General features: G+C 44.7%; 100 protein-coding genes (2 of these 100 running past the window's edge). 54 read left to right on the top strand and 46 right to left on the bottom strand.

Going from position 1 to position 115,343, the window contains the following annotated elements; translation table 11 throughout:
* Nucleotides 1–358 carry the final stretch of an AsmA family protein gene (locus R8O70_RS10635; RefSeq protein WP_213911074.1) on the top strand. It extends 1,730 nt beyond the left edge of the window, so only the last 358 of its 2,088 coding nucleotides appear in the window; its start codon lies off the left edge, out of view; the stop codon is at nt 356–358.
* Between the two features lie 62 nt (nt 359–420).
* On the opposite strand, the gene cobO is transcribed toward R8O70_RS10635, so the two are convergent.
* The gene (gene cobO, locus R8O70_RS10630; RefSeq protein ID WP_005380837.1) at nt 421–1,026 is read right to left on the bottom strand and encodes a cob(I)yrinic acid a,c-diamide adenosyltransferase; all 606 of its coding nucleotides are present in this window, start codon (nt 1,024–1,026) and stop codon (nt 421–423) included.
* A gap of 117 nt (nt 1,027–1,143) precedes the next feature.
* Between cobO and R8O70_RS10625 the strand changes: the two genes are divergently transcribed.
* Nucleotides 1,144–1,593 (top strand): low molecular weight protein-tyrosine-phosphatase, encoded by a 450-nt coding sequence (locus R8O70_RS10625; protein WP_053304232.1) that lies wholly within the window; start codon nt 1,144–1,146, stop codon nt 1,591–1,593.
* A gap of 60 nt (nt 1,594–1,653) precedes the next feature.
* Here the strand turns inward: R8O70_RS10625 and R8O70_RS10620 are convergent, their stop codons facing one another.
* Both R8O70_RS10620 and rne read right to left on the bottom strand, forming a co-directional pair.
* A complete protein-coding gene (locus R8O70_RS10620) occupies nt 1,654–3,213 on the bottom strand; it encodes a SulP family inorganic anion transporter (RefSeq protein WP_005380840.1) in 1,560 nt (519 codons plus the stop codon).
* A 332-nt stretch (nt 3,214–3,545) separates the two neighbouring features.
* On the bottom strand, nt 3,546–6,635 hold the full coding sequence (rne, locus tag R8O70_RS10615; protein WP_318184180.1) for a ribonuclease E: 3,090 nt from the start codon (nt 6,633–6,635) through the stop codon (nt 3,546–3,548).
* A gap of 639 nt (nt 6,636–7,274) precedes the next feature.
* On the opposite strand from rne, the gene rluC reads away from it, so the two are divergent.
* Nucleotides 7,275–8,219 (top strand): 23S rRNA pseudouridine(955/2504/2580) synthase RluC, encoded by a 945-nt coding sequence (gene rluC, locus R8O70_RS10610; protein ID WP_021033985.1) that lies wholly within the window; start codon nt 7,275–7,277, stop codon nt 8,217–8,219.
* 58 nt (nt 8,220–8,277) lie between these two features.
* Here the strand turns inward: rluC and R8O70_RS10605 are convergent, their stop codons facing one another.
* On the bottom strand, nt 8,278–8,859 hold the full coding sequence (locus R8O70_RS10605) for a Maf family protein (protein WP_054577644.1): 582 nt from the start codon (nt 8,857–8,859) through the stop codon (nt 8,278–8,280).
* A gap of 149 nt (nt 8,860–9,008) precedes the next feature.
* On the opposite strand from R8O70_RS10605, the gene yceD reads away from it, so the two are divergent.
* The 15 genes from yceD to R8O70_RS10530 all read left to right on the top strand — a co-directional run bounded on the left by yceD (nt 9,009) and on the right by R8O70_RS10530 (nt 22,158).
* Nucleotides 9,009–9,533: a 23S rRNA accumulation protein YceD gene (yceD, locus tag R8O70_RS10600; protein ID WP_005387307.1), complete on the top strand. Its 525-nt coding sequence runs from the start codon at nt 9,009–9,011 to the stop codon at nt 9,531–9,533.
* Between the two features lie 59 nt (nt 9,534–9,592).
* Nucleotides 9,593–9,763, top strand: coding sequence for a 50S ribosomal protein L32 (gene rpmF, locus R8O70_RS10595; protein WP_005396978.1), 171 nt, complete (start codon nt 9,593–9,595; stop codon nt 9,761–9,763).
* A 10-nt stretch (nt 9,764–9,773) separates the two neighbouring features.
* Nucleotides 9,774–10,799, top strand: coding sequence for a phosphate acyltransferase PlsX (gene plsX, locus R8O70_RS10590; RefSeq protein WP_017633846.1), 1,026 nt, complete (start codon nt 9,774–9,776; stop codon nt 10,797–10,799).
* Nucleotides 10,800–10,804: 5 nt separating this feature from the next.
* On the top strand, nt 10,805–11,755 hold the full coding sequence (locus R8O70_RS10585) for a beta-ketoacyl-ACP synthase III (RefSeq protein ID WP_017821385.1): 951 nt from the start codon (nt 10,805–10,807) through the stop codon (nt 11,753–11,755).
* Between the two features lie 75 nt (nt 11,756–11,830).
* The gene (fabD, locus tag R8O70_RS10580) at nt 11,831–12,754 is read left to right on the top strand and encodes an ACP S-malonyltransferase (RefSeq protein ID WP_005387313.1); all 924 of its coding nucleotides are present in this window, start codon (nt 11,831–11,833) and stop codon (nt 12,752–12,754) included.
* Nucleotides 12,755–12,799: 45 nt separating this feature from the next.
* Complete coding sequence (gene fabG, locus R8O70_RS10575; RefSeq protein WP_031781117.1) at nt 12,800–13,534, top strand: 3-oxoacyl-ACP reductase FabG; 735 nt, start codon at nt 12,800–12,802, stop codon at nt 13,532–13,534.
* Between the two features lie 246 nt (nt 13,535–13,780).
* Nucleotides 13,781–14,014: an acyl carrier protein gene (acpP, locus tag R8O70_RS10570; protein WP_004406112.1), complete on the top strand. Its 234-nt coding sequence runs from the start codon at nt 13,781–13,783 to the stop codon at nt 14,012–14,014.
* A gap of 93 nt (nt 14,015–14,107) precedes the next feature.
* On the top strand, nt 14,108–15,358 hold the full coding sequence (gene fabF, locus R8O70_RS10565; RefSeq protein WP_005372948.1) for a beta-ketoacyl-ACP synthase II: 1,251 nt from the start codon (nt 14,108–14,110) through the stop codon (nt 15,356–15,358).
* Between the two features lie 107 nt (nt 15,359–15,465).
* Nucleotides 15,466–16,281 (top strand): aminodeoxychorismate lyase, encoded by an 816-nt coding sequence (pabC, locus tag R8O70_RS10560; RefSeq protein WP_206959650.1) that lies wholly within the window; start codon nt 15,466–15,468, stop codon nt 16,279–16,281.
* Nucleotides 16,278–17,294: an endolytic transglycosylase MltG gene (gene mltG / locus R8O70_RS10555; protein WP_086046933.1), complete on the top strand. Its 1,017-nt coding sequence runs from the start codon at nt 16,278–16,280 to the stop codon at nt 17,292–17,294. The genes pabC and mltG overlap by 4 nt, the downstream gene beginning before the upstream one ends.
* Nucleotides 17,291–17,923 (top strand): dTMP kinase, encoded by a 633-nt coding sequence (gene tmk, locus R8O70_RS10550; protein ID WP_005387350.1) that lies wholly within the window; start codon nt 17,291–17,293, stop codon nt 17,921–17,923. Before mltG ends, tmk begins: the two co-directional genes overlap by 4 nt.
* Before the next feature lie 24 nt (nt 17,924–17,947).
* Complete coding sequence (locus tag R8O70_RS10545) at nt 17,948–18,910, top strand: DNA polymerase III subunit delta' (protein ID WP_258624422.1); 963 nt, start codon at nt 17,948–17,950, stop codon at nt 18,908–18,910.
* Nucleotides 18,901–19,668 carry a TatD family hydrolase gene (locus R8O70_RS10540; RefSeq protein WP_005372957.1) on the top strand — a complete coding sequence of 256 codons (768 nt, stop codon included), beginning with the start codon at nt 18,901–18,903 and terminating at the stop codon, nt 19,666–19,668. Before R8O70_RS10545 ends, R8O70_RS10540 begins: the two co-directional genes overlap by 10 nt.
* Before the next feature lie 444 nt (nt 19,669–20,112).
* Nucleotides 20,113–21,543, top strand: a complete 1,431-nt coding sequence (gene ptsG / locus R8O70_RS10535) for a PTS glucose transporter subunit IIBC (protein WP_005372959.1) — start codon at nt 20,113–20,115, stop codon at nt 21,541–21,543.
* A gap of 213 nt (nt 21,544–21,756) precedes the next feature.
* Nucleotides 21,757–22,158, top strand: a complete 402-nt coding sequence (locus tag R8O70_RS10530) for a hypothetical protein (RefSeq protein ID WP_053349624.1) — start codon at nt 21,757–21,759, stop codon at nt 22,156–22,158.
* Between the two features lie 63 nt (nt 22,159–22,221).
* Here R8O70_RS10530 and R8O70_RS10525 read toward each other — a convergent pair whose 3' ends face one another.
* From R8O70_RS10525 to R8O70_RS10515, 3 genes are all read right to left on the bottom strand, one after another.
* Nucleotides 22,222–22,317, bottom strand: a complete 96-nt coding sequence (locus R8O70_RS10525; RefSeq protein WP_005372963.1) for a MetS family NSS transporter small subunit — start codon at nt 22,315–22,317, stop codon at nt 22,222–22,224.
* Nucleotides 22,314–23,780 (bottom strand): sodium-dependent transporter, encoded by a 1,467-nt coding sequence (locus R8O70_RS10520; RefSeq protein WP_005372966.1) that lies wholly within the window; start codon nt 23,778–23,780, stop codon nt 22,314–22,316. The genes R8O70_RS10525 and R8O70_RS10520 overlap by 4 nt, the downstream gene beginning before the upstream one ends.
* A gap of 569 nt (nt 23,781–24,349) precedes the next feature.
* A complete protein-coding gene (locus tag R8O70_RS10515) occupies nt 24,350–24,940 on the bottom strand; it encodes an outer membrane protein (protein ID WP_047103413.1) in 591 nt (196 codons plus the stop codon).
* Between the two features lie 127 nt (nt 24,941–25,067).
* Between R8O70_RS10515 and R8O70_RS10510 the strand changes: the two genes are divergently transcribed.
* Both R8O70_RS10510 and R8O70_RS10505 read left to right on the top strand, forming a co-directional pair.
* Nucleotides 25,068–25,160, top strand: coding sequence for a YnhF family membrane protein (locus tag R8O70_RS10510; protein ID WP_005372970.1), 93 nt, complete (start codon nt 25,068–25,070; stop codon nt 25,158–25,160).
* Nucleotides 25,161–25,204: 44 nt separating this feature from the next.
* On the top strand, nt 25,205–26,356 hold the full coding sequence (locus tag R8O70_RS10505; protein ID WP_258624421.1) for a patatin family protein: 1,152 nt from the start codon (nt 25,205–25,207) through the stop codon (nt 26,354–26,356).
* Nucleotides 26,357–26,464: 108 nt separating this feature from the next.
* On the opposite strand, the gene pyk is transcribed toward R8O70_RS10505, so the two are convergent.
* Nucleotides 26,465–27,907: a pyruvate kinase gene (pyk, locus tag R8O70_RS10500; RefSeq protein ID WP_213912337.1), complete on the bottom strand. Its 1,443-nt coding sequence runs from the start codon at nt 27,905–27,907 to the stop codon at nt 26,465–26,467.
* Nucleotides 27,908–28,314: 407 nt separating this feature from the next.
* On the opposite strand from pyk, the gene R8O70_RS10495 reads away from it, so the two are divergent.
* Together R8O70_RS10495 and R8O70_RS10490 are read left to right on the top strand one after the other, a co-directional pair.
* Nucleotides 28,315–29,532 (top strand): ROK family protein, encoded by a 1,218-nt coding sequence (locus R8O70_RS10495; RefSeq protein ID WP_005385828.1) that lies wholly within the window; start codon nt 28,315–28,317, stop codon nt 29,530–29,532.
* Between the two features lie 363 nt (nt 29,533–29,895).
* Complete coding sequence (locus tag R8O70_RS10490) at nt 29,896–30,849, top strand: chemotaxis protein CheV (protein WP_005372976.1); 954 nt, start codon at nt 29,896–29,898, stop codon at nt 30,847–30,849.
* Between the two features lie 72 nt (nt 30,850–30,921).
* On the opposite strand, the gene R8O70_RS10485 is transcribed toward R8O70_RS10490, so the two are convergent.
* The 4 genes from R8O70_RS10485 to R8O70_RS10470 all read right to left on the bottom strand — a co-directional run bounded on the left by R8O70_RS10485 (nt 30,922) and on the right by R8O70_RS10470 (nt 37,000).
* The gene (locus tag R8O70_RS10485; protein ID WP_258624418.1) at nt 30,922–33,996 is read right to left on the bottom strand and encodes an error-prone DNA polymerase; all 3,075 of its coding nucleotides are present in this window, start codon (nt 33,994–33,996) and stop codon (nt 30,922–30,924) included.
* A 27-nt stretch (nt 33,997–34,023) separates the two neighbouring features.
* On the bottom strand, nt 34,024–35,427 hold the full coding sequence (locus tag R8O70_RS10480) for a Y-family DNA polymerase (RefSeq protein WP_154205157.1): 1,404 nt from the start codon (nt 35,425–35,427) through the stop codon (nt 34,024–34,026).
* A 4-nt stretch (nt 35,428–35,431) separates the two neighbouring features.
* Nucleotides 35,432–36,124, bottom strand: a complete 693-nt coding sequence (imuA, locus tag R8O70_RS10475) for a translesion DNA synthesis-associated protein ImuA (protein WP_258624417.1) — start codon at nt 36,122–36,124, stop codon at nt 35,432–35,434.
* Nucleotides 36,125–36,253: 129 nt separating this feature from the next.
* Complete coding sequence (locus tag R8O70_RS10470; protein WP_258624416.1) at nt 36,254–37,000, bottom strand: YciK family oxidoreductase; 747 nt, start codon at nt 36,998–37,000, stop codon at nt 36,254–36,256.
* 254 nt (nt 37,001–37,254) lie between these two features.
* On the opposite strand from R8O70_RS10470, the gene sohB reads away from it, so the two are divergent.
* From sohB to R8O70_RS10430, 8 genes are all read left to right on the top strand, one after another.
* Entirely contained in the window at nt 37,255–38,316 is a 1,062-nt protein-coding gene (gene sohB / locus R8O70_RS10465; RefSeq protein ID WP_005385819.1) for a protease SohB, read from the top strand.
* A 208-nt stretch (nt 38,317–38,524) separates the two neighbouring features.
* Nucleotides 38,525–39,205: a (d)CMP kinase gene (gene cmk / locus R8O70_RS10460; protein WP_021033981.1), complete on the top strand. Its 681-nt coding sequence runs from the start codon at nt 38,525–38,527 to the stop codon at nt 39,203–39,205.
* A 110-nt stretch (nt 39,206–39,315) separates the two neighbouring features.
* On the top strand, nt 39,316–40,986 hold the full coding sequence (gene rpsA / locus R8O70_RS10455) for a 30S ribosomal protein S1 (protein WP_005385817.1): 1,671 nt from the start codon (nt 39,316–39,318) through the stop codon (nt 40,984–40,986).
* A 213-nt stretch (nt 40,987–41,199) separates the two neighbouring features.
* The gene (ihfB, locus tag R8O70_RS10450) at nt 41,200–41,481 is read left to right on the top strand and encodes an integration host factor subunit beta (protein WP_005385816.1); all 282 of its coding nucleotides are present in this window, start codon (nt 41,200–41,202) and stop codon (nt 41,479–41,481) included.
* A 264-nt stretch (nt 41,482–41,745) separates the two neighbouring features.
* Nucleotides 41,746–42,042 (top strand): LapA family protein, encoded by a 297-nt coding sequence (locus R8O70_RS10445; RefSeq protein WP_005376663.1) that lies wholly within the window; start codon nt 41,746–41,748, stop codon nt 42,040–42,042.
* A gap of 18 nt (nt 42,043–42,060) precedes the next feature.
* Nucleotides 42,061–43,236 (top strand): lipopolysaccharide assembly protein LapB, encoded by a 1,176-nt coding sequence (gene lapB, locus R8O70_RS10440; RefSeq protein ID WP_005376665.1) that lies wholly within the window; start codon nt 42,061–42,063, stop codon nt 43,234–43,236.
* An 84-nt stretch (nt 43,237–43,320) separates the two neighbouring features.
* The gene (gene pyrF / locus R8O70_RS10435) at nt 43,321–44,022 is read left to right on the top strand and encodes an orotidine-5'-phosphate decarboxylase (protein WP_005376667.1); all 702 of its coding nucleotides are present in this window, start codon (nt 43,321–43,323) and stop codon (nt 44,020–44,022) included.
* Nucleotides 44,023–44,521: 499 nt separating this feature from the next.
* Nucleotides 44,522–46,360, top strand: a complete 1,839-nt coding sequence (locus R8O70_RS10430) for an extracellular solute-binding protein (RefSeq protein ID WP_005376669.1) — start codon at nt 44,522–44,524, stop codon at nt 46,358–46,360.
* Between the two features lie 61 nt (nt 46,361–46,421).
* On the opposite strand, the gene R8O70_RS10425 is transcribed toward R8O70_RS10430, so the two are convergent.
* The 10 genes from R8O70_RS10425 to dsrO all read right to left on the bottom strand — a co-directional run bounded on the left by R8O70_RS10425 (nt 46,422) and on the right by dsrO (nt 58,526).
* Nucleotides 46,422–46,661 carry a hypothetical protein gene (locus tag R8O70_RS10425; protein ID WP_005385812.1) on the bottom strand — a complete coding sequence of 80 codons (240 nt, stop codon included), beginning with the start codon at nt 46,659–46,661 and terminating at the stop codon, nt 46,422–46,424.
* Between the two features lie 206 nt (nt 46,662–46,867).
* Nucleotides 46,868–47,641: a hypothetical protein gene (locus R8O70_RS10420; protein WP_031778929.1), complete on the bottom strand. Its 774-nt coding sequence runs from the start codon at nt 47,639–47,641 to the stop codon at nt 46,868–46,870.
* Between the two features lie 126 nt (nt 47,642–47,767).
* The gene (locus tag R8O70_RS10415) at nt 47,768–48,346 is read right to left on the bottom strand and encodes a membrane integrity-associated transporter subunit PqiC (protein ID WP_005376681.1); all 579 of its coding nucleotides are present in this window, start codon (nt 48,344–48,346) and stop codon (nt 47,768–47,770) included.
* A complete protein-coding gene (gene pqiB / locus R8O70_RS10410; RefSeq protein ID WP_085569764.1) occupies nt 48,346–49,992 on the bottom strand; it encodes an intermembrane transport protein PqiB in 1,647 nt (548 codons plus the stop codon). Before pqiB ends, R8O70_RS10415 begins: the two co-directional genes overlap by 1 nt.
* Nucleotides 49,985–51,316 carry a paraquat-inducible protein A gene (locus R8O70_RS10405; RefSeq protein ID WP_005376683.1) on the bottom strand — a complete coding sequence of 444 codons (1,332 nt, stop codon included), beginning with the start codon at nt 51,314–51,316 and terminating at the stop codon, nt 49,985–49,987. Before R8O70_RS10405 ends, pqiB begins: the two co-directional genes overlap by 8 nt.
* 303 nt (nt 51,317–51,619) lie before the next feature.
* Entirely contained in the window at nt 51,620–52,672 is a 1,053-nt protein-coding gene (locus R8O70_RS10400; protein WP_151515001.1) for a c-type cytochrome, read from the bottom strand.
* 8 nt (nt 52,673–52,680) lie between these two features.
* Entirely contained in the window at nt 52,681–53,244 is a 564-nt protein-coding gene (locus R8O70_RS10395) for a c-type cytochrome (RefSeq protein ID WP_372034639.1), read from the bottom strand.
* Nucleotides 53,245–53,521: 277 nt separating this feature from the next.
* Nucleotides 53,522–56,614 carry a tetrathionate reductase subunit A gene (locus R8O70_RS10390; RefSeq protein ID WP_258624411.1) on the bottom strand — a complete coding sequence of 1,031 codons (3,093 nt, stop codon included), beginning with the start codon at nt 56,612–56,614 and terminating at the stop codon, nt 53,522–53,524.
* A gap of 17 nt (nt 56,615–56,631) precedes the next feature.
* Complete coding sequence (gene nrfD, locus R8O70_RS10385) at nt 56,632–57,762, bottom strand: NrfD/PsrC family molybdoenzyme membrane anchor subunit (protein WP_191116005.1); 1,131 nt, start codon at nt 57,760–57,762, stop codon at nt 56,632–56,634.
* Nucleotides 57,759–58,526, bottom strand: a complete 768-nt coding sequence (gene dsrO, locus R8O70_RS10380; protein ID WP_191116004.1) for a sulfate reduction electron transfer complex DsrMKJOP subunit DsrO — start codon at nt 58,524–58,526, stop codon at nt 57,759–57,761. The genes nrfD and dsrO overlap by 4 nt, the downstream gene beginning before the upstream one ends.
* Before the next feature lie 180 nt (nt 58,527–58,706).
* Between dsrO and R8O70_RS10375 the strand changes: the two genes are divergently transcribed.
* The 5 genes from R8O70_RS10375 to R8O70_RS10355 all read left to right on the top strand — a co-directional run bounded on the left by R8O70_RS10375 (nt 58,707) and on the right by R8O70_RS10355 (nt 64,359).
* The gene (locus R8O70_RS10375; RefSeq protein WP_258624408.1) at nt 58,707–60,542 is read left to right on the top strand and encodes a sensor histidine kinase; all 1,836 of its coding nucleotides are present in this window, start codon (nt 58,707–58,709) and stop codon (nt 60,540–60,542) included.
* Between the two features lie 25 nt (nt 60,543–60,567).
* Nucleotides 60,568–61,170, top strand: a complete 603-nt coding sequence (locus R8O70_RS10370) for a response regulator transcription factor (RefSeq protein ID WP_115386182.1) — start codon at nt 60,568–60,570, stop codon at nt 61,168–61,170.
* A gap of 102 nt (nt 61,171–61,272) precedes the next feature.
* Nucleotides 61,273–61,671 (top strand): hypothetical protein, encoded by a 399-nt coding sequence (locus tag R8O70_RS10365; protein ID WP_115386181.1) that lies wholly within the window; start codon nt 61,273–61,275, stop codon nt 61,669–61,671.
* A gap of 64 nt (nt 61,672–61,735) precedes the next feature.
* The gene (locus R8O70_RS10360) at nt 61,736–63,847 is read left to right on the top strand and encodes a protein-disulfide reductase DsbD family protein (protein ID WP_258624406.1); all 2,112 of its coding nucleotides are present in this window, start codon (nt 61,736–61,738) and stop codon (nt 63,845–63,847) included.
* Complete coding sequence (locus tag R8O70_RS10355; protein WP_206953378.1) at nt 63,844–64,359, top strand: protein disulfide oxidoreductase; 516 nt, start codon at nt 63,844–63,846, stop codon at nt 64,357–64,359. The genes R8O70_RS10360 and R8O70_RS10355 overlap by 4 nt, the downstream gene beginning before the upstream one ends.
* Nucleotides 64,360–64,408: 49 nt before the next feature.
* On the opposite strand, the gene R8O70_RS10350 is transcribed toward R8O70_RS10355, so the two are convergent.
* Nucleotides 64,409–64,630: a hypothetical protein gene (locus tag R8O70_RS10350; protein ID WP_005385790.1), complete on the bottom strand. Its 222-nt coding sequence runs from the start codon at nt 64,628–64,630 to the stop codon at nt 64,409–64,411.
* A gap of 423 nt (nt 64,631–65,053) precedes the next feature.
* Between R8O70_RS10350 and R8O70_RS10345 the strand changes: the two genes are divergently transcribed.
* The 7 genes from R8O70_RS10345 to R8O70_RS10315 all read left to right on the top strand — a co-directional run bounded on the left by R8O70_RS10345 (nt 65,054) and on the right by R8O70_RS10315 (nt 72,152).
* Nucleotides 65,054–65,866: a TIGR02594 family protein gene (locus R8O70_RS10345; protein WP_206953377.1), complete on the top strand. Its 813-nt coding sequence runs from the start codon at nt 65,054–65,056 to the stop codon at nt 65,864–65,866.
* A 2-nt stretch (nt 65,867–65,868) separates the two neighbouring features.
* Nucleotides 65,869–66,303, top strand: a complete 435-nt coding sequence (locus tag R8O70_RS10340) for a hypothetical protein (protein WP_203345886.1) — start codon at nt 65,869–65,871, stop codon at nt 66,301–66,303.
* A 227-nt stretch (nt 66,304–66,530) separates the two neighbouring features.
* Nucleotides 66,531–67,664, top strand: coding sequence for an efflux RND transporter periplasmic adaptor subunit (locus R8O70_RS10335; RefSeq protein WP_005376722.1), 1,134 nt, complete (start codon nt 66,531–66,533; stop codon nt 67,662–67,664).
* Entirely contained in the window at nt 67,657–68,928 is a 1,272-nt protein-coding gene (locus R8O70_RS10330) for a TolC family protein (RefSeq protein ID WP_318184176.1), read from the top strand. The genes R8O70_RS10335 and R8O70_RS10330 overlap by 8 nt, the downstream gene beginning before the upstream one ends.
* Complete coding sequence (locus tag R8O70_RS10325; protein WP_021822522.1) at nt 68,925–70,139, top strand: ABC transporter permease; 1,215 nt, start codon at nt 68,925–68,927, stop codon at nt 70,137–70,139. The genes R8O70_RS10330 and R8O70_RS10325 overlap by 4 nt, the downstream gene beginning before the upstream one ends.
* 2 nt (nt 70,140–70,141) lie before the next feature.
* The gene (locus R8O70_RS10320; protein WP_029837643.1) at nt 70,142–71,425 is read left to right on the top strand and encodes an ABC transporter permease; all 1,284 of its coding nucleotides are present in this window, start codon (nt 70,142–70,144) and stop codon (nt 71,423–71,425) included.
* 22 nt (nt 71,426–71,447) lie between these two features.
* Complete coding sequence (locus R8O70_RS10315; protein WP_104216627.1) at nt 71,448–72,152, top strand: ABC transporter ATP-binding protein; 705 nt, start codon at nt 71,448–71,450, stop codon at nt 72,150–72,152.
* A 65-nt stretch (nt 72,153–72,217) separates the two neighbouring features.
* Here R8O70_RS10315 and R8O70_RS10310 read toward each other — a convergent pair whose 3' ends face one another.
* Nucleotides 72,218–72,901, bottom strand: coding sequence for a hypothetical protein (locus R8O70_RS10310; protein ID WP_053349643.1), 684 nt, complete (start codon nt 72,899–72,901; stop codon nt 72,218–72,220).
* A 75-nt stretch (nt 72,902–72,976) separates the two neighbouring features.
* A complete protein-coding gene (locus R8O70_RS10305; protein ID WP_005376731.1) occupies nt 72,977–73,894 on the bottom strand; it encodes a leukocidin family pore-forming toxin in 918 nt (305 codons plus the stop codon).
* 1,101 nt (nt 73,895–74,995) lie between these two features.
* On the opposite strand from R8O70_RS10305, the gene R8O70_RS10300 reads away from it, so the two are divergent.
* Together R8O70_RS10300 and R8O70_RS10295 are read left to right on the top strand one after the other, a co-directional pair.
* A complete protein-coding gene (locus tag R8O70_RS10300; RefSeq protein WP_005376733.1) occupies nt 74,996–75,970 on the top strand; it encodes a DUF1852 domain-containing protein in 975 nt (324 codons plus the stop codon).
* 30 nt (nt 75,971–76,000) lie between these two features.
* The gene (locus R8O70_RS10295; RefSeq protein WP_047103352.1) at nt 76,001–77,029 is read left to right on the top strand and encodes a methionine synthase; all 1,029 of its coding nucleotides are present in this window, start codon (nt 76,001–76,003) and stop codon (nt 77,027–77,029) included.
* A gap of 428 nt (nt 77,030–77,457) precedes the next feature.
* Here R8O70_RS10295 and R8O70_RS10290 read toward each other — a convergent pair whose 3' ends face one another.
* Together R8O70_RS10290 and R8O70_RS10285 are read right to left on the bottom strand one after the other, a co-directional pair.
* The gene (locus R8O70_RS10290; RefSeq protein WP_047103350.1) at nt 77,458–78,477 is read right to left on the bottom strand and encodes a DUF2955 domain-containing protein; all 1,020 of its coding nucleotides are present in this window, start codon (nt 78,475–78,477) and stop codon (nt 77,458–77,460) included.
* A 9-nt stretch (nt 78,478–78,486) separates the two neighbouring features.
* A complete protein-coding gene (locus tag R8O70_RS10285; RefSeq protein WP_047103347.1) occupies nt 78,487–79,551 on the bottom strand; it encodes an HlyD family secretion protein in 1,065 nt (354 codons plus the stop codon).
* A 99-nt stretch (nt 79,552–79,650) separates the two neighbouring features.
* On the opposite strand from R8O70_RS10285, the gene R8O70_RS10280 reads away from it, so the two are divergent.
* Both R8O70_RS10280 and R8O70_RS10275 read left to right on the top strand, forming a co-directional pair.
* Nucleotides 79,651–80,511, top strand: a complete 861-nt coding sequence (locus R8O70_RS10280) for a LysR family transcriptional regulator (protein ID WP_258624404.1) — start codon at nt 79,651–79,653, stop codon at nt 80,509–80,511.
* A 150-nt stretch (nt 80,512–80,661) separates the two neighbouring features.
* Nucleotides 80,662–81,204 carry a hydrolase gene (locus R8O70_RS10275; protein WP_005457944.1) on the top strand — a complete coding sequence of 181 codons (543 nt, stop codon included), beginning with the start codon at nt 80,662–80,664 and terminating at the stop codon, nt 81,202–81,204.
* A 39-nt stretch (nt 81,205–81,243) separates the two neighbouring features.
* Here R8O70_RS10275 and R8O70_RS10270 read toward each other — a convergent pair whose 3' ends face one another.
* From R8O70_RS10270 to R8O70_RS10260, 3 genes are all read right to left on the bottom strand, one after another.
* The gene (locus tag R8O70_RS10270) at nt 81,244–82,140 is read right to left on the bottom strand and encodes a 1-aminocyclopropane-1-carboxylate deaminase/D-cysteine desulfhydrase (RefSeq protein ID WP_031777262.1); all 897 of its coding nucleotides are present in this window, start codon (nt 82,138–82,140) and stop codon (nt 81,244–81,246) included.
* 109 nt (nt 82,141–82,249) lie between these two features.
* Nucleotides 82,250–83,536 (bottom strand): sensor histidine kinase, encoded by a 1,287-nt coding sequence (locus R8O70_RS10265; RefSeq protein ID WP_258624402.1) that lies wholly within the window; start codon nt 83,534–83,536, stop codon nt 82,250–82,252.
* On the bottom strand, nt 83,533–84,210 hold the full coding sequence (locus tag R8O70_RS10260; RefSeq protein WP_005389368.1) for a response regulator transcription factor: 678 nt from the start codon (nt 84,208–84,210) through the stop codon (nt 83,533–83,535). The genes R8O70_RS10265 and R8O70_RS10260 overlap by 4 nt, the downstream gene beginning before the upstream one ends.
* 152 nt (nt 84,211–84,362) lie before the next feature.
* Here R8O70_RS10260 and R8O70_RS10255 point away from each other — a divergent pair, with 152 nt between their 5' ends.
* The 3 genes from R8O70_RS10255 to R8O70_RS10245 are packed head-to-tail and all read left to right on the top strand — an operon-like array spanning nt 84,363 to nt 87,233.
* A complete protein-coding gene (locus R8O70_RS10255; protein ID WP_258624399.1) occupies nt 84,363–85,403 on the top strand; it encodes a glycosyltransferase family 2 protein in 1,041 nt (346 codons plus the stop codon).
* Nucleotides 85,404–85,405: 2 nt separating this feature from the next.
* Nucleotides 85,406–86,812, top strand: coding sequence for an ArnT family glycosyltransferase (locus tag R8O70_RS10250; protein WP_258624396.1), 1,407 nt, complete (start codon nt 85,406–85,408; stop codon nt 86,810–86,812).
* Between the two features lie 4 nt (nt 86,813–86,816).
* Nucleotides 86,817–87,233, top strand: coding sequence for a GtrA family protein (locus R8O70_RS10245; protein ID WP_258624393.1), 417 nt, complete (start codon nt 86,817–86,819; stop codon nt 87,231–87,233).
* A gap of 132 nt (nt 87,234–87,365) precedes the next feature.
* Here the strand turns inward: R8O70_RS10245 and R8O70_RS10240 are convergent, their stop codons facing one another.
* From R8O70_RS10240 to R8O70_RS10230, 3 genes are all read right to left on the bottom strand, one after another.
* Nucleotides 87,366–88,310 (bottom strand): hypothetical protein, encoded by a 945-nt coding sequence (locus R8O70_RS10240; RefSeq protein ID WP_258624390.1) that lies wholly within the window; start codon nt 88,308–88,310, stop codon nt 87,366–87,368.
* A gap of 3 nt (nt 88,311–88,313) precedes the next feature.
* Nucleotides 88,314–91,835 (bottom strand): T6SS effector BTH_I2691 family protein, encoded by a 3,522-nt coding sequence (locus tag R8O70_RS10235; RefSeq protein WP_258624388.1) that lies wholly within the window; start codon nt 91,833–91,835, stop codon nt 88,314–88,316.
* A 262-nt stretch (nt 91,836–92,097) separates the two neighbouring features.
* Nucleotides 92,098–94,413, bottom strand: a complete 2,316-nt coding sequence (locus R8O70_RS10230) for a YgiQ family radical SAM protein (protein ID WP_318184170.1) — start codon at nt 94,411–94,413, stop codon at nt 92,098–92,100.
* A 425-nt stretch (nt 94,414–94,838) separates the two neighbouring features.
* Here R8O70_RS10230 and R8O70_RS10225 point away from each other — a divergent pair, with 425 nt between their 5' ends.
* From R8O70_RS10225 to R8O70_RS10215, 3 genes are all read left to right on the top strand, one after another.
* A complete protein-coding gene (locus R8O70_RS10225) occupies nt 94,839–97,295 on the top strand; it encodes an EAL domain-containing protein (RefSeq protein WP_318184169.1) in 2,457 nt (818 codons plus the stop codon).
* Between the two features lie 86 nt (nt 97,296–97,381).
* The gene (locus tag R8O70_RS10220; protein ID WP_195723078.1) at nt 97,382–98,092 is read left to right on the top strand and encodes a hypothetical protein; all 711 of its coding nucleotides are present in this window, start codon (nt 97,382–97,384) and stop codon (nt 98,090–98,092) included.
* 152 nt (nt 98,093–98,244) lie between these two features.
* A complete protein-coding gene (locus R8O70_RS10215; RefSeq protein ID WP_005376762.1) occupies nt 98,245–98,445 on the top strand; it encodes a DUF4250 domain-containing protein in 201 nt (66 codons plus the stop codon).
* Between the two features lie 21 nt (nt 98,446–98,466).
* Here R8O70_RS10215 and metR read toward each other — a convergent pair whose 3' ends face one another.
* Nucleotides 98,467–99,378, bottom strand: coding sequence for an HTH-type transcriptional regulator MetR (gene metR / locus R8O70_RS10210; RefSeq protein ID WP_054730490.1), 912 nt, complete (start codon nt 99,376–99,378; stop codon nt 98,467–98,469).
* A 281-nt stretch (nt 99,379–99,659) separates the two neighbouring features.
* On the opposite strand from metR, the gene metE reads away from it, so the two are divergent.
* A complete protein-coding gene (metE, locus tag R8O70_RS10205; protein ID WP_064354143.1) occupies nt 99,660–101,942 on the top strand; it encodes a 5-methyltetrahydropteroyltriglutamate--homocysteine S-methyltransferase in 2,283 nt (760 codons plus the stop codon).
* A 133-nt stretch (nt 101,943–102,075) separates the two neighbouring features.
* On the opposite strand, the gene R8O70_RS10200 is transcribed toward metE, so the two are convergent.
* From R8O70_RS10200 to R8O70_RS10165, 8 genes are all read right to left on the bottom strand, one after another.
* Nucleotides 102,076–102,468 (bottom strand): GspS/AspS pilotin family protein, encoded by a 393-nt coding sequence (locus R8O70_RS10200; RefSeq protein WP_005386726.1) that lies wholly within the window; start codon nt 102,466–102,468, stop codon nt 102,076–102,078.
* A 3-nt stretch (nt 102,469–102,471) separates the two neighbouring features.
* On the bottom strand, nt 102,472–102,768 hold the full coding sequence (locus R8O70_RS10195; RefSeq protein ID WP_005376766.1) for a YciI family protein: 297 nt from the start codon (nt 102,766–102,768) through the stop codon (nt 102,472–102,474).
* A gap of 115 nt (nt 102,769–102,883) precedes the next feature.
* Nucleotides 102,884–103,279 (bottom strand): acyl-CoA thioester hydrolase YciA, encoded by a 396-nt coding sequence (gene yciA, locus R8O70_RS10190; RefSeq protein WP_005376768.1) that lies wholly within the window; start codon nt 103,277–103,279, stop codon nt 102,884–102,886.
* A gap of 225 nt (nt 103,280–103,504) precedes the next feature.
* The gene (locus R8O70_RS10185) at nt 103,505–104,068 is read right to left on the bottom strand and encodes a septation protein A (RefSeq protein WP_033905687.1); all 564 of its coding nucleotides are present in this window, start codon (nt 104,066–104,068) and stop codon (nt 103,505–103,507) included.
* 198 nt (nt 104,069–104,266) lie between these two features.
* Complete coding sequence (locus R8O70_RS10180) at nt 104,267–104,509, bottom strand: hypothetical protein (protein ID WP_005376770.1); 243 nt, start codon at nt 104,507–104,509, stop codon at nt 104,267–104,269.
* 111 nt (nt 104,510–104,620) lie between these two features.
* Nucleotides 104,621–107,161, bottom strand: a complete 2,541-nt coding sequence (locus R8O70_RS10175; RefSeq protein ID WP_318184168.1) for a hybrid sensor histidine kinase/response regulator — start codon at nt 107,159–107,161, stop codon at nt 104,621–104,623.
* The gene (locus R8O70_RS10170) at nt 107,154–108,338 is read right to left on the bottom strand and encodes an acyl-homoserine-lactone synthase (protein ID WP_054866149.1); all 1,185 of its coding nucleotides are present in this window, start codon (nt 108,336–108,338) and stop codon (nt 107,154–107,156) included. Before R8O70_RS10170 ends, R8O70_RS10175 begins: the two co-directional genes overlap by 8 nt.
* A gap of 156 nt (nt 108,339–108,494) precedes the next feature.
* Entirely contained in the window at nt 108,495–109,754 is a 1,260-nt protein-coding gene (locus tag R8O70_RS10165) for a dicarboxylate/amino acid:cation symporter (RefSeq protein WP_005376774.1), read from the bottom strand.
* A gap of 543 nt (nt 109,755–110,297) precedes the next feature.
* Between R8O70_RS10165 and R8O70_RS10160 the strand changes: the two genes are divergently transcribed.
* A complete protein-coding gene (locus R8O70_RS10160) occupies nt 110,298–111,839 on the top strand; it encodes a long-chain-fatty-acid--CoA ligase (RefSeq protein WP_054577046.1) in 1,542 nt (513 codons plus the stop codon).
* Between the two features lie 126 nt (nt 111,840–111,965).
* Here the strand turns inward: R8O70_RS10160 and R8O70_RS10155 are convergent, their stop codons facing one another.
* From R8O70_RS10155 to trpCF, 4 genes are all read right to left on the bottom strand, one after another.
* The gene (locus R8O70_RS10155) at nt 111,966–112,661 is read right to left on the bottom strand and encodes a Crp/Fnr family transcriptional regulator (protein WP_005376777.1); all 696 of its coding nucleotides are present in this window, start codon (nt 112,659–112,661) and stop codon (nt 111,966–111,968) included.
* A 196-nt stretch (nt 112,662–112,857) separates the two neighbouring features.
* Nucleotides 112,858–113,664 (bottom strand): tryptophan synthase subunit alpha, encoded by an 807-nt coding sequence (gene trpA, locus R8O70_RS10150; RefSeq protein WP_258624379.1) that lies wholly within the window; start codon nt 113,662–113,664, stop codon nt 112,858–112,860.
* Complete coding sequence (gene trpB / locus R8O70_RS10145; protein ID WP_151514973.1) at nt 113,664–114,854, bottom strand: tryptophan synthase subunit beta; 1,191 nt, start codon at nt 114,852–114,854, stop codon at nt 113,664–113,666. The genes trpA and trpB overlap by 1 nt, the downstream gene beginning before the upstream one ends.
* A gap of 64 nt (nt 114,855–114,918) precedes the next feature.
* Nucleotides 114,919–115,343, bottom strand: the final stretch of a protein-coding gene (gene trpCF / locus R8O70_RS10140; RefSeq protein WP_171346203.1) for a bifunctional indole-3-glycerol-phosphate synthase TrpC/phosphoribosylanthranilate isomerase TrpF. Its footprint extends 1,015 nt past the window's final position; only the last 425 of its 1,440 coding nucleotides appear in the window; its start codon lies off the right edge, out of view — the gene reads right to left on this strand; it ends in the stop codon at nt 114,919–114,921.

The raw sequence follows: 115,343 nt of genomic DNA, 5'->3' as shown, positions 1-115,343 counted from the left end.
CAACAAAGGTGTTGTATCAACGGATAATATGCAAGCTCAGTCTCCATTGTTACGTGTTCGTGGTAAAGGTACCGCAAACTACATCAATGAAACAGTCGACTTTACTATCAGCACGTCAGTTGTAGGTAGCCTAGAAGGCCAGGGCGGTAAAGATATAGATGAGCTGAAAGACATCACGATTCCAATCAATGTGTCTGGTAAGTGGGCAGAACCTAAATTCAAGCTCGTATTCGATGATGTTCTGAAGCAGAAAGCTCAGAAAGAAATCGATCGTGGCGTAGAGAAGCTAACGGACAAAATCAAAGACGAGAAAACCAAAGATGCGGTCGATGGTTTATTGAAGAATCTTTTCAACTAACCGTGCGTGAAAATCAAAAGGGTTGGCATTTTGCCAACCCTTTTTAAATTACTCTGCGAGTGTTACCAATCGACGCCTTTGAGGGCTTTTACGCCAGATTCAAATGCGTGCTTTACATTTTTCACTTCAGAAACGGTATCGGCCATTTCAATCAGGGTTCGATGTGCGCCACGCCCAGTAATAATAACCGACTGCATTTTAGGTCGGTTGCTCAGTGCTTCGACCACTTCGTCTAAGTCGATGTAGCCGTAGCTCACCATATAAGTTAGCTCGTCAAACAAGATGACATCGATAGAGTCGTCTTGCAGCATGCGTTTACATTCTTGCCATACGCCTTGCGCTGCTTCGGTATCAGCGGCTTTGTTTTGAGTTTCCCATGTAAAGCCGGTCGCCATTACTTGGAATTCAACGCCGAGTTTCTCAAGTAGGTTGCGCTCACCGTTGTCCCAAGTACCTTTAATAAACTGCGCGACAGCACAATTCAAACCATGACCCACTGCGCGTGCGATCGTACCGAATCCTGATGTCGATTTACCTTTACCATTTCCGGTAATGATCAGTAGCAGACCTTTTTCCTCTTGAGCAGCAGCGATTTTTGCGTCTACCTGTTCTTTGACTTTTTGTTGGCGAGCTTTATGGCGTGCTTCTTTATTTTCTTCGATAGACATAATACTTCCTTAATTCCTTTTCGTGCTGTGCCCAAGCTAATTTGGGTTCATTGATTTATCTCGCTATGATAGACCAACATATCGTGAAGAAAAACCACCGATAATTCAGGGAATAAAATGAAGAAAATACTTGTTGTTTGTATGGGAAACATTTGTCGGTCACCAACTGGAGAGGCAGTGTTAAGAGCGAAAGCTCAAAAGCTAGGCGTTGAAGTAGAGGTTGATTCGGCAGGTACAATTGGCTACCACGCAGGAAACCGACCGGATTCAAGAGCGATGGCAGCAGGAAAGCAGCGAGGTTATTCTTTTAAAGGAATGCAAGCGCGCCAAGTCACCATTGATGACTTTGAAAAGTTTGACCTTATATTAGCCGCAGATAAAGCAAATTTGGCCGATTTATTGGATATTTGTCCGTTGAAGTATCGACACAAAGTATCGTTATTTTTAAGTCATTCTGAGTCAGTTTACGACGAAGTCCCGGACCCATATTATGGTGGGGAAGATGGCTTTGAACTGGTGCTTGATTTAATCGAAGAGGCATCAGACGCAATTTTGAAGAAGCTATAATCACCGTACTTGAAGACAATAGAAAAAGGGATGAGCTCAGCTCATCCCTTTTTATTCGTGTTAACCCGCTAGTATGTCGGTTGCGACTTTGTAGCTTGGGTCTTCCTTCACGTTAATTTCAACCAAGCTGCCAGCTTTGTCCAAAAGTTTACGACAATCTGGGCTTAGGTGACGAAGGTGCAGCGTTTTACCTTGAGCATTGTAACGCTCAGCCAGTGTTTCAATGGCTTCAATTGCAGAGTGATCTGTCACGCGAGAGTCTGCAAAATCGACAATCACATCTTTTGGATCTTCAGGCGCGTTAAACAACTCCAGGAAGTTAGCCGCAGAGCCAAAGAAAATAGGGCCGTGAATCTTGTACTCTTTTGAACCTTCCTCGTTTAAGCACGTGTCGGCATAGATGTGCTTAGCGTGTTGCCATGCAAACATTAATGCAGAAACGATAACACCAACCGCTACGGCAACAGCAAGGTCAGTAAGAACAGTAACAACGGTCACAAGAACAATAACGAAGAAGTCTTGCTTCGGTACGCGGCGTGCTAGCTTAAATGTTGCCCATTCGAATGTACCAATGACAACCATGAACATCACACCAACCAGAGCAGCGAGTGGGATCATTTCAATTAGCGAAGAAGCGAATAAGATAAACATCAATAGAGCGATAGCCGCAACGATACCAGATAGACGGCCGCGACCACCTGAGTTTACGTTGATCATCGACTGACCAATCATCGCACAACCACCCATTGCGCCAAACACAGAACACGTCATGTTTGCCATACCTTGACCGATACATTCGCGGTTAGATTGACCACGAGTATTCGTCATCTCATCTAAAACTGTCAGTGTTAGTAGAGATTCAATTAGACCAATGGCCGCTAGAATGATCGCGTATGGAAGAATGATTTGTAGAGTTTCTAGCGTAAATGGCACCGCCGGAATAGAGAAGGTCGGCAGTGAACCTGCGAGTGTTGCCGCTTCATCACCAGACATTGTACGCAGGAAGTCAACAACAGTACGAGTTTCCAGATCCAAACCAACCACTAAAGCAGTCACCGTTACGATTGCAACAAGTGAAGAGGGTACAGCCGTTGTGATTTTTGGTAGAAAGTGAATGATTGCCATAGTTAGCGCAACCAAACCAAGCATTAGTAGCATTTGGTCTTGTGGTAGCCAAGTAAGCATGCCGTTGATATCTGGCGCTTTAAACTGACCCAACTGAGCTAGGAAGATAACAATAGCCAGACCGTTCACAAAACCAATCATCACAGGGTGAGGCACGATACGGATGAACTTACCCAATTTAAACATACCAGCGGCAATTTGAAGAATACCAGCGAGCATGATGGCTGCGAATAGGTACTGGACACCGTGAGTCGCGACAAGCGAAACCATTACGACTGCCATGGCACCTGTTGCACCAGAAATCATGCCAGGACGACCACCGAAAATGGAAGTAATAAGACCAACGATGAATGCAGCGTAAAGACCGACCATCGGATCTACGCCTGCGACGAACGCAAATGCGACAGCTTCAGGAACCAATGCTAGCGCAACGGTTAAGCCTGATAGCACATCATTTTTTACGGAGTGCTTAGAAAATTGGGGAAATTCGAACATGTTTGTTTTTAAGTTCTCTTTGCAATGAGTTAAACCCGACACATATTCGTATTTGCACAAGCCACTGGAAGGTTGATTTTTAATCAAACATTGCAGTGTAAACCGTAGTATTAAAAGAGCAGCATCAGAATGGTGTCGAAAACTTGAGTCGGCGCATGCTACCGAAAAGTGTGATTAAGTTCAAGAATGATACGAATAATGGCGTACAAATGTGATCACGAATTGGTATTTATATGAACAATTTATTGGGCAAATATGAAGATAAAAAAGGCTACCAGATGGTAGCCTTTAATTTATTTATGCCGTTAAGCAGTTGAACGTAATGATTTAGCCTAGTTAAAGTTAGGCTTTGTCATCTCTGCCGATGCACGGTTTTTAGCCACTTGGCTACCAGCACCTTTAGCTTGGTAACGTTCGGTTTTGAACGGTGCTGCTGCAACCGTGATTTCGCGTAGCTCTTGAGGGCCAGGTGCTTTCGTCATCGGTGCGCTAGCGTTTAGCTTAGCCGCAACTTTAATGGCTTCGACTTTAGGCTCTGGTTTATCTACTGGCGCTTCGGCTGCAATCTCTTTTGCTGCTTCAACGATAGGCTCTTCAGCAGGTGCCGTTTCTACGATGACATCAACCGGTTCAGCATGTTCAGTTACAGGAGTGTCAACGATAGGCTCTACCGATGCTGTTTCTACTACTGCCGATTCAGCTTTTTCTGCGATTACTGTTTCAACAACAGGTGCTTCCACAACGGGTGCTTCTACTACTGGAGCTTCCACTTTCGCTTCAACGGTTTCTTGAACCTTGTGTTCAACAACTGGCGCATCTGTTACGACAGGTTGCTCGCGACGAATAATCACTTTACCCATTGCCATTTCTGGACACGCAAAGCCACCTTGGATTGTAGGTACTGCTGCTACAGCTTCTTCCTTAACTCGCTCTTCCTTCTTAGGTGCTGGTTTCGGAATGTAACGTGGCATTACTTTACCCATAGCCATTTCAGGAGAAGCGACACCTCCCTTACGTAGGCGGAACGGGTTAGGGCGGCGATCACGGCCACGGCGACGACGCTGGCCGCTTGCACGCAGGTGACGTGGCGAACGACGGTTACGACGTTGCTTAGACTCTGCTTGCTTGTTGTCTTGTTGTGCTTCTACCGTTGCTTCTGTTGGCTTCTCAACTTTGGTTTCAACCGTTTCTTGAGTCTTAACCGCTGTTTCTTCGGCTTTCTTCTCAATAGCTTCTTGGTCCTTAACGCGTACAGACTTGTTCAATTTGCGACGTTGGCGGCGCTCTTTCACTTTTTCTGCTTTCGCATTTTGCTGCTTCGGTTTGCTCTCTTCTGGTTTTGTTTCAGTACGAGCTTCCGCTGCTAGCTGCAGACCTTTTTCCGCTACTTTTGCGTTTGCTTTCTGCTCTTGGGCTTTATCTGCCTGTTGAGCTTTAGGTTTACGCTTTTGGTTACGGTTTTGCGGTTTATTTGTTTGTTGTTGAGCTTCGTTTTGCTCATTAGCCTGCTCATCACGAGGCTTACGACGACGTCGGTTATCGCGATTGTCGCGGTTATCACGATTATCGCGCTGGTTGTTATTGCGACGACGATCGTTACGATCACGTTTGTTACGTCGATTATCGCGATTTGGTTTTTTCTCTTCCTGAGGTTTCTGTTCTTCTTTTGTTTCTTCAGAACCACCGAATAGGAAGCTACCAAGTGCTTTAAACAGACGGCTGAACAATCCAGGTTTCTCTTCTTGTTCAACGTTTTGTTCTTTCTTCTTCGCCTCAGGAGCTGGTTTAGCTGCTGGTGCAGGTGCGGTTTGAGACGGAGCCGCAAAGCCTTTAAGAACTGGCTCTTCAATTCGTTTTGGTTTTACGTCAACTTCCGCTGGCTCTTTACCTTCCGCTTCTTTCATTGCTTCCAGTTTTTTAGGAAGTAGGTAAGAAATCAGATCGAACTCTTCACCTTCACGAACACGGATAACTTCGAAGTGCGGCGTTTCCATGTCAGAGTTTGGAACAACCGTAATCTTCACTTCTTGAATGCGTTCGATATGGTTAACTGAACGACGTTTTTCGTTCAACAAGTAAGAAGCGATTGGCACAGGTACAACTGCGAGAACTTGCGCTGTATTGTCTTTCAGTGCTTCCTCTTCGATTAAACGAAGTACAGAAAGTGCTAGAGATTCGTTGTCGCGAACGACTCCAGTACCGCTACAGCGAGGACAGATGTGGTGGCTTGCTTCTGCTAGAGAAGGGCTTAAACGTTGACGTGACATCTCCAACAAACCAAAGCGAGAAATACGACCGATTTGTACACGAGCGCGATCAAGACGAACGGCTTCACGTAGACGGTTTTCTACTTCTCGTTGGTGGCGAACAGGTGTCATATCGATAAAGTCGATAACCACTAAGCCACCCAAGTCACGTAGACGTAACTGGCGAGCAATTTCGTCGGCTGCTTCTAGGTTCGTGTTTAGGGCTGTTTCTTCAATATCACCGCCCTTGGTTGCACGAGCAGAGTTGATATCGATAGACGTTAGTGCCTCAGTCGGGTCAATAACAATAGAACCGCCAGATGGCAGACGCACTTCACGTTGGAAAGCCGATTCAATTTGGCTTTCGATTTGGTAGTGGCTGAATAGTGGAACTTCGCCTTCATATTTCTTAACGCGGTTAAGGAAATCAGGGCGCACCAATTGAATGTGCTCTTTTGCACGTTCGTAGATGGTGTTGCTATCAATTAAGATTTCGCCAATATCACGACGCAAATAGTCACGGATTGCACGAACGATAACGTTACTTTCTTGGTGGATTAAGAATGGAGCAGGGTTAGAGTCCGCTGCACCTTTGATTGCACCCCAGTGGTTAAGTAGTACATTCAAATCCCACTCAAGCTCTTCAGCACTCTTGCCAACGCCAGCAGTACGTACGATTAGGCCCATGCCCTGAGGCAGTTCCAAAGTACTTAATGCGGCTTTTAGTTGAGTACGCTCGTCACCTTCGATTCGACGAGAAATACCGCCAGCACGAGGGTTGTTAGGCATCAGAACAAGGTAACTACCAGCAAGAGAAATGAAAGTAGTAAGAGCAGCGCCCTTGCTTCCACGTTCTTCTTTTTCCACTTGAACGATAACTTCTTGGCCTTCCGTTAGCACTTCTTTGATGCTTGGACGACCTTGGTAGGTGTAACCTTCAGGGAAATATTCGCGGGCAATTTCTTTGAGAGGGAGGAAACCGTGACGCTCGGCGCCGTAATCAACAAATGCGGCTTCTAAGCTTGGTTCGATACGTGTGATACGTCCTTTGTAGATATTCGCTTTTTTAGATTCATGTCCTGGACTCTCGATATCAAGATCGAAAAGTCGCTGGCCATCAACCAGAGCGACACGCAACTCTTCTTTTTGAGTTGCGTTAATTAACATTCTTTTCATTGAAAATTCTCGTTGTCTTTTCTTTTATATCTTTCTTGTCGACTTGCCACTGTTTTTTCGCTCTTTCACGGTGCCTGATCCCATGGCTTGTATTTTGCAGCCTCCCGGCTGGAAGGGGATGCTCTCGGGCACTTCAGTCATCACAAGCCTCTTGTGGTTTCTGTTGGAAACGTAGACTTGTGACCCGCTATTTGGGCGGTAGGTACTCAACGTGAATATGCGAGGAGTAGGGTGGCAAGAGTGTTGAATTCGATGTGTCTCACGCCAATGCTGCACTCGACCTTCAACGATCTACTCACATTGCTTGAGGATAAATGATTGGTAATGAATAAAATGTAACCAAACCTTCCTTAGCAGCTGTGAACTATAGCAGTGCGCGTGGCTATCAGCAATCTGCTTTCACGCAAACGATAGAAAATTTGCCGCTAAACTCAAAATTTCTATTTTATAACTGGCTGTTTCATAAGCAATTGAGATGTGCAAACTGTTCAAGACAGAAAACAAATTGAGAACTTGATTGAGAGTTTTAATAATTTAAACAAAAGCTTGGCGAAATTTAGACCAGTATGTGCCACGGAGTGTTTCTTTTACGACAAGAATAATGTGAAGTCGCACGAAATTGAGTTTACAATACCGCCCATGAACGAAATAAGAACAAAAGTCCAGTTCGTCGATATCGACGAAGATATGGCGGGTCAGCGCATTGATAATTTTTTGCGCAACCAATTAAAAGACATTCCTAAAAGCATGATTTACCGAATTGTGCGTAAGGGCGAAGTGCGCGTAAATAAAAAGCGTATAAAAGCAGAGTACAAGTTAAAAGCAGGCGATCTCGTTCGTATTCCACCGGTGACCGTCGAGAAAAAAGATGACGATGTCGCACCAAGTACGAAACTTAACAAAGTCGCTGAGTTGGAAAATATGATTATCTTCGAAGATGATCATATGTTGATTCTAAACAAACCATCTGGCACCGCTGTGCATGGTGGCAGTGGTTTAAAGTTTGGTGCGATTGAAGCGCTTAGGGCTCTGCGTCCTCAAGCTCGCTTTCTTGAACTTGTGCATCGTATTGACCGTGATACTTCAGGGATTTTGCTGGTTGCTAAGAAGCGTTCTGCACTTCGTCACTTGCAAGCCCAGTTTCGTGAAAAGACAGTAAAGAAGTTTTACTTAGCTCTTGTCATGGGGCAATGGAAAAGCAGTTGTAAGGTTGTGAACGCGCCACTGCTCAAAAACGAAGTGAACAGTATTGTTCGTGTTAACCCTAATGGTAAGCCGTCAGAAACGCGTTTTAAGATTTTGGAAAAGTTCGAACAAGCTACATTGATTCAGGCGAGTCCGATTACTGGTCGAACTCACCAAATCCGAGTTCATACGCAATACACTGGTCACCCAATCGCTTGGGATGATCGCTACGGTGATCGTCGCTTTGACGCTTACACAGGTCAAGTTGGTTTAGATCGTTTGTTCCTACACGCGGCAAACATCAAGTTCCAACACCCATCAAATGATGAGTGGATGGAAATCAACGCACCGATGGAACCGAAACTAGAAAAAGTGTTGGCGGGTTTAAGAAACGCGTAACCATGTTTTCCTCGCGGATGCAAAAGGGAGCCTGTGGCTCCCTTTTATCGTATTTGGGTTAAAGGACATCGAGTCCTTGAACATGCAACATATCAATCAAATCAATCAATGGTAGTCCGACAAGTGTGTTCGGGTCTTTACCAACTAATTTCGTAAACAAGCAAATTCCCATGCCTTCGCTTTTAAAGCTGCCTGCGCAGTAAAAAGGTTCTTCCCTGTCGACGTAGCGTTTGATTTGTTCAAGCGTTAAATCTCTAAAGTGCACCTCGAAAGAATCAAAGCCGACTTCTGTATGGTTTGTGACGGTGTTATGTACCGCAAGACCAGTATAGAAAGTGATGACTTTTCCACTTTGAGCCAAAAGTTGATTTATCGCGTTATCTCTATTTAAAGGCTTGCCAACGATTTCACCATTAATGACACAAACTTGGTCACTGCCGATAACTAAACTTGCTTTATCCGTCTGGCAAGATATTGCTTTCTCTTGGGCCAGTCTCTGCACAAGTTCAGTTGGCGTTTCTTGGTCAAAAGGTGTTTCATCGCAATCAGGTGATAAACAAACGAATGGTAGTGAGAGCTTTTCAAGCAGTTGTTTACGAAAAGGGGAAGTTGAGGCTAAAACCAGTTGGTAATTTTTCATTTTGAATTACAATTCGTGGGAGCATTTCCAATAGGATAATCGATCAAAAATGATTCTGGCTAATGCTCTGTATGTTAAGCGCAAAAAAGTACAACTTTTTTGCCTTTTTCTTTGACTAATTTTGATTTGGAAGATAATATTCGCGCCCTATGCAAAAGGTAAAAATACCGCGAACGGTTGACCCAGCTAAAGCTGCACAGAAACGATTGGATTACGATGGCATCATCCAAGCTAGTCTTTTCAAGCGCTTAGTGGAAACAACTGAAGGCGTAAAACGCGACGCAGAAGTCTCATTGTCATTTGGGATGGATGAACAGCGACTCGTTGTTATCTCTGGTAAAGCTAACATCGAAGTCGATTTAGAGTGTCAGCGTTGTAATGAGGTATTCGCACATGAGTGCGAAGTTGAATTCCTTTCTACTCCTTACTACGGTGAGAAAACAGAACAGGAAGCACCAGAAATTTATGATTTGGTAGATCTAAATGAATATGGTGAATTAGACCTCATACAACTTGTTGAAGACGAGTTCATCTTAGCATTACCTCAAATTGCGATGCACGATGAAGCGGATTGTAGCGTTGATTCAAATAACATGGTTTTTGGTGAGATTCCTGAAGAAATTGAGGAAGAAAAACCGAATCCATTCGACGTTTTGAAAAGTCTGAAAAAGTAATAGGTGTGGTAGCCGATTCTTCTTCAGGTTTTTAACCCAATAGTATAGGAGTAGGGTCAATGGCCGTACAGAAAAACCGTAAAACTCGTTCTAAGCGCGGTATGCGTCGTTCACACGATGCGCTAACTACAGCTGCTCTATCTGTAGACGCGACTTCTGGTGAAACTCACCTACGCCACAACGTAACTGCTGAAGGTTACTACCGTGGTCAAAAGGTTATCAACAAGTAAGGTTGAACCTTTGCAAAGTATTACCGTTGCACTTGATGCAATGGGCGGGGATTTCGGTCCACGCGTAACAGTGCCTGCCGCCGTGCAGGCACTGTCTCATTTCCCAGAGCTAAAAGTGATTCTTATTGGTGATCAATCTCTGATCACGTCTCAATTATCTCAACTCGGTACCTCGACCAGTTCCCGCTTGACTATTCTTCACAGCGAGAAAGTTATCTCGAACTCAGAAAAACCTTCATTGGCGTTGCGTAATAGCCAAAATAGTTCTATGCGTATGGCTATCGATTTGGTTTCTGAGCAGAAAGCGGATGCTTGTGTTAGTGGTGGCAACACCGGTGCATTAATGGCACTATCGCGTTTCATTCTTAAGTTACTTCCTGGCATTGAACGTCCTGCTTTAGTTTCCGCTTTACCGACGATTACCGGAAAGCGCACTTGGATGCTAGATCTGGGGGCGAATGTATCGTGCGATGCTGATAGCTTGTTCCAATTTGCTGTAATGGGCAGTGCATTAGCTGAAGAACACTTGGGTCGTCCTCCTCGCGTTGCTGTACTCAATATTGGCGCAGAAGAGATTAAAGGTAACGATTTAGTCAAACGTTGCGCAGAAATGCTTTCTCAGACCGATGCGATTAACTTTGTCGGTTATATTGAAGGTAATCAAATTTTGCATGATGTTGCTGACGTCATTGTTTGTGATGGATTTGTCGGCAACGTATGCTTAAAAGCCAGTGAGGGAACAGCTCAACTTTTTATCGAAAAAATTAAAACCAGCATAATGGCATCAACGATAAAGGGTTGGATAGCTAGAAAGTTGTTTTCTAGGCTGTTTAATGAACTAAAAACACTGAACCCCGACCAGTATAACGGCGCAAGTTTGCTAGGATTGCGCGGCATTGTCATAAAAAGCCATGGAAGTGCGGATGTATCTGCGATTGTCAATGCACTTGGCGAGGCAGTACACGAGGTCAAACGACAAGTACCAAGCCGTATTAGCGATCGTTTGGAAGCGGTTTTACTCGAGAGGCATTATTAGTCTTCATGTATAGCAAAATTTTAGGTACTGGCAGCTACCTGCCATCTCAGGTGCGTACAAACGCAGATCTAGAGAAAATGGTAGATACAAGTGATGAGTGGATCGTTGCTCGCACGGGTATTAAAGAGCGTCGAATTGCTGCAGAAAACGAGACTGTAGCAGACATGGCATTCTACGCAGCTGAAAACGCTATCGATATGGCGGGTATTGATAAAAACGATATCGACCTGATTATCGTAGCCACAACGAGCAGTAGCCATACTTTCCCTTCATCTGCGTGTCAGGTGCAGGCAAAGCTTGGCATTAAAGGTTGTCCAGCTTTTGACTTAGCCGCTGCTTGTTCTGGTTTTGTGTACGCATTATCTGTTGCAGACCAACATATCAAATCTGGTATGTGCAAAAACGTACTTGTGATTGGTTCAGATGCTTTGTCTAAAACGTGTGATCCGACAGACCGTTCAACCATTATCCTATTTGGTGATGGTGCCGGAGCCGTTGTCGTAGGCGCTAGCCAAGAGCCTGGCATTATCTCTACCCACATATACTCGGATGGTCAATTCGGAGAGCTTCTAAGCCTACCTGTACCTGTGCGGGGGCAAGATGCGGATAAATGGCTTCATATGGCTGGGAACGAAGTATTCAAAGTCGCTGTCACTCAGCTATCGAAACTAGTAAAAGATACGCTTGAAGCCAACAACATGCATAAGTCTGAACTAGACTGGCTAGTGCCGCACCAAGCGAACTACCGCATTATTTCAGCGACAGCGAAGAAACTTTCGATGTCACTAGACCAAGTCGTGATTACACTTGATAAACACGGCAACACATCAGCTGCGACGGTGCCAACAGCACTAGATGAAGCGGTACGTGATGGTCGTATTAAACGCGGTCAAACTCTGCTTCTTGAAGCGTTTGGCGGCGGATTCACTTGGGGCTCGGCCCTTGTGAAGTTCTAAGTTTCACAAGAATTCAAAATTTAAGGTGCACTTGGTGCATCTTATTTCTTTTTACTTTGCTTAAAGGAAAACAACATGAGCAAGTTTGCTATCGTATTTCCAGGTCAAGGTTCTCAAGCTGTAGGTATGCTTGCAGAACTAGGCGAACAATATGACGTAGTAAAACAAACATTTGCAGAAGCATCTGACGCACTAGGTTACGATCTATGGGCGCTTGTTCAAAATGGACCTGCAGAAGATTTAAACGAGACTTTCCGTACTCAACCAGCTTTGCTAGCTTCATCTGTTGCAATCTGGCGTGTATGGCAGGAACTTGGCTTAGAGCAACCAGCAAACCTAGCCGGTCACAGCCTAGGTGAGTACTCAGCACTTGTATGTGCGGGTGTTATTGACTTTAAAGAAGCCATCAAGCTGGTTGAATTACGTGGTCAACTTATGCAAGAAGCAGTACCAGCTGGTACTGGCGCAATGTACGCGATTATCGGTTTGGCTGATGATGCGATTGCAAAAGCGTGTGAAGACGCAGCGCAAGGCGAAGTGGTCTCTCCAGTAAACTTTAACTCGCCTGGTCAAGTCGTTATCGCTGGTAGCAAAGACGCAGTAGAGCGAGCTGGTGCGCTATGTAAAGAAGCTGGTGCGAAGCGTGCGCTTCCTCTTCCTGTTTCAGTACCTTCACACTGTGCACTTATGAAGCCAGCAGCGGAAAAACTTGCTGTAGCTCTCGAGTCTATCGAATTTAACTCACCACAGCTGCCAGTTATCAACAACGTTGATGTGGTTGCTGAGACAGATCCTGCAAAAATCAAAGATGCGCTTGTTCGTCAGCTACATAGCCCAGTTCGTTGGACTGAGACAGTTGAACTGATGCACGAACAAGGCGTAGAAAATCTTCTTGAGCTTGGTCCTGGTAAAGTTTTAACAGGTCTAACAAAACGTATCGTGAAAACGCTAACTGCAGCCGCAGTGAATGATATCGCATCGCTAGACGCTGCGAAGTAATCCATCAAGCGATAAATTTGCGATAAGAAAAGGAAACACAACATGATGAATCTAGAAGGTAAGATCGCGCTAGTTACCGGCGCAAGCCGTGGTATTGGCCGCGCGATCGCGGAACTTCTTGTCGAGCGAGGTGCTACGGTTATCGGTACTGCTACTTCTGAAAGTGGTGCGGCTGCTATCAGCGAGTATCTTGGTGATAACGGTAAAGGCTTAGCGCTTAACGTGACTGATGTCGAGTCTATCGAAGCGACATTAAAAACGATCAACGAAGAATTTGGTGTGATCGATATTCTGGTGAATAACGCTGGTATTACTCGTGACAACCTATTGATGCGCATGAAAGATGATGAGTGGAACGACATCATCGATACCAACCTAACGCCAATCTACCGCATGTCTAAAGCGGTTTTACGCGGTATGATGAAAAAACGTGCGGGTCGTATCATCAACGTAGGCTCTGTTGTTGGTACCATGGGTAATGCTGGTCAAACTAACTACGCAGCAGCGAAAGCGGGCGTGATTGGTTTTACTAAATCAATGGCTCGTGAAGTTGCGTCTCGTGGTGTAACAGTGAACACTGTTGCTCCTGGTTTCATCGAAACTGACATGACTAAGGCACTAAATGATGACCAACGTGCGGCAACATTGTCGAACGTGCCAGCAGGTCGTTTAGGTGACCCACGTGAAATTGCATCAGCAGTAGTTTTCCTTGCTTCTCCTGAAGCAGCGTACATTACTGGTGAAACTTTGCATGTAAATGGTGGCATGTACATGGTTTAATGCGACAGTTTATGCAAAATAAGCTATTTTACATTGTGAAAAATAGCCTATAGTTGCAGTTAACTGTCATGAACTTGTCATGCTTATGCGCAAGATTTGTGCATGATTTAAGTCAAAAATGTATTGAAATTCGGTTAAATTCGCTAATTTTGTGGTTTGACCAGCAAGGACCCCCTTGCAACTTTCAATAGTTCGAATAAACTACGGAATCATCGCATTAGGCGAAATCTGTAAAGGAAAAGAAAAATGAGCAACATCGAAGAACGCGTAAAGAAAATCATTGTTGAACAGCTAGGTGTAGACGAAGCAGAAGTTAAAAACGAAGCTTCTTTCGTTGACGATCTAGGTGCTGATTCTCTAGACACTGTAGAACTAGTTATGGCTCTAGAAGAGGAATTCGACACTGAGATTCCTGACGAAGAAGCTGAGAAGATCACTACTGTTCAAGCTGCAATCGACTACGTAAACAGCGCTCAGTAATTAGCTCTCCCAGGCGGTCTCCTAGACCGCCTGTGTTCTTTCTAACTTCTTCTATCCTCTCATAGAAATATTCAATTCCCGGAGAATTATATCGTGTCCAAGCGTCGTGTAGTTGTCACTGGCATGGGTATGTTGTCACCGGTAGGCAACACAGTAGAATCATCTTGGAAAGCCCTGCTAGAAGGTCAAAGTGGTATCGTAAATATCGAGCACTTTGATACTACGAACTTCTCAACTCGTTTTGCAGGTCTTGTTAAAGATTTCGATTGCACAGAGTACATGTCTAAAAAAGATGCTCGTAAGATGGACCTTTTCATCCAGTACGGCATTGCAGCGGGTATTCAAGCTCTTGATAACTCTGGCTTACAAATTACCGAAGAAAATGCGGCTCGAGTTGGTGTTGCTATCGGCTCAGGCATTGGCGGTCTTGACCTTATCGAAACTGGCCATACTGCATTAGTAGACAAAGGCCCTCGCAAAGTTAGCCCATTTTTTGTTCCTTCGACCATTGTAAACATGGTTGCAGGTAACCTATCTATCATGCGTGGTCTTCGTGGTCCAAATATCGCGATTTCTACCGCATGTACTACTGGCCTGCATAATATCGGCCATGCAGCACGTATGATTGCCTACGGCGATGCAGATGCGATGGTTGCTGGTGGTGCAGAAAAAGCTTCTACGCCTCTTGGCATGGCTGGCTTCGGTGCAGCTAAAGCACTATCTACTCGTAATGAAGAGCCTCAAAAAGCGTCTCGCCCATGGGATAAAGGCCGTGATGGTTTTGTTCTAGGTGATGGTGCTGGCATGATGGTGCTTGAAGAGTACGAACACGCAAAAGCACGTGGCGCGAAGATTTACGCAGAACTGGTTGGTTTTGGTATGTCTGGTGATGCTTACCACATGACATCTCCAAGCGAAGACGGCTCTGGTGGTGCACTTGCGATGGAAGCGGCGATGCGTGACGCTAACATCACAGGTACTCAAGTAGGTTATGTGAATGCTCACGGTACTTCTACTCCTGCTGGTGATGTTGCAGAAATCAAGGGCGTGAAACGTGCTCTTGGTGAAGAAGGTGCGAAGCAAGTTCTTGTGTCTTCAACTAAGTCGATGACGGGTCACCTATTAGGTGCTGCTGGCTCTGTTGAAGCAATTATCACGGTTATGTCTTTGGTTGACCAAATTGTTCCGCCAACCATTAACCTTGATGATCCAGAAGAAGGTCTAGACATCGACCTTGTGCCGCATACAGCGCGCAAAGTTGAAGGTATGGAGTACGCTATCTGTAACTCGTTTGGCTTTGGTGGTACAAACGGTTCTTTGATCTTCAAGAAGTTCGCTGAGTAACACTATCTAACCTAATTTAGATAAGCGAAACTTGTATTCTAACGGCTCGATGCTTAGCATTGAGCCGTTTTGTTTTATTTGTTGTCTGCTAATTTGAAGGTACGTGAATGTTTTGGGTAAATGGAGTTCCGCAAACGCATGTAGAGCTAGGTGATCGCTCATTCCAATACGGTGATGGAGGCTTTACCACCATCCTGACCCAAAATGGAGAGTTGGTTTACTGGCAAGAACATACTGAGCGCATGAGTGCTTGCCTTGACGCTTTGAAGATCTCTTCACCTGACTGGAAAGTTGTGCATGATTGGGCAAGCAAAGCGGTTTTATCTGACGCACGAGCGGGGGTGAAGATTCACGTTAGCCGCGGTATTGGCGGGCGAGGGTATAGCCCTAATGGGATTGAAGGCCCTATCGTGACGATTTCCAATTTTGCGTTTCCTTCTCATTATTCATCTTGGCAAGAACAAGGTGTGGACTTGGGCGTTTGTAATACTCGTCTAGGGATTCAACCTTTACTTGCTGGACATAAGCACAACAACCGTTTAGAGCAGATTCTCGCCAAGGCTGAAATCGACAATACAGAGTTTGCAGATGCAATAACGTTAAATGTGCAAAACCATGTCATTGAAACTACAATGGCCAACCTTTTTTGGGTTAAAGGTAATAAAGTATTTACGCCGGAGCTGACCTTATCAGGCGTTACGGGCGTAATGCGTCGTAAGGTGCTTGAGTTACTTAAAGTAAGTCATATTGAAGTCATCGAGGGGCGTTTTATACTTCCAGATTTGCTGAGTGCTGACGAGGCTTTCATGTGTAACTCAATATTAGGTATCGCACCTATTCGCAGCATAGTGACATCGAACTCTAAGACTATATTTCCGATAGGAAAATTGACTCAACGACTGCAAGGGAATTTAACTACGTGATTAAAAAACTGTTGGCTTTTGTTGTGCTGATCGCAGTGATAGGCGCAGCAGCTGTTTTTTATATAATTTCACAGGCTAAACAATACGTTGAAAAGCCTATTCTATTGGAACAACCTCAGCTGTTTACTGTAGAAAGTGGTACAAGCTTTCATCATGTCATGCGCGCCTTAGTTGAAGATGAGGTGATTGAAACATCGGAGTACATCCGTTTAATTCCTCACTTATATCCAGAATTGTTGCAGGTGCGAGCGGGTACTTACCAACTTGAGCCTGGTATGTCGCTTTCGCAAACATTGGAGCATCTGAATACTGGAAAAGAATACCAGTTTGCGATCACTTTTGTTGAAGGCAGCCGCTTTTCTGAATGGGTAGATCAACTAAAAAGTGCTCCTTATTTAAAGCATGATTTAACCGATCTTTCAGAAAAAGAAATGGCTGCGAAGCTCGGAATTGAGAGAGAAAAGCTAGAAGGGTTGTTTTTAGCAGAAACCTACCATTACACAGCGGGTACGAGTGAAAGCCAGTTATTAAAACGAGCGCATCGAAAACTCAATAAAATACTGGACGCTAGCTGGGAAGCTCGTCAAGAAAAGCTGCCATTACAGGATAAATATGAAGCCTTGATTCTCGCGTCTATCATAGAGAAAGAGACGGCTATTGATTCTGAGCGTGAGCGCGTCGCTTCTGTGTTTATCAACCGATTGAACAAACGCATGCGGTTACAAACTGATCCGACAGTTATTTATGGTATGGGTGACGCCTACGATGGCAACATTCGTAAGAAAGATTTGCGTACGCCGACACCATATAACACCTATACCATCAATGGATTGCCACCAACACCGATTGCGATGGCTGGTGAAGCTTCCATTGAAGCGGCTTTGAATCCAGAAAGCAGCAACTATTTATATTTTGTAGCAAGTGGAAAGGGCGGACATGTATTCTCGAAATCCCTTGCTGAGCACAACCGTGCTGTTCGTGCCTATTTAAGAGAACTAAGAAAGAACAAATGATGAAAGCAAACTTTATTGTCGTTGAAGGCCTAGAAGGCGCGGGTAAAAGCACTGCGATTAAAACCGTTTTAGATACGCTAAAAGCGGCCGGTATTGAGGATATCGTAAATACCCGTGAGCCAGGAGGCACACCGCTAGCAGAAAAAATGCGCGCTCTGGTGAAAGAAGAGCACGAAGGTGAAGAACTTAAGGACATGACGGAGTTGCTTCTTCTGTACGCTGCACGTGTTCAGTTGGTTGAGAACGTGATCAAACCAGCTTTGGAAAACGGTCAGTGGGTGGTTGGTGACCGACACGATATGTCGTCGCAAGCTTATCAAGGTGGTGGCCGTCAGATTGACGCATCGTTAATGAAAAATCTCCGGGATACAACGCTTGGTGATTTTAAACCTGCTCTCACTCTCTATATGGATATTGACCCTCGTGTTGGGCTTGAGCGTGCGCGTGGGCGTGGTGAGTTAGATCGTATAGAGAAGATGGATATTAGTTTCTTCGAGCGTACACGTGAGCGTTATTTGGAGATTGCTCATGCCGATCCTTCCATCGTTATCATTAACGCAGAACAGACGATTGAAGGCGTGTCGCGTGATATTCGGGACGCTCTAAACGAGTGGCTAGCTCGTCAATAAGTGAAATGTAAATTTAGGTGACTCATGTTAAATGATTATCCATGGCTACAGCCAATATGGGATAACCTCAAAGTAGGGTTAGAGTCGGACAGAATACCAGGTGCGCTTTTATTACAAAGCGATCAGGGCTTAGGCATCGAAAAACTTATCGAGTTTTTTAGCCAAGCGCTTCTTTGCCAAAATTACGCGAGTGAAGCATGCGGTTTTTGTCATAGCTGCCAGCTAAATCAATCTCAAAACCACCCTGATTTACACTGGACCAAGCCAGAGAAAGAAGGAAAGGCGATAACGGTGGACCAAATTCGCGCTTGTAACCGTCTTGCTCAGGAATCATCTCAGCTTAATGGTTACCGCCTATTTGTAATAGAACCGGCGGACTCTATGAACGAGTCGGCATCGAATGCGCTGTTAAAGACGCTAGAAGAGCCTGGGGCAAAGTGCTTGTTTTTGCTCGTTACCCACAATCAGGAGCGTCTGCTCCCAACGATTCGTAGCCGTTGCCAACACTGGGTTGTTGCGCCTCCGTCAGCGGAACAAGCAATGCAATGGATGCACGAACAAGGGGCGAAGCAAGTTCCTGCTTATGCTTTAAAACTGAATATGGGCTCTCCAATAAAAACATTGGATGCGTTAAATAATGGTGATCTCGAAGCTTACTTGGCTTTTGAACGCAGTTTTATTAAGGCAATGTCTTCGCCTGTTTCAGACGTTTCTGAGTGTGCTTCTTTAATCGCTAAACACTCAGAGCAATCACTAGACTGGGCATGGTATTTACTGACAGATGCTCAGAAAGCGCAGTTTGGTGTATCAGAAGCTCAAATGCTTCCGGGCGCGACAAAGTTTCAACCGGACAACTATAACGGTTTGTACTCATCAGCGAAGGCGCTGATGAACCTGAAAGCTCAGGTGCAAGCCTTTCCTGGCCTGAACCTTGAGCTACTATCAATGAATTGGTTAATTGAATCACGAGAGGCATTATGTTCGTAGATTCTCATTGTCATTTAGACAAATTGAATTACGACGATCTCCACATCAATGTGGAAGACGTTATTAACAAAGCTAAACAAGCAAACGTAACTGAGCTACTTTCTGTTGGAGTAACGCTGGATTCTTTCCCGAAAATGATGGAAATGATCGAGCCTTATGACAATGTTTATGCTTCGTGCGGTGTGCACCCACTTGATGTTGAAAGCGACTTTTCGATGGACGTATTGCGCCACCATGCGTCGAATGCAAAAGTCGTCGCTATTGGCGAAACGGGTTTAGATTATCATTACAAGCCCGAAACGGCCGCGTTACAGAAAGAGCGCTTTGAGCAACACGTTGATCTTGCAGTGGAGCTCAACAAACCTTTAATTATCCATACCAGAAACGCACGTGCGGATACTCTAGATATTTTGCGTAAGGGTGGGGCAGAGAAATGTGGTGGTGTTATCCACTGTTTTACAGAAGATCTTCCATTTGCTGAAGCTGCACTGGAGCTGGGGTTTTATATTTCTATCTCGGGGATTGTTACTTTCCGTCAAGCTACAGAGTTAAAAGAAGTGGTGAAGACTCTACCTTTAGAGAAGCTTCTTATTGAGACAGATTCTCCTTACTTGGCTCCTGTCCCTCATCGTGGCAAAGAGAATCAACCCGCTTACGTTGTCGAAGTCGCTTCTTATATTGCGCAACTCAAATCGTGCTCTCTTTCTGAAGTGGCACAAAAAACCACCGAAAACTTCCGAAATCTTTTTTTGCGATGAAAAAATAATAAGAGCATAAAAAAGGAGCTTAGGCTCCTTTTTTGTTGATAAAAACAACAGATACGCTCACGAGTTTAATGTTTACTAAAAATGTTGATTTAATAACATTCAAAAATCACAAATGTAATTTTGTTACTAAAAATAACATTGAGGCGTATTTTATTTACGCCTTAAAATTAATTATATAAATAATTAATTCTTTATAAAACAGTAATATAAGTGAAATGCAAACCTTTTCATCGGCTGTTTTTGGGTGTGATCCAAGACTTGTTTTGAAACTAAATTTCGTAACTGTGTGGAAAGTTTGAGGGTCATCAATATATATTTAGAGCCGGAAAATATAATGCAGTTGTGGTTACATTTTCATTGGGTGCTAACCTTTAGGCTACGGGGGTGTGCCGTTAGTGCCCAAATAATACTTATAAATTTATCAGGAGCATAAACATGTTTAAGAACCTTTTTGCTAACCTGCAAAAAGTTGGTAAGGCTCTGATGCTTCCAGTATCAGTTTTACCAGTTGCAGGTATTTTATTAGGTGTGGGTGCTGCCCATCTAAGCTTTATTCCAGAGATCGTTTCTAATCTTATGGAACAAGCTGGTGGTTCAGTATTCGGCCAAATGGCACTTCTATTTGCAGTAGGTGTAGCTCTAGGCTTCACTAACAACGACGGTGTTGCAGGTCTTGCAGCTATCGTTGGTTACGGCATCATGACGGCAACGCTAGGTGTAATGGCGGGCGTTATGGGTGTTGAGAAAATCGATACAGGTGTACTAGGTGGTATCCTTGTCGGTGGTGTGGCTGCTTGGGCATTCAACCGTTTCTTCAAAATCCAACTTCCAGAGTACCTTGGCTTCTTCGCTGGTAAGCGCGCAGTGCCAATCATCACTGGTTTTGCTGCGATCATCCTAGGTGTTATCCTTTCTGTTATCTGGCCACCAATTGGCGGTGCAATTTCTGCATTCTCTGATTGGGCTGCACACCAAAACCCACAGCTAGCATTCGGTATCTACGGTGTTGTTGAACGTTCTCTAATCCCATTCGGTCTACACCACGTATGGAACGTACCGTTCTTCTTCGAAGCAGGTTCTTGTGTTAACGCTGCCGGTGAAGCTCAAAATGGTGTACTAACTTGTTACCTAGTTGCTGATGAAGCATCTCGTGCTGCTGGTAATGGCTTCGGTCAGCTAGCGGGTGGTTACATGTTCAAGATGTTCGGTCTACCAGCTGCAGCAATCGCAATTGCTCATTGTGCTAAACCAGAAAACCGTGCAAAAGTAATGGGTATCATGGCGTCAGCTGCACTGACTTCATTCCTAACTGGTATTACTGAGCCAATCGAATTCTCATTCCTATTCGTTGCTCCACTACTATACGGTATCCACGCTCTACTAGCTGGTTCTGCATACATCGTTTCGAACACTCTAGGCTTTGTACACGGTACTTCTTTCTCTCACGGTCTGATCGACTTCCTAGTTCTATCTGGTAACGCTCAGAAGATGGTGCTAATGATTGCCGTTGGTCTAGTTTACGCAGTAATTTACTACGTAGTGTTCCGTGGTGTAATCACAGCGCTTGACCTAAAAACACCTGGCCGTGAAGATGAAACGGAAAGTGCAGCTGTAACTTCTGGCTCTGATATGGGCGGTGAACTGGTTGCAGCGTTTGGCGGTAAAGCTAACATTACTGGTCTAGATGCATGTATCACACGTCTACGTGTAGCAGTTGCAGATACAGCTGCTGTTGACCAAGACAAGCTAAAACAACTAGGCGCTGCTGGTGTTGTAGTTGTAGCTGGTGGTGTACAGGCTATCTTCGGTACTAAGTCTGATAACCTAAAAACTGAAATGGATGAGTGGATTCGTAACCACGGTTAATCGCAGTCATTCATAGTAATGCATAAAAGGAGGCTTCGGCCTCCTTTTTTAGTTCCTATTTTATTAACTGACAGTTCCTTTTTTAGTGTGATCCTAAACTCATCTTTACTTTTGTCAGCTTTTTCATACATCGAGCTTACCCATCGTTGACATATTGATACGCAATTATGTTTGAATAGCGAATAATGTTTTTTTGAATAATTGATAACGTGTATGAAGAACAAATTCATTTTATTTTTGGGACTAGTTTCTAGTACGGCAATGGCGGCAAGCGAACCAACGGATCTATCAGTTGGTATGGCTGTCGATCAACAATTAAGTGTTGTTGTAGAGTTAGATAACAAATATCGTGGCATTATCGGAAACGATGGTATGGCGTTTGATTACATCGCTAAGCGTGGAACATTCGATCAAAACATGCCTGTGACTTGGTATGTCGGCGTTGGTGGCTGGTATGAATGGGATGACGAGTTTGGTGTGAGAGTACCACTTGGCGTGAACTGGGATTTATCACGCGGCTGGGACCTTTATGGTCAAATACACCCAGAGCTAGATCTTTACAAAGGTGCTGACTTGCAACTTGGCGGCGCCGTTGGCATCAAGTACAGTTTCTAGAATAAAAGAAACATAAAAAAACGCCGGTAAATACCGGCGTTTTTTGTTTGGAATGCAATACTGTTATTGTTTATCCATGGCTCGCTTGATGCAAACGGCAGCGCCGCCCCAAGTGATACCTAAACCAATAACCATCATAATAATTGCGCTGATTGTCATTTTGCTGTCTCCTTGCGGTTCACTGCGTTGATCACTAGACCAAAGATAAAGAGTGCGGCGATAAGTGCCCAGCCTAAAGTTAGATCATAGCCACCGTAGCCTTCAGTAATTAGGGCGTATAGCTTGGTCGCTAAGATAATGGCGAGCATGATTGGTGTAACGAAGCGTAAGCAGATCTCGAACCATTGACCAACAGAGAAATCAGAGCGCTCGTTAACGTAATTACGTACTTCTGGCACGCGCTTCAATAGCCACGCCATCAAGACAATCTCAACCAGACCACCAACCATGATGCCAACGTTGTTTGCAAAGTGGTCTACTAGATCGAGTAGCAGCAGACCGCCATTGGTAGCAAACGCCATAGAGACAACGAAGCCAATACCAATCACAACATTTGCAGCTTTTTTACGGCTCCACTTCAGCTTGTCGATAATGGCTGAAGTTACGGCTTCCATAATTGAAATATGCGAACTTAGACCAGCAACCACCAGTGCAAAGAAGAACAGTGGACCAAGAATATATGGGGCAGGTAGTAGGTTAATTGCCGCAGGTAAAGTAACAAAAGCCAAGCCAACGCCTGCAGATACCACCTCTGTTAACGGCTTACCTTGCTCTTGAGCCATGTAACCCAATACTGAGAAGATCATGATGCCGGCTAGGATCGAGAAGCCACAGTTGATCAACACGGTCATAAACGCGTTATTCGTTATGTCCGACTTTTCTGGTAGGTAGCTAGAGTAAGCTAGCATGATGGCGAAGCCGATACTTAACGTAAAGAAGATCTGACCATATGCCGCTGCCCATACTTTAACATCCCAAATTTTGCTGAAATCGGGTTCGAACATGTAGTTCACGCCATCTAGAGCTCCTGGCAAGAAAATCATACGTCCGATTAAGAAAATCACCATCAAGAATAGGATTGGCATCATAATTTTAGATGCTCGTTCAATTCCTGATTTCACGCCTTTGGCAATGGCGGTGTAAGTAATTGCCCAAGCAATTACCATGGATAAAGCAATCTTCCATTGAATACTGCCTAAGTCTGTTGGTGAGTTGTCACCTAGCTTTAGGTATTCACTAAAGAAAAATGCGTTGGTATCGGTTCCCCAACCTTGAGTGAACGACAACCCAAAGTAAGAAATCGACCAACCGATAACAGCCACATAGTAAACGGCAATAACTGCAGCCACACCAACTTGGAACCAGCCAAGCCATTCAAATTTAGAATGAATTTTCGCAAGTGTTTTTGGTGCCGAGCCTCGGTATTTTTGTCCCATACTGAACTCAAGGATCATAAATGGAATACCGGCAGTGATCATGGCAAAAATGTAAGGAATAAAAAATGCGCCGCCACCGTTTTCATAGGCCATGTATGGGAAACGCCAAATGTTTCCCAAACCGATAGCAGACCCAACTGCTGCTAAGATGAATCCCGCCCGGGATCCCCATTGTTCTCGCTTCATATTTGACTCCTATAAGACTCCCTGAGGAATGAAGCTCTCTACGTAACACAGTAATAATTGCGCAAACAGTTGGAAGAAAGGACCGCTGTTATCCATCAGCTTTTCTATCCTTAATTCTAACTTCTTATAATTTTATAGAGCTATATTCTGGCTACTGTAAGAGAAAGTAGATTATTAATCTTAAAATTTTGATGTGTGTTTGATAAAACTGAAATATTTATCTGTTTTCACTGATCAGACTAACTTCTAATAATACTTAGCGCAATAGAATCTAAATGTTAATTCAGATGCGTTGTCTGGTTTTAATCTTGTTAAATTTGAGTTTGATTGTGGTTTTGTGTGGGTGGTTGGTTGTTTGTCTGGAATAAATGACTGGGATCTAATAATTGCTTTGGTGTTTAAGACTATTTTTATGAATTAGGGCGTACGGCTATCTTTTGTGCACCTATCTAGATGATGCTTCGTTACTTTGCCAAACAATGGTGTTTAGACGATGTCCTTTATCGGCTCTGTGCAGGACTCGTTCAGCGTTCTTTGTGACGAGTCCTGCAAAGGAACATGCATAAAAATTAGAAGCGGAAACTAAAACCGACATTTGATTGGAATTGGTTCATCCAATCAGTATCGAACTTAATGATACAGTTTGAGCCGTCATTAGGTAGATTGCAGGCGCCAGATGTATCGTTATCAACGACCGTTCCTAACCATCTCAGTTGGGCTGTTAATGCAAAGTTCTTTGAAAATTCATATTCCAGCCCTGCAAAAGCGCTAGCCGAAAATCCGTATTTTTTGTCTACCCAATCCACATCGGCATAAGAAGCGCCCAAACCTACACCGATATAGGTTTGCCAATTTTCTGCGACAGGATAGTACATGCTGCTTTGGAAGTGCAGATAATGGATATCTGCTGAGTTGGACAGCTTTTCAAGTTCCGTCGATTGATTGGAGTAAAACAATCCGATCCTTCCTTTTTCTAAGGGAGTCTCGACTGAAAGAGCGTAGTTCACTGCGGGGTCGAGATCGTATGTATTACCACTTTCATCCTCTACTTGGCCGCCTCCTGTATAGCCTATGTATGGTGTAACGATGATATTCGCTTGTGCATTGATAGCAGTACTCATCATCATGATTCCTACTAGCCAGCTGAGTTTTTGGTTCATGCCCTATCTCCTTATTATGACTAAGCTAATTGTGATGGGTTAGTCAAAATTGCGCGACTAAATTAAGCAAATCTTGAACATATTTCACACCGGTGTTATTAATTTGTTACATATTAAGGAGGTGTTTATGGAACACGATCTAAAATCCGCATTAATCATTGTGGTGACTGTTTTTGCAGTGCTTTTGTCATTTGGCATCATTGCTATTACAACAGCTTAAGATAACCACTTTTACCAAACGTTTTAACAAAATGGCGTGAGCCTATGATACGTAACAGCGGTATAATCACAGAAAGCCATGCAGAGCTTAATGTAAAAGTTTATGAGCACTTTAGGCATGGTAAAACTGCTTTAGTCACGCAAGGTGGAGGGCAGAGAGGGATTTTTACCGCTGGCGTTTTAGACGCCTTTTTACTTTCCAACTTCGATCCTTTCGATGAATTCTATGGCACCTCTGCCGGAGCACTTAACTTATGTTCTTACTTGTGTCGTCAACATGGCATGGGCAAAGCTTTTATTACCGAGCTGACAACGTCTCCTGAATTTTTTAATCTGTTTCGCTATATCCGAAAGCAGCAGTACTTAGGTTTAGAGTGGGCATTAGAACGGATTCAAGATTTCCCATACAAGCTTGACCTTGATTTAGGTCGTAGTGCATTGGGAAAACGAGGAGCGTTTGCTGCGGTAACGAATATAGAGACGCTATCAGATCAATATCTACCAATCTTGGATGACTCGTGGTTTAACACTATGCTAGCGACATGTGCGATTCCCAAGTTGTACCACGGACCTGTCGACGTAAATGGCAATAAGTTTGTTGATGGCGGCGTGTCTGCCTCTATCCCTGTTCAAGAAGCGTGGCGTCAGAATGCTCGCAACATTATTGTCATTCGCACAGAGCCGTTTTCAGAGATTGAAGCGAGAGCCCAAAGTGAAGTGGGGGATGTGCCTGTCGAATGGTATCGAGAGTCTATCAACTCAGTACAGCAATCATGGCAGCAAAAAGTGAATCAGTGGAAGCTGGATTGGGCGTCGTTCTTCCAACAAAAAATTAATGCAGCACATCAATCGAAGCTTGCAGGGAAAATGCTGTTAAATGGAGGTCGTTGGTTGTTCGGTGCCGATAACTTGTATCGTTTAAGTCATCTGATTGGTGAGAATTTTGATTCAGGTTTAGCCGACATGCTGATGATTCATTATCAAACATTTGAGCTCACTCAGGCCTTTATATCTGCTCCACCTGACGACACTTTTATTTTACAAGTTGCGCCTAAAGAGGGACTTCGTTCTTCTTCTTTGTTAAGTGACCAAGAGTCACTAGAGCATGACTATCAACTTGGGCTTCAAGCTGGGTTTAACCTAGTTCAACTCTATGACCAGCTGGATGTTGAAATTGATGGTAGAGAGAGTGCATAAACCTTCTTACGTTCACGATGTGCGCAATATACAAAGCATATAAATAAGGCTCCATTTTCGGAGCCTTATTTGCGGGTTCTTGTGGTTAACTCCGGTTAGGTATAACTACTACGCTTGTAGAATGCGCATGCAGTTGGTTGAGCCAACAACATCCATTACATCGCCTTGAGTAATAATGACTAAATCACCTTTGTGCAAGAACCCTTGCTCTTTAAGGCTAGTAATAGCTGCTTGAGCCGTTGGTAAACCCGCATCACTTTTTGACTCGAAATATACAGGTGTCACGCCTCGGTATAATGCTGCTCGATTTAGTGTCGATTCATTCCGTGATAAGGCAAATATTGGCAAGCCAGAGCTTAAGCGAGACATCATCAACGCAGTCCTGCCGGACTCAGTTAATGAGATCATCGCTTTAATTCCTTCCATGTGATTCGCAGAGTACATGGTTGCCATTGCGATGGTTTCTTCAGCGGTTTCGAAGGTTCTATCTAAGCGATAAGTAGATAGACTTGCCTCCGACATTTTTTCTGCCCCCACACATACTTCGGCCATGGATTTGACCGTTTCTACAGGATATTTACCTGCAGCAGTCTCTCCAGACAGCATCACCGCGTCAGTGCCGTCTAGAACCGCATTGGCCACATCCATCACTTCAGCACGCGTTGGCATTGGGCTAGTAATCATGGACTCCATCATTTGTGTCGCAGTAATCACGATACGGTTTAAACTGCGTGCGCGGCGAATCAGTTTTTTCTGGACACCTATGAGCTCAGGGTCACCGATTTCTACACCAAGGTCACCACGTGCAACCATCACTACATCGGATGCGAAAATAATGTCGTCAATAGACTCATTGGTCGCGACGGTTTCTGCTCGTTCGACTTTAGCCACTAACATGGCTTCAAGGCCTGCATCTCTGGCTAAGCGTCGAGCGTAATGCATGTCTTCGCCGTTACGCGGGAATGAAATAGCAAGGTAGTCTACTTGAATTGCTGCGGCGGTAAGAATGTCGGCTTTATCTTTCTCTGTGAGCGCATCCGCTGACAATCCGCCGCCTTTTTTGTTGATCCCTTTATTGTTGGACAGTGGACCACCGACAATCACACGGGTATGAACTTTATTACCCTCTACTGTAGTAACTTGCAGCTGAACGCGTCCATCATCGAGTAATAAAATGTCATTTGGTGAAACATCTTGCGGCAGTTCTTTATAATCTAACCCTACAGATTCTTGATTGCCTTCACCTTTTGGTAAATCACTATCTAATGTGAATTTATCGCCCACATTCAAAATGACTTGGCCGTCTTTAAACGTTGATACACGGATTTTAGGGCCTTGTAAGTCACCAAGAATTGCAACCTGACGCCCAAGTCTTGCTGCAATGGTACGGACTTTGTTCGCACGTTGAATGTGGTCTTCACTGGTTCCATGTGAAAAATTCATACGGACAACGTTTGCACCGGCTTTGATGATCTCCTCAAGTATATTGTCCTTATCCGTTGAAGGACCCAGCGTAGTGACAATTTTTGTTCGTCTTAATTTGGAAGTCATAGATTCTCCGATGAATGTGTGTGTAAAGGTAACTTGAACTCTATCCTTACTTTACGCAATCGCTCTCAAGGTTAGCCTCGCTTAGCCCACACCTTAAAGCTACTTGAATATAAGTATATGCACAGAATGTTTATATTAAGAGTAACCCCGGTAAAACAGACAGATATTCGACAGGCAATGGCCTTATTGATAAAAATGCGCTGCTTTAAAGGCACTACTTCATAATTTAGTGAATAAAAATAAGTTATTTTTCAAACAATTTAACAGGAGTAGATTCTTCGTTATTTGATTGAATACACAAACAAACAGGTTTATACGTGATGCTTGTCACGGGGATTTATTAATTCACTTCACAATTAGTTCGCAAAGTAAAAAAATTGTCCCGTTATAGAATTTCGGAGTGCAAGATGTACATGGCTCAACCGGGCCATATTGATCATATCAAACAGGTCAATGCTGGTCGTGTATATAAACTAATTGACCTAAAAGGTCCTATTTCTCGAATTGATTTGTCCAAGCAGAGTGAGCTTGCTCCTGCTAGTATCACCAAAATCACTCGAGAATTAATTGAAGCGCACTTGATTCATGAAACGACAGTACAAGAAGCGACGAGTCGTGGTCGACCTGCTGTCGGTTTGCAGGTCAATAATGAAGGCTGGCAATTTTTGTCAATGCGTTTGGGGCGAGGTTATTTAACCATTGCTTTGCATGAGTTAGGCGGTGATGTACTGATCGATACTAAAATCGAGATACACGAGCTTGATCAAGACGATGTGCTTGAGCGCCTGCTTTACGAAATTGATGAATTCTTTCAGACTTACGCGGATCAACTTGATCGGGTTACCAGTATTGCCCTTACGCTGCCTGGTCTCGTGAACTCAGAGCAAGGTGTCGTTTTGCAGATGCCTCATTACAATGTCGAAAATCTTGCTCTTGGACCAGAGATATACAAAGCAACAGGCTTGCCAGTTTTCATTGCCAATGACACGCGAGCTTGGGCATTAGCAGAAAAGCTTTTTGGTCATTCTCAAGATAATGACAACTCCGTTCTTATCTCTATCCACCACGGTTTAGGTGCGGGCATCATTCTGGATGGGCGCGTTTTGCAAGGCCGTCACGGTAACATTGGTGAACTCGGGCATATTCAAATTGACCCAAATGGAAAACGTTGTCATTGCGGCAATATTGGCTGTTTGGAAACCGTTGCCAGTTCTCAAGCAATTCGTGAAGAAGTCGTAAGACGAATCGCTGATGGCGAAGACTCTATTCTTGCTAAACAAGAAGAAATGAGTATTGAGAGCATTTGTGAAGCCGCTGCAAACGGTGATCCTTTGGCCGTCGATGTGATTGAAAAACTTGGACGCTACTTAGGCTCTGCAATTGCTATTGTGATCAACTTATTTAACCCTGAGAAAATCTTGATCGGTGGTGTGATTAACCAAGCAAAAGATGTGCTTTATCCTGCGGTTCGTCGCTGTATCGAAGAGCAGAGTTTACCTGTTTATCACCAAGATCTTGAGCTGGTGGAGTCTCGTTTCTATAAGCAAGCCACAATGCCTGGTGCCGCGTTGATTAAGCAAGCGTTGTACGATGGTCAACTATTGATGAAGGTTGTGGAAGGTTAAGTACTTTTTAACATGATGATGTGCCTAGCTGTTGAGACTGCATTTGTAGGTGATTTAGGGTGAGACTTAACGGCTCACCCTTTTTGATCGCCTATTACTAGAAAGGGAATTTGAGTTATGTTGCATTGCTATATCTGCGCCATTCATGTAATTTCCTAAAAAGCTCAAGTAAATAAACAAAATGGCTTTCAATGTGCTGCGTGACTTTGCGTCTGATGCAAAGAGAAGTAATACGCTAAAACTGTTGTACTTTAAAGCTGTGCTCGAAAAGCCAAATATTTTAAGGTTATTTGGTTATATAACCTTGCTGTGTCTGTACTGATTTCGAGTAAAATAAGAATTATCCATAATTTAGGTAGTAGTATGTCCGGAGTGTTAAATACGGTTGACCAGCGTACAAACTTGGTTGGTGAAAATCGACTAGAGCTTCTGCTGTTCACTTTAAATAGTCGCCAATTATTTGCGATTAATGTGTTCAAAGTGAAAGAAGTCATCAAGCTTCCACCGTTAACCAAGCTCCCTGGATCGCACTACAATATTCGTGGGGTTGCTTCTCTACGAGGTGAAGCGGTACCAGTGATTGATTTACGAGGCGCAATTGGTTTTCCTGCTTTGCGTGGCGAAGCGGAAGAAGAAAATTTGATCGTGACAGAGTACAACCGCACGGTGCAGGGCTTCTTAGTCGGTCCGGTTAAAAACATTATTAATACGGCATGGACTGAAATTCAGCCGCCTCCTTCCACGTCTGGTCGCTCGAATTACCTCACGGCTATCACGCAAATCAAAGAGGGGGATGCCTCTCAAATTGTCGAAATTATTGACGTTGAAAAAGTTTTAGCAGAGATTGTACATTACGACGTGACTATCTCGGAGGACATTCTCGATCAAGAATTGGCCCAAGCAATGGTCGGGCGTAATGTTCTGATTGTAGATGATTCCTCTACAGCTCGTAATCAAGTTCGCGATACGCTTTCTCAATTGGGTATGAATATCATCGAGTGTCGTGACGGGCTAGAAGCGTTAACGGTTTTAAAACGTTGGTGTGATGAAGGTAAAGATGTAGAAAAAGAGCTGTTGATGATGATTACGGATGCTGAAATGCCTGAAATGGACGGTTATAAACTGACCCATGAAGTGCGCCAAGATCCACGTATGTCTAAGTTGTTTATCACATTGAACACTTCTCTGAGCGGTAGTTTTAATGAAGCCATGGTACAAAAAGTAGGCTGTGATCGCTTTATATCTAAATTCCAACCGGATCTGCTGGTTGAAGTTGCTCAAGACCGATTACGCCAGATGCTTTCTAAAAGTGCATGATTAGATCTAGTGAAATCAGAGGGAGCGCACCTCTCTCTGATTTTTAACATCTCTCTCCTTAATTCCTCTGTACTAATGGAAATCCCGAGATTTACTTTGTAGATTGTTCAAGTAGTGCGTGCAATCAATCAACTTGCCAGCAATAACGTGCGTGACTTCTCCCTCTCTTTCAAGAATGCCTTTCACCATTAATACTTTAGCGCCTAAATACGCTTGCTTTTGGGCTCGTGCTGTCGCTTGCCAAACGACCACATTAATGTTGCCCGTGTCATCTTCTAGCGTAAAAAATGTCACGCCAGCGGCGGTGCCTGGAGATTGTCTTCCTGTTACCACGCCTACCACTGTGACCAGTGACTTATGCGGCTTCTCTGCCAGTTGCATCATGCGAGTAAAGTGAGGGAGTTTGCCCGTTTCTTCTAATAATTTAATTGGATGGCGGCTAAGAGATAGTCCCGTGCTTGCGTAATCCTCAATTAAATTTTCATATTCAGAGGGTTGAGTCTGGTAGCTAACATTGGGTTCTTCGACCTTGTGAAACAATGGTAGGTCAGATAAGGAATCCATTGCTGCCCAGCGAGCGTTATAACGATTCCCCGATAAGGCCTGAAATGCATTGGCTGAAGCCAATAATTCAATGTCACTTCGGCTTCTTAATATCTGCTTTACTTCTTGAATCGTTCGGTAACCATTAAGTGGTTTGCGCTCAATAAGCCTTTGTGCGCTTTCTGCGTTAAAGCCTTTCACCAAGCGAAAACCAAGTTGCACGCCGAGCCTGCCATTCGGACGTGAGACGAGATGATGCTGATATTTTGAATGATTGACGCACACCGGCAATACTTCGATGCCATGTCGGCGAGCATCTTGTACTAATTGCGATGGGCTATAAAATCCCATTGGTTGGCTGTTCAACAATGCAGTGTAAAATTCGGCTGGGTAATAATATTTTAACCATGCAGAACAATATGCCAGCACTGCGAAAGACGCTGAATGACTTTCAGGGAAGCCGTACTCACCAAAGCCGCAAATCTGATCGAAAATGCGCTCAGCAAACGCTAAGTCATAGCCTCTCTCTTGCATACCATTGATCAGTTTTGGTCTGAATTTAGCGAGATCGCCATTCTTTTTCCATGATGCCATCGCTCGACGGAGTTGATCGGCCTCGCCGCCGCTAAACCCTGCGGCTACCATGGCTAGCTTGATGACTTGCTCTTGGAAAATAGGGACGCCCATAGTCCGCTCCAGAACGCTTTTTACTTCTTCCGATGGATAACTGACAGGCTCTTTGTGATCTCGTCGTTTTAAAAAAGGATGCACCATATCACCCTGAATAGGGCCTGGACGAACAATTGCAATTTGAATCACTAAGTCGTAATAACAAGCAGGCTTTAGGCGAGGAAGCATGCTCATTTGTGCACGAGATTCAATTTGGAATACGCCTATCGTGTCAGCTTTTTGGATCATGCGGTACACGAGTGGATCATCTTGTCGGCGAGTGATCTCGGAAATCGAGAGGGATCGCTGGTGATGTTTCTCGACCAGTTGAAAGCACTTTTTGATGGCGTTTAACATGCCGAGTGCGAGTACATCGACTTTTAGTAGCTTCAAGCTTTCTAAATCGTCTTTATCCCATTGAATGATAGTGCGCTCTTCCATCGAGGCATTTTCAACAGGTACCAACTCATATAAAGGGCCAGATGAAATTACAAAGCCACCTACGTGCTGAGATAAATGGCGTGGGAAGCCAATGATCTCGTTGACCAATTGGATGAACTGCTGCCCTTTGAGAGATTCTGGTTGTAAGCCAAGTTCAATAATTTGAGCTTGCCAGCCTTGGCTGCGATCTCGGCGATTAACGTTCTTAATGAAAAAATCTAATTGGGTCTCTTCAATCCCTAGTGCTTTACCGACTTCACGCACGGCACTTTTAAAGCGATAGCTGATCACTGTTGCAGCAAGTGCTGCACGCTCACGGCCATATTTTTTGTAAATATACTGGATAACTTCTTCACGGCGCTCGTGTTCAAAGTCCACATCAATATCCGGCGGTTCCTTACGTTCTTTACTGATAAATCGTTCGAATAAGACAGCGATTTGTCGAGGATCGACGGCGGTAATTTCCAGGCAATAACACACCACAGAGTTTGCAGCGGAACCTCGCCCTTGGTAAAGAATGCCTTGCTGTTTCGCGAACATTACGATGTCGTGAATAGTAAGGAAGTAGTAGTGGTATTTCAGCTCTTGAATAAGCGCCAGTTCATTCTCGATGGTTTGATTGACTTCTGCTGGCACGCCTTCAGGAAAACGCAGCCTTTTACCACGTTCGACCAACATACGTAAGTAAGAGTCGGGTGTATAACCATCTGGGATCAGCTCGGTAGGATATTCGTATCTTAAATCGGAGAGCTTAAACTCGCATAAATCGGCGATGTAAGTACTTTCTTCCAGCCATTCTGGTTTGTAAATCCGAATCAACTTTTTAAAAGGACGAAGCGCTCGCTCAGTATTCGAAATACGGTCAAAACCGAGTTTATCGACGCTACACCCATGCTTTATAGCAGTAAGTACATGCTGTAATGGCAAGCGTTCAACATCATGCATGAGAACGCCTCCGCAGGCAGTTATAGGTAATTGAAATTCATGTGCTAACTGCTCGCAGTGCGCAATGTACTCAGTATCGTTGTTACTCAAATGGCGCTGAATCGCTACCCACAAACGATTAGCGTGGTGTTGATTGAGCCAGCACCCCCAATAGTGATCACTCTCTTGATGTGTGGGCAGCCACAATACCAAACAATGTCGAACTGACATCAAATCCCATTCGAACAGTTGATAGTTGCCTTTTTCACTGCGTCTCCTTGCGTTTGTGATGATACGACACAACTCGGCATAAGCCTTGCGACAAGGGCAAAGCAGTACGATTTGGCATTCATCATTTAACCAAAACATACTTCCAACGATTTGTTTGATATCGAGTTTATGTTGTTCGATGGTCGCATGGGCTTTGACAACGCCCGCGACTGAACATTCATCCGTTATAGCTAGAGCTTGATAGCGATAGAAAGCAGCTTGGAGTACCAGCTCTTCTGCATGAGAAGCCCCAGTCAAAAAAGAGAAGTTAGACTGACAAAATAGTTCCGCGTAACTCATAATGACCCAACAAAAATAACTGTCGATTTAACAAAAATAGCCATGAAGAAACCAGTGCTTGTGCTGATCGCGAAATATCCATAACCAGCGGCCTTGCTTGGTGTGTGCAATGTAGTAATCACGCATGATCTCATCACCATCCCACCACCCAGAAACTATTCGCTCAGGTCCGTGGACCAAAGAAACTTGCTCTTGCAATACAATGGGAGTCGGTAATTGCATTGCTGGGCGTAGTATGGATGGTATGGCGTGCCCCTTTTCATCCGGAGCATCAGCAGGGCGATACTGACTGGCCTTTTCTGGTCTAGGATCGCAAGCAATATTGGGTTTTAAAACAGCACTTTTTCCCAATTTAGCTTGCAGTAAAGAGAGCAGCTCTAAAGCATTCATGTTTCCTTTCTGCCCAGCAAAGAGATCGCGTGATGCACTAAGAGGCTCACCTTGACGGATGACTTTTAACGTTAGCCCTGTGACTGGGCCATTAAGCGAGAGTGATTCTAAGCTTAAACTCGCTAACTGTTGCCAACGCTGACATAGGTAATCACCTTGCGCAGAAGTGAGTTGAAGGTGTTGCTCTTGTTTCTCACGCTGGTGGAGTGTTAAACACAGTTCAAAAGCGACCTTATCTCTTAATTTAAGAAAGGTTTCGAGTTGACGAAGTAATTTGGCCAACGGCTTTTCAATCCACTGAACGTTTTCGATCTCAAACAACAGCTCTAAATAAACTTGGAAGGATTCGGTAGGGTGATAAAAGTCGACAGGGTGTTTAAACTGCCCAGTCAGTCGACCAACGTAGTTCACCAAATCGATATCAAAGCGTCGTGCGATGTCTTGCAATGGCAGTTCAAGCAGGTTTTGCAATGTGGTGACGCCTACACGTTGTAACTTCTCTACGGTAGCGTTTGATAAATCTGTCAGTTTTAACGGTAGTGGTGATAAAGCTTTTTGTATGGCAGATTTGTCTTCACTGATGACGTTCGCTCCTGATATTGCCATCAATTTGGCAGCAAAAGGCGAAAAACCACATCCGAATTGAAAACTCAGTTTCAGCTCCGATAAGTGAGCTCTGACTTTATTCCAATAGTTTTCAAGCCCTTCATACAGAGCGAGCATTGGAGTAGCACGCAGTAAAATACCTTGGTTTGGCATCAACACAACGTCAGATGTGATCAAATACAACCACTGAGCTACCTCTTGTAATTTATTTAATTCGGTTTGTGGATGATAAGGATGCACTTGTAAATCTCGACACAAGGACGCAGCACTGCCTAAGCCCATACCAGGCTTAATGCCTTGTTGTTCGGCAATCTCGTTGTATTGAAGAATCTGGCAACGTTGGCTTTCGACAATCACTACGGGTTGTTCTTGGTTATCACCAAAGAGTGCGTCTAGCTGCAGGCGAGGGAAGTGCAAGTAAATCCACAGAGACATATCACTAACCTTGGTTCGCCAGTGGGAAATTGACCACAGTCGAGTGCACAGTTTCAGATGATGGTTTCACCAGTTGCGGGTAATGGTGTTGGAATCCGATACTAACGCTACCTCTATTCCAGCCTCCTTTCCTTTTCAGCACTTTAACATGAATCCCTTGCTCGTCGCCTTTCAGTTTTAAACTGAGTGACACAGGTAAAGACAAGCGGTTGATAGTATCTGTTTTAAGCATAAAGAGAGGGCAACTCCCTTGTTCACTTGCTACCTGTAAGCGTTTCACTTGATGTATTTCAAGCTCTTCTTGCCATAACAAAACATTACTGCATACCCCACTTTTCAGACATTGCTCTGCAGCCCAAAGAGCATCTTTGGGGTGAGTTGGAGTAACAACCCACACTTGGTTTATATCCAACCCGATGTAGTGTAAAAACAGAGAATTCACTAGCGCAGGTGGTTGAATAAATGCGGTCATACCATTGGTCTGAGTGGCTTTTAAATAGGGAGCGAGCAAACGCAATTCACCAATACTACCAATAGATTCCATCTCCACTACGCCATGAGGTGGAAAGCCTCCGCCGAGCAAATCATCTAATTCAGAAAAACCGGAACTAGTCTGCAACTGCTGAGGATCTGCTTTCGTTAAATTTGCTTGCCAAACAAGGTGTTGGCTTTTTAAGTTCTGAATAATATCTTGCATAATAAATACCTGTATATATATACAGTATATTTCTGTGGGAGAAAGTCGCAAGATTTTTATGAAGAGAGAAATGAAAAAAGGCAGCGTTTGCTGCCTTTTCAATCGATTATGTGAGGTAACCTGAATGAGTTATTTACGCTTCGGTTGAGCGTCGATGCACTGACCGTTCACATCGGTAACCGCAGGATCCATTAAGTGCAAATATAGCGGCATGATATCCAGTGGCGTTTTGAGAGTATTCGCATCTTCACCCGGATATGCTTTTTCACGCATGCGAGTACGAGTGGCACCAGGGTTAATTGCGTTAACGCGGATCGGTGTATCACTCAGCTCGTCAGCCAAAACTTGCATCATGCCTTCTACGGCAAATTTAGAGATAGCGTATGGCCCCCAGAATGCGCGGCCAGAGTGGCCGACGGTTGAAGAGGTAAAGATAATACGCCCAGCTTCTGATTTACGCATCACAGGCAGTAGTGCTTGAGTCATTAGCACTTCGGCTTTCACGTTGATCTGCATGATATCGTCGAAGTCTTCCTCTTTGATTTGATCAAATGGACACAGCGAACTCAAGACACCTGCGTTGTGTAATAGACCATCCAAGCGACCAAACTGTCCTTCGATTGTCTCTGCCATATCAATGTAATTCTGCTGAGTTGCGCCCTTGAGATCCAATGGAATGATAGCTGCTTGTGGATAGCCAGCAGCTTCAATCTCATCATAGATAGATTCAAGGTTTTGCACATTTCTACCCAAGAGAATAACAGTTGCACCGTGCTCTGCATAAGAAAGCGCGGCTTGACGGCCGATGCCATTACCAGCGCCAGTAACAAGAATGACTTTACTTTTTAGAGCATCAGCTGAAACGGAGTAGTTCACGGCGATAAATCCTTATTATTGTAAGAGGGTCCATGATAGTTAATTGACGCTAAAAAACGCCTGTTTCTCAATGGAAAATCTTGGTAATCGTGACAAGATGGTTACAATACACCAATTCATGTGTTATACCAATTCCAGAACTTTCGTTAGGTATGCTATCAATCAGAACAAGTGGTTACAAACCGCGCTGCCTTCTCGCTGATGTTTCTGCGTAACATACTAACGTCATCTGAAATGAGATAAAGGAGCTCTCGTTGGAATTTTTATTAGATTATGGTCTGTTTCTGGCCAAAATTATCACGGTGGTTGCTGCGATAATTGTTCTGCTCATTATTGCAAAATCGGCTGGTGGCAAATCGGGTGCGGCGAAAGGGGAGTTAGAGATTACCAACCTTTCAGAGCAACACAAACAATCTGTTGAGCAGTTAGAGCATCATTTGCATGACGATGCTTTCATCAAGGCTCGAGATAAAGCCGTCAAGAAAGAAGAAAAAGAGAAGAACAAATCTCGCGAGAAAGAAATCAAACAAGCGAGCAAAGACGGTTCATTAGATAGCAAGCGTGAACCACACCTATTTGTTCTTGATTTCAACGGTAGCATAGACGCAAAAGAAGTCGCGTCTCTACGTGAAGAAATCACCGCTATTTTGGCTGTCGCACGTGAAGGTGATGAAGTGTTACTTCGCTTAGAGTCTGGCGGTGGTATGGTTCATGGTTACGGCCTTGCCTCTTCTCAACTGGACCGAATCAAAGCTGCGGGTCTTCCTCTGACCATCTCTGTTGACAAAGTTGCGGCAAGTGGCGGTTACATGATGGCATGTGTAGCAGATAAAATTGTTTCTGCACCATTTGCAATTGTGGGTTCTATTGGCGTTATCGCACAGATTCCTAACTTCAACAAACTGTTGAAGAAACATGACATTGAGTACGAACAACTAACAGCGGGTGAATATAAACGCACGCTAACGATGTTCGGTGAGAATACCGATAAAGCGCGCGATAAGTTTAAGCAAGAACTTGAAGAAACACATGTCTTGTTTAAAGACTTCATCCGTGAGCGTCGTCCTAGTTTGGACCTAGACAAAGTAGCCACTGGTGAGCACTGGTTCGGTACACAAGCGAAAGAGCTTGGTTTGGTGGATGACATTAGTACATCTGATGATATCGTTGTTGCAGCATGCAAAGATAAAACTGTACTTTCTGTGCATTATGTACAAAAGAAAAAACTGGCCGACAAGCTAGCAGGTGTGGCGGGTAAAGTCGCTGATAGTGTTATTTTAAAGTTAGCTGAGCGTGGTCAAAAGCCGATTGTTTAATCGAGCTTAAGTTCATGGCATTTAAAACGGCGAGGGCAGAAGCTCTCGCCGTTTTTGTTGAACTTTATGTTTATTGATGAATCCAATTACGCATTAGGTGTAATGCTTTACACGACATTTTTCCTCGCTCCAAAGACTGATTACCCGTATAATGTGCGCCTCGAAAACCGAGCAAATTGCTGAAAAGAAACTATTGGTGGAGAAGAACATGTCCTCTCAAACTCCGGTTGTAACCGTAGATGGACCTAGTGGTGCAGGTAAAGGCACTTTATGTATGTTGCTGGCGAAAAAGTTGGGTTTCCAACTCTTAGATTCTGGCGCAATTTATCGTGTACTTGCACTCGCTGCGATTCACCACGGTGTCGACACCGAGTCAGAAGATGCTCTTGTCCCACTAGCAACACACCTAGACGTTCAATTTATCGCGGAAGGTGACTTAGTTAAGGTCATTCTAGAAGGCGAAGACGTGTCAGGGGAGCTTCGTAAAGAAGAAACGGGTATGGCAGCATCTAAAGTTGCGGCTTTGCCACGTGTTCGTGAAGCATTACTACGTCGTCAGCGTGCATTTGAGACCGCTCCGGGTCTGGTTGCTGATGGTCGTGATATGGGCACAATTGTATTCCCGAGTGCGCAAGCAAAAATCTTCCTTGATGCGAGTGCTGAAGAGCGTGCAAATCGACGCCTTAAACAGTTGCAAGAGAAAGGGTTAGATGTTAGATTTGCTGACCTTTTAAGCGAGATCCAAGAGCGTGACGACCGAGATCGTAACCGCCCAGTGGCGCCATTACGCCCTGCTGAGGATGCGCTTGTGCTAGATTCTACGTCGATGACTATCGACGAAGTAGTAGAAAAGGCACTACAATATATCGAATCGAAGCTAGCTGAGTAATAATACTCGACTAGGCTAAGAGCGTTGGTCGCAAGGATGATGACTGGCGAATTTAATAACCCCATGCGGTAGGATACCCGTGGAAGTTTAATTTATTGAAGATTAATTAAATGACTGAATCTTTTGCTCAACTCTTTGAAGAGTTTCTAAACGAAACAGAATTCCAACAAGGCAGCATCGTTAAAGGTACTGTAGTAGCTATCGAGAACGGTTTCGTTCTTGTTGACGCTGGTCTTAAGTCTGAATCTGCTATCCCTGCTGAACAGTTCAAGAACGCTGCTGGCGAACTTGAAGTTGAAGTTGGCGCTGAAGTAGACGTAGCTCTAGACGCTGTTGAAGATGGTTTCGGTGAAACTCAACTTTCTCGTGAGAAAGCTAAGCGTCACGAAGCTTGGATCGTACTTGAGAAAGCTTACGAAGAAGCTGAAACTGTTGTTGGTATCATCAACGGTAAAGTTAAAGGCGGTTTCACTGTTGAACTAAACGGTATCCGTGCTTTCCTTCCTGGCTCTCTAGTAGACGTACGTCCAATCCGCGACACTGCTCACCTAGAAAACAAAGAGCTAGAGTTCAAAGTTATCAAACTTGACCAAAAACGTAACAACGTAGTTGTTTCACGTCGTGCAGTTATCGAATCAGAGAACAGCGTTGAGCGTGACGAGCTTCTAGAAACTCTACAAGAAGGTTCTGAAGTTAAAGGTATCGTTAAGAACCTTACTGACTACGGTGCGTTCGTTGACCTAGGTGGCGTTGACGGTCTTCTACATATCACTGATATGGCTTGGAAGCGCGTTAAGCACCCATCTGAAATCGTTAACGTTGGTGACGAGATCCAAGTTAAAGTTCTTAAGTTCGACCGTGAGCGTACTCGCGTATCACTAGGTCTTAAGCAACTAGGCGAAGATCCATGGGTAGCAATCGCTAAGCGTTACCCAGAAGGTCACAAACTAACTGGTCGCGTAACTAACCTAACTGACTACGGCTGCTTCGTTGAAATCGAAGAAGGCGTTGAAGGTCTAGTTCACGTTTCAGAAATGGATTGGACTAACAAGAACATCCACCCTTCTAAAGTTGTTAATGTTGGCGACGAAGTTGAGGTTATGGTTCTTGAAATCGACGAAGAACGTCGTCGTATCTCTCTAGGTCTGAAACAGTGTAAAGCTAACCCATGGCAGTCATTCGCTGAAGCACAAGCTAAAGGCGACAAAGTTACTGGTAAGATCAAGTCTATCACTGACTTCGGTATCTTCATCGGTCTAGAAGGCGGCATCGATGGTCTAGTTCACCTATCTGACATTTCTTGGAATGTTGCTGGCGAAGAAGCTGTACGTGAGTACAAGAAAGGCGACGAGATCTCTGCAGTTGTTCTAGCAGTAGACGCTGAGCGTGAGCGCATCTCTCTAGGCATCAAGCAAATGGAAAATGACCCATTCAATGCTTACGTTGCTGACAACAAGAAAGGTGTTCTAGTTAACGCTACTGTAACTGCTGTTGACGCTAAAGGCGCTACTGTTGAAATCGCAGAAGGCGTTGAAGGTTACATCCGTGCTTCTGAAGTATCACGCGATCGCGTAGAAGATGCTTCTCTAATCCTAAGCGCTGGTGATGTTGTTGAAGCGAAGTTCACAGGTGTAGACCGTAAGAACCGCGTAATCAACCTATCTATCAAAGCTAAAGACGAAGCTGACGAGCAAGAAGCAATGGCATCTATCAACAAGCAAGATGACAATGCATTCGGTAACGCAATGGCTGACGCTTTCAAAGCTGCTAAAGGCGAATAATATACTCGCTTAAGCAAAAAAGGAGCCGCAAGGCTCCTTTTTTATATTTGGTCATATTTAAGTAGTAATACTAATGACAGTAAACTATCTTAATAAAAGGCATTTCTTCATTGCGCATTTTGCATAAAATTTGTCTAGAATTGTCAGCAAGTGTTTGTTGGAATTAGTATTACTTACTATAATAAGTGATAAAGATACTCAAAGAGGGCAACTATGACTAAGTCTGAACTGATTGAAAGACTCTGCGCTGAGCAAACACACTTATCAGCGAAAGAGGTAGAGGATGCTGTAAAAGATATTTTAGAGCACATGGCCTCTACACTAGAGAGCGGTGACCGTATCGAGATCCGTGGCTTTGGTAGTTTTTCTCTTCATTACCGCGAGCCTCGCGTAGGTCGTAACCCTAAAACGGGCGATAAAGTGGAATTGGAAGGTAAATACGTTCCACATTTCAAACCTGGTAAAGAACTTCGTGAGCGTGTAAATATTGGTTAATGCACTCTTATTAGTTTGAAAAAAGCGGCATACGTTTGTGTATGCCGCTTTTTTGTAATGTATCCAAGATCGTTTACTAATCTAATTGTGGATTCAGCTGTTTTCTTTGCTGCTTTCTATACCCAAATAACTTTAACTTCTAAGCATGTCTACAAACTAAGCATCTTGAGGTTACTTGGGTATAGATTATTGCTAATATACGTAGTCTGAAGAAGCATTTTCCTGCATAATCTTACCGACTTACTCCTAGAAGGGTGATGTAACATGAAAATTATAAAAATCGTTGCTGTTTTAGCTCTCTTTTTAATTGCATTGGCGTTAGGTTCCCAAAACCAAGAGCTCGTGACTTTTAACTATCTTCTAGCAAAAGGAGAGTTCCACTTATCTACGCTATTAGGTGTAGTATTTGTGGTTGGCTTTGCTTTAGCGTGGGTTATCTTTGGTAGCATCCAACTGAAAACTCAGCTACAGGTCCGTCGTTTAAAGAAAAAACTGAAAAAGTACGAACCAACTGAATCAAACAACGCTGCTGATAAGCCAGCCATTGAAAAACAGGCATAAGGATAAGGCTTAACTTTAATGCTTGAACTACTCTTCTTGTTGTTGCCTATAGCTGCTGCGTATGGCTGGTATATGGGGCATCGCAGCGCTCAGCAAGACAAGCAGAAGCAATCTCATCAAATCTCTCGTCAGTATATGACGGGTCTTAATCTGCTGCTCTCTGACCAATCAGATAAGGCTGTCGATCACTTTATTGAATTGCTCCAAGTTGATAACGAGACCATCGATACTCACCTTGCGTTGGGTAACCTGTTCCGGTCTCGTGGTGAAGTCGACCGCGCAATCAGAATTCACCAAAATCTTATTTCTCGTTCAGGCTTAACACTGGACCAAAAGAACCTCGCCCTTCAACAGTTAGCGAAAGACTACATGGTCTCAGGTTTTCTTGATCGTGCAGAGAAAATCTTCGAACAGTTAGTCGAAGAGCCAGATTACAAAGAGGCGGCTCTTCAACAATTAGTGACCATTTATCAGCAAACACGAGAATGGGAAAAGGCGATTTATTACGCGAACCAATTGGCTAAGTTAGGTAATAAACGCTCAAGGATGCGTGCAAATATTGCCCATTTTTGGTGTGAAATAGCCATGCTCGACCAAGCTGATGGGAATACTAATAAGGCAATACAGCATTTTAAAAAAGCGTTAGCGGAAGACCCGAAGTGTGTTCGAGCAAGTATTGCTTTGGGACGAATTTATCTAGAGTCTGAAGACTATAAGCACACCATCAAATATCTGACAGGGGTACTTGAGCAAGATAAAGACTTTATCAGTGATGTCTTGCCAACTATTGCAGAATGCTATCATCATCTGGGCCAGGAAGATGAACTTGTCGAGTTTCTGCGAGCTTGTATTGATAAGAAAGCAGGCGTATCAGCCGAGTTGATGTTGGCTCAATTAGTTGCTCATCACGAGAACGTTGGGGCTGCTCAAGAGTTACTGACGAAACAATTGCTGAAAAACCCAACCATGAAGGGCTTCTACCGTTTAATTGACTACCACATTGCAGAAGCAGAAGATGGTCGAGCGAAAGACAGCCTATCAACACTACAAGCGATGGTGGGTGAACAGTTAAAAGTGAAACCACATTACCGATGCCGGAAGTGTGGATTTTCTACCCATTCCCTTTATTGGCATTGTCCGTCCTGTAAAGGATGGGGGACGATCAAGCCAATCCGCGGATTGGATGGTGAATAATTCTTAATGCAGCTGGCAGAGTTTCTGTCCGCTGCATTTTTTTAACTTTTTATTTAATAAGAACCAAAACAGTTAGGAGATGAAATGATCGACCAAAAAGTTATTGTCGCACTGGATTATGATAACCAAGCAGATGCACTTGCGTTTGTAGATAGAATTGATCCTGCGTCATGCCGACTAAAAGTTGGCAAGGAGATGTTTACGCTATTTGGTCCTGATTTTGTACGTGAACTCCATAAACGTGGTTTCTCGGTATTCCTAGATTTAAAATTTCACGATATTCCAAACACCTGTTCGAAAGCAGTTCGCGCTGCGGCTGAAATGGGTGTATGGATGGTGAACGTACACGCGAGCGGTGGTGAGCGTATGATGACGGCATCACGTGAAATTCTTGAGCCATATGGTAAAGATCGTCCACTTCTTATCGGTGTAACGGTACTAACCAGTATGGAACAAAGTGATTTAGCTGGTATTGGTTTGAATGTTGCGCCTCAGGAGCAAGTGATTCGTCTAGCAACCTTGACCAAAAACGCAGGCTTAGATGGTGTGGTATGTTCAGCGCAAGAGTCCTCATTACTGAAGAGCGAACTAGGCCAAGAATTTAAGTTAGTGACCCCTGGTATTCGACCTGCTGGCTCAGAACAAGGTGACCAACGCCGTATCATGACGCCAGTAGACGCTATCCAATCAGGTTCAGATTATCTTGTGATTGGTCGCCCTATCACTCAAGCGTCAAATCCTGCAGAAGTGCTGAAGTCGATCAATGAGAGCTTATCTAACATGTAAGCACTGTCTCGATTGTATGGAGAAAAGTGAGGCTAAGATGCCTCACTTTTTGCATCGAATGAAAATACTGATCGCGGTAAACAACCATTCCTTTTAACCAGCTATGTCTGATCATTTACTCGCTTTAACTGGTATATCGGGGCCAATTGAGATAAAGGTTCTGCGGTTTATTCTGAGTAAAGTAGGGCTTGGTACTATGCCGATCACACTTTTGTAACATAACTCACTGTGATGCCTCGAAAATGCAACCATGTGTTATTGATGGCTTGCGTTACAAATGTCTAAAGAATACTATGGCGAAGATGCATTCACTGCGTTGTAAGGTCTAGGATGACCTAGTGAAACTCTTTGAAATTAATATAGAAGCTGGCAGGACGTCACTTCATATTACGTTCCTATTATTTCCTATCTGCGTATTTTAAATCGCAGCTTTCTGTGAGCTTTCACACGCTGTCTTCCTTGTTACGACCTTAGTGCGCAAACACAACAAGGAAGAAACATGACTAAAAAACTGCCATTTTCAGTACTAGCAACACTGACCGCTGCCAGTTTTCAACTGAGTGCGGCAGAATTGCCAGCTGATATCGAATGGATTTCAAACAACAACGAACCTCTATTTGCCTCTGAAGAGGCGGTACGAGGTGGCACCTATCGCACTTACATTCAGAGCTTTCCGCAAACATTACGAAGTGTTGGTCCAGATGCGAACTCAGGTTTGCGCCAATACTTAATGGATGGTTCACCAAAACTGGCTCAGCGTCATCCAAATACTGGCAAATGGATCCCTCAACTTGCTAAGTCATGGGCATTTGGAGAAGACAACAAAACCGTATTCTTTAAACTCGACGAAACGGCCGAGTGGTCAGATGGTGAAAAAATTACAGCAGATGATTACGTCTTTATGATGAAGTACTACACGTCAAAAGACATTATCGACCCGTGGTATAACGACTTCTTCACAAACAGTATTGTGAGTGTTGAAAAAATTGATGACTACACGATCAAAGTCAATCTTGCTGTAGCTCAAAGTCATGACTCACTTATGGTTATGATTAACATGCCAAGTAATGGTTTTCAGCCTCGTCCTGAACACTTCTTTGAAGGAGAAAAGGACGCAAATAACGATGGCATGCCTGATAACTTCGTCAGAAAGTTTAACTTTAAATCTGAGCCAACCGCAGCGCCTTACTACATTGATCAAGTGAAGAAAGGTAAGAGCGTGACATTCAAACATGTCGGTGAAGATTGGTGGGGATACAACAATCGCTACTATAAAAACCGTTATAACGTTGAAAAGGTTCGCATTAAGGTGATTCGCGATCCTGATATTGCCATGAAGCACTTTGAGAAAGGCAACTTAGACTACTTTGAGATGGTGCTACCAAGCTTTTGGCATGACAAAACCAATAGTGATGTGTACAAAAAAGGCTATATCCAAAAGTACTGGGGCTTTAACGAAGCACCGCAAGGAGCTGGTGGTCTTTGGATGAACACAGCGATGCCGATGTTGGATAACCTAGAAGTGCGTAAAGGTGTTATGGCAGCCACTGACTATGACGGCATGATTGAAAACATCATGCGTGGAGATTATTCACGTAAACCGCATGGACTCGGCTTTGGTCATGGCGAATACGATGATCCTAACAATACACCGCCAAAGTTTGATGCTGATGCGGCGGTTAAACACTTCGAAAAAGCGGGCTTTGACAAAGTGGGCGCAGATGGTATTCGTATTAACGACAAGGGCCAACGCTTGAGCTTTGCTATCACCTATGGATACAACTCTTGGACACCGCGTATTGCATACCTGAAAGAGCAAGCGAAACTTGCTGGTCTTGAGTTCACGTTAAACTTGGTGGATGGCTCATCTGCGTTTAAATACATTCTTGAGAAAAAGCATCAGCTAGCGTTTTTGAATATGGGCTCTGGTGAGATCCCTGCGTATTGGGAATACCTACACTCGGATAATGCAAATCGACCACAAACGAATGCTCACACCAACTACAGCAGCCCTGAGCTAGACAAGTTAATTGAAGCGTATGATTCTGAGTTTGATCAGGAGAAGCGTTACGACTTGTCGCATCAAATCCAAAACTATGTCAGCAAAGCGAACATCATCGTTCCTGGCTACATGGTGCCTTATTCTCGAGTTGCTCATTGGCGCTGGGTTAAAATTCCTAAAAACGGCATGACAAAAGCGACAGAATGGGTGCTTCATCCAATGGATATCGGTAATTTCTGGATTGATAACCAAGTAAAAGAAGAGACAGAGGAAGCGATGGACGAGGGTAAAACCTTCCCAGAATTAACGGTAATTGATGATCGTTACAAATTGTAAATCAGTAGTTTAGATAGAAAATGATAGCCCCGGTAATGAATTTTATCGGGGCTTTCTTTTTTTACTTAATAAGGTAAGACACTTCTAAAAGGTAGGTTTTTGCATCACCAAGCAAAGAGAAAGCTTTATCGATGGTTTTAAATCGATCATCAAGCGAGTCGCTTGATATCAGCTGGCTGAATGTTTGTAACGAGAAAGCTTCGTTTGCTTTGAAGAACTGATGTACGTTTTCAAGCTGCACTTTATGAATATGCTCCACCTTATTTAGGGCGGTGGTTAAATCGGAAATGTTAATCGACATTGCTACTCGGGAACCTTATCAACAAGACCTATATGAGGTCATAGAGTGGGGTTTTATATTTTGCGACAGAGAGTAACACCGAAGAGCAATTTATAGTCTGATGAAGATCAATTTGCCTTATTTAAGCATCTGTAACGTGGCACTAGACGTGTACCTAGAGTTGGTACAAGTTACAACGCTTGAATATAGGCTAGGGTTCAACCTAATCAAAAGTAAAAGCCAAGTCCGACTAAAAGCCCTTGAGAAGCCGTATCATATTCAAATACCTCTTCATTTTTGTAATCGACCCAGGTCGACTTGTAAGCTAAGTTGAGATCAGACCACTCGTTAAAGCTATAACGAACACCAGTTTGAATGGCATAAGTGAAGTGAGTATCGTTGCCAAGTCCGGCGTCGATGCTGGCATGAAATCGCCAGTTTTCGCTCAATTCATCAATGAGTCGCAAGCCAACTAAAAAATCGACCCAATCTTCTTGTAATGACAGTCTATCTTCTAGTACCCGGTTGTCATTACGATACAGCTTGCCGGTGATGTCATTGTCCCACCAACGTAATCCAAACATATAATCCAGTTTACCAAATGAATATTGTTCGCGTTGGAATGCCTTTGCTTCTAGAACACCTTGCCGTATTTCGATGTCCGCACGATAACGAGCGTTAGGCAGAGCGCCCTTGATATTATTAACATCACCACTTAAGTTCATGAAACTATAATCTATGTAGTAGCCCCACTTACTTTGGTAAATACTCTCGAATCGCAACATCGCCCCAATATCGAGGTGGTCTACGATGAACTTAGGATCGACATCCACCTCTGATGAAAAGCGACCAATACTGGTATCCCCGTGGATATTCAGTCCTAGCATGTACACTTCTATGCTATTTCGCCAACGAGATTCTTGTGTCTCGGCTGAGAGCGCTACTGATGTAGGTAATACAAGAATGAGTGAGGAGAGTGATAGCAGGTTACATGGTTTCATCCAATTTCCTTTTCGGCTTTTCGGCTTTTCGGCTTTTCGGCTTTTCGTCAGCTTTCAGCTTAGTAGAAGTCGCTACACTCTGCATAAAAAAGGGAAGCAACTTGCTTCCCTGTAATTAACATTGACTTAGAGTTGTTTGGCAATGTCTGAGGTTAGGCTTTCTAAGCCTATGGATAAAGCGTTGACGAGCGCTTCATAGCCTTCATCTTGAAGCGGCTTTGAGATTTGTATTGGCGCACTGTTTTCGACCTTACCTTCGGCATTAATGAGTAACCATTCTCCCTCAATTTCGATATTACCTTTGTAGCTGCCATTAAATTTATTTAACGTAAGCTGTAGTTTGGCTTCACCGCTTTGATCCAACAGATTATTCATTTCAGTCGGCCAGTAATGACTTTGCTTTTGACGTAGTTCCGCGACAACTCTCTGAGTGATTTGCTCAGAAATACTGTGCGCCCATTGATTGTGTTTTGCCTGAATAACTTGGGTCTCAGAGGTTCGATAAACAATGCCATTATCATTCAAATAACTCGCCAATGTCACTGGACGAACAACTAAAGTTGGGCGCTGAGCGATATCAGAAGAGCTCAGCGTCACTGGTTCCGCCTTAGGTAGAAGGTACATAGCTCCTTTAGTTTGCGGAGCGCTACTGCAACCCGTTAGACCGACAAATAGCGCGATAGACAGAAAGAATACTCGTTTCATTAGTTTTGGCCTTTAACTGGTATTGGGTCACTGATTTCATCTTCTCCAAACACGAGAGAGTTTGGCTTTTCGTTTAGCTGTTTAAGTACGGGTTTAAACTCTGTCATCACGCTTTCTAATTCTTTTAGCGTGGCTTCCATTTCGCTGTACATGGTTGAGTTGGGCCCATAACCATCGAGTGTTTTTTGTAATTGCTGTAAGCTTCGGCGAATATCTGTTGGGATCTCTTGCGTCTCTTTTTGATTCAAAAGTTTATCAATACTGTCCGCCACGCGTTCTGCTGAAGCTAACGTTTTTTCAGACGTTTTTAACGTTGAATTGAGAGAATCTAGCGTTTCTTCCATCGGTAAGTTATTAATCTTATTTAGGAAGTCGTTCACTTGGCGCTGAACCTGCGCAAAACCACCACGCATGGTTGGGAAAACATCTAAATCAGCAAACTTACTCGGTACGTAAGGCTCGTCATTTGGATAGAAGTCGGCGTCAACATACAGTGCGCCTGTTAATAAGTTACCTGTTTTTAAAGTACCACGTAGGCCTTTAGCAAACTCACTCTTCAATTTATCTTTTAACATTGGTAAAGATTGGGATTGGAAATCGCCATAAACACGGCCGAGCTCGATACGTACCAATACAGGGATTTTTTTCGCAGAAAAGTTCTCTTCTGGGGTTGGAAGTCGCATTGGTACACGCATCACAGTACCAATTCTCAAGCCTCGATATTCGACAGGTGCCTTACGTTTAAGTCCTCGTACCGATTCATCAAAAAGCATAACGAATTCAATATAATCATCGTACATGCCTTCTCGAAGTTGTTTAATATCATCGTACAAGCGGAAGTTGACCATATTTTCAGTGAGCTGTTCACCGGATTCAAGACCTGGAACGGTATCGAAGGTAACACCACCCGTTAGCATGCTCTCTAATGAGCCAAACTTGACTTCGAACCCTTCAGCGTTGAGCTGTAAATCTACGCCAGAATTCAGCCAGAACTTGGTACGAGTGCGCACTAAGCTGTCATAAGGCTTGAAAATAAAGAGTTGGTATAACGCTTTGCGAGTGTCAACATCAAAGCTGGTTTTCTCTACACGACCAACCGTAAAGCCTTTATAAATGACGGGGTCACCAACGCCTAGCTTACCAGCCTCGCGGTGTGTTAACACAAGGCGTAACCCCTCTGCATCAGGAGAGGCGACTGGGGGAACATCTAAGACCGTAAAGCGCTCTTTCTCTATCTTAGATTTACCCGGCTGAAGTTGGATATAAGCGCCAGAGAGCAAGGTCTCTAAACCTGAAACGCCATCACGGCCAATACGAGGCTTCACAACCCAAAACATGGTGTCATCTCGCAGCATGCGTTCTGCATCCTTGTTCATTTGTGCCTTAGCGATGATGTGATCGTAATTTTCACTGAGAGTGACTTCAGTAATCAGTCCGACTTTTACATTCAATGCTCGGATTTCGGTTTTGCCAACCTCAATCCCATCTGCGGTTGGCAGTTGGAGAGTAATTTGTGGGCCTGTACTGTTGATATATTGGAACAGCATCCACGCTCCCATGGCTAGCGCAAGGATCGGGACAATCCATATCGCAGAAATCTGCTTTTGCGGTTTTATTTGAGCGGTTACGTTGTTCTCATCACTCATATTTGGCTTTCTCGTTTAAGTTGTCAGAAATCGGCTCCTGCACTTCGTTTTGTGGCAATTGCCACAACAAACGTGAGTCAAATATCATTGCAGAAAGCATAGTAAAAATGACCACTGCCGCGAAAGAGAGCGCAGCAGGACCTGGATAAATCGCCATTAAGTTTTGCAGCTGAACCAGTGCAACTAAGATCGCGACGACGAAGATATCGATCATGGACCAACGGCCAATAAACTCAGTTATGCGGTAGATCTTTAAGCGTGAAATACTCTCTTCGTGCGGAAGATATCGCGCTTTTTGCGCATTGTAATACAGCCACGCGAGTGCCAGCATTTTCGCCATTGGAATAAATACGCTAGCAAAGAAAATTACCATCGCAATAGGGTAAGAACCTAAATGCCAAAGCAATATTACCCCCTCCATGATAGTCGAACCTTCTGCATGTCCAAGGCTTACGGTGTACATCATAGGGTAGAGGTTCGCAGGGATATAGAAAATGATTGAAGCAAACAAAAGCGCCCAAGCTTTTTGTAAATTGTCTGCGGGGTTGTATTTGTGAATAGGGCTTTTACAACGAATGCAGTGTTGGTGTTTTTTAGCTTCAATAGGGTTGAGCTGGTGGCACGTATGACAACCAATATGGTTGTGGTTATGGTGCGTATCACCCTCTTTTACATCAGGTAGCTCGATAGCTGGAATAAAGTGCCCCCAGAGCCAGCTTTTGTCGACCATTGATATGCATTTGACTACCAGAACGGTATATACACAAAACGCCCAGAATGAAGTGCCCATTCCTATGTCTGCGAGGGAAGCGATTTTAATTAAGCTGACCAACACGCCAATCAAAAATACATCCACCATTAACCAAGGTTCGACTCGAAACAGAAGACGGCATAAAACTTTTGCCATTCGTTGCTGCTTTTTAGAGGGGGTATGTTTACGTGCTTTTAATGCTTCAAGGTGAAGAAAGAGAATGAGACCAACATAGATTGCAGGCAAAACGATAACTGTTGCGAGTAGCAGCACACCCAAAAGCACATTTTGAAACTCAGCCAGCATTTTGGCAGCGTGCAACAAGGTGATTTCTTGCGACAACCCTTGCACGCTGAACGACATAAAAGGGAAAGAAATGCTTAGCACTAACATGATCAAACATGCCGATGATATGGCGATCACGCTTTGGTAAGGCTTGGCATTCACTTTAGTCAGCGAATGCGAACATCGAGGACATTGTGCTTTTTGCCCCTGTTCGATATCGGGAATGCGAACAACAAGGCCGCACTCTTCGCATGAAATTAACTGACGGGAATTAGGTTGAATACTCATCGGGTAGGTTTTAGATTCATTTGCTTTAAGAATACTCTTTTTTCACTAGGCACGCTTGTTTTGATTCAGGAGTTTACGAGTTTCTTACTTTTGGCATTAGAGCATATGGGAAATCTAAGACATAAACGAAGTCACGTTTGGTACAAGATTTTACGGCGAAGATGAGTATGTTGGAAGTCGAAAATAATGTGATATTGCTTGTCTGTGGAGGGGGGTAATTACTTGTTTTTAAGGGTAAGTAACCCTGCCCAGATAATCTGAGCAGGGAAAAAGAGCATTTTATTTAAGGTGCTTAGTTGTACTTTACTTGACCGTTCCGCTCTTAAAGGCATTGGCCCCGACTTGCGTACCGTTGAGCGTTTTGCCGTAATAGCCTTGGTGCTGGTGATATTTCTCCGCGTTTGCGGTGACATTGCCTTTGAATCGAGGATCTTGTGGACGCTCATGGCTGTTGACGTATGCTGCGACATCCCAAGCTTCTTGCTCTGTCAGCTGCACACTTTTCCCAAGCGGCATGTTTTCGTAAATAAAATAGGCTGCAGTGTTAATCCGGTGCATACCTGCGCCCCAGTTATACGCATATTCGCCCCAAAGTGGTGGAATGTATGAATGGTCGTTGGTGTCTTTGATGCCTGAACCGTCGGCGCGATGGCAAGTTTCACAGTTCTTTTCGTAGACCAATGCGCCTCGCTCTATTGATGGTTCTTGCTCAGGGGCGGCGATTTTTGGGTAGCCACGCCCAGAGAGATTACCCCGCTTTTCAATTGGTAATGCTTGTGCGATGGCTTCGGGCAACGGGAAGTCTTTTGCTTTTCCACCAATTTGCAACGTTTTTGCGTCTAGTTCTGGAATGGGTTCATCCGCCATACCATGTTTGTCAAGCAAGCCGCCCATCGCTAACCAGTAGGCGTAAGCACTAAGGGCAACAATTTCTGTCGAATCGTAAGCGGGCGCTTTACCGTTCATGGAATACTCGAAACAACCTTGGATACGGTCAGCATAGCTGTTTACGCGATCGTTTTTCTTACGATATGCAGGGTATGCCATGTAAGCTGCCCACAGTGGCGCAGCGTTTGCTTTTCGTCCTGCCTCCATATGGCAGTTCACACAGTTTTGTTCGTTGCCAACGTATTTTCCGCGCATTTGTTGTGAGTTAACAAAGAGCGAGTAACCGCGTTTTACTTGCTCACCAAATGCGGTGTTTGGGATTGTGCTGAGATCACGCGATTTTAAGTATTCACCGTGCTTTTCTTTTTCTATCGCAGGTAGCTCTTTCTGGCGGTCCGGTAATGGATCGTTAGCTAGTACGAGCGTAGAAATGAAAGGCAGTGCGAACAAAGAATAGAAACGTTTCATGACTGCTCCTAGTAACGTAATGAGGCAAAGTAGTAAGCAAGATTTTCGATCTCTTTGTCAGTGAGATTTTTAGCGATGGTCCCCATCATATTGAGCGGGTCGCCACTGCGAGTGCCGTTTTTCCATGCCATCAATTGCGTTTTTAAGTAATCAGCATGTTGGCTTGCGAGGCGAGGGAACTTGTCGACGCCCATACCGCTGGCTCCATGACAAGTTGCGCAAGCTGGAATATTTCTATCCCAATCGCCTTGGAAAATTAATTTACGATAAGGGTTACGAATATCAGCTTGGTCGCCGCGTTGTTCTGGATTCGTGAACTCATAGCTCGGGAGGTTAGCAAAGTACTTCATAACTTCCTTCCGATCTGCGGGATCGCTGAGTTCCTTCGCCATGCCTTGCATGACCACATTTTGGCGTTCGCCACTAAGGAATAGTTCGATTTGAGTGTTGAGATAATTCGCGTTTAAACCAGCGATCATCGGCGCGATATTTGGCTGTCCCATGCCATCTTGGCCGTGACAACCGCTACATACGCTGGCTTTTTCCGGAATAGACGAGGCGCTTGCGCCCATAGTGGTTGCTAACAAACAGGCCACCACCACTGGAAGAATTTTTGACATGCTGACTCACTTTAATTTTTATTAATATGTCTAAGTGCTACTTGGTAGTCACTTGGACAATATTGTCGGCCTTGTCAATAATGAAAGGTATTGTGGATTTCCACATATTTAATAAGTGTAAATGGCCGTATTTGTTTTTATTGGTTGTTCTATAAGCGATAAAAACAAAGTGGTGAAGAGCTGCACAAATCGGCAGCTCTAAGTGGTAGAGACGTCCTAACGTGCGGCGTTACGCTTTGCGGATTTTGGCCGGCAGGGACTGACGTGCCGCCGCGCCCACTACCCAATCCAACAATACACCTTTACCTTCTCGGGTAGGATCAATTAAGCCAATGTCGTTAATGTTGACGCCATCTTGGCTGCGCGTTTTTACGGGTTGTTGTTTATCGCCGATCCAGTGTGAGCGTTGTCCTAGCTCGGTATGACCAAACCCATGTTCAAATCCGAGTGTGCCAGGGCGAATCCCGTTGACTATCATCGCAAGTGCTTTGGTGCTTGCAGATGGTGTCTCGATAACAAACTCATCACCCGTTTTAATGCCTGCGCGCTCGGCATCGATTGGATGGATGTACACTGGGTTTACGCCTTTAATCGAGTTCAACCTTGGCGATAGGTTGGATACCGCACTGTGAATGTTGGATTTAAAGTTCGTTAGGCTGAAAGGCCATTCTGAGCTTGGGAACTGGTCTTCCATTGGTGTGCCATCGGCCAGTTTTTGTGGATGCCATGTTGGGCAACCCGTGTAGAAATCACCGGTCATGGTGTTTCTTGCGCTGCCGACACGTTCATTCCATATCGCGACAGGTCGTGTCCATTTGTGCTTCATTTGCTCACCTTGATACGCTTCGGTTGCATTTTCAAAACGTCCACCGCGAGCAAAAATAAACGCCACACGTTTCATCTCATCCGCTGTCAGCGTCTTCTGCATGGCTGGCATTAAACGCTCTAGGCCGGACCACGCAATGTCTTCTGCCGAAACTTCAGGCACCCCGCCTTTCACATAAGCCAAGTTTGCCGCGGAACGTAAGTAGAAATCTTCAGCGCTGTGGAGAGCGTGCCAATTCCCTTGCGCATCTTGAATCGCGTTGTCACCAAAGCCGCCTAGTTGCATTTTCTTGGCGACATCAATCAAAAAGTTTTCTAAGCAAATCGAACGACCATCGGCGGTTTTCTCTGTTCGCGCTTCCACAATCGGCCAACGAGCGGTGACGGTTTTCACCGGAACGTCGTGCCAAGGCGTTGCCATACCCCAGCTTTCGTAGGTGACCGTGTCAGGTACAATATAATCCGACAACGCGGTGGTTTCGTTAATGAACGCATCAACAGACACAATCAAACCGAGTTGTTTTGGATCTTTAAGCTTGTCTTCCAGCAGCGTTTTCAATCCGGGTACACCATACATCGGGTTCGCCATGTGGTTGATCCACGCTTTAACGCGGTATGGATACCCATCAATAGCCGCAGATAGGTGCTCTGTCAGCAGTGGCGCGGCAAACGGATACCAAGGGGCGCGAGTTGGGTAAGGTGATTCACCTGCCTCAACGCGACGTTTGTATTCGCTGGTTTTGTGGTAGGGGAATTTACTGCGCGACAAAAAGACGCCTTTCGGGCCGACTTTGCCAGCAAATTTGGTGAAGTCGTAACGAGGACCCGCAGCGGAAGTTGGGTAGCCACCCGCTTTGGCCATCGCGCCGCCTTTCATATTTATGTTACCAATCAACGCATTGAGCATCATGATGGTAAACGAGTTATAGAACCCATTGGTGTGCATGTTGCCACCGTGGGTATCGACCACCGCTTTTGTTCCGTGACTGGTGAAGCGCTTTGCTAGTTCAACAACTTGTTCGACAGGGATTTCACATTGTTGGCTGTAGAACTCAAGACTGTATTTGAACGCCTCTTCTTTGAGTCTTTGTAGAGACGATTTTACGCGCACTTCGCCCGATGCAAGCGAAACCGTTTTATCGACAAACAGTGCCGCTTCCTCAGCTTGGGTATGAACACCAAATTCGCCGCTTTGCTCATCCACGATGACGTACGGGTCGGAGTCAGACAACACTTCGCCCTCGAATGGCAGATTCAAGTCGGACGCGCGTAAAAACGTGCCGTTTCTCGGGTGCTGATTATCGCTTATCACGAGATGCGTAGCATTACACCAGTGCGCGGTGCCGGCTCGTTTCATCGCGTTTGCCCCCGGCTGCGCCAAGAAGGTTTTGTTGTAGCGTTGGTTTTCGATGATCCATTGGATCATGCCAAGCACGAGGGCAGAGTCGGTGCCCGGTTTGATTGGTATCCAGCGGTTATTGTCACCTGCTGCCAAGCTCGATGAACCCGCCGGCAAACTTGGTGTGATGATGGTGTATTCCAAGCTGCCTTCTGTTCGCGCATTGGCGAGTTGGCGCGCCTGACGCTTAAAAGGGTTACCCGCTTGAGCTGGCGACATACCGATGAAGATGATGTATTCCGCATTATCAAAGTCTGGCTTTAAGTGTGCGTTCTTATCTAAATCGTTCATAAATGCGCCGCTGCCAGCACGAAATGCATAGCCGCAGTAAGAGCCATGATGCCCAAAGTTACGCGTACCATAGCTGTTGAACGCGAAGCGTTTGAATATGTCGTCTCGGCCTTCGTTACCTGCGTTGGTCATTAACAATTGGTTGGCTTTCGGTCCATATTCTGGGTTTTCAGGATCAACGGGCGTTGTTAAATCGCGAATATCGCGTAAGCCATCAACATGGCCTTCACCAAATAAATCACCACCTTCAACGACTTCTTTTATCAATTGCTCGTAGCTGATCGGAATCCATTTTCCTTCGCCGCGTTTGCCAACTCGTTTCAGCGGCTGAGTAATGCGGTACGGGCTGTTGCGAATTTCTAGCATCCCGTTTCCTCTTGCACAGGCGGTCGAACGGCCGTCAAGGCCCGCTTCTCCTGCCAAGCTCAAATAAGCATCTTTGACTGGCGTTTCGAAAGGAATGTGTTGCTGATGAGACAGCGGGTGATATGGGTTGCCACTGATACGCAAGATCTCGTCATTGCGGTTATCAATGCGTACACGCAATCCGCACAGTGACCAGCAACCAAAACACATCGATGGTGCAACACGCTGGTTTGGATTTGGGATCAGATTACCTTGGTTATTGACGGCGTATTCTGGTTCGAGGGAATTGCCGTGGTGAATATCGCGGGTCTTTTGCCCAGCAGTGCCTTCCAGCGCACCTTCTACCATGTGCTTGGTTGTGGTGGCGTAACCTGCAGCAAATGCGCCAAGCCCACCGACTGCAAGGCCTGATTTCAAAAACTGACGGCGTTTGTTATCCATAATGAAATCCTCTTTGATTAGCGTTCAGTTAAGGTGAGTGATGATGCGTTTGCTTCGATATCTTGTTTTGGCTGAACCAGCTCTGAGCCGAGCAGTGCCAGAGCAAGCCATAATCCGAGCATGCCGATAATGCCTATCCAGCCATTTCCATCCATAGTGAGTTGGTATGGATACAGCCCTGCATCGAACTTGGCGATGGTTTGCACTTCCATGATGGTGAACCAGCGAATCAGCCATGCACTTGCCAGTGCGGCAGCAGACACAAAACCGAGCCCTATGACGTGACGAAATCTGGCTGATGTGGACTTTTGGGTATCGCGCAAGAAGATGAAGGCGAGCAAAATACAACCTAAAACGACAAAAGTGAGCAAGGCAATGTTGTGCATCCATCGTTCGCTAGAATAGAGCGAAAATGTAGAGTTGTTGGATGCCCAAATGGGTAGGAGAATCAGCGTCAGAACGCCGCTCGTTACCAGTGACTTTTTGAGTAAATTGTTATCACCAGAAGTGAGAGCTTTCGATTGGCTAGGCAGCAGTAACCAAATCAGCAGAGAAAATCCGACAGCGCCCATAAATGCAGTGACAAACCAAAGAATTGGTGACGCGGGTTGGTGCCATAAAGAGCGCGATTTAACGACTGCAATTTCAGCTCCAGTATAAAGGGCGATGGTTAAGCCTGATAACACGGTGATTGCAGATATTGTGAGCATCACTTTGTGAGAAATTGTCCACTCACCGAGCGATAACTTAGATAACAGAGGTAGTACTTTTCCCGGTTGATTTCGCAGTGCGATAAGATCCTGACGCAGATACAGCCATGCTGTCGCAACCGCCAGCGTAGAAAAAACAGGCAGGAACAGCGAGCCTAGAGACATCCATGACCACGGAGTGATGTGTGCGTAAAAATGCCATGCGCGTCCCGGTTGGTGTAAATCACCAGTTAACGCTAATGGTCCCACGATGGCGCCGATGGCCAGCGTCAGCACAAGCGCAGCGCGCAGTCTGTGGCTGGTGTGTTTTTCAAATAATAGGGCGATTAGGAATAAAATAGCAGCCGCATAAGCCGAACCGATGTAGAAGAAATACTGTACCGCCCACGGGAGCCAAGCCATCGCTTGAGGTTGGACTAACACTTCGGTGATGTTCATGCGTGCTCTCCTTGTGGGTCGTAAATAGCTGGCTGCCCGTCGATATGGCTGGTAAAGCGTTCATCCATGCCGATGTAAAACACGTGTGGCTTGGTCTCTTCGTTGGGTTTTAGCACTTTGATGTCGTCTTGGTGCTTCGCAATTAAGCGGCGGACTTCGCTTGATGGATCATTCAAATCACCAATTACACGTGCACCGCCAACACAGGTTTCCACGCAGGCAGGCAATAGACCTTGTTCTAGACGGTGAGCACAGAAGGTACATTTATCTGCGGTGAGGGTGTCTTCATTGATAAAGCGAGCATCGTAAGGGCAAGCTTGTACGCAGTACGCGCAGGCGACGCAGCGGCTGTTATCCACCATGACAATGCCATCTTTGCGCTGAAAGGTTGCTTGAACCGGACACACTGCCACGCAAGGTGGGTTGTCGCAGTGGTTACACAGGCGCGGTAGCATAAAGGCTTTTGCTTCTCGCGTGGCTGTAGAGCCATCATCTAACGTAACTTCGTATTGCTTTACGGTGGTTCGGAACTGACCGATTGGCGCTTGGTTCTCGATGCTGCAACCCACAGTGCAAGCCTGGCATCCGACACATTTACGCAAATCTATCACCATGGCATAACGCTTCCCGACTTGTCCTTTTCGGTCAGCGGACTGGTTATTTCGAATAATGTTTCCCGCAGTTGCCGTGCCAATGCCAGCGACTGGAATTAACGCGGCTCCGGCTGTGACCGCGCTGAGAAAGCGACGTTTGGTGGAATCCATAACTCACCTGCTTTTTTTGTTGTATTTGAATTGACTGATTCCATTGTGAGAAATGCACTGCGAGGCTTATATTGTGGATTTCCACATACCCAGATCAAACTTGATCTAAAACAAATGTGGTTTACCAAGGGTAGCTGTTATTCTTGCTCCATTACTTTCGAAGGAACGATTCTACTCATCATGAACAAAACGCCACGGTTGCTTCAGTTTTGGGTTCTTTGCTTAGTTGCCTTTGCATCTTTGGCTCAGGGCGCAGTTTCTGAACAAGCAGATCTGCAAGGAATGCAAGAGCAAAAAGCAGAGCAGCCACAGGCCAAGCAAAAAGTCGAAGTGGGCGTGTTAGCGATACGCGGCCATCTTTATGCTGAGCAGAGATGGCAACCGACCATTGATTGGCTCAATCAGCAAATTTCCGATGTGCATTTTGTCCTTCATCCCCTTAACTTGGATGAAATGGGCGAAGCGGTGAAGTTTCAGACCATGGATTTCATCTTAACCAACCCAGGTCAGGCAGTGCGGTTGGGCAGGCAATACGCGCTGTCGTGGATGGCAACGCTAACCAGCAGAGCACCACAAAACTCGAATTACGGCATTGGTTCGGCGCTTGTGGTTCGAGCCAATTCAAGTTATCAAACGGTGCAAGATGTCTCAGGACGTCCTGTTGCGGCGGTATCAGAAAAAGCGTTTGGTGGTTATCTAACGATGCGCTATCAAATAGTCAAAATGGGGCTTAATCCAAACGATTTCTTTTCTGATGTCCGCTATCTTGGTTTTCCTATTGATGCCAACCTGTATCAATTACGTGATGGCAATGTGGAAGCGGCCGTTGTCCCTGCTTGTTTATTGGAACAGATGCTAAGTGAAGGGCTTTTACAACCGAGTAATTACCGAGTTTTACATCAACAGCCGAACGAGCGCTCGTTATGCGCTGTTTCCACACCGCTTTATCCTAACTGGTCATTTGCCAAAACAGAGCGCGGCTCAGCTCAGATCGCCAAACAGATTGCGCAAGTATTGTTAGCGATGCCACCTGAACACCCTGCGGTTATTGCGGCAGGCGCGTCAGGTTGGACGTCCCCCGTCAGCTTGCTGAGCATCGACAAACTTTATCAGGCGTTGGATCTCCATCCGTTGCAACAACCTTGGTGGAGTGAGGCTCTACGCTGGCTGCGTAGTCATCAAGAATGGGCATGGGCGCTGTTCATGTTTGTGATTGTGTTGAACGCGTACCACTTTTGGCTTGAGTATCGATTTAGCAAGAGTAAGCAAGCGTTGGAGCAGACATCGTTGCGATTAAAAGAGAAAAGTGAACAGTTAGAACATTCACAAAGGGTCGCGATTGTCGGAGAAATCGGCACTAGTCTTGCCCATGAACTCAATCAGCCACTGGCAGCCATTCGCAACTATAGTGAAGGCGGTTTACTTCGCTTGGCCAAAAAGCGCCCTCATGAAGATATTGTCCCTGTGCTTGAGAAAATACAGGGCCAAGTTGAAAGAGCCGATGCAATTATTCAGCGATTAAGAACGTTGATTCGCAAGCGCAGTGTCGACAAAACGTCGTGCGATCTTCAAGTACTCATTGATGACACGATTGAGTTACTCCATTTTCGGATGCAGAAGCAAAACATTTCTATTGTGGCCAGTACAGAAGGGAACATTCGTCCGTTACTTGTCGATGCAGTTGGCGTACAACAGGTTTTAGTTAATGTGATCAGCAACGCGATTGATGCGTGTACTTTGTTCCAAGAGAAATATCACTCATCAGGTTATCAAGGTAAAATTGCCCTGCATTGCGATTACCAAATCAGTCAACTCTCTATTCGAGTGTTAGACAATGGTACAGGGTTGCAGCAAGAGAATCCGACTCAAGCGTTTGTGAGTAGCAAAGAAGAAGGGCTTGGGCTAGGGTTAGCCATTTGTCGCGATGTGATGGAAATGCATGGTGGCGAGTTTGTCATCAGCTCGACAGCACCACATGGTTGTTTGGTTGAGCTTGTGTTTCCATATCAAAACTAATCTGAACTAGGCATAGGAGCACTTAATGAGCAGCGATGAAAAGCAGCTACCTGTTTTTGTAGTCGATGATGATGAATCGGTGCGTGACTCGCTCGCTTTTATGTTGGAAGAGCATGACTTCAACGTGACGACTTTTGCTGATGGGCAATCTTTTCTCGATAAAGTGAACATTCATCAGGCCGGATGCGTGATCCTTGATAGCCGAATGCCCAACCTTCGTGGCCAGCAAGTGCACCAAATTTTAAATAAAGCCAACAGCCCGCTAGCCGTTATTTATCTGACAGGGCATGGTGATGTTCCGATGGCGGTCGATGCATTGCAAGCTGGGGCGGTCAATTTCTTCCAAAAACCAGTCAAAGGCGATGAACTGGCACGAGCCATTTTGCAGGGACAGGCGCAGTCTGCCACAAACCTCGATATGGCAGCAGCTAAATCGGCTTATGAATCGCTCACACCTAGAGAAAAAGACATTTTACGTTTGATCATTGAAGGAAAACGCAACATTCGTATTGCTGACGAACTTTGCATAGCAATGCGAACGGTTGAAGTACACCGAGCTAATCTATTGAAGAAGTTCTCGGCAAAAACCGTCGCAGAGTTGGCATATATTTATGGCAAGCTAGATTAAAGCTTAGCGAGTGAAGCCTCTTAAGGCTATTTAGAGGATACAACTTGAGCTTTATGACGACTCGCGTATTATCTTCTTCGTTCTTACTTTATCTGAATTCTTATGAGTTTGTTGACTAAACGGCATCACACGCCACATAAGCGGGCAAAATGGCTACTGGCGATTATTGGCTGGGTGGTGGTTGTGTGTCTGATGCAAAATTCAGGCTTTGCATCGTCATGCTCTATGAAATATGAGACGGAATCGCCCGCGGTTTCACTTGCTGATGAGCGTTCGAGCGTCAAGTCGATTGATACTAAAGAAACCAGCAAGTGCAAATTGTCTGAAAAGTTAATTCAGTTTTCTCAACATCAACTCGATGTATTTATTGTTGTTCTGTTTGTCGGTCTTTTTGCTTCGGCAATTTGGTTGTGCAGTGCCTATATTGGTGCGCAACATTGGACGGAACCGATAGGCCGTAAGTATCGAGTCCATCTGACTTTCTGTGTGTTCCGAGAATAAAAGCGTGCTTTCTGACCACTAGCGTCAGTTATTTAGCACCTTTGTCTTTTAACTAGGAATCACTATGAATCAAATTACTAAACTGACTCAGTTTGCGTTCATGTTTTTTATGACGCTTGCTTTGAGTTTGCTCTCTCTGAGTATTTCAGCTCAAACTACTGATACAGGTTGGCTGACCAACCCACAACATCCTCCAGTGCAAACGCGCTTTGTGCTCACTGGTCAACAAGATCCGCAAGCCAAAACAATCACTGGTTATCTGGACGTCAAGTTAACCGGAGACTGGAAAACTTACTGGCGTTCACCTGGTGAGGGCGGCGTAGCACCATCTATTGATTGGCAAAATTCACAAAATTTATCCAAAGTGGATTGGCAATGGCCGCACCCACAAAAATTCGAATTATTAGGTATCGAGACTCTTGGGTATAAAGGCGACACTTTGTTCCCCATGACGCTGCACGTCGAAGACATGTCCAAACCTGTCACGATTGATGCGGTACTGACACTTTCTTCTTGTACGACGATTTGTGTGTTGACGGACTATCAAATTCAATTGACGTTCTTGCCTTCTGATCTAAAAGTCGATGAAGACGTGATGTTCAGTTACGCTCAAGCAGTGAGTAACGTGCCGCAGCCATCGCCGTTTATTGATGTTACTCAGGCGAGTTGGGATGCGAACCAATCGAAACTACAAATCAAGCTAAAGAACAGTCAGGGTTGGCAACAACCACAAGTGCTGGTGGATGGTGTCGATGAAGCAACGCGAGACTATAGCTTCAAGCTTGAAGGAATGCATCAAGAAGGAAACATCGTCACCGCGAGCTATATCGTTGATACTTGGCTGGGCGATGTGGAGTTAGATGATCAGTCGCTGTTTGTGACCATCAAAGACACCAATTTACTAGCAGAAGAAACCACTCAAGCAACTGCTGAGGCAATAGTTGAACCGTTGCCGAGCACGTCTCTAACGAGTGTTTTTCTATTCGCGTTGCTCGGCGGTTTAATTCTTAACATTATGCCTTGCGTTCTTCCGGTTTTGGGGATGAAGCTAAGTAGTATTGTTGCCGCTCAAGGTATCGAGCGTCGTCAAATTCGCGCTCAGTTTGTTGCCTCGTCACTTGGTATATTAACGTCGTTCTGGATTCTCGCTGGTTTTATTTTGGTGCTCAAGCTAACAGGTAATGCCATTGGCTGGGGCGTGCAATTTCAAAGCCCTTGGTTCTTAGGTTTTATGGTGTTGGTCACCACTTTGTTTGGGGCCAATATGCTGGGGCTGTTTGAAATCCGTCTATCATCGGGTACCAATACATGGCTGGCCTCGAAAGGTGATAACTCCCTAGTTGGTCACTATGTTCAAGGTATGTTTGCCACATTGCTTGCGACGCCTTGCTCCGCGCCTTTCCTGGGAACAGCCGTGGCGTTTGCCTTGGGTGCCGACGTATTAACGTTATTTGCAACTTTTACAGCATTAGCATTGGGTATGGCACTGCCTTGGATCTTAGTCGCTGTGTTTCCAAGTATCGCGCTGAAACTACCAAAGCCTGGCTCGTGGATGAATGTCGTTAAAATAGTGTTTGGCATAATGATGTTGGCAACCAGCGTTTGGCTACTTTCATTAATGGCAAATCATGTTCCGATGTTATGGATTGCACTTATCGCTGTGGCTGCTTTTGTTGTAATGATGGCAAGAGTTAAGAAAGTGTATGGTGAGAAAGCGCTTGCTGTATCCGGAACTGCGTCATTAGTGTTGATAGCTGGTGGCCTGTTACTTGGTAGTGTCACTGCCGACCAATGGGCGACACCGCTTCCTGAGGACTTAGCGTGGCAGAAGCTTTCTAACTCGGCGATTGAAGATCACGTCAATAATGGGCGAGTGGTGTTTGTGGATGTCACTGCGGATTGGTGTGTCACGTGTAAAGCGAACAAGATCGGTGTGATCTGGCAAGATCCTGTCTACTCATTGCTGCAAAGCCCTAATGTAGCGACGTTAAAAGGGGATTGGACACATCCGGACGGCTCGGTAACTGACTTTTTACGAGCTCATGGGCGTTACGGTGTGCCGTTTAACATCGTCTATGGCCCGGCAGCGCCACAAGGTATCCCGTTACCTGTGATTCTGACTGATGATGTTGTTTTAAGCGCCGTGAAACAAGCGAGTGGGGGATCCATTCAATGAGTTCGACAAAGCAGCGTAGAACAGTCCGATATTGGCTCGTTCAAATCGTACAGATGGTGCTCATTGTCACCGTTATTTCTATCGCGATGGATTGGTATCGCACCAAAGATATTCCTAAACAGGAGGCTCCACCATTGAGCTCCGTATTGAGCGATGGTGAATACTTCGATGCAATCGCGCAAAGTTATGAACAACCTGTCGTTGTTTATTTTTGGGCGACTTGGTGTCCCGCTTGTAAATTTGTAAGCCCAAGCGTGAGCTGGCTGAGTGATGACTACACCGTAGTTGGCATTTCTGGCTCGTCGGGACCGAATGAGCGTGTGGCGCAGTTTATGAGGGCAAAAGAATATCGTTTCGAAAACATAAACGATCCTTCAAGCGATATTATGCGTGAATGGAAAATTAGCGTGACCCCAACCATTTATGTTTTAAGAAATGGTGAAATTTCCTCCGTCACAACTGGCGTTACTACTCCGATAGGAATATTAGCGAGAATTTGGTTAGCTCGATAACGCAATAAAAATCCGATATTCAAAATATTGAGTATCGGATTTTTTCTTTTTATTTTCTCGCTCTAACGGGAATAATAATGTGTGCGTATGGCATACCATTCCACATCACGTATGGGCCATCATAACTTGAACCGGTTGGTAGAGAGTCGAGCAACACTTGGTCTAGGGTAATAATCATCATGTGTGGTTCTTCCACAATCCATTGGTTATCGTCCGTTATTCCTTCTGAAAATGGGTCGGTGTTATTGGCGCCGCCATCACCCGCTAACATGCCAAAAAGTACAATTAACTGAAATGAAATTAGTTAAATAGTCAGATTAATAAATCAAAGCTCAATTTAATAAAAAATTAAAGTTTGATAAATTTAATTATAGATTGACCTTAAAAAGGAGTTTTATTTAAATTTAAAATAGTAATTGATAGTTTTACTATGTTAATTTAAGTGTTCTTTTATAGCCATTTTTCGTCTATTAATACGCATGGTTTAAAACATCTGGCTGTTCTGCTTTGAAGCGTGACCAAAAGATGCTAAATAGATGTTTTTAGTGATATGAGCTGAGTTTATTTGTAATCTATATTTTCAACACCTAATTTCCCTCGTATGGCTAATCGTATAAAACAACATTTTATCTTTATTGTTGTCACGCTAAAGCGTACTTTCTTAATTATATGATTGGTTATAAAGGTAACGAGAATGGGATTAAAAATCCGTGGCTCTGTTGGTATAAATGGCACTAATTCGAAAAATGATGTTAAAGCAGTTCAACAATTTTTAAATGATAACCAAAAGAGAATAGGTTTTACCCGACTGTTGGTTGTTGATGGCTCGTTAGGGCGGAGTCCTCATTTGTCGAAAACAGTAGAGGCAATAAAAGTGTGTCAGCGTAAGCTACTTTATATGGTAAAGCCAGATGGTCGGATCGACGTAAATGGTAGAACTCATCGTAAGCTCAATGGATTACCAACCTATAGCTCATTGAAAAATGATCCTCATGATGCTCAAAAACTAGTAACCAAAGTACCTTGGATGAAAACAGCGTTGGGAGAAATTGGACAAAAAGAAGTTTCAGGCACTAAGGGCAATCCAAGGATTTTAGAGTATTTTACAGCATCTAAGTTCTGGGGCTCTGATGACTCTGGAGGTCAAAATGCTTGGTGTGGTTCGTTTGCCGCTTGGGTTTTTAAACAACACGGAATCACTCCAGTAAAAGAAGCTTATCGAGCAAAGGAGTGGAAGGGTTTTGGTAAAAACATCTCAGAACCTATACATGGAGCTCTAGGGATTAAATCGAGAAAAGGTGGTGGGCATGTTGCTTTTGTCGTGGGAAAGAGCCCTGATGGTAGGCATTTGTACATGTTAGGAGGAAACCAAAGCAACCAAGTCAATATAGCAAAGTACTCTATTGATGTCTGGGACAAGTTCGTAGTACCGAGTAACTACGATGAAACAAAAGGTACTTTACCTGTATATACAAAAGGCTCTGCCTTAGCAGGAACGGAAAGTTAAATATGAAGAAATTTATAAGTTTGCTAGGCTGTGTGAGCTTATCAGCTTGTGCTTCACAGGGAGTGTACTCTCAGAATGAGGTACTCAAAGATGCGATATTTCAAACGCCCTATTCTGCAGTGGTGAAAATTACAGGTTTTGAAAAGTTTGCTGAACACGAGGAAGATGTTCTCTTTAAAGTTCAAGCAGAAGTGATTCAGAAACTTCGTGGAGACGTTGGGTCTGAGATTACTTTCAGTATGTATGGCGAGCTAGGAGATGAGCCCAATATAAACAATGATCCTGTCATTCTCACACTATGTCGTGATAAAGATACATATTATTGGCCTGGAACGGGGGCTGAGTTTGGGGCTAATCAAGAGAACATATTAAACGCTCAAGAAACAGCTGCTCACTTGGATACAGAACAGCGCCATTTTGCACATTGTTCAGAATGAAATTGATAGCGGTTGAAACGAGCGGTTACAGAGCATGTTAGTCGCCATCGTAGACAGCGTCTTTGCTGAATGATTCGTCGAGATTTTTTAATCTTTGATTGTCAGAGACGACTGACAAAGCCTTACCAACTGTGACAACCAAACGGCTATTAAAGCAGGATATTATTCCTTCAACTTTGTGTTTTAGGAGTAGTCATTAGACTACCCAATAATTGTTGGAATAAATAATGACGAAACGTTGGCTTGTCTCCGCTGTGAGCATTGCGCTGCTCGGTGGTGGTACGTATTTCTATCTCCAATCTGCCGCCCAACCAGAATTGCTGCCTACATTGATTGTAGAAAAAGGCACGATTGAAAAACAAGCGGTGGCTGTTGGTAAAATTGTCCCTGCACACTCCGTGTCTATCAAGTCACAAATCGACGGTATCGTCGGTGAAATTTACGCGAAAGTTGGTGAAAAGGTGAAGCAAGGCCAGCCGCTGATCAAAGTGCGTCCAAACCCAACCCCCCAAGCATTAACGGATGCATCGGCAGAACTCATGCGTAGCGAAGCCGATCTGGAATCCGCCAAACAAAAACTGTCCAACTTAGAAAGCTTGGTCAAGCAGGATATTATTCCAAGTAACTACGACGAGTACGTAAGTGCGCGCTCGGCAGTCAAATCTGCGCAAGCGGACGTATTGCAAAAGCGCCAGAATCTCGAACTCATCCGCAGTGGTGAGGCGTCTATCGGCGATGCGCGTTTAACGTCGACGATATACGCGCCAATTGATGGCACGGTACTCAACCAGAAAGTTGAGGTCGGAGAGCCGATCATCTCGACTCAATCAAGCCAAGCCGCGACTGAAATGATGTCATTGGCCGACATGAACAGTCTGATTTTTAAAGGTAGCGTCAGTGAGCATGATGCTGCGCAGTTGTCTCCGGGAATGCCCGTTATGTTGACGGTTGCGCCTTATCCTGATGTGGCGATTTCTGGTGTGCTAACCAAAGTGGCGATTCAATCTGAGAACCTTAACTCACCAGAAGGCAACGCTTCGGCAAAAAGTTTTGATAACGGTTTTGAGGTTGAAGTGGGAGAACTCAAGATCCCACAAGATGTGTTGCTTCGTTCTGGTTTTTCATCGACGGCTCAAATCATTCTGAAGAAGTCTGAAAACGTGCTCACTCTGCCGGAGCGCGCTCTGCAATTTGATGGTGACGCACCGAATGTTCTGATCCCCGATAGCTCAGAACAAGGGTTTCATAAACAACCGGTGAAACTCGGTCTGTCAGATGGCATCAATGTCGAAGTGCTTGACGGCGTGGAGCTTGATGAAGAGGTTATCGACAACAGCATGATGGGAGCGGCGCATGGTTAAACTGCAACGATCAAAAATCGCCTTTGCATTGTTGGCTGCCACGCTCAGTTTGCCGACCTACGCAATTTCTATTGAACAAGCTTGGCAACAAGCAAAGCAGAACGATCCAAATTACGAAAAAGCGAAAATCGGCGTCCAGCTTGGCGAGGTTGGCGTACAGAGTAACCGCAGTGCGTTATTGCCGGGCTTAAGTGCCAGTGCGTCAGCGGATTGGAATGAGTCCTCAAGCCATTCCAACAGTTACGGCGCTACCTTAACTCAAACTATTTGGGATAGCAGTTTGTGGTCGGAACTGGATCAAGCGAATGCCAATTATCTCAAAGTACAGTTAGAGTTATCTCAAGCGCATAACGAGCTTGCGCAAAAGTTGCTCACCGCTTACCTAGATGTGGCAAGCGCACAGGGCGACCTCAAATTGGCGCAGTCCAAGCTGGAGGAGGGGAAAGAACTTCTCAACATCATCGAGAAACGCTATCGAGCAGGCAAAGTGAAGTCGGTTGATGTTGAAGAGATGCGAGCGAATCAAGTCTCTGAGCAAGCAAATATCCTCAATGCAAAAGCCGATCTCGAAGTGAAAAAAGCAGAGCTTGCGGCGTTAATCAATCAAATGCCGGAGAGTGTCGACCAAATTCGAACGGATTCTTTGATTCAGCCGCCGATGCTGGTGGACTCTCAGGAGCAATGGCTAAAACTGGCGAAAGACAGCAGTCCAGAGCTGTTGGTAGCGGCGCAGATGGTGAAAGCGAGCGAGTTCGCGAAAGATTCAGCTAAAGGTGGATACTACCCGACCGTCAAAGGTAGTGTGGGCTACAGCGATGGTGACAATCGTTCAAACGGCGAGTTTAACGCTGGGGTTAGTTTGAGTTTGCCGATTGACCTCAATGGTGCAGTGCGAGCGAAAGTGGACGAAGCATCGTTGAACATTTTAAGTGCCAAGCAAGATATGCGTAGAGTGGAAATTGATATTCAGAAACGAGTTATTCAGCAGTTTACGCAGGTCGATATCAACTGGAATCAAGTTTTGATAGCGAACGAGCTGGTTGAGTCGCGCGCCAGAGTGTTGCAAAGCAAAGAGAAACTTTACGATGCTGGCCTGCTTGAAGTGTCGGAAGTTATCAGTGCACACAACAGCTTGTTTGAGGCGAAAAACAGTCTGCAAACCAACTTGTACAGCTATTGGCGTAAGAGAATCGGCTTACTGCAAACCGCAGGGAAACTCGATGACGATACCATGGCGTTGATCTCTCGGGCTTTTCATTCATGAGCAGCCTGTTGCAGCAAACTTGGCAAACGTTGATGGCGCACCGCATGAAGAGCGTGCTGGCCATTATCGCGATTGCTTGGGGCGTGATCTCTGTGGTGGTGTTAATCGCACTTGGCGAAGGCTTTTATCGCCATCAGACCCAGTCGTTTTCATTTATGATCAACAATGTGCAAGTGGTGTTTCCGTCGAGTACCAGTAAACCGTGGCAAGGGTTACCTTCAAGACGACAAATTGATATTCCACAAGAAAAAGTCGACATGATCAAACAGTCGGGCTTCGTGCAACAGGCGTCGAGCGTTTACGCCAAATGGGATGCGAATATCACCAATCTCAAAGGACAGAACTTATCGAGTACGGTCAGCGGTATTGATACGTCTTACTTTCCTTTAATGCAACGCAAGCTGCAATCCGGTTCGAGAAATCTGTCACCAAGTGATATGGACAACCACACTCGCGTGGCGGTGTTAGGCGATCAAATTGCGCAAATGGGCGGAATCCAAATCGGGGATAGGCTCAAAGTCAACGGCATTCCGTTTTTGGTGATTGGGATAACCGTTGGTGAGGACACTGGCATTTCATTCGGCGATAGCCGCACGGTTTTCATTCCTCAAACAACGTACCGCGATTTGTGGGATGCGAAACCTTGGATGGTATTGATGAAGCCGAGAGACGGGATGGATGCACCGTCGTTTCGACAAAATATCGTGAACTTTTTCGCCAAGCAGCTTCATTTTGACCCAAGTGATAAAGATGCGGTCGAATTACCCGATTTTAGTGAAGGTGCGGCGGTCATCAGTGGAATTTTGCGTGGCATTCAGATTTTTCTCGGAGCGAGTGGCGCGATGACCATGGCGGTCGGTGCGCTTGGCGTTGCCAACATCATGTTTTTATCTGTCACGGAGCGCACGCGTGAAATCGGTGTGCGTTTGGCGATCGGGGCGACTCAAAAATCCATACTCAGTCAGTTTATTCTTGAAGGGCTTATTTTGGTAGCTGTGGGCACGGCATTAGGTCTGATGTTTTCGTATGCAGTGGTGTCTGTCCTAAGCAGCATGGCATTACCGGAATGGATTGGTTTGCCTGTGATCACGCCAGATTCCATTGCTTGGTCTTTACTTGTGACACTTATCTTGGCATTGATGGCATCGTATTTCCCAGCAAGGCGAGCATCGCGTCTCACGCCAGTCATTGCTTTGAGTGCGAGGGCCTAGTCATGTTGTTACCGATGAGACAAATTTTCCAAGAAATGGCCGCAGAAAAGCTGAGATTGGGTTTGACTATTCTGGCTGTAGCGTGGGCGACCCTCTGTATCGCTGCTATGTTGGCGGTAGGTGAGGGTATTCGTCAGGGCGTATTGAAAACCGCACAAAATGGTAACGGCAACTTGATTTATTTGACCGGAGGGATGGCCACCGTCGACCATGGTGCTTTTCACCAAGGTAAATTTCTGACATTAAAAATGGACGATTCAGAGGTCGTTCGAGCGTTACCCGATGTAAAAAGTGTTGCGCCAACTGCGAAGTGGAAAGAGCGCATCACCGTTGGTGACAGAAGCTCGTGGCAAGAGCCCTTAGCGGTCACGAGCGAGTTTCAATCCATGACCAATTTGGTGCCGATGGCGGGAGGGCGATGGTTAAATCCACTCGATCAAAAAGAGACGCGCAAAGTCGTTGTACTGGGTTATGAACTGGCAGCCGACTTATTCAACCCGAATGAGGACTTTAGTTGGTTTGCGACAGTTACATTGCAAGTCAACCCTGTGGGGAAAAAGGTAAAAATCGGCAATGAGGAGTTCACCGTTGTGGGCGTATTGGAGAAAAACAGCGCTCAAATAGAACTGGGGGATCTTATCAACTATTCCAGCTTTGTGCCGTTAGCGACGTGGAAGCGATTTCATGTCAACGGTGAAATTGGTGGCATCAATGTGCAACCACAAGCCGATGTAGACCGAGAAGCCTTAGCAAAGACGATCAGGCAAGTGATTGCCCGTAAACACGGGGCAAGTGTCAGTGATGAACAGGTCGTCCAAGTCGATGATATGTTCCTTAAGCAAAAGAGTATGCAGCAGTTTCTGATAGGTTTGCAGAGTTTTCTTGGCATTATCGGCTTCGTGACGTTAGCTGTTGCTGGCGTCGGCATTGCCAATGTGATGTATGCCACCGTAAAGCGATCTACGCGTGATATCGGTGTGCGCATGGCAGTCGGTGCAACCCCAACGGCTATTCGCATGCACTATTTAGTGCAGTCTTTATTGACAATGATGATGGGGGGCGCGCTTGGCTTAGGCGTGACGTACGCGCTGGTGTCTGCCATCAGTTCCATTCCTTTAGAGGGCAATGCTTTTTATGAACAACTGGGTAAACCTGTCCCTGAGTTGTCGTGGGTCGTTGTCGCGATTGTCATCCTCACCTTAGTGATCATTGGTGTGGCATCTGCATGGTTACCTGCAAACCGAGCCGCAAAAGTCAGCCCGTTGGAGGCGCTACAAAGTGAATAACAACAATAACTCTGGAGAGAACATGTCGAACAAGTCGCTTGTTGAGCTGACCAACATCTGTAAATACTACTCAAGCGGGGAGGCGGAAGTTCGCGCGCTAGACGGCGTTGACTTAACCATTAATCAAGGCGAGTTTCTTTCGATTCTTGGCCCGTCCGGTTCAGGCAAATCAACGTTGATGAACATGCTCGGCTGTTTAGATAAGCCCACCGATGGCGAGTACCAACTTGGCGGCCAAAACGTCGCAAGTTTAAGTGCGAATGAGCTGGCTGGCATTCGTAACCAAAAGATTGGATTTGTCTTCCAAAGCTTTAACTTATTGGAATACGCGACGGCGCTTGATAACGTGGCACTGCCGTTGGTTTACTCTGGTATCAAAGCCAAAGAACGTCGCCAGCGCGCAGCTAAATTGCTAGAGCAAGTCGGGCTAGGGGATCGTTTAGACCATAAACCAAACCAGCTTTCTGGTGGTCAAAAGCAGAGAGTTGCGATTGCAAGAGCCTTGGTCAACGATCCGCAAATCATCTTAGCGGATGAACCAACGGGTGCATTGGATTCAAAATCCGGCGCAGAGATTGAAGCCTTGTTCAATCAACTTCACGCTGAAGGCAGAACATTGATCATCGTGACGCACGATAACGCCCTCGCAGAACGCACCAAACGCATCATCACGATCAAAGATGGCAAGGTGATTTCGGATAGGGTGCCGGTAAGTAGGGAGAAATGAGCTTTTCTTATTTGAGAACTGAGTTTTAAGGGAAATAGCGATACAGAGGCTATCTCCCTTTACTTTTATTCGCGATGTTCGTTTTGTCTCTCTTTTATCAAGTCATGCTTTTGTTCTTTAAGTAGAGTGATTGCGAGCTTAGTGTCCTCAATCAATTTACTGTTATCGTTGAGATCTTTGCTCTTCAAAGGCAAAACTAGATAATGAATGCTGCCATCTGCATTCTGTACTCCGGTAGCGATGATGACATCACCTTCAGACGCCGTACCAAAATACTCTGATACGACTTTGGTTTCGCTGACACCGTAGCTATCCAAATAGGATGACTCCGTATTGTCAAACAAGATAGGAACCCCTTGCTTAGCTAATGTTCGCAATTGTTTTTGCTTTTTCTCGTCGAATGGATAGTCGGTCGTACTGATGTAACTTACCTGTTCAGCTTCAATAAAATCGTACAGTTCATTGCTCAGTTCACTTAATGGGGCAGATATCCAAGGTGTAGCTGGAATGACGTCGGAAGTATCATCATTGCGACTTAGTGGTGTTGGAGCGGTAACAACCTCTTGAGCAGCATTGCTCTCAGGAGGCGTTACACTTATTGTCGCAGCGTCTTCTGTCTTGATTTGCTCGTCAAGGCTTGCAACAGGTTCGGTCTGGGCATTCTTGTTATTTGAATTAATCAGAAATATGGCGAGTACTGCACCAAGTGCTAGCGCCGATCCAGTCAAGAGTTTTTTGTTACTTGTCATGTGTCATGTCTTACCGTTTATTTCATTAGTAAATGCGGCGGCCACTTATTTATTCCGTGGCCGCAGGCTAATAAGTTAGTGGTAGAGATCGTCATTCCAAGAGATAGTTACGGCTCGGCTAGTCTCTGTCCATTGACTGCTATCACGATTTTTCTTCCAGGTATTTTCTGGTGTGGTATACCAGCTACACCAGTCGCGACCAAAGTAGTAATTGGTTTTTCGCCAACCAGCAACCAGCTTGACCTCTGATGTATCTAGGCCATCTTGAATGTCATTTTTTCTATATACGACGCCGACTTGTGGTTTAAAATCTGAACGCATAACGACAGGTAACTCATTGTAATCTATCAAATTACCCATGTCACAACTGGTCCAACGATATAATAACCAGTCTTTAGCTGGCGTATTATGGCGGATAGTCTTGTTTTCAATTAACCAATTAATGCTTTCGTTAGCTTGGTTAAAATCGGCGACCGTTTGAAACTCGGGCTGGTCGTACGTTACACGGTTGCTCCAGGAGATTCCCCCACTAATATTTGGAGAAGTAGAAGCACTGAATCCAAGGTTAAAATCTAGAGACTCACTGACAGATGCCGTTGCAATGGTGTTTTCTGGAGCATGGCTCATGTGGCGTAAAGGGGCGCCATTTAAATAGCTCAGTGCCAGCTTAAAAGCCGTTGGAACGGTGTAACGGTAATCTCCCCCAGTAGCAAAACCATAGATTTGTTCTTTGTTTGGAACATTAGTCATGTCGAAGCCAGAACCGCCATTTAGGATCAACTTGGCTTCTTTAGCGCCATTTGGTAGCAAAGATTGGTTCCAGACATTTTCTAAAGAATAAATTAAGCGGATTTTTTTCGAGCGTGCATCACCATCATCAAGCTGAAGCAATGTCGAAGTGTAAGATTTCAATGTATCTTCAGCATGTGCTGGTGCTAAAGAACCAAGTAAAGCGAGTGCGATAATACTCGCGGAAAGATGCTGTTTTTCCATTATTTTTTCCTATTAGTCAGCCCATAAAGACTTTTGTTTTAAACCATCTTGATGGGCACTTTATAATTATGGACAGGTTATAAATTCAAGCTCAATAAATGAGCGGTGAAATAGTGCATCTTGTTTTTTATTAAAAAAAGAAAAAGGATAGATTCGTGGGATTAATGTCTCATAGTTTTTAAATTCACCACTCAACTATAATAAATAAGAATTTGGTTATTAAGTCTTGTCTTTTTAAGTTATTGCTTAATTTTAATTTTCTAATGTTGTGTTGAGATTTTCTATTGATAAAAGTGAATTTTATAAATGTTAGCCATGTTATTTTTAGGGTTTTTGTTATACCAAATTAAGTAAAGTATCGTTATGTGGTTATCTCGGGTTTATGGGTTTAATTCAAATTAAAACAGTGGCTTATGTTTTTTTTGTTATTATTTTTTTAGAGCTTAATGTAATAGTTTAGTGATAAAGTCCGTCAATGAAGTTGCCATGTTCGTGTATGAAGTTATATGTGCTTTTACAGCAGGAAATTAAACTTTACGTTTAAGATGGTAAAGATAGAAAAAGAAATAAATAAGATTATTAAATAATCATGTTTCGAGAATATAAAATGTAACGTACTTCTAATTAAACGAATGCTTGAATAAACGATGGAGTGTGAAAAGTGCTATTTAAGTTACGCTGCCCTATATTCCAGTTGGTGCCTTGTTCATACAATGCGTTTTCTCGGCTTAAACTGGTTTACGTACTGCTAATCTCTTATCCGTTTCTTAATTACACATATTGGCAATATGCTCGCCAAGTTACGTGTATTGGTGTCAATGAAAAACAGTATCTACGATAGCTCTCTCAGGGTTGGAACTGCCACTATGAATTTCCTTCATGTTCAATGTGAAACAATACCAATATTACTCAACTCGTGAAGCAAGTATAAAAAAAGGACTGCTCTGGTGTTAGGCACTGCGACGGTCGTTTTTTGTACGAACCGTTCGTCGTAAGTGCTGTGCAACCTAACGATTGGGAAAACCAAAAAACAAAAAATGTCCCCATGCACAGAGTTAGGAAAAGTCTGCTTTATCTAAGGAAATAGGATACCAACTCACGATGAATAACGATTTCACATTTGCTATCAAAAGCATTCGCTTTGATGAGAATTACCAACCATCAGACAACACGCGAATCACTACCAACTTTGCTAATCTGGCTCGCGGAAACTACCGCCGAGAGAATCTGCGCAATGCGCTCCGAATGATCGATAATCGTTTTAATGCGTTGGCATATTGGGATAACGCGCAAGGTGACCGCTACTCAGTTGAACTTGAAATCATCTCTGTTGATATGGATATCCAAGGTAGTGGAGAAGCATTCCCATCGATTGAAGTGCTCAAAACTAACATTGTTGACCACAACACTAACGAGCGTATCGAAGGCATTGTGGGCAACAACTTCTCTTCATACGTGCGTGATTACGACTTTAGCGTTTTGCTGTTGGACCACAACAAAAACCAGCCACAGTTCAGTATCCCAGCGAACTTCGGTGATTTGCATGGCAAACTGTTCAAAGCTTTCGTTAATTCTGAGTCTTACAAACAGCATTTCAAAAAGCTGCCAGTGATTTGTCTGAGCGTATCGGACAACAAGGTATATCGACGCACCGAAAACCAACATCCTGTTTTGGGCTTTGAATATCAGCCGAACGAATCTTCGTTGACGGAGCAGTACTTCAAAAAGATGGGCTTACAGGTGCGCTACTTTATGCCGCCAAACAGTGTTGCACCATTGGCATTCTACTTCTTCGGTGACTTGTTGAACGATTATTCAAACCTAGAGCTTATCAGTACGATTAGCACGATGGAGACATTCCAGAAGATTTACCGACCTGAGATTTACAATGCCAACGCGGTTGCCGGTAATTGCTACCAGCCAAACTTAAAAAACCTAGACCACTCGCTAACTCAAATCGTTTACGACCGAGAAGAGCGCAGCCAACTGGCGATTGAACAAGGGAAATTTGCCGAGGAGCATTTCATCAAACCTTATCAATCTGTGCTTGAACAATGGTCTGCAAGCTGCGCGTAATCGATAACGAGAATCTAGAAAGGAATGACGATGAAAACACTATTACCGACTTCAACGGCTGGCAGCTTACCGAAACCTTCTTGGTTGGCCGAACCAGAAAAACTTTGGTCACCGTGGAAACTGCAAGGTGAAGAACTGATTGATGGCAAACGCGATGCGCTACGTGTCGCTTTGCAAGAACAAGAACTGGCAGGCGTTGATATCGTCAGTGATGGCGAGCAAACTCGGCAACATTTTGTGACGACCTTTATTGAGCATTTAAGCGGCGTAGATTTTGAAAACCGCAAAACGGTGACCATTCGCAACCGTTATGAAGCAAGTGTTCCGACTGTGGTTGGCCCAGTAAGCCGCACAAAGCCCGTGTTTGTTGAAGATGCCAAGTTCTTGCGTCAGCAAACTAAGCAACCTATCAAGTGGGCGCTGCCAGGCCCTATGACGATGATCGACACACTTTATGATGATCATTACGGTAGCCGTGAAAAGCTGGCTTGGGAATTTGCAAAGATCCTCAACCAAGAAGCGAAAGAGCTTGAAGCGGCAGGTGTCGATATCATTCAATTCGATGAACCTGCGTTCAATGTGTTCTTCGATGATGTGAACGAGTGGGGCATTGCATGTTTAGAGCGTGCGATTGAAGGGCTGAAATGTGAAACGGCGGTGCATATCTGCTATGGCTACGGCATCAAAGCGAACACAGATTGGAAGCAAACGCTAGGCACTGAATGGCGACAATATGAAGAAGTATTCCCTAAATTGCAGCAGTCAAATATCGATATTATCTCGCTTGAGTGTCATAACTCACGAGTGCCTATTGAGTTACTTGAGTTGATTCGCGGTAAGAAGGTGATGGTTGGTGCGATTGACGTCGCTACCAACGAAATTGAAACGCCACAAGAAGTAGCGAACACATTGCGAGAGGCGTTGAAGTACGTTGATGCCGACAAGCTTTACCCATGTACCAACTGTGGTATGGCACCTTTGTCTCGTGAAGTATCGACCGCTAAGCTCAATGCGTTAAGTGCGGGTGCGGAGATCATTCGTAAAGAGTTGGTGGGTTGATATTAATACTTAGGCTCCGCACCATGAACTAAAATTAGGGTCAATCTAGCGAGTTTAAACGAGACTAGGAATCTGATTACAGCTCGCTAGGAAATGACGATAACTTTCGCACTTCAAAGCACTCGGTGGGTAGATCCTGAATCACCTCGTCCCTCGCTGTTCAGGATGATGGATGTTAAGAGATACGTTACTCACCTACCCAACTATTTGGCTTGTATTCAAATTTGGGTCATTCCAGCGAGTCTAGACGAGACTAGGAATCTACTAACTCACTGGAAAATGGCGATAACCTCAGAACTTCACAGCACTCGGTGAGTCGATCCTGAACCACGCTCGTTCCTCGATGTTCAGGGTGACCGTTTTAAATAAAAATGCCGCTCACAGTAAAGTGAGCGGCATACATTTCCCGTTTCCAGCCTCGGCCAGATTTAATTCAACTCTACGTTCTTAATCTCAGGATGCTTTAGCAACATCACACGAATCCAGTGATGCACCACCCACATCACCATCGCGGTGAGCAGAACCGCAACGAAAATCGAGCTGAAACGGTACAAGATCGAAAAGAACGCGTCTTTTTGTTCTGGCACCAATGAGGTCGTCAGCGGAACCGATAGGGCAGACATGGCAGAAAACGCGATAGCCGCTTTAATTTGCCCCTTGGTGAGCCACAAGCAGAATGGCCCCATCGCAATGGTAAAGGCGAGCCAAAAGAGTAGCCCATGCCCATACCAACTGCCCAATATGAGCTGAACAGCCATCCCTGCGATGCAGCCTAGTGCGGTGCCGATGATGCGAATTTTTGCCATGGCGAGCGAGCCCGCTAAAGTCATTGGGGTTAGGATGATCAAAATGGAAGCTTGTGCGGATAGCGAGTCATACAAGTCTGCTACTTGGAATACGATAAATGCCGCCATCGCCACTACCCAACCCATGGCAACTTGGCTGATGTAGTCAATATCGCTTTTTACGGGGGTCGATATCTCAATGTGTTCGGCGGAGGATTTTGGCTCAGGGAACAACCAATACGCGAATGCGCAAACAAAAATATTGCTGAACGCCATCACCCACATGTTGACATTGAACTCTTCAATATCCATGAAGTTATAGCTGGCAAAATTCAACACAATTGAACCCACCAACAGCCCCATGTAACCAAACAAATAGGTTTTCTGGTTCATCATTGCAATGCACTTGAACAGCATCATGATTCCGACGGCAATGGTCATTAATGTTGGATGAAACTGCAAGTATTCCAGCAAAAATGTGGCTTGTATGGTTGTCCACACCGCAGAGAAAAACACGATCAATAAAGCCGCTAGATTAAAGTTGTCCATTCTGCCCAATATAAACAGCGGCATCATGATGGCAAAAAATCCGTAAGACCAACCGAAGATCATGCTTAGCGCGAGTCCTAAAGAGCAGCCGAACCAAATTCGTAAGGTTTTCATTGTCGCCGCCTAGTAAATGAAGTGGAACCAGCTTGCGAGGTGAATCTGTGCTTGCGCCATCAACTGCCAGAAAATGCTGTTGTCTGGGTACAAAACAATGGTAGCGCGAGAGCCGACAAACAGTGCTGGTGGTAACTCATCGCTGCTGGTTAGGTTCACTCGTGTACGCTGCGCATCACGTACCCAGCGGTTGTTCACTTCCACTTTGGTTAGTGCGCCATTAGGCGTTTGTTGTGCGGCTGCTACACCGTAATCGCGGCTAGCTAAATCAAAGTCGTACACCGAACCTGGGTTGGCATCAAATGTGACCAAGGCGTGGAAAGTCTTGTCTACGTTCGCGACGGATTTTTCACGAAAATCAGCGGCTACCCAGAGTGATCCTGTTGGTACAAACGTCAGCAATGGCATGTTGGTGTTTGCCATCGTGCCAACTTCTAGTTGCAGGTTGGTCACGACACCATCACTGGGAGCGAGTACCGCGGTATTTGCCAAATCAAGTTGCGCCTTTTCGATGCCGTTTTTGGCAATTCGAACGGCGGTGCTTTGACCTTTTTGGTCGCCTAATTGCGCCTCAATGACTTTTAAGTTTTGTCGTTCCGCTTTAAGCGCTGCACGTGATACCTGATTTTGGGCAAAGGCATTATCGAGTGTCGATTGAGAGATGACTTTCTGCTTCGATAGTGTCAGTAAGCGGTTGTACTCGCGGTGTGCATTATCAAATGTCGCTCGTGCGCGGGCAATATTGGCAAGAGCGGCTTCGCGTTGAGAATACAGTGTTGCTTCTTTTTCATAGGCGGATTGCAGAGACAGCTCCGCCTGTTCAAGCGCTATCTTGTATTTACGATCATCAATCGTAAACAACACATCGCCTTTTTGAACGGACTGGTTATTCTCGATGAGAACGTCGGTCACTTTACCAGATACCTCGGGTGCGACTTGGACAACGTATCCTTGCACTCGTCCTTCGGTCGTTAAGGGTGCGTGGCGGTCAGCAATGATAATGTACAAAAACAGTACGATGAACAGGACAATCAAAGTTCGCATCCAGTGTTTGAATTTTTGGTCAGCCGTCATTACAAGTTCCGTTAAACATATTGGATAGCGGATTATAGAGAAGTCACTCACAATTCAGTAGAATGATAATACGAACATAAATGACCTAAAAATAGGACAATGAACGTTAGTTTTGATGATATTTACCTATTCACTCAGACGGTGGTTCACGGCGGTATAAGTGCAGCGGCAGAGGCGAATCAACTACAACGCTCAAAAGTGAGTCGTCGCCTGCAAGAATTAGAGAAATCACTCGGGGTACAGCTTTTGATTCGCACAACACGCAGCATTGAGTTGACGGAGCACGGGAAACGCTTGTTTGAGTTGGTGGGGCAGCCTATTGACCATATTCAGCAAGGTTTAAATGCCATGCATGAATATCAACAAGAGCTGACGGGCAAGGTGCGTTTAGCCATTCCTTCCGCATTGATGAGCTCTGCCGCGTTTAACACGATCATCACCGAGTACACAACGCGGTATCCGGATATTTCGGTCGAGATTGAAAACCATCAAGAGAGTGTCGATCTCAAGCGTCAATCGTTTGATTTGCAGCTTCTTCCGAGCGTGGTCAAAGTCACCGATGACAGCTATGTGCAGTTCAGTCTTTTGCCTTATCGTAGTCACTTTGTTGCGTCAAAAGCCTATCTAGAATCGCATCCGCCAGTAAAAACGGTGGAAGATCTTAAGCAGCATCGCCTTTTAACTAATCGTTACAATGCTGATTTGCTCGATTCAGATCTGCATGTGGCGTTGCGCTCGGACGACCTCAACTTGCTGCGCTCGATGGCGATAGCAGGAAACGGCATCGCGTTTATTCCACAAATTCATTCCAAGCCTGCATTGCGAGATGGTTTGTTGGTCGAGGTGCTGCCTCAATTTGCGCATCCGAAGCAGCATCTTACTCTGATTTATCCCTCGGCCTTATTTCTGCCCAATAAAGTCAAAGCCTTGATTGAACTAATTCGAGAGAAATTTAAATAGTCAGTTCAAACCACTCTTACCTAAGGGCAAATGTGTGAGCGAAGGTCATCTTTCTAGGTTTTATTGCTCTAACATGAAAGGGTTCTGATACATTAACTGTTGCTCAACTTGTTGAGTATGGTTTGTGGTCGCACAAGATAGGAGATGGAAATGTTATCGAAAGGAAACACGGGCCTGATTGTGGTGGATGTTCAGGGCAAACTCGCTACATTAATGCATGAAAGCGACGCACTGATTGAAAATATCACGAAACTGGTAAAGGGCGCCAAAGCACTAGATTTGCCTATTCTGTGGCTAGAACAGAATCCAGAAAGGTTGGGCCCAACCGCGGAGCCGATTCGTGAAGTGCTTGAAAGCACGCATTTACCTATTACCAAGTACACGTTTGATGGTTGCAAAGAGGCGACGTTTAAGGTCGCGGTGGAGAACGCGAAAGTTGATACCTGGTTGGTTTGCGGTATTGAATCCCACATTTGCGTCTATCAAACCGCGGTTTCTCTGCGCCAGTCCGGTTATCGCGTTGAATTAGTCACGGATTGTGTCTCTTCCCGAACCGCTGCCAATAAAGCGCTCGCTCTTGCGAAGTTAACCGCTAACGGTGTGGTGCTCACTGGGTTAGAAATGTGTTTGTATGAAATGGTCGAAGATTGCCGAGCACCTGAATTCAAAGAAATTCTGGCGCTCATCAAATAGTGGAATCACTGTAATCAGCAACAACTTTATTTGAACACGCTATTCAAATTCTCGTTGATATCTTGGCAACATCGACTCGTTGCCAAGTAACCCGCCTTGGTGAATATAAATCACCGTTTTATCTGTGTTCTCTTCCAACCAAGGGGTGAGGCATTGCCACATATACGGGTCGTATAACAGGTCAAATTCGAGGTCGGTTTGCTCAAAGAGTGCTTTCCATGTGATGTAATCTTCTTCGTACAAGCGACCAAAATGGTGTTTGTTGCGCACGGTTAAAATGGTTGGGTGGCTGTTTTCACCGAGCTGGTTGAACTGCTCAGTTAAGTAATCTGCATCGCCTACGCAAGGGCAAGTTAGCACTTCTATGCCGTGTGGGCTTAAATGTTTATGAAGATATAAAGCCGTCGTGCCAGTACCTGATGGCAGGGCGACCGTAAACTGCTCTTTACCTCTCAATCGCGTCCAATCAAGAATTTCTCGTGCTAACTGTTTGATGCCAGCTTCAGCGAGGTGGGAACGTCCACCCTCTGGAATCAGCAATGTCGACTCATCTACTCTTCGTACCTGGTGGATGTATTCACTAGGGTGAAGTTCGCTACCGATGTCTTGCATGGCGGTGATTTTCATACCCAAATCGAGAGCGCCGCGATAGTTTCCGATGGGGGAGCTTTTTAGCCAAGATGGAATGTGATGAACATAAAACTCAAATGCCCAACCTTTAATCTGGGCGAGAGCCGCTAGCGAGTACATGGCATTAGATTGAGCGGAGCCAAAGCTTATTAACGTGGTGATGTCGGGATTTTGCTCTTCCATTAACGTCATAAACTTACGTGCTTTGTTCCCAGAAAAGTGGGAGTGGAGCATGTCGTCACGTTTAAGGAAAAATTTGTGCCCATTAAAGCTATGTTGGGTGATAGGACTTTCTGAGAGTTTCATGTCGATGCTGACGGAATAAACCGTGTCACCTTTGCCATTTAAAAAGGGCGCGTAGTGTAACGCCATTAAACCCAGATAAAAAGTCTGGGTTTCAGGTCTTCCATTTCGGTTATTCCTGATGTTCTGTTGCGAGGTTAATTTTTGCCTCACAACCACCTTCTGGATGTGTACCAATCTTAAATTGCCAGCCATAACGCTGGCATAAATCATCCACAATCATCAAACCCAATCCGTGCCCATCAGAATGTGGAATGGTCGAAAAGCCTTCGCCTTCATCACGTACCGAGATGGTGTTTTCCCCGATGCTGATATGAATTGATCCCGATGGTGTCGCGGCGATGCCGTTGCGAATCAGGTTGCCAAGAATAATGGTCAACACAGCATTGGTCGCGCGCGTTTTTGGGTTTCCGTCGATCTGTACATCAAAGCTGAGTGCTTTCTCATCCGCCTGAGCTTGGCTTTGGAAGATGATTTGTTTCAGCTCTTCTTCGGTGATACTGCGCACCGGTGAATCGTCTGCATTGCGTTCATAACGCACTAAGCCGAGTAGGGCATCCACCATGGTCGACATTTGCTGCGTCGCATCCTGAATTCGGTTCACTTGGCGGGTTTGGAAATCCGTGTTCGCACTTCTCGCCAGTAAGCTGCTTGAGCCTTTCATTACGGTTAACGGTGTACGCAGTTCATGGCTTGCGTATCGTGCAAAGGCTTGCTCACGCTTGATGACTTGGTTGATTTTGTGGCGGTACTCATTCAACTCATCCGCAAGGGTTTGGAACTCTTTGGCCGAGCCCTCAGGCACACTAAAAGTCTGCGTAGCATCGCCTTGGTGACGATCGAGTTGAGTTTTAAGCGCATTGACGGGTTCAATTAAGCGCTGTGATAAACGCAGCAGCAGGCTACCAAACAGAAACACTAGCACGGCGACAATGGACAACACCATAGCGACGACGAGAATGAATTCCTCTGAGGTGATCTCGATTTCATCAATCAAGGAAACCAGAATCACAGGATGTTCAACGCCTTTGTAGGTGTAAGTGCTCATGTAAACCATGCGCGAGTATTCGCCGTCTTCTACTTCATCAAGAAAGTGCTTTTGACCAATCAGGTATTTTTGGTAACGCTCGGCAACCAATGAGATGTCGTTGTAGGCGGTGGTGAGCAGGTCAAGCTGAATACTGCCTTGCTCAGGATGGGACTGGAAATGTTCAATCGCTTCTTTTTTGTCGACCATAATACGGCGTTCACCCACGCGGTCTTCAGACCAAAGCAGGGAGCCGGTAATCAACAAAAAGCAGAAGATGCCAATCACGACAGACACAAAAGAGAAAAACAGAGCGAGTCGCCCTGTCATACTTTGTGTGCTTTGCGTGCTAGCAAGTAAGCGATTGATCATGCACCTGTCTCCAAGCGGAAGCCGACTTTCGGTACGGTGATCAGCACATGTTGTTCAAATGGCTTATCAAGTTGGTTACGCAGTTGGTAAATGTGGCTGCGCAGAACGTCGTTGTTCGGCTCGTTCTCTTGCCAAAGTTGGAAGGCGATTTCTTCGCGTGTCACTACGTCTGGCGCGCTTTTCACAAGCATTTCCAGAATGGTGTATGTGGTTGGGTTTAGCGCTAGCAGTTTATCTTGGCGGTAAGCTTTACGCGTTTTTTGGTCGATAGAGACTTCGCCGTATTCCAACTTGCTCGACGCGACAGTGCCACGGTAACGACGGATCAGTGCCATCATACGCGCTTCTAGAATATCCAGATCGAAGGGTTTGGTCAGATAGTCATCCGCACCGTGTTGGAAGCCTTTGAGCATATCGTCACGGCTATCGAGTGCAGTCAGCATAAGCACTGGTGTGTTGTTGCCCGCATCGCGAAGTTTATTACACATGGTCAGGCCATCCATGCGTGGCAGCATGAGGTCGAGCAAGATGATGTCGAAGGTGTTTTCCATCGCCAGTTTCAGGCCGAGCTCGCCGTTGTCTGCATAATCGAGTTCCATACCTGCACACTCAAAATAATCGAACAGCATGCCTGCGATTTCTCGATTATCTTCGACTAAAAGTACGCGTTTCATGTATTTCTCTCCAAGTGGGCAGGTGCTCGAAAATAAGATTTCGTCTTAACCGAACATTATTCACTAAGGACGTGAAAAAGATGTCAATAACATCTCTTTCACGTTGATGTTTGTAGACTGGATTCATTCATCGGATTTAGTGGAAGAGTAGCATGTCAACCTTCAACATTCACGCTGCAACCTTTTCAAAGGTGAGCCAACACACTGAGCCTAAAACAGTTTTGTCTGTTGTGGTGCCATTCTTTAACGAGCAAGAAGTCTTGACTGAATTTCATCGTCGTTTAGCCGCCGTTTTGGATGAAATGCCAGAACATTGCGAAATCGTCTATGTCGACGACGGCAGCAAAGATGACAGCCTAATGATCGCGCAAAACTTTTCTCAATCTTCTAGCGACGTTCGTTGTATTGCATTAAGCCGTAACTTTGGCAAAGAGTCCGCCATGAGTGCGGGTCTGGAACACTGCATAGGTGAAGCGGTGATTGTGATTGATGCCGACTTGCAAGACCCACCGGAGTTGATCCCGCAAATGGTATCAAAATGGCGTGAAGGTTATGACGTGGTGAACATGCAGCGCAGTGAACGCCACGGTGAAACTTGGTTCAAACGCTTCTCGGCCGCTTGCTTTTACAAAGTGCTTAATAGCATGGCGAAATTGGATGTGCCGGAGAACGTGGGCGATTTCCGTCTACTGAGCGCAAAAGTGGTTAAACACATCAATGCGTTGCCAGAGCGTAACCGGTACATGAAAGGCATCTTTTCTTGGCCGGGTTTCAAGCAAGTGACGGTTCAGTTTGAGCGTGACGCTCGTTTCTGTGGTGAAACCAAATGGAACTACCTCAAGCTGATTGGCCTTGCAATGGACGGCATTACCTCGTTTTCCATTCGTCCTTTGCGTTTAGCGACACTTGCCGGTGCATTGGTGGCGTTCAGTGCCTTTATCTATGGCGCATTCATAGTGATGAAAACTGTTGTGTTTGGTGAGCCTGTCACTGGCTACCCATCCATGATGGTCGTCCAACTTGCGTTGGGCGGTGTGCAACTGCTGTCGATTGGCCTTTTGGGTGAATACATTGGCCGCATTTTTGTCGAGACCAAGCAACGTCCTCTTTATCTTGTTCAGTCTGTTTACGAGCAGCCTGCAAAACATCAATCCATCCAAACCATGAAGTTTAAACTGGGAGAAACCGCGTAATCATGAGTATTAATAAAACCCATCTGTGGTTGTTGTTGGCGTTTGCTCTTTTACTCCGTCTTATTTCACTTGCCGCTTACCCTTTGATGGACACCACAGAAGCCCGCTACGGCGAAATGGCGCGCTTAATGGTGGAAACCGGCAATTGGCTTACCCCACAGTTTGATTACGGCGTGCCTTTTTGGGGGAAACCACCCCTGTTCACTTGGATGAGTGCTTATGGCATTGAGCTGTTTGGATTGAATGAATTTGCAGTGCGCGCACCTCATTGGTTGGCGGGGGTTGCGACAATTGTTTTTGTTGCTTTCATGGCGCATCGCGCAGGCTTTAATGCTGTCATCGCAGCGTTGGTATTGGCGACGTGTGGCATCTTTTCAATTGCGGCGGGTGCAGTGATGACAGACATGGCACTGACATTGGCAATGACCATGGCGATGGTCGGCTTTTACTACTGCTGGCTTGGCAAAGACAACCACAGCCGATTGTGGGGTTATCTCGGTTTCTTTGGCTTGGCTTGCGGGCTGTTAGCAAAAGGTCCGGTGGCGATCGTGATCATGGGCATCGCAGTGTTTCCTTGGCTTGTGATTCAGCATGGCTTCTTTGGTGCCTTCAAAGCCTTGTGGCAGCGTTTTCCAATTGTATCGGGTTTGGCGCTCATGCTGGCGATTGCTCTACCGTGGTACATCATGGCTGAAATGGCGACGCCTGGATTTATTGATTACTTCATTGTTGGCGAGCACTTTAAGCGTTTTGTTGTCAGCGGTTGGGAAGGGGACCTGTATGGCTCTGCTCATGATCAACCACGTGGGATGATCTGGGTATTCTGGCTGCAATCGGCTGCGCCTTGGTCAATTGTATTGCCTACCTTGGCGTGGAAACGTCGTAAGGTGCTCAAAGCCGTTGAAACCGATCATCAAGGTCTGTTTAGCTTCCTGATGTGTTGGCTGATTTCCCCAATGATCTTGTTCACCATGGCTGGAAATATTTTGCCTGCTTACGTACTACCGGGTGTGCCTGCATTGGGGATCTTGATTGCGATGCTGGTGGATAAACACGATTTCAAATGGCTGACAGGAACGGCAGCGGTGTTGCCAGCCCTGCTTATGATTGCGATGTTGGTTTTGAATATGGGCAAAGCAGATAGCCGCAGCGACCGCATAATCTTCGCGCAAATTAATGACAACGCTCCGGTCTTTTACATTGGTAAGCGCCCGTTCTCAGGCCAATTCTATAGCCATGGTCAGGCGAAAAAGCTTGAAGATAAGAATGACTTAAACAATCTGAAGAAATTCCACCTGATTGGTAAATCGCAGCAAGTGGATAGCATGATTCATGAAAATGCGTTGAGTTGTACCAACGAGTTCACAGCAAAATCGAAACGCTCACTCTACACCTGTGTGGTTGGATAACGGAATGCGCAAATTACCAAAATTTGCTTCGCTGGAAAGGTTTGCTTCGTTAACAAGGTTTGCTCTAGTAGGTGGTGTCGGCTTTATGGTCGACACCCTCATCTTTTCTGTGTTGTTCCATTGGTTTGGTTTGGAGCTGATGTTGGCTCGTGGGATAGCATTTTTATTTGCGGCAACCACGACTTGGCTTGGTAATCGTTGGCTGACTTTCTCTCAAGCAGAAAAAACCAACCCTTTCGCTCAATGGAAAAAGTCTATGATGAGTGCCTTTATCAGTGCTTTGCCGAACTTTATTGTGTTCAAAGGCGTAACGCTCGCGCTAGGAACGCAAGGGGTGATGGTCTATTTGGCTTTGATCTTAGGCATATTGGCAGGCATGGTGAGTAACTATTTACTCAGTGCAAAATGGGTGTTTAGTTGAGGATAGAAGGTTCGGGCTTACTATCCTATCCTCGAGTTAAAAATTCGTTATTTGAACCAATTTTTCTTTTTGTACATCAGAGTAAACCTAAAGCTTTTCATGGGGGATGTAAAAAGGTAAATAAGCCAAGGTTTATACCTTGGCTGTTGTTAGTTCAGATTTAGATTTTTCAATCTCAGATTCCGTTTGCCACTTGCCGTTGTAAAGATACTTACACTCTGGGAGTGGGGCTTTCGAAGCCCTTAAATCAAACACCTCATCGGTTTTATATTCTCGACTACAAACAGGAATACTAAACAGTCTTGATTCTGGCTTTGCTTCAAACAGCTTTTTGTGGTCCTCGACCTCTGTACAATTCAGTTTGTAGACCTTTGACAGTTGCGCGACCATGGATTCTAAATCTGCTTCAGTTTTAAAGAAAACGTAACAATCGAATCGATCTTGTGAACGAAAGATAATCTCTTGAGCAGTATCTTGGTATTCGCACCTGTCATACTTAAAATAGAATTGGAGTACTTTTCTTTTCTTATTGTAATCAGCAAAAAGCCAATCTTCTCGCTCTCCAACTCTCACTTCTGTTGGTTCATCAGGCTGGCGTTTTAACATACCAAATGAAAGCAAAATGAAGGCACCTGCTCCCGCTAATGCCATTGGACCAACCAGTGCTACCATAACCACACACACCACTGCGCCTATCCAGCCAACAGCTTGCGTAGCGGTATTTACCCATTTAGGCATATTGCGACGTTTTTTCATCACAAAGCCTTTATCTGAAAAAATGTAGTCATATCGATAATCTAGGCCAATCGTAAGGTAAAAGACTCCGGCCATCATCACTGACAAAATAAAGGCAAAAATGGTTGCACCAACCGTATCGCTTGTATGTATAAAAAAAACCATTAGGAATGGTGCGATCACAAATGGAAGCGCAGTTAATTTGTAATGGTAGCGAAAAGGCTCCTCTACATCATACTTATGCCATGTTGTTAAATTGTTCCCTGTGAGAATCTCTTGCTCTTGCGCTTCTTGATAAACCGCCAATTCTTCTGGGGTGATATAAAATGGTGAATATGCCAAGGGTTACTCCTGAAAACCTAATGTGCCAACAACGGGTGTGAGTGCTTTTTTAATGATGTCTTGTTTAGTATTGTCTGAAATCACGCCATAAGTTGCACTCTGTTTTATGCTGTTTTGGAAGCAATACTCACGCTTAGCTGGGGCATCATCTTCCATATCGTACGTCACTTGAATAGCGAGGTATTGATCGGCCTCTTTAATCGGCAATGTCACCTTATACACCAGTAATTCTTTGCTCGCTTGGTTCTGGGTTTGTAGCGTGACTAAATCTGCGTTTTGATGCCACGAGCCGGACGTTAAATCATCTTCTTTTGCCTTGGTGTTGGTACTCACTGTAATACCATTCGTTGCTGCCCGCCTTGGCAGTTGAATATGCACTTCCAAACCGATTAACTCACGATGTGTGTAACCTGGGTAAGCTTGTACTTTTTCAATAGGTTGATGGTATACCGTAGGCTGCTGAATAATCGACTGTAAGTCAAACAGAGCTTGCTGTACCAAGGCTGAATTATGTTTTTCTCTTTCAGGCAAGCTCGCAGATTGGCTCCACTGAGTACGAGCAGGATGGTATCCCCATGGGAGTTTATCTAGCCATTTTTGGAAATCATCTTGTTTCAGCTTGTTCAGTTTATAATTGATGGCTAGGTATGCAACCGTGAGAACAGCTAAGAATGCCATTACGGGTCCACCAAAGGTCAAGTTTAGTGCAAATTGTCCAGTCAACCCTCCGTATGCTTGGAACAAACCAATTGCACTAGTTAAACCAAGTGTTGCGGTATTTATTATATGCAAAGATCTTTCAAGACCATAAACTTCATCAGCACTCTGCCAAGAACGGTACGCCTCAATACCCGAAGCCAACGCTCCTAAAGCTCCTGTAATCGCGAGCCATTTATTGAAGACCTTTAAATCATCAAGGATCAAGTTTTCAAAACCATTGGCATTTCGATCGACTAAATTTTTAAGAGTTTTCAGTGAGTGCTTTCTTAGTTTCTCATTCCCTTTAACATTATCCCATAATTTACCCGTCCGAATACCCGTCCAAGCACCGGCCGTGTAAAATAGCTTTTGCTGAATATCCAAGAAATCATCTTGGCTCATGAGCCCAGATTCTTGAATGCTGCTCATTGCATCAGCAAATGCGAGGCAGTTAAAAATCAGAGCTATGAAGCCCAGACCGCCTACATCTTCAAACCGTTTCTTGAGGTTGTTTAATCGGTTATCCCATATGTCTTTACGCATTCGAATTGTTGCCTCAAGTACGTCATCTGGAAGTTCTATGTACTGAGGGTATTCCAACGTCGCAACGGCCAAGCTTTTTTGAAGGTGCCGCTGTTGCTGGAGAGCCTTCTTATACTGCGTGTTTGATATAGTTTTATCACCCTTGTTGAAGGCTGCTAACACTTCCTTGTTTTGGTTCGATGCGATGAGTTTTTTATCATGATTGGATTTCCAAGAACCAAAACTTTGTGCGTAGCCTTTGTTGATATTGATTGGAGTGTTTATCGACAAACGTTCTACAACGGCAGCTCTTAGGTAAAAACTTGTTCGGGTGAGCGGTTTTGACAATAGAGATATCATTAAGATAGACGCTTGGGCTGTTAGGCTAACGCCAAACTCTATTACCCCCTTGAGTAAAGCGCTGTTAGTCGCTTTGAATATGCTATCTAGCCCATCGAATCCTTTTGCTATATCTCTTAGAAATTCGGTTTCTGCAGTATTTGGGTTAGAAATAAAGTCCATTACTTTTGCATACATACCCACACGGTTACTTGCTGTCGAAACGTAGTCCATAAACTGTTTGTCTGAGCTTTCAGTGTCTGGAACAATTTTGGCGACGTCTACTTCACCTACCTGATTTGAAACTTGTTCAGGAATTAATTTCTCCACTTGTTTAAAGAGACTACGACTAAACCCGGAAGTGTAGAGTGCGAGTAAACTGGTTGGTTTCTCCCATTGGCTTTCTGCCCATTGGCGGTCTTCTTCTTGCATCACCAAAGTAAATGACTCAACCGCTTGCTTGTGCAGTTGATACAAGCTGTACTGCGTGTCTTCGCTGTATAGGTCGAAGGTTCTCTCAAGATGATGAGGTGTTAAGGACTCCATTACTGCGATAAAGTCGCGTTTGACCGAAACCACTTGGGCTAGCATGGTTTCTTTTTGTTCTGACAGCTCTTGCATCTCGCTCAGCATTTGCTTCCAGTTGAGCTGCTGACGCCAGCGTTCAGTCGCTATCCATTGTTCGTATTTACCAAAACGGCTCGCAGAAATTCGATATTTGTCCTGTATCGCTTTAGCAATGTCACTTTGGGTATGTTGGTGTGATTCAATCGCTCCAGCGGAAAATTTAGCAGGATAGCCGGACTGAACTGAGCTTTTGTTCTGCTCTGCCAAATCAAGTTGGTGAGAGGAGTCATAATAGTCAGCCATGTCGGTATAAAACGACAGCTCTTCGCCGTTACGCTTAACGCTAGCTGGCATGTCTATCTCGTCACTTGCACCAAACATACACAGTTGCATGGCGGTCTGCATCAAGTTCCACTGGTTTGAAAACTGGTCAGTGAAAAGGCGGTAAGGGCTTGCGGCACCAACAAAATGCAGTGACATATCTTGAATGTCTGCGGCGTAATCTTTTATCGCGACGAAGTAGCCTGATTCTTCTTCTGGAATCGCAGAGGTTAAATCGCTTTTGACTGCGACAGGTTTAAAGACAGAACCATCTTCATCTGCTTTGGTGGCGATGCCAGAATCCGCAAAGCGACCATCATCGACGGCAGAAGATTCAATATCAGCGACTTGGGTTAACTTATCTATTGGTGCAATGTTGTGCTGATTCTCGTTTGAGGACAGAACAATGGTTTGCATGCGATCGATATGATTACTCGGATTGTTAAGTACGCGCATGAACGTGTGCCATGTCCACCGGTGCTCAGAGAAGCAAATCGATAGTACGCTTCCGTTGACGTAAGTAAGGAAGGGCTTTGCATCTTGTGGTGTCCCACGCTGCTCTGATTTTGGGCTTTCCGATTCTCCCAACTTATAGAGCGTGAATTGCGTTCCTTTGATTTCGTATTCGTCTAAGCTTTTGTTGATTGCATCATAGACATACAGCCAACCGTCGCGCAGTTGACGCAGGGTGTAACCAACGGTATTGAGTTTGGCTGGGCCTTGGCCTTTCCATTCTTCAGGCAAACCAAAAGGTTGTGTCTCTTCTGTTTCTAGCTGATCGATGGCATAGCGGACTGGGATAAAGTGCGCAGGTGATGCTTCCGTTGCTTCTTTCTCAGTTTTTAAATTGAGAGGCTCTGGTTCAGACGGCGGTGGCGGATCGATTTTTTTTGTTTCTCCCTCCCAAAACATACTGCGCTCTGGGGGTGAGCCAGCAAGATCATCGGATTCCGTGGTTGGAACGATATTCAGCGATTTCAGTGTACCATCGCTTTCAAATGCCTGAACGGCCTCCTCATAGGTATAGCTGTTGTCATACCAGAACATAGAAGTTTTTGGGGGAAGTGGATTATTCATCGTTAGCCCATGTTTAAGAGTTTTATTCTGTTACGCAAATATCGCACCAAAATAAAGCAATTAAAAATCAATGAGTTAGATTTTTATGGTTTTGCTTCAATCAAATAATTGTTTGTTTTTCCAATAAGTTGGTTGGTGTTTACCATTTTTTGTATTGATTGAATCAAAGTTTGAGTTATTAGTGATGCCTCAATGAGCCGACAAAACAAAAGGGCTCCAGAGTTAACTCTGGAGCCCTTTCTAGTATTTAAGCTCTAAATAATTAGCGACGCTTTGGTTTACGTTGACCACCTGGTTTGCCTTGTCCTTGCGGCTTGCTACCTGCCGGGCGGTTTGCACCGTTGCCGCTAGGACGTTGGCCGTTGCTTGCAGGGCGTTGACCACCTGTAGCTTTGCCAGAACCGTTACGGTTACCAGATGGTTTACCATCTTTTGAACCGCCTTCAGAGCGTTTGTTCAAATGACCACCGAAGCCTGGTTGGTTTTTGGTATGTTTGGTTGCAAAGCGGTTTGCCCCGTGACGACCAGATTTACGACGTTGCGCAGGTGTTTGTGCTTCAATGTCTTCTGCAGGAACGAGACAGCCTTGTTTGTCACCAATCAAATGTTTTTTACCCATACTGACTAGGGCTTCGCGGATCATTGGCCAGTTTGCTGGATCGTGGTAACGCAACAGCGCTTTATGTAGGCGACGTTGACGTTCACCTTTTGCTACAGGTACATCTTCACGTTTTTTGTACTTCACGCGTTTCAGAGGGTTTGTCTCTGAGTAGTACATCGACGTTGCGTTACACATTGGCGAAGGGTAGAAGTTTTGTACTTGGTCACATTCGAAGTTGTTCTTTTTCAGCCACAGAGCAAGGTTCAGCATGTCTTCGTCTTCTGTGCCTGGGTGCGCAGAGATAAAATAAGGGATTAAGTACTGCTTCTTGCCTGCTTCTGCACTGTATTTCTCGAACATCTCTTTAAAGCGATCGTACGTACCCATGCCTGGCTTCATCATTAGATCAAGAGGACCTTTCTCTGTATGTTCCGGTGCAATCTTCAAGTAACCGCCTACGTGGTGAGTCACGAGCTCTTTCACGTATTCTGGTGATTCAATCGCAAGGTCGTAACGTACGCCAGATGCAACCATCACTTTCTTCACGCCTTCAACTTTACGCGCTTCGCGGTATAAATCGATCGTGTGTTTGTGGTCTGTGTTTAGCTTGTTACAGATGCCCGGGAATACACAAGAAGGACGACGACAGTTCGCTTCCGCTTTTGGATCTTTACAGCCCAGGCGGTACATGTTTGCAGTCGGGCCACCAAGATCGGAAATTGTGCCGGTAAAGCCTGGAACTTTGTCGCGAATTTCTTCAATCTCGTTGATGATAGACTCTTTCGAACGGTTTTGAATGATTCGACCTTCATGCTCGGTAATCGAACAGAAAGAACAGCCACCAAAGCAACCACGCATGATGTTCACAGACGTCTTGATCATGTCGTACGCAGGAATTTTTGCTTTGCCGTACATAGGATGAGGAACACGCGCGTAAGGCAGGCCAAACACAAAGTCCATCTCTTCGGTCGTTAATGGAATTGGAGCTTGGTTTACCCAAAGTTCACGATCACCATGGCTTTGAAGTAACGCTCGACCAGAGTACGGGTTCGTTTCTAAATGCAGTACACGGCTTGCATGCGCATAAAGAATGCGATCGTTTCTTAGCTTTTCAAACGAAGGTAAACGGACCGCAGTCGTCGCAGCATCGTGGCGTGATGGGCGAATTGTGATTGGTTGTGCAATTGGCTCGTCTTTTTTAGTTTCACACTGAGTTTCTACTTCGTATGGGTTCTTTGGTACGAACGCTTCTTTACGAGGTTTTTCAATGCGAGAAGAATCAATAACCGTGTAGCCTTCTGGCGCGGTTGGCAAGTTCACGGCAGTACCACGAATATTGGTCATGGTGCTGATGTCTTCGCCGTTTGCGATGCGATGTGCTACTTCGACAAGTGCGCGTTCTGCGTTACCAAAAAGTAGGATGTCTGCTTTTGCATCAAATAGTACCGAACGGCGAACTTTATCTGACCAGTAATCGTAGTGCGCAACACGGCGTAGGCTGGCTTCGATACCACCTAAAACAATAGGTACTTCTTTGTAAGCTTCACGACAACGCTGAGAGTAAACCAAAGTCGCGCGGTCTGGGCGTTTGCCACCTTCGTTATTCGGTGTGTACGCGTCATCGTGACGAAGCTTTTTATCCGCGGTGTAACGGTTGATCATGGAGTCCATGTTACCCGCAGTGATCCCGAAGAACAGATTTGGCTTACCAAGTTGCATGAACGCATCTTTATTTTGCCATTCTGGTTGAGCAATGATACCGACACGGAAACCTTGTGCTTCTAGCAGGCGGCCAATGATAGCCATACCAAAGCTTGGGTGATCCACATAAGCGTCACCGGTTACAATGATAATGTCACAGCTATCCCATCCTAGGGCATCCATTTCTTTGCGACTGGTCGGCAAGAAAGGTGCCGTACCAAAACACTCTGCCCAGTATTTTTTGTACTCATGAATAGGAGTGATGTTATTGGTCATATTTTGCTCTCTGTTCCAGGGAGCGCGAATTATAGCGATTTGATTATCAGGTATCTATAACAAACTCATCTATTCCAGCTTAGTTCATCGAGTTTTATTTGGTTTGTAAAAATATCAATGCTCTATCGGCGATTTTCTGTCTAATTTCACCTTGAAAGCCTCATGGTTATAGATCGGTTCATGAAAAATGTCGCAATCTTAATACAAAGCATAAGCAATGGTGTGCTTATGTGGGGTAAAGTCTATAATCAAATTAGTGCATATTAAATGCAAAAGGCTGAGCTGCTCTGGAAATAGTTCTAAGTCGATAGGCTTATCGTTGACACAATCCATCTATAAAGAGGATCGGCAGGTCCCAACTGGAATGTCGCGAATTGACTGTGAATTTTGAGCCTTGGGCTAATTACAAAAAAAGGGGCTAGGGTATGAGTGAATCTACGACAACAGTGCATCCAAAAATGCAAACGACTTCCAGTCTAACTCCTGTTATAGAGTGGTCTTACGATATTGATACTCGCGATTTCGAATGTGATCAGCAAGGAATGGCAAAGGCATTTGGGATAAGTACGCCAGTAACCAGCCTAAATAACTTGTTTGATCATATGCTGATGGGGCAACAAGAAACGCTAAAACAACGAATTCTAGAAGTGGAACTCTTTGGCGGACGGGGGCGGTTTTCTTGTTGCATGATGCTGAAAAACGTTAACTTAGTGCACGTGACTATTAGTTTTGAAAGGCTCAATAAGCGCATTATCCAAGGCACTATCATTCCACAATTAACAATCACTGGTTGCGAGGAGTTAGCGACAATCCTCGAAACGATTTTTGATTTGCCGAATGTAGGCGTTTTAGTTGCCGATGAAGATACGCGCATCTTAGGTTGTAACCGTGCCTTTGAGTTACAAATGGGCTATCAAAACCGAGATCTGGTTGGGCTTAAAACTCATATTTTCAGTACCTCTCACCATAGCCAAGCGTTTTATGATCAGCTGTGGCAGCAAATTAATGATGAAGGATGTTGGTGTGGTAACTTGCTGAGCAAAACAGCAAACGGTAGCAACCAAGCTCATCATCTTTGTATTTACCGACTTACGTTTCATTCTGGACGAATTCTTTATCTCGGATTTTCTACGGATATTTCTGCTTCGTTGTTGTGGATGAAAAATCGTTGTGAACAACAGCATGATTGGGCTGCCTTTTTACCAACGAGGAAAGAATTTGAACTCCAATTAGCTACCTTAGCGAATGAAAGCAGAAATAAAGAACTCAACATTGTTATGACACTCAGACCCAAGTTTTCGGAGAGATACTTGCTTGAACAGCAATTAGGTTTTGCAGATTTTATTATGCGAAGTCGCTACACCAGTATTGCGGGGCAGTTATCTCGGGATGTGTTTGTCGTATGCTTGCAGACCCCTCATTGTCAATGGTTGAGCCCGGTTCGTTTGATCCAAATTGCCATGAAAGGGTTCTTTAATGAGCTTAGAAATGAAATGGGCACAAAAATGCATGCCACTATCGTTAAAGGCCAAACTGGTGTGTCAATCCTTGGCTATGATACGAACCGACCAAGACAAGCGCTAGCACATGCAGCGCAAGCGATGTTGTCCTCTATTTCCGGTGAAGGCAGCTATTTCAACTTTTACGACAGTGAACTTCACTCTGAATTAGTGAAGCGCCAACATCTCGAGGCGTTTTTGGAGGCGCAAATAGAGAGTGGGCTAGTGGACGTTTACTTTCAACCGATTATCGACGTTCAAACCGGAAGAGTGGTTAAGTTCGAGGCTCTCGCACGCTTTTATGATGAAAATGATGCGTATTGTACGCAAAAGATGATCGCTATTATTGAAGATCTAGAACTCATAGCGGCACTTGATGACGTGGTCTGCCAAGCTGCGTTGAAGCACTTTCCGCGCTTACAAGAAATTTATGGCGAGGAAGTGGGCGTGACCATCAATCGCTCCCTCAACACGAAATTGGATTCTCTTCAGATCCTTCAGCGGTCGCATGATTTGATTAAAGCCAGTGGTGTAGACCCTAAGCGAGTAACTATCGAGCTAACAGAAACCGCGTATTTTGAACAAGATGAGGAGCATACTCGAGCTCTAGAGGAAGTGCGGAAAGAGGGCGTTGAGATCGCGATTGATGACTTCGGTACTGGGTATTCTTCTTTTTCTTATCTAGAAAAAGGGCAGTTTGATTTACTGAAAATAGACCGAAAATTCATCAAGAACATTCATAAAGGGAGCACCAGCTATAACATTGTGAAAATGGTCACCGAGCTTGCACAGCAAATGAATGTAAAAGTGGTTGCTGAAGGCGTGGAATCTAAGCAAGAACTTCAAGTATTGGCAGAAATCGGTGTCGATTACATGCAGGGCTTTCTATTTTCTGCTGCCGTGCCTGTCGATTTGATGGATAAAGCGGACAGTTATGAGCATCTGTTCTCTGACATCGCGATTGAGTCTAAGCAAAGTGATGTGTTGCAATCTTTGAGCCATGAACAAGTCAGGTCTATGGACCCTGGAGAACCGCTCTCCTTGGCAGTTGAGTACATGAATTTGAATCCAAGCTTGCCTTTAGTTGTTCTCAATGAAAATCGTTGTGTTGGGTTAATTACGAAAGAGACGGTGAATTTACACCTAACGCCCTCGATGGGCACAGAGCGAGAAACTGAACGAGAAAGCAGAATTTGGAAACGTCCTGTTAATCAGATAATGAGCACCGAATTTGTGTTGGTTGATGAGGATTTACCTGTCTCTGTTATTCGAGAGTTGGTGAAAACCGGCATTCGTTTCCCTTGGGTATTGTGTAATACCAAAGAAGAGTACCGTGGAGTTTTAACGCAGGAAGACGCGTTGAAGTATCTTGCTTCTCTGTGAATAAAATTGTCTTACCGTTTTAGCTCATTTGGGGGCCGACTTTCGGTGGTTTGGCGATAGTTGATTTGATATTATCGCCCCCCAAAATGACTTTTGAGCGTGCATTCAACATGATTCAACAATTGCTGGTTACTTTCCCTCCGATGCTATTTGGCGCACAAGCGCTACTGACTTTGCTTCTAATCAAGGGCGATATTTGTCCTGGTCAGCGAGGACGTCTTCATAAAATGTTGCCAGCAGTAGCTGTATTGTGGCTCGCTGTTGCGTCACTTCGCATTGAAGCATTTATGATCGTGTTTGCTATTTTCTACTTCTATTCTCAGGTTCAAACCAAGAAAACGCGTGAAAAAGGGCCACTATGGGCGATGCATTTAGCGAATGGTTTGGCCTTTGCGTATGTGAGTATTCAAGTATTTGAGCAATCAAGCTGGCCAGCATCGATAGCGATGGCGCTAATGATATTTTTCCTTGGGGCGTCATTTTCTCAATTGCTGCTTACGATAGCTCGCAGCAGATTACAGGCATTTCACCGTATTTTACCAGTTACGGGCATTGTGTCTGGAATGCTATTAGTCATCGCAACGTTGTTTGCTTCTTACCAGTTAAATGAAGCTGCACTGAACGCTGCAACACAGCCAATCTTGCTGTCTTTAGCTATGCTAATTTCTTCAATTATTGTGTGGTGTTGGCATATTTTTACGCATAAGAAACCAGAAAAGGTGCAACTGAGCGTTGCCTTGTTTCTAGCACTCGCGTCGATGACGAGCCTGCAAGATTTATTCTCTCTCGCGGCTTAACCTCTATTCTAAAGACAAAGCTAGACGGCTTATATCCAAGTGCTTTCTTGGTGCTTGGGTATAAGGTGATCACGTTTTAGATCGCACTCACTTTAAATTCGCGTGATTACTACTACGCTTGTTTATATACCTTGTCGAAGAGGAGAGTCGCGATGGATTTAAGCAATGTAGGTAATCTGGACAGCACTATTTTGCTAGGTATCGTCAACGAAAAGCTACGTTTAGAGTGCGACAGTTTTGACGAGTTAGTATCAGTGTATGAGATGGATGTAGAGTCTGTAGTCGGCAAGCTTGATATGCTCGGTTATCAGTACGATCCATTGACTAACCAATTTAAAGCATATCAACGCTAAGCCTTTCATAACCCAAATATTTTAAGCCACCTTGATTCCGTCAAGGTGGCTTTTACATTGTAGCCTCGCGGTTGCGAAAAAAGCTTGTAAGTAACGCTTCTCTCTCTCTGAGTGACGCGTTGCTGCAAACAAGCGACGCCATAAGCCTTGGCCGAAAGGTTTACTGGTAATAAGACCTTGGCGAGAAAATTCAGAAATCGCCCAATTGGGTAGTGCCGCCACCCCTAATCCAGCAGAGACCATCTGAACTAACATGAGAGTATTGTCGGCTTGCTTCCATTTCGCAGGTTCTATTCCTGCTGGCTGAAGAAAGTGTTTTACGACGTCTAGCCTCTGTTTTTGAACAGGATAAGAGAGCATGGTTTGATCTGCGAGATCTTGCGGATCAATGATTTCTTTTTCCGCCAATGGGTGGTTGGTTGCGGTAATTAAACGCATTTCAAAGTCGAATAGAGGCTCGTAGTGGACTTCAGATCGAGGTTGGATATCGGAAGTAATAACAAGATCGAGTTCGCCTGCCAATAAAGCTGGGAGTGGTTCAAAGCCAAAACCAGAGGAAAAGTCCAATGTTACGCTAGGCCAAGCAAGTTGGTACTCCCTAAGTGCAGGCATTAGCCATTGGAAGCAAGAGTGACATTCAATGGCCATATGTAATCGGCCATTGACGTCTTCTTTCAAGCTCGCTAAATCATTTTCTGCTCTTGCGAGTTTCGGAAGGATATCTTCTGCAAGACGCAATAGGATTTCTCCCTCTGAAGTGAACTTCACCGGACGAGTCTTTCTCAGGAACAGTTGCCCTCCAATTCGCGCCTCCAAATCTTTGATCTGATGAGACAGTGCCGACTGAGTGAGATGTAAAGCGGTCGCTGTCGCCGTTAGAGAGCCAGTGTCTCGAAGCGAAGTGAGTGTCCGCAAATGTTTTAGCTCTATCATGAATTCCTTTCATCCTTTGTTGCTCGCTATGAACAGAATAGCAATCGTGTAAATAACTTAACGACAAAAAATGGATATGTAAACGTCTAGACGTCTATTTGTTGTTTTTATCTGCGAATCATGTCGCTTCATGATGAATTTTTTTAATAAACAAGTTGAATAAATGGACGTTGTTCTAATATCAGATGAGAGCGATAGTTTAGCCATCCAGACATCTCATTCTTTACCGAAAGATGCTCTGATCCAAACAAATTGAACAAAATTGAGAAAGGAATAGGGACATGGCGACAACGACTCACATACTAGGTTATCCACGCATTGGTGAAAAAAGAGAATTAAAATTCGCTCAGGAGAAATACTGGCGAGGAGAAATTGATCAAGCTGAGCTTAAAAAGGTTGGGGCAGATCTACGCGCCAAAAACTGGCAAACACAAACGGATGCTGGTCTGAGTTTTGCCACAGCTGGCGACTTCGCTTGGTACGATCATGTACTGACGACCACGTTGCTATTGGGTCATGTGCCAAAGCGTCACGCTGGTGGTTTCCCTAACCTGGATACGTTGTTTAAAGTGGGTCGCGGTCAATCTCAGGCGGGTTGCAGCTGTGCGGGCGCTGCGGCATCGGATATGACCAAATGGTTCAACACAAACTACCATTACATCGTCCCTGAATTCAGTAAGGACGATACGTTTGAAGTGAGCTGGCCCCAACTGTTTGAAGAAGTCAATGAAGCGCTTCAAGCTGGCCACCAAGTGAAGCCTGTTTTGCTTGGCCCAGTCAGTTACCTTTACTTGGGCAAAGAGGTCGAAGAAGGGTTTGACCGCTTAACCCTGCTACCACGCTTACTTACTGCTTACCAAGCTATTTTGGCAAAGCTAGCAAGTCAAGGTGTTGAGTGGGTTCAGATTGATGAGCCAATTTTGTCACTGGAGCTAGAAAGCAAATGGGCTGATTCGTTTAAGCTGGCCTACCAAGTGATTCGAAGCGATGTAAAAGTGCTGCTAACGACGTACTTTGACTCCGTAAGCGATACGCTAGACAAAATTGTAGAGTTACCGGTGGATGGTTTGCATATCGATTTATCTACCGTCCCTAAGCAGCTTGACGATGTAGTTACCAAGTTACCGGAGGATTGGGTGCTTTCTGCTGGTGTTGTGAATGGTCGTAATGTGTGGCGTTCAGATTTAAGTACCCAACTCGAGCGTCTACAGCCAGTCAAAGAGAAACTGGGCGACAAACTTTGGGTTGCCAGTTCATGTTCTCTGCTACATAGCCCTGTTGATTTAGCACTGGAAACAGAACTGAGCGAAGAAGTAAAAAGTTGGTTTGCCTTTGCAAAACAAAAAGTGGCAGAAGTCGCCTTGCTTGGCCGAGCGCTCGATGGTGATCAAAATGCGATTCGCGCTTGTGATACCTATAGCCAGCCAATCAAAGCGCGCAAGACAGCAACACATGTGAATAAACCTCAAGTACAAGCGCGTTTAAACAACATTACCGCGTCACTTGCCGAGCGCAGCGCACCTTATGCAGAGCGTGCTGCGCATCAAGCTGAAGTATTGGGCTTGCCTTTGTTGCCAACAACGACAATCGGCTCTTTTCCTCAAACGGGTGAAATCCGGGTGCAGCGCAGCGCTTATCGTACAGGTCAATTATCTGAGTCTGAATATATCCAAGCACTTAAAGGACATATTGCTGACGCAGTGAAACGTCAAGAGGCGCTCGACCTAGATGTGCTTGTTCACGGTGAAGCAGAGCGTAACGACATGGTGGAATACTTCGCTGAGAACTTGGCGGGTTTTCAAACGACCAAATTTGGTTGGGTACAGAGTTATGGCTCTCGCTGTGTGAAACCTGCCATTGTAGTTGCTGACATTGAACGTGAAAAACCGATCACGGTTGAATGGTCGACGTACGCCCAGTCGCTAACCCGCAAACAGATGAAAGGCATGTTGACTGGACCAGTAACGATTTTATGTTGGACGTTCCCACGTGAAGACATCACACGTCAAGAAATTGCGCAGCAACTTGCTTTGGCACTGCGTGATGAGGTGTCTGACCTGCAAGATGCAGGCATCAATATCATTCAAATTGATGAGCCAGCCATTCGAGAAGGTTTACCACTAAAAAAACGCGATCACAAAGCGTACTTAGAATGGGCCGTAAATGCGTTTAAGGTCTCTGCGGCAAGTGCAAAACCAGAAACTCAGATTCACACTCATATGTGTTACAGCGAGTTCAATGAAATCATTGATTCGGTTGCGGCACTCGATGCGGACGTCATTACCATTGAAACATCTCGCTCGAATATGGAGTTGCTGAAAGCATTTGAAGAGTTCAATTACCCGAACGAAATTGGCCCTGGTGTTTATGACATTCACTCACCAAACATTCCTACGGAAGAATGGATTGAAGGTTTAATCAAGAAAGCGGCAGAAAAAATTCCGGCTCAACGTTTGTGGGTAAACCCAGATTGTGGTCTGAAAACACGAAACTGGAAGGAGACAGAAGCCGCATTGGCAAATCTGGTTTCAGCGGCGAAGAAGCTCCGTGCTGAGCTGGCGTAACACATCGTTACAGCAAATAAAAACGGAGACTGTGGTCTCCGTTTTTCTATTCTTAATTGTTAACTTTCGTTTTCAGATTATCCAATAATAGCGAATCATCGTCTCATGCCGAAAGCAACAAAAATTACTGTAGCTACTTCACCTGAGTACAAGTCTGTGCGGAAACCAACTCATCTGCCATCAACTGACCGCGAGAATTACGTACCTTAATACGATACATCAAGCCCATATCAATTTGCTTGCGAACTTCTGGGTTGCTGCAGTAGGTATAGATACTGGTATTCAGTACTTGATTTAACGGCTTTGCACCGAGTGCGCCATCGTTATAAATCATCATCATCTCTACAACATTTTTGTTGGATGAGACTCGCATTATTTGCAGTGGACCGTACTCTAAAGGGAGGCCCGCTGACAAGACTCCTGCTCGGTTTGATGCCATAAGCTCAAGTTGGCGCTGATTATCATCGGTTGATGAACAGCCAGCCAGAGCACCAAATACCAAGAAAAGACACAGTAATTTTTTCATAAATTAAAACACTTTTTTGAACGGTTTCACGATTACATTATCGTAAACACCAGCCGCTACATAAGGATCGGCTTCTGCCCACGCTTTAGCATCCTCTAGAGAGGCGAATTCAGCGATGACAGTTGAGCCCGTAAATCCAGCTTCACCAGGATTGTCAGAATCTATCGCAGGCATCGGACCAGCTGTAAGAAGGCGACCTTCGTCTTGTAGCTTTTGTAAGCGATCCAAGTGTTGTGGGCGAACGCTCATGCGTTTTTCCAACGAGTTCTCAACGTCCTGTGAAAAGATGACATACCACATAGCATAGTTCCTTAATTGGTAGGGTAAAGTGTTAATTTAACGCCTTTTTTGTGTCTCTCACAAGTGAACAACAGAAAATGTGAGATCCTTTCTAACTGTTAGCGTTGTAGATTGACTAATTCTGAACCGGACGTGGTTTACCTTCACTGTCAATGGCTACGTAGTTGAAGGTCGCATCACAAACCATGAAGCGTTCGCCAACACCGTGAGCTTTGACGGGTTTGACCCATACTTCCAAATCGACACTCATGGATGTGCGGCCGATCTTAGTGCATTCGCCGTAGCAGCATACGACATCGCCCACACCAACAGGTTTTTTGAACGTAATGCTTGATACCGAAACGGTGACAACGCGACCACAAGAGATCTCTTTTGCCAGAATCGCGCCCGCTAAGTCGAGCTGAGACATTATCCAACCGCCAAAAATATCGCCATTGGCGTTTGTATCTGCAGGCATTGCAAGGGTACGAAGCAGCATTTGACCTTTCGGAGAGCTAATTTCTTGACTCATTGTGACATCCTAAATCTTAAAGGCGCTCAAACTAAGCGCCAACATAGTAAATACCTAGAACCAAAGGTCCTTAAAAAACCGCAGATACCGGACCAGAGAAAGTTGGTTTACAGCAGCAAGAATGGTCTGAAAACGGTACGTTGTTTGAGCGGTTTACTGATACATGGAGCAAAACAGCGACCCTAAGGTCGCTGTGAAGTCGCGGATTATAGCAAAACTGAGTTTTTAATCATCAGTGGACACATCGGATGAGTTATTTTTTTGTTCTTTTGGCATGTGTTTATAAATGTAAAAGCCAGTCGCAATCATGTAGGCAAATGTCGCGATCAACATTCCAAATACTTTGAAGTTAACCCAAACATCCAACGGCAATTCGTAAGCAATATAAATGTTTAAGCCAGCGAAGAATGAGAAGAAGCCAACCCAAGCCCAGTTAATCTTTGCCCAAACAGCGTCAGGTAACGTAATTTCCTTGCCTAGCATTCCTTTGATAGCTGATTTTCCCAATGCGTGGCTCACTGCTAAGCCAATCGCCAGAATCGCGTAAATGATGGTGACTTTCCACTTTATAAAATTGTCGTCGTGGAAGAAAAGGGTCATGCCGCCGAAGATAGTGACGATAACAAATGTTATTAGCTGCATCTTTTCGACTTTCTTATACAGCGCGTAGGTGACGACAAGTTGAATGGCTGTTGCTACGATCAGTGCACCTGTCGCCACGTAGATGTCGTACAGCTTGTATAAAGCGAAGAAAATGATGAGTGGTATAAAGTCTAGGATCTGCTTCATGATGGCAAAATCTACCTAATTGTTGAATTGAAGACAGTCTAACGGAATCTGACAAGATGTGAATACTGAGGAAGTTAAGGTAAGAATAGTAACGCTTAGTATATCGTACAGCCCGCAAGCTTCTTCCATGTCTAAACAGCAAATGGAAGGAATAAAAATTGCCGCGTGAAGCGGCAATAAAGTTGAGAGTTTTAAACCTTAAGCCACACGTTGATATTGGGAAATAAGCGTTTTTACATCTTCTAAATAGCCTTCCCGCAGTAAGTTATCGACCGTTGCTTCTAGCTCTTCGAGAGACATCGTGAAGCAAGTGGATTTACCAGTCATCAGGCTCAGATATTGATGATACTCTTCTTCTGTATAGTGGCCTAAGCGATCAAGTAACAGTGTTTTGATTCCATGATGAATCAAGCCGTAGTATGTATGTCGATGAAGTAACATGGCGATCTCCTTATCAAGCTCATACGCTACTCTTTTGCAGCCTGCTTGACCTTCTGGATAATTCGATTTACTCCAATAAAGCACATCTAGTGCCAATTCTATATTTGCAGATTAAAAAGTGTTGGAAGGCGCAGAATTCTCGTTCTGTAACCATCTTTGGATGACGACTTGAAGTGCATTTAACGTGGTGGGCTTTTCGAGTCTGTCATCCATGAGTTTCGAAATTAGCTCCAACTCTCTAGCTCCAGACTCACCAGATAAGGCAATGATTGGAACGGAGGATGTGATTTGCTTAATCCGTTGGCTTGCGTCAAATCCATTCATTACCGGCATTTGGACATCCATAAGAACGAGATCAATCTTATGAGAGTGGAATAGTTCTACCGCAGAGGCTCCATTATTTGCTTGTAAGCTGTTGACTCCCAGCCTTTTTAAATACATCTGTACCAAGGTGCGTTGCACCTCTTTGTCATCAACAATGAGCACTGTTGGTGCATCTTTAGATACTTGTACGTGTTGAGCTGAATGATTTTCAAAATGTGATGCAGTTGCTTTCCAGCTATCAAAGTCCGGTGCTCTTAATGTCTCTGGTTTTGGTGCGTTTGGTACGACTGGGAAATACAAGTAGAATTCTGTGAACTCGTTCAATTCAGACTGGCACTCTATTCGTCCTCCGAAGGAGCGCATAACACGTTGGCAATAGCCCAAACCTAAGCCACTGCCTCCGCTTTTTTGATACGAGAAAAAGTCATCAAATATCTTGTGTAAGATACTGCTATCTATACCTGGCCCACTATCTCGGAAGATCAGAATGTTTTCGTAAGCCCCCGTCTGGGTACGAATCTCAATTTGACTGTCGGGATAAGAATCAAAATAGTAGATAGCGTTACGAATCAAATTGAAAATGACAAAGTTAAACAGGGTCTCATTTAACTTCGCGACAAAATCGTGTGCCTGTGGTAGGTTAATTCTCTCTATTATTTGATCGTTTTCAAAACCATAACGGCTTACTGCTTGGTCGATGGCTTTATGTATGGAAGTGAGAGCTAAAGGCTCATGCTCTGGTGAACTGTCGCTAACTTCTCGTAAAATAATATCGATAAGTTGTCTACCGCGTTGTATGGCGGCTTCACCTTTATCAATTTCTCTTTTTAGCGTATCCAGTGAGGCGTTTGACTCTATATGCTGTTTTAAAGCTTCAAATTGTAATTGTACTTGAGCGAGAGGGTTACGCATTTCATGTGCAATGGAGTTAGCCAGCGCACGGCTTTGGCGTACCTTTCTATCGGCTTCAATGGTGCTCTGGATGCGAACTAATAACGTTTGCAGAGCTGAGATTTCTTCATTAGAAAACAGCTTATTATCTATTTTATGTGAAGAAATTAGTAAGTGAGTAACAGACTTTCCACGACCGAAGAGAGGCATAACGAGCGCAGTATTGCTTGAGCGCATGCGCTCGTAGAGCTTTCTCATCGACCCTTTAGAAGAGGAGGCATAATCAATTTCTTCAGACAACTCATCTAGCACGAGAACTGACTTGCTTGACGGCAGGTACTCTTCGTAAAACGTTTCTGTGTAATTGCTAGTGACTAGCTGTAGCTTGTTGTTTGGTATGTTAAGTAACGATGCCAACTGACGCATAGCATCATCTATTGAGCGTTTAAACTCTTCCTCTAACCCAAGGATTTGCTGAACGGGAGTGTGTCGTTTCCCATAAATAAAATACGAAGCGAAACGACTGACTCGCTTAAAAAGCAAGTGCCAAGTGATACCGATAAGCGCGCATAAAGGTACCGCAACAAGCCATTGGTTATCTTCAGAGATAGGAATAAATATCGCCCCTAGCGGCAGAACAAAAATGGCGCAGACTAAGAGCGCGCTTACCGTTAAGTACGTGAGATATTTAGCGCTGTAGAAGCGAGAGGTAAGTAGGGCATAGCCCACAAACAACATTTCGCTGATTGAAAGTGCTGGTGGTAACCAAGTTAGGGAGAAGTCGCCAAGGAAATACGTCATTCCAAGGTGTATCACTGCCGTAGATAACATGAATACCAAAATACCAGCGATCATATAGTTGCTTTTTGCTAACGTGAGCTTGCTGCTGTTAGCGCGCATGGCAATCAAGTTAAGCAGCGTTAGTACCACGAAAGCTAGCAAACTAATGAAAAAATATGAGGTATGTGGGCCAAATTTAATGACGAACTGGCTTGGACCACTAATGGTGACATTTTCGACAGTAAGATTCGGTACTAAGTTGATGTACAGTGAATACGTTGCTAGTGCGACAAAGACGACTTTTTGCCAGGCTTTGACCGCTGTTTTTTTAACATCTGCGGTTAACTGGCAAGAAAAATAGAATGCAAACGCAAAGGCGAAAAAAGACGCTAAGTTCGCTAACTTAGCCATAAAAATGCCACCAACAGAGCCTAATTCTGGCAATAAATCGGTATGGAAATAGGCGTTGCTGCTTATCCAAACAATGATACAGCTGGAATAAGCGATGTAAGGCGCGTGATGCGAGCCTAAGATTGATTCACTCTTCTGTTTTAGGCGATAGCAGTAATACAGTAGCCAAGCGAATACTATTAGTACAGTCGCGTACAATGCCATTGCTTTTGGGTAAAAGAGACCGTGCAAATGAACATCAAGCATGCTCATTCACCTTTTTATCCATTCTTTTTGTTCGTACGCAATGTTTGTAGTCGCGAAATTGTATGTCTTGAAATGCTTCAACCATCATACCTAAATTCCAGAAACCGCGGTATGTCTTGGTACCGTCACCGTTAATGTCGCGGTATCCTGAGTGAAAGTAGGCACTTAAATCAATAGATTGATAGAAATTTAACATAAATACTTGCTCAATAATGGTAAGGCCGAGCTTATAGCCTGCTTTATAGAGCTCGCTCATCATAGTTTTTTGCGCCAGATACAAAAAATACAGCTTTTGTTGAATGTTGCCTCCCACCGTAAGACGCAGTACTTCGCAAACCGCTTCACTGTTCTTTACACGAGATTGAAACTGAGCATCAAACTCAATAAGAGTGTGCTCATGAGTTAGAGCACGACACTCCAAAATACCCAGTTGATTGAGAACACTGTACCCATGATTAGGAAAGCAAAACTGCCATTGTTCGTTACTAAACTGTGGTGAGTAACTGAGCCAGTTATTTCGTTGATGCCAGCTTTGCACTAAAGCGGAGGAGACCATGATTGGTGAAGATGACGATTTGAGCAAGAGGGCAAAGTGCTGCCCTTTTTGCGAGAGTGATAAAAGAGGCAAGATTTCAAACCATTGTTCAGTTTGGACGAAAAGCTCAAGATTACTCAGTGTGATCGCTTCGGAAATCGGCATTAACGCTGCATGATTTGGCAGCATTACCTCAAGATCGCAATCTGCGATATCTTCAATTAACACGCTAGTATAGCTGTGGTCGTCAAACGGAAGCGGAGTAGGAATCGCAGCTTCGTTTGAAGGATATTTTTGCTTGATTGCTTCGATCTCGCATTGACACCAGAAAACCATCCAATGCGGGTAACAATCTGCGGCAAGTTGTTCAAGTAAACGAATCTCTTTGGAGAAACCTGTCGGATACTGTTGCACTAAATCTCGATAATCCATTAACTCAAATAGTGCAGAAAGACTTTTTGATGCGTGTTTAGGAAAGAGAGATTTAAGCAGTTTTATTCGATACAGAGCAACCTGTTGAAAAAGAGCATCTCGTTTTTGTTTCGTTAGGGTAAGAATAACTGAGTCAACCAGGGCCTGCTGCTTTGATTCGATCGGCAAATTTATTTTGGTGAGATATTCCAAAGATTGCTCAAGACTCATGATATAACCTAGCTCTAACGTTTTGTTATATTTTGTAATGGTTTATATCATTTTGAAAAATTTATGCCATCGGTTTCTATTTGTATAGTTACGTAATGCAAGAAAAGACAAAAAAACCGCTCATTATGAGCGGTTTTTGGTCTATTCAAGAAAGGGTTAGGCTTCTTGCTTTTTTAGCTCAGCTTCTGCCGTTTCTTCTTCAATTAGCGCATCAACGATAACTGCACATGCAGCATCACCTGTGATGTTCAGTGCTGTACGAATCATATCGAAAATACGGTCAAGAGCGAATAGCAGCGGTAGACCTTCAATTGGAATGCCAGCGGCAAGAAGCACGGCAACCACTAGGAAAGAAGGGCCAGGAACACCCGCTTGACCAACCGCACCCAATGTAGACGTTACGATAATTGCAATGTAAGCGCCCATGCCTAGATCGATATTGAACAGTTGAGCAAAGAAGATAGCAACCAAGCCATAGTAAATCGCATTACCTGACATGTTGATCGTTGCGCCTAGAGGCAGAACAAATGATGCAGTTGAATTTTTTACGCCCAGCTCTTTTTCACAGGTGTCCATTGTAACAGGCAGTGTTGCCATAGAAGACGCTGTTGAAAGCGCAACTGCTTGCGGTTTCTTCATTGAAGACAGGAATTTCTTCGCAGATGTCTTCGTGAAAACATGCACCATTGCTGGGTAAACAACGAAACCGAAGATTAGGATGGCGGCAACGTAAACAACGAACAGTTTAAACACCACCATTAGTGCACCAAAACCGAACGTACCGACGGCTTCTGCCATCAGACCAAATACACCGATAGGTGCAATGATCATTACTTTGTTGATCATCCAAACCATTGCGTCAACGATGCAGTTAACACCATTGATGATTGGTTCACGACGCTCTTTTGCTTGCTTAGAAATCGCAATACCAAAGAACATACAGAAAACGAGGATCTGTAGGATGTTTGCTTCATTTAGTGATTGGAAAACGTTGGTTGGGATCATACCAGTGATGGTTGCCCAGAAAGTAGGTAGTTCACCTTTTGAAGCGTATTCTGCTGAGAACATGCCTTCAACGCCAGAGACGTCGATACCCATGCCTGGTTGGAATACTTCACCCATAAATAGTGCAAGCGCAACGGCTAGGGCGGATGTTAAACCAAAATAACCTAGAGTGACGATGCCAACTTTACCTGCTGACTGGCTGTTCCCAAGACCAGCGGCGCCAGAAATCAAGGCTACAGCGACCAAAGGAATAACCAACATTTTGATTAAGTTGATAAAGATAGCACCTAAAGGAGCGAACACTGTCGCATCATGACCCATCATGGCACCAACGGCTGTGCCCACGATCATGGCGATTACGACTTGTACGCCAATGTTGTTTAGCAAACTCTTTTCTTTTAACACTTCCATAACCTCTGTGCTAATAAAATGTAAAATCCTAAAATTACCCACTAACCATAAATGGATTTACGGATAATTATCTCGCCTTGCTTTTTACACTTATCGTTTACAATTGGCAATATGCAGCAAGGTATTATTGATGGATTAATCGATATTTTATTGACGAACGATAAAGTTTTGTTCAATAGCAAACGTTTGCTATTGATTTTTCTTATAAGGGTCGCGCTTAGGATTGTTCAAGTTTATTTTTCTTTATTTGTTTTCTTTTTGTTAATTTTAACCGCTTTTGTATTTGCTATTGCAGTCAGAGTTTTTAGTGACTTGGGTTGATATTTATAACAATTCATCTCTTTCAAGCTCACACTTTTATTAATTTGCCTTCTGAAATGTTAATTGCTTTACATTCTTGGCTCTAATTGCGTTGTAAACATAATGTTAAATTGTAATGACTGGTGAGACTCAAATGCTGACGATCCAGTGTTAGAGATAACTTGCTTAGTTAATGCTCCTGAGCTGATTAGACGAGAAAGACAAGTAAGAGGTGAAGAGACTATGATGAATCTTGCTGCTGCGTTACAAAGAAATGCTGCGAGTAAACCAGATAAAACGGCGTTGATATGTGGCACTGAAAAGATAAATTATGCGCAGTTTGATGCGATCGCCGGCAAGATCGCAGCGTCTTTAATCAATAAAGGCGTAAAGCCAGGTGACCGCGTTGCGATTTCATGCCCAAACATTCCTTTTTTCGCGTTTGTTTATTATGCAATACAAAAAGCTGGCGCGGTTGCAGTCCCATTAAATGTGCTTTTGAAAGCGCGAGAAATTAAGTATCACTTAGAAGATTCAAAAGCGAAGTTTTATTTCTGCTTTGAAGGGACGAAAGAACTGCCAATGGCAAAAGAGGGTGTCAAAGCCTTTGAACAAGTCGATACATGCGAAGGCATAGTCGTATTGACTCAATCTCAAGATGAAAGCTATTGGAATGGTGTAATAACTCTCAATGCGTTTATAGCCGATGTCCAACCGTTGCCGGATTATATACCGCGTAATGCGGATGATACATGTGTGATTTTGTATACATCAGGGACGACAGGCTTACCAAAAGGCGCTGAACTGACTCAGCAGAACATCATAATGAACGCTCTGGTGGCACAAAACATTATGGGCAGCCAGGCCGATGATATTCACTTAGTAACTTTGCCTTTATTTCATACATTTGGTCAAACCGTCCACTTAAATGCTAGTGTTTTGGGCGGGGCAACATTGGTGTTAGTGCCTAGGTTTGAGCCTAAACATGTTCTTGAGCTGGTGGAAAAACATAGGGTGACGATATTTGCTGGTGTGCCAACGATGTACATCGGTCTGCTTCATGTGCAGCATCAATTTGATACCTCGTCATTGCGTGTTGCAGTAAGCGGTGGTGCGCCATTACCAACCGAAATCTTTCGAACCTTTGAAGAAACATTTAATGTGCCGATCTTAGAAGGATACGGGTTGTCGGAGACAAGTCCTATTGCATGTTTTAATCATTTAGATCAGGAGCGAATACCAGGCTCGGTAGGTCAACCGGTTCAAGGCGTCGAAGTAAGAGTTATCGACATTGAAGGCAATGCACTACCGATAGGCGAAGAAGGTGAGATTGTTGTGCGTGGTCATAATGTTATGAAGGGATATCTTGACCGCCCAGAAGTTACTGAATCTGCGCTACAAAATGGTTGGTTCCATACTGGTGATGTGGGCCGCTTTGACAGTTCAGGTAATTTATTTATTGTCGATAGAATGAAAGATCTGATCATTCGAGGTGGATTTAATGTTTATCCCAGAGAAATTGAAGAAGTTTTCATGACTCATCCTGCCGTTTCAATGGTCGCGGTGATAGGGATTCCAAATGAAGAGTATGGCGAAGAGATAAAAGCCTACGTTGTACTTAAACCAAAAGAATACATTGACGCCGATTCATTACAAAAGTGGGGTAAAGAGCAATTAGCCTCGTTTAAATATCCTCGTTATGTCGAAATTCGTGAACACCTCCCGATGAGTGCGACAGGAAAGATTTTGAAACGTGAGTTGAAATCTGAATTGAATATAGCTTAGTTAATTCAATGGTTTTTGTGTCACAGCGCCACTTGCCTAAGCGCAAATGGTGTTGTGCTCTTGACCAATTAGATGCATAAGTTTTTTAGCTATCGTTAGACAATACTTAGCGTTTGTTGAATGAATCTATTGCTCGAGTTCTTTAAAGTATTCTTCTAAGCGTTTCGGATTGGTAATGGTTACTGAGCCATAGTTTAGCTCTAGCATCCCGATACTTTCTAGTCGTTTTAGTATCTTGTGTACGCTCTGACGAGTTAGCCCCATCATGTTAGCGATATGTTCTCTTGTTACCCTGACAACGCATGGTCGAGTATCGATCGCTTGATTAAGTTGGTATTCAGCAAGTAGCAGCAACCTTTTGGCGACTCGTTCTTCAATTCCTCTAATCGCGTCATCTTCGATAACAGAAATAGCAGACCACAAGCGGCGGCTAAGTAAGTCTAGTATAGTGGGGTAACTTTGAGGGTATTTGGCGAGTAATTGGCGAAATTTATCTCCAGGAAGCTCCATTACAGTCACGTCAGAATGCGCGGTCGCACCAAAAATACGAGGCATACCGGGAGAAAAAACATTGTCTCCAAACCAGCCACCAGCTTCGAAAATCATCAGTGTGACTTCTTTGCCTTTTGAACTAATTGAGTTCACTCTCACTGCACCTTGAGCTATGACCATAAGAGAAGATTGAAGCGCACCTTTATTGCAAATCAGTGCTTTTTCGTCGAAGCAGCGAACCTTAGTCATTTGCGCTGCTTCACTAAGCCCTTTATCTGGCAGCCCTGATAGTACAGGACATTTGGCTAGCAGTGTTTTGACTTCTTCCATGTAGCAACCTTACTGCACATTGCTTTATTGAGTTAGTTAAGTTACCCAAGCTTAACACTCTTTGAGTGCTCTGCTTGAGATAGATTTGGAAAGTGCGGGCGTTGAACAAAAAATGACGTGGTATAAACACGATAGTAAGAAAACGCCCACTAAACATAATGTTAAGCGGGCGTTGTTGTGTCATATCAAACTGAAATTATTTTTGAGTGGCAGCTTTCATTGCAGAAACGAATTCACCTAGCTTGTCGAGCATAATTTGTGGCTGCTCAACGTTCGCTTCAATGATTTTGACCACGGCTGAACCAGAAATTGCACCAGCGGCGCCAGATTCTAGTGCTTGTTTCACCTGTGCTGGCTCAGAGATACCAAAACCAAGTAGCGCTGGTGGTGCATCAAATTGGTTCAGTCTATCCAGCATATGACCTACAGGCATGTTTGCTTTGGTTTCTGCGCCAGTAACACCTGCACGAGAGAGTAGGTAAGTGTAGCCGCCACCTAACTCTGATACTTGCTTCAGTGTTTCATCACTTGCGGTTGGTGGTGCGATGAAGATTGGGTGAATACCAAACTTTTCTGCAGCAGCAACAAATTCGGCACTTTCATTAGTTGGCACATCTGCAATCAAAACAGAATCGATGCCTGCTTTTGCACAACGCTCATAGAAGTTCTCGATACCACGAGAGTAAACAAGGTTCGCGTACATCAGAAGGCCAATAGGTAGCTCTGGGTACTTAGCTCGGATCTTACCAATTTGTTCGAAGCAGATATCCGGTGTTGCGCCTGAATCTAGAGCACGAATGTTCGCACCTTGGATAGTCGGGCCATCCGCAAGAGGATCTGAAAATGGAATACCGAGTTCAAGGGCATCAGCACCAGACTCGACCAGTGTTTCCATGATTTTGTAAGACTGCTCGGCGTTTGGATCGCAAACCGTTACGAACGGTACAAATGCGCCTTGGTTCTTTTCGTTTAGGCGCGTAAACACCTTCTCATAACGGCTCATTAGATTGCTCCTTTTTCTTCTAAGATGGTGTGTACGGTGAAGATGTCTTTGTCACCACGACCTGATAGGTTAACGACTAATAATTGTTCTTTCTCTGGGTTCTCTCGAGCCATACGCAGTGCATGAGCCAGTGCGTGAGAAGATTCAAGAGCAGGGATGATGCCTTCATGGCGTGCAATCTCTTGGAATGCTTCTAGCGCTTCATCGTCTGTCACGTTGTCGTATTCAGCACGGCCGATTGCGTTTAGGTGGGCGTGTTGTGGACCAACTGAAGGGAAATCAAGACCAGCAGATACTGAGTAAGACTCTTCAACTTGGCCGTTTGGATCTTGCATCAATGGCGCTTTCATACCGAAGAAGATGCCTGTTTTACCATGCTTAAGTGGTGCACCGTGCTGGTCAGTATCGATACCTTTACCTGCTGGCTCAACACCAATTAGGCGAACGCTTTCTTCTTCGATGAAGTCAGCAAACATGCCGATAGCGTTTGAACCACCGCCCACACATGCGATAACCGCATCAGGAAGACGGCCTTCACGTGCCAAAATCTGATTCTTCGTTTCTTCACCAATCATGCGTTGGAAGTCACGCACGATCGTTGGGAATGGGTGAGGGCCTGCCGCTGTACCTAGTAGGTAGTGCGCGTCTTCATAAGTTGCAGACCAGTCGCGTAGCGCTTCGTTACATGCGTCTTTAAGCGTTGCTGAACCCGAGTGGACAGGAATAACTTCTGCGCCCATTAGCTTCATACGGAATACGTTCGGGCTTTGACGCTCAACGTCTTTTGCACCCATGTAAACGCGACACTTAAGGCCAAGCAGCGCACACGCTAGTGCCGTTGCTACACCGTGTTGGCCTGCGCCTGTTTCTGCGATGATTTCGTTTTTACCCATGCGTTTTGCAAGTAGCGCTTGACCTAACACTTGGTTGGTCTTGTGCGCGCCACCGTGAAGTAGGTCTTCACGTTTTAGGTACAGTTTGGTTTTCGTACCTTTGGTTAGGTTACGAGTTAGAGTCAAAGCCGTTGGACGGCCCGCATACTCTTGGAGAAGCGTCATGAATTCGCTGCGGAATTCTGGATCTTCTTGCGCGTCGATAAACGCTTGCTCTAGTTGCTCCAGTGCTGGAACTAGAATTTGCGGAACGTACTGACCGCCGTATTCGCCAAAGTAGGCATTCAGTTTTGCCATCGTTATATTCCTTCTCGTATTTTTCGCTACGAATAGCTTTAAATTTTTTAGCTGATATCCAGCTTTAGTAGCTGCGAATGGCGGTGAAGGCCGCGAGCAACTTCTGTGAATCTTTTTTGCCTGGTGCGCTTTCTACACCAGAGTTTAAATCTAATCCCAAGCAACCTAGTGTCGCTGCTTGTTGAGCATTTTCTGGCGACAGTCCGCCCGCTAGCATAATTTGACTTGGGTCGCCGATCAGTGACCAGTCGAACACTTGACCAGTTCCGCCAGTTTGAGTGCCAACTTGCGCATCTAATAAATGGCGATCAATGTTGTCTGCTAGCAATTCTGGCTTGGCATCAGTCACGCCGTAAGCTTTCCAAATTTCTACCGCTGCTGGCAGTTCGGCTTTGAGTTGGTTTACGTAAGCTTGGTCTTCTTGACCGTGCAGTTGCACCGCTTTTAAACCCAAAGAGGTCACGACAGAAGCAACAAAATCGATATCGT

Source organism: Vibrio sp. 779(2023) (assembly GCF_033344285.1).
Lineage (GTDB): Bacteria > Pseudomonadota > Gammaproteobacteria > Enterobacterales > Vibrionaceae > Vibrio > Vibrio alginolyticus.
Note: the sequence above shows the minus strand (reverse complement) of the source record. Positions and strands in the feature narration are given on the sequence as shown.

What these genes read in the sequence shown, in the direction of transcription:
- R8O70_RS10625 (WP_053304232.1), top strand. Translation starts at nt 1,144, where the DNA reads ATGAAGAAAATACTTGTTGTTTGTATGGGAAACATTTGTCGGTCACCA.
- trpB (WP_151514973.1), bottom strand. Translation starts at nt 114,854, where the DNA reads ATGGCAAAACTGAATGCCTACTTTGGCGAATACGGCGGTCAGTACGTT.
- fabD (WP_005387313.1), top strand. Translation starts at nt 11,831, where the DNA reads ATGAGCAAGTTTGCTATCGTATTTCCAGGTCAAGGTTCTCAAGCTGTA.
- R8O70_RS10295 (WP_047103352.1), top strand. Translation starts at nt 76,001, where the DNA reads ATGAAAACACTATTACCGACTTCAACGGCTGGCAGCTTACCGAAACCT.
- R8O70_RS10325 (WP_021822522.1), top strand. Translation starts at nt 68,925, where the DNA reads ATGAGCAGCCTGTTGCAGCAAACTTGGCAAACGTTGATGGCGCACCGC.
- R8O70_RS10345 (WP_206953377.1), top strand. Translation starts at nt 65,054, where the DNA reads ATGGGATTAAAAATCCGTGGCTCTGTTGGTATAAATGGCACTAATTCG.
- R8O70_RS10415 (WP_005376681.1), bottom strand. Translation starts at nt 48,346, where the DNA reads ATGAAACGAGTATTCTTTCTGTCTATCGCGCTATTTGTCGGTCTAACG.
- rpsA (WP_005385817.1), top strand. Translation starts at nt 39,316, where the DNA reads ATGACTGAATCTTTTGCTCAACTCTTTGAAGAGTTTCTAAACGAAACA.
- R8O70_RS10165 (WP_005376774.1), bottom strand. Translation starts at nt 109,754, where the DNA reads ATGGAAGTGTTAAAAGAAAAGAGTTTGCTAAACAACATTGGCGTACAA.
- fabG (WP_031781117.1), top strand. Translation starts at nt 12,800, where the DNA reads ATGAATCTAGAAGGTAAGATCGCGCTAGTTACCGGCGCAAGCCGTGGT.
- R8O70_RS10305 (WP_005376731.1), bottom strand. Translation starts at nt 73,894, where the DNA reads ATGGAAAAACAGCATCTTTCCGCGAGTATTATCGCACTCGCTTTACTT.
- R8O70_RS10545 (WP_258624422.1), top strand. Translation starts at nt 17,948, where the DNA reads ATGTTAAATGATTATCCATGGCTACAGCCAATATGGGATAACCTCAAA.
- R8O70_RS10350 (WP_005385790.1), bottom strand. Translation starts at nt 64,630, where the DNA reads ATGTTAGCGGGTGATGGCGGCGCCAATAACACCGACCCATTTTCAGAA.
- R8O70_RS10155 (WP_005376777.1), bottom strand. Translation starts at nt 112,661, where the DNA reads ATGGAAGAAGTCAAAACACTGCTAGCCAAATGTCCTGTACTATCAGGG.
- metR (WP_054730490.1), bottom strand. Translation starts at nt 99,378, where the DNA reads ATGATAGAGCTAAAACATTTGCGGACACTCACTTCGCTTCGAGACACT.
- R8O70_RS10195 (WP_005376766.1), bottom strand. Translation starts at nt 102,768, where the DNA reads ATGTGGTATGTCATCTTTTCACAGGACGTTGAGAACTCGTTGGAAAAA.
- cobO (WP_005380837.1), bottom strand. Translation starts at nt 1,026, where the DNA reads ATGTCTATCGAAGAAAATAAAGAAGCACGCCATAAAGCTCGCCAACAA.
- R8O70_RS10180 (WP_005376770.1), bottom strand. Translation starts at nt 104,509, where the DNA reads ATGTTACTTCATCGACATACATACTACGGCTTGATTCATCATGGAATC.
- ptsG (WP_005372959.1), top strand. Translation starts at nt 20,113, where the DNA reads ATGTTTAAGAACCTTTTTGCTAACCTGCAAAAAGTTGGTAAGGCTCTG.
- R8O70_RS10370 (WP_115386182.1), top strand. Translation starts at nt 60,568, where the DNA reads ATGAGCAGCGATGAAAAGCAGCTACCTGTTTTTGTAGTCGATGATGAT.
- R8O70_RS10300 (WP_005376733.1), top strand. Translation starts at nt 74,996, where the DNA reads ATGAATAACGATTTCACATTTGCTATCAAAAGCATTCGCTTTGATGAG.
- R8O70_RS10270 (WP_031777262.1), bottom strand. Translation starts at nt 82,140, where the DNA reads ATGAAACTCTCAGAAAGTCCTATCACCCAACATAGCTTTAATGGGCAC.
- R8O70_RS10490 (WP_005372976.1), top strand. Translation starts at nt 29,896, where the DNA reads ATGTCCGGAGTGTTAAATACGGTTGACCAGCGTACAAACTTGGTTGGT.
- R8O70_RS10170 (WP_054866149.1), bottom strand. Translation starts at nt 108,338, where the DNA reads ATGAGTCTTGAGCAATCTTTGGAATATCTCACCAAAATAAATTTGCCG.
- R8O70_RS10525 (WP_005372963.1), bottom strand. Translation starts at nt 22,317, where the DNA reads ATGACAATCAGCGCAATTATTATGATGGTTATTGGTTTAGGTATCACT.
- R8O70_RS10310 (WP_053349643.1), bottom strand. Translation starts at nt 72,901, where the DNA reads ATGACAAGTAACAAAAAACTCTTGACTGGATCGGCGCTAGCACTTGGT.
- R8O70_RS10340 (WP_203345886.1), top strand. Translation starts at nt 65,869, where the DNA reads ATGAAGAAATTTATAAGTTTGCTAGGCTGTGTGAGCTTATCAGCTTGT.
- cmk (WP_021033981.1), top strand. Translation starts at nt 38,525, where the DNA reads ATGTCCTCTCAAACTCCGGTTGTAACCGTAGATGGACCTAGTGGTGCA.
- R8O70_RS10230 (WP_318184170.1), bottom strand. Translation starts at nt 94,413, where the DNA reads ATGACCAATAACATCACTCCTATTCATGAGTACAAAAAATACTGGGCA.
- R8O70_RS10290 (WP_047103350.1), bottom strand. Translation starts at nt 78,477, where the DNA reads ATGAAAACCTTACGAATTTGGTTCGGCTGCTCTTTAGGACTCGCGCTA.
- R8O70_RS10510 (WP_005372970.1), top strand. Translation starts at nt 25,068, where the DNA reads ATGGAACACGATCTAAAATCCGCATTAATCATTGTGGTGACTGTTTTT.
- ihfB (WP_005385816.1), top strand. Translation starts at nt 41,200, where the DNA reads ATGACTAAGTCTGAACTGATTGAAAGACTCTGCGCTGAGCAAACACAC.
- R8O70_RS10280 (WP_258624404.1), top strand. Translation starts at nt 79,651, where the DNA reads ATGAACGTTAGTTTTGATGATATTTACCTATTCACTCAGACGGTGGTT.
- R8O70_RS10185 (WP_033905687.1), bottom strand. Translation starts at nt 104,068, where the DNA reads ATGAAGCAGATCCTAGACTTTATACCACTCATCATTTTCTTCGCTTTA.
- lapB (WP_005376665.1), top strand. Translation starts at nt 42,061, where the DNA reads ATGCTTGAACTACTCTTCTTGTTGTTGCCTATAGCTGCTGCGTATGGC.
- R8O70_RS10250 (WP_258624396.1), top strand. Translation starts at nt 85,406, where the DNA reads ATGAGTATTAATAAAACCCATCTGTGGTTGTTGTTGGCGTTTGCTCTT.
- metE (WP_064354143.1), top strand. Translation starts at nt 99,660, where the DNA reads ATGGCGACAACGACTCACATACTAGGTTATCCACGCATTGGTGAAAAA.
- acpP (WP_004406112.1), top strand. Translation starts at nt 13,781, where the DNA reads ATGAGCAACATCGAAGAACGCGTAAAGAAAATCATTGTTGAACAGCTA.
- R8O70_RS10360 (WP_258624406.1), top strand. Translation starts at nt 61,736, where the DNA reads ATGAATCAAATTACTAAACTGACTCAGTTTGCGTTCATGTTTTTTATG.
- R8O70_RS10445 (WP_005376663.1), top strand. Translation starts at nt 41,746, where the DNA reads ATGAAAATTATAAAAATCGTTGCTGTTTTAGCTCTCTTTTTAATTGCA.
- R8O70_RS10245 (WP_258624393.1), top strand. Translation starts at nt 86,817, where the DNA reads ATGCGCAAATTACCAAAATTTGCTTCGCTGGAAAGGTTTGCTTCGTTA.
- R8O70_RS10355 (WP_206953378.1), top strand. Translation starts at nt 63,844, where the DNA reads ATGAGTTCGACAAAGCAGCGTAGAACAGTCCGATATTGGCTCGTTCAA.
- R8O70_RS10485 (WP_258624418.1), bottom strand. Translation starts at nt 33,996, where the DNA reads ATGAGTTACGCGGAACTATTTTGTCAGTCTAACTTCTCTTTTTTGACT.
- trpA (WP_258624379.1), bottom strand. Translation starts at nt 113,664, where the DNA reads ATGAGCCGTTATGAGAAGGTGTTTACGCGCCTAAACGAAAAGAACCAA.
- R8O70_RS10605 (WP_054577644.1), bottom strand. Translation starts at nt 8,859, where the DNA reads ATGAAAAATTACCAACTGGTTTTAGCCTCAACTTCCCCTTTTCGTAAA.
- R8O70_RS10375 (WP_258624408.1), top strand. Translation starts at nt 58,707, where the DNA reads ATGAACAAAACGCCACGGTTGCTTCAGTTTTGGGTTCTTTGCTTAGTT.
- R8O70_RS10420 (WP_031778929.1), bottom strand. Translation starts at nt 47,641, where the DNA reads ATGAAACCATGTAACCTGCTATCACTCTCCTCACTCATTCTTGTATTA.
- R8O70_RS10405 (WP_005376683.1), bottom strand. Translation starts at nt 51,316, where the DNA reads ATGAGTATTCAACCTAATTCCCGTCAGTTAATTTCATGCGAAGAGTGC.
- pqiB (WP_085569764.1), bottom strand. Translation starts at nt 49,992, where the DNA reads ATGAGTGATGAGAACAACGTAACCGCTCAAATAAAACCGCAAAAGCAG.
- R8O70_RS10315 (WP_104216627.1), top strand. Translation starts at nt 71,448, where the DNA reads ATGTCGAACAAGTCGCTTGTTGAGCTGACCAACATCTGTAAATACTAC.
- R8O70_RS10220 (WP_195723078.1), top strand. Translation starts at nt 97,382, where the DNA reads ATGACTTTTGAGCGTGCATTCAACATGATTCAACAATTGCTGGTTACT.
- R8O70_RS10225 (WP_318184169.1), top strand. Translation starts at nt 94,839, where the DNA reads ATGAGTGAATCTACGACAACAGTGCATCCAAAAATGCAAACGACTTCC.
- R8O70_RS10160 (WP_054577046.1), top strand. Translation starts at nt 110,298, where the DNA reads ATGATGAATCTTGCTGCTGCGTTACAAAGAAATGCTGCGAGTAAACCA.
- R8O70_RS10275 (WP_005457944.1), top strand. Translation starts at nt 80,662, where the DNA reads ATGTTATCGAAAGGAAACACGGGCCTGATTGTGGTGGATGTTCAGGGC.
- pyrF (WP_005376667.1), top strand. Translation starts at nt 43,321, where the DNA reads ATGATCGACCAAAAAGTTATTGTCGCACTGGATTATGATAACCAAGCA.
- rluC (WP_021033985.1), top strand. Translation starts at nt 7,275, where the DNA reads ATGAACGAAATAAGAACAAAAGTCCAGTTCGTCGATATCGACGAAGAT.
- R8O70_RS10215 (WP_005376762.1), top strand. Translation starts at nt 98,245, where the DNA reads ATGGATTTAAGCAATGTAGGTAATCTGGACAGCACTATTTTGCTAGGT.
- tmk (WP_005387350.1), top strand. Translation starts at nt 17,291, where the DNA reads ATGATGAAAGCAAACTTTATTGTCGTTGAAGGCCTAGAAGGCGCGGGT.
- R8O70_RS10540 (WP_005372957.1), top strand. Translation starts at nt 18,901, where the DNA reads ATGTTCGTAGATTCTCATTGTCATTTAGACAAATTGAATTACGACGAT.
- yciA (WP_005376768.1), bottom strand. Translation starts at nt 103,279, where the DNA reads ATGAGTCAAGAAATTAGCTCTCCGAAAGGTCAAATGCTGCTTCGTACC.
- R8O70_RS10330 (WP_318184176.1), top strand. Translation starts at nt 67,657, where the DNA reads ATGGTTAAACTGCAACGATCAAAAATCGCCTTTGCATTGTTGGCTGCC.
- R8O70_RS10530 (WP_053349624.1), top strand. Translation starts at nt 21,757, where the DNA reads ATGAAGAACAAATTCATTTTATTTTTGGGACTAGTTTCTAGTACGGCA.
- R8O70_RS10395 (WP_372034639.1), bottom strand. Translation starts at nt 53,244, where the DNA reads ATGGGCGCAAGCGCCTCGTCTATTCCGGAAAAAGCCAGCGTATGTAGC.
- nrfD (WP_191116005.1), bottom strand. Translation starts at nt 57,762, where the DNA reads ATGAACATCACCGAAGTGTTAGTCCAACCTCAAGCGATGGCTTGGCTC.
- R8O70_RS10175 (WP_318184168.1), bottom strand. Translation starts at nt 107,161, where the DNA reads ATGCTTGATGTTCATTTGCACGGTCTCTTTTACCCAAAAGCAATGGCA.
- dsrO (WP_191116004.1), bottom strand. Translation starts at nt 58,526, where the DNA reads ATGGATTCCACCAAACGTCGCTTTCTCAGCGCGGTCACAGCCGGAGCC.
- imuA (WP_258624417.1), bottom strand. Translation starts at nt 36,124, where the DNA reads ATGCAAGATATTATTCAGAACTTAAAAAGCCAACACCTTGTTTGGCAA.
- R8O70_RS10320 (WP_029837643.1), top strand. Translation starts at nt 70,142, where the DNA reads ATGTTGTTACCGATGAGACAAATTTTCCAAGAAATGGCCGCAGAAAAG.
- R8O70_RS10425 (WP_005385812.1), bottom strand. Translation starts at nt 46,661, where the DNA reads ATGTCGATTAACATTTCCGATTTAACCACCGCCCTAAATAAGGTGGAG.
- R8O70_RS10495 (WP_005385828.1), top strand. Translation starts at nt 28,315, where the DNA reads ATGTACATGGCTCAACCGGGCCATATTGATCATATCAAACAGGTCAAT.
- R8O70_RS10255 (WP_258624399.1), top strand. Translation starts at nt 84,363, where the DNA reads ATGTCAACCTTCAACATTCACGCTGCAACCTTTTCAAAGGTGAGCCAA.
- R8O70_RS10260 (WP_005389368.1), bottom strand. Translation starts at nt 84,210, where the DNA reads ATGAAACGCGTACTTTTAGTCGAAGATAATCGAGAAATCGCAGGCATG.
- R8O70_RS10365 (WP_115386181.1), top strand. Translation starts at nt 61,273, where the DNA reads ATGAGTTTGTTGACTAAACGGCATCACACGCCACATAAGCGGGCAAAA.
- R8O70_RS10505 (WP_258624421.1), top strand. Translation starts at nt 25,205, where the DNA reads ATGATACGTAACAGCGGTATAATCACAGAAAGCCATGCAGAGCTTAAT.
- rpmF (WP_005396978.1), top strand. Translation starts at nt 9,593, where the DNA reads ATGGCCGTACAGAAAAACCGTAAAACTCGTTCTAAGCGCGGTATGCGT.
- R8O70_RS10515 (WP_047103413.1), bottom strand. Translation starts at nt 24,940, where the DNA reads ATGAACCAAAAACTCAGCTGGCTAGTAGGAATCATGATGATGAGTACT.
- pyk (WP_213912337.1), bottom strand. Translation starts at nt 27,907, where the DNA reads ATGACTTCCAAATTAAGACGAACAAAAATTGTCACTACGCTGGGTCCT.
- R8O70_RS10285 (WP_047103347.1), bottom strand. Translation starts at nt 79,551, where the DNA reads ATGACGGCTGACCAAAAATTCAAACACTGGATGCGAACTTTGATTGTC.
- R8O70_RS10585 (WP_017821385.1), top strand. Translation starts at nt 10,805, where the DNA reads ATGTATAGCAAAATTTTAGGTACTGGCAGCTACCTGCCATCTCAGGTG.
- R8O70_RS10200 (WP_005386726.1), bottom strand. Translation starts at nt 102,468, where the DNA reads ATGAAAAAATTACTGTGTCTTTTCTTGGTATTTGGTGCTCTGGCTGGC.
- R8O70_RS10620 (WP_005380840.1), bottom strand. Translation starts at nt 3,213, where the DNA reads ATGTTCGAATTTCCCCAATTTTCTAAGCACTCCGTAAAAAATGATGTG.
- pabC (WP_206959650.1), top strand. Translation starts at nt 15,466, where the DNA reads ATGTTTTGGGTAAATGGAGTTCCGCAAACGCATGTAGAGCTAGGTGAT.
- R8O70_RS10390 (WP_258624411.1), bottom strand. Translation starts at nt 56,614, where the DNA reads ATGGATAACAAACGCCGTCAGTTTTTGAAATCAGGCCTTGCAGTCGGT.
- R8O70_RS10400 (WP_151515001.1), bottom strand. Translation starts at nt 52,672, where the DNA reads ATGAAACGTTTCTATTCTTTGTTCGCACTGCCTTTCATTTCTACGCTC.
- R8O70_RS10265 (WP_258624402.1), bottom strand. Translation starts at nt 83,536, where the DNA reads ATGATCAATCGCTTACTTGCTAGCACGCAAAGCACACAAAGTATGACA.
- rne (WP_318184180.1), bottom strand. Translation starts at nt 6,635, where the DNA reads ATGAAAAGAATGTTAATTAACGCAACTCAAAAAGAAGAGTTGCGTGTC.
- R8O70_RS10335 (WP_005376722.1), top strand. Translation starts at nt 66,531, where the DNA reads ATGACGAAACGTTGGCTTGTCTCCGCTGTGAGCATTGCGCTGCTCGGT.
- R8O70_RS10235 (WP_258624388.1), bottom strand. Translation starts at nt 91,835, where the DNA reads ATGAATAATCCACTTCCCCCAAAAACTTCTATGTTCTGGTATGACAAC.
- R8O70_RS10430 (WP_005376669.1), top strand. Translation starts at nt 44,522, where the DNA reads ATGACTAAAAAACTGCCATTTTCAGTACTAGCAACACTGACCGCTGCC.
- yceD (WP_005387307.1), top strand. Translation starts at nt 9,009, where the DNA reads ATGCAAAAGGTAAAAATACCGCGAACGGTTGACCCAGCTAAAGCTGCA.
- R8O70_RS10480 (WP_154205157.1), bottom strand. Translation starts at nt 35,427, where the DNA reads ATGTCTCTGTGGATTTACTTGCACTTCCCTCGCCTGCAGCTAGACGCA.
- R8O70_RS10520 (WP_005372966.1), bottom strand. Translation starts at nt 23,780, where the DNA reads ATGAAGCGAGAACAATGGGGATCCCGGGCGGGATTCATCTTAGCAGCA.